Source organism: Comamonas odontotermitis (assembly GCF_040396735.1).
Classification (GTDB): domain Bacteria; phylum Pseudomonadota; class Gammaproteobacteria; order Burkholderiales; family Burkholderiaceae_C; genus Comamonas; species Comamonas odontotermitis_C.
In genome coordinates this window covers 1-113372 of the sequence record NZ_JBEBNZ010000014.1, presented here as the reverse complement: position 1 = coordinate 113372, position 113372 = coordinate 1, and the positions used below count along the sequence as shown (strand labels likewise).

The 113372-nt window shown below is 61.7% G+C and carries 111 protein-coding genes, 2 tRNA genes, 1 other RNA gene and 1 pseudogene (1 of these 115 running past the window's edge); 27 read left to right on the top strand and 88 right to left on the bottom strand.

The genetic code is table 11. The features are described from left to right. Positions 1-132: the 3' portion of a GtrA family protein gene (locus ACH2DG_RS13695; protein WP_395026774.1), read on the top strand. The gene continues 279 nt to the left of window position 1, outside the view; 132 of the gene's 411 nt are visible here — the last part of the coding sequence; its start codon lies beyond the left edge, outside the window; its stop codon occupies positions 130-132. Continuing rightward, complete coding sequence (locus ACH2DG_RS13690) at positions 129-944, top strand: ChbG/HpnK family deacetylase (RefSeq protein ID WP_395026772.1); 816 nt, start codon at positions 129-131, stop codon at positions 942-944. Before ACH2DG_RS13695 ends, ACH2DG_RS13690 begins: the two co-directional genes overlap by 4 nt. Before the next feature lie 173 nt (positions 945-1117). Here ACH2DG_RS13690 and ACH2DG_RS13685 read toward each other — a convergent pair whose 3' ends face one another. The 13 genes from ACH2DG_RS13685 to ACH2DG_RS13625 all read right to left on the bottom strand — a co-directional run bounded on the left by ACH2DG_RS13685 (position 1118) and on the right by ACH2DG_RS13625 (position 14857). After that, complete coding sequence (locus tag ACH2DG_RS13685; RefSeq protein ID WP_395026771.1) at positions 1118-1900, bottom strand: enoyl-CoA hydratase; 783 nt, start codon at positions 1898-1900, stop codon at positions 1118-1120. A gap of 90 nt (positions 1901-1990) precedes the next feature. Beyond that, positions 1991-2833 (bottom strand): acyl-CoA thioesterase, encoded by an 843-nt coding sequence (locus tag ACH2DG_RS13680; RefSeq protein WP_395026770.1) that lies wholly within the window; start codon positions 2831-2833, stop codon positions 1991-1993. Positions 2834-3029: 196 nt separating this feature from the next. After that, positions 3030-4226, bottom strand: a complete 1197-nt coding sequence (locus ACH2DG_RS13675; protein WP_395026768.1) for an acetyl-CoA C-acyltransferase — start codon at positions 4224-4226, stop codon at positions 3030-3032. A 41-nt stretch (positions 4227-4267) separates the two neighbouring features. Then, positions 4268-4342, bottom strand: a non-coding RNA gene (locus ACH2DG_RS13670) — sX9 sRNA. A 51-nt stretch (positions 4343-4393) separates the two neighbouring features. Next, positions 4394-6802 carry a 3-hydroxyacyl-CoA dehydrogenase/enoyl-CoA hydratase family protein gene (locus ACH2DG_RS13665; RefSeq protein ID WP_395026767.1) on the bottom strand — a complete coding sequence of 803 codons (2409 nt, stop codon included), beginning with the start codon at positions 6800-6802 and terminating at the stop codon, positions 4394-4396. Positions 6803-6870: 68 nt separating this feature from the next. Next, positions 6871-7320, bottom strand: a complete 450-nt coding sequence (locus ACH2DG_RS13660; protein WP_395026766.1) for a DUF2147 domain-containing protein — start codon at positions 7318-7320, stop codon at positions 6871-6873. A gap of 38 nt (positions 7321-7358) precedes the next feature. Next, positions 7359-9161, bottom strand: a complete 1803-nt coding sequence (locus ACH2DG_RS13655) for an acyl-CoA dehydrogenase C-terminal domain-containing protein (protein ID WP_395026764.1) — start codon at positions 9159-9161, stop codon at positions 7359-7361. 18 nt (positions 9162-9179) lie between these two features. Beyond that, positions 9180-9944, bottom strand: a complete 765-nt coding sequence (locus tag ACH2DG_RS13650; protein ID WP_395026763.1) for a TetR/AcrR family transcriptional regulator — start codon at positions 9942-9944, stop codon at positions 9180-9182. A gap of 225 nt (positions 9945-10169) precedes the next feature. After that, entirely contained in the window at positions 10170-10850 is a 681-nt protein-coding gene (slmA, locus tag ACH2DG_RS13645; protein WP_395026761.1) for a nucleoid occlusion factor SlmA, read from the bottom strand. A 201-nt stretch (positions 10851-11051) separates the two neighbouring features. Next, positions 11052-11945, bottom strand: a complete 894-nt coding sequence (gene argB / locus ACH2DG_RS13640; protein ID WP_224153029.1) for an acetylglutamate kinase — start codon at positions 11943-11945, stop codon at positions 11052-11054. 74 nt (positions 11946-12019) lie between these two features. Then, positions 12020-13120 (bottom strand): glycosyltransferase family 4 protein, encoded by a 1101-nt coding sequence (locus ACH2DG_RS13635; RefSeq protein ID WP_395026760.1) that lies wholly within the window; start codon positions 13118-13120, stop codon positions 12020-12022. Continuing rightward, positions 13117-13902: a glycosyltransferase gene (locus ACH2DG_RS13630; RefSeq protein ID WP_395026759.1), complete on the bottom strand. Its 786-nt coding sequence runs from the start codon at positions 13900-13902 to the stop codon at positions 13117-13119. The genes ACH2DG_RS13635 and ACH2DG_RS13630 overlap by 4 nt, the downstream gene beginning before the upstream one ends. A 49-nt stretch (positions 13903-13951) precedes the next feature. Then, positions 13952-14857, bottom strand: coding sequence for a glycosyltransferase family 2 protein (locus tag ACH2DG_RS13625; protein WP_395026757.1), 906 nt, complete (start codon positions 14855-14857; stop codon positions 13952-13954). Positions 14858-14935: 78 nt separating this feature from the next. Between ACH2DG_RS13625 and ACH2DG_RS13620 the strand changes: the two genes are divergently transcribed. Both ACH2DG_RS13620 and ACH2DG_RS13615 read left to right on the top strand, forming a co-directional pair. After that, complete coding sequence (locus ACH2DG_RS13620; RefSeq protein WP_395026756.1) at positions 14936-18646, top strand: methyltransferase domain-containing protein; 3711 nt, start codon at positions 14936-14938, stop codon at positions 18644-18646. 70 nt (positions 18647-18716) lie between these two features. After that, positions 18717-20744 carry a glycosyltransferase family 2 protein gene (locus ACH2DG_RS13615; protein WP_395026755.1) on the top strand — a complete coding sequence of 676 codons (2028 nt, stop codon included), beginning with the start codon at positions 18717-18719 and terminating at the stop codon, positions 20742-20744. Positions 20745-20811: 67 nt separating this feature from the next. Here ACH2DG_RS13615 and ACH2DG_RS13610 read toward each other — a convergent pair whose 3' ends face one another. The 23 genes from ACH2DG_RS13610 to ACH2DG_RS13500 form a co-directional block, all read right to left on the bottom strand. Then, positions 20812-21678, bottom strand: a complete 867-nt coding sequence (locus ACH2DG_RS13610) for an SAM-dependent methyltransferase (RefSeq protein ID WP_395026787.1) — start codon at positions 21676-21678, stop codon at positions 20812-20814. A 14-nt stretch (positions 21679-21692) separates the two neighbouring features. Then, entirely contained in the window at positions 21693-22589 is an 897-nt protein-coding gene (locus ACH2DG_RS13605) for a class I SAM-dependent methyltransferase (RefSeq protein WP_395026754.1), read from the bottom strand. A 66-nt stretch (positions 22590-22655) separates the two neighbouring features. After that, complete coding sequence (locus ACH2DG_RS13600; protein ID WP_395026752.1) at positions 22656-23984, bottom strand: ABC transporter ATP-binding protein; 1329 nt, start codon at positions 23982-23984, stop codon at positions 22656-22658. Beyond that, positions 23981-24781: an ABC transporter permease gene (locus ACH2DG_RS13595; protein WP_395026751.1), complete on the bottom strand. Its 801-nt coding sequence runs from the start codon at positions 24779-24781 to the stop codon at positions 23981-23983. Before ACH2DG_RS13595 ends, ACH2DG_RS13600 begins: the two co-directional genes overlap by 4 nt. 114 nt (positions 24782-24895) lie before the next feature. Continuing rightward, positions 24896-25798: a peptidylprolyl isomerase gene (locus ACH2DG_RS13590; protein ID WP_395026750.1), complete on the bottom strand. Its 903-nt coding sequence runs from the start codon at positions 25796-25798 to the stop codon at positions 24896-24898. Between the two features lie 175 nt (positions 25799-25973). Then, complete coding sequence (locus ACH2DG_RS13585; protein WP_395026749.1) at positions 25974-27491, bottom strand: cell surface protein; 1518 nt, start codon at positions 27489-27491, stop codon at positions 25974-25976. Between the two features lie 169 nt (positions 27492-27660). Further along, positions 27661-28095: a hypothetical protein gene (locus ACH2DG_RS13580; RefSeq protein ID WP_395026748.1), complete on the bottom strand. Its 435-nt coding sequence runs from the start codon at positions 28093-28095 to the stop codon at positions 27661-27663. 21 nt (positions 28096-28116) lie between these two features. Further along, positions 28117-30561, bottom strand: a complete 2445-nt coding sequence (gspD, locus tag ACH2DG_RS13575) for a type II secretion system secretin GspD (RefSeq protein WP_395026747.1) — start codon at positions 30559-30561, stop codon at positions 28117-28119. 55 nt (positions 30562-30616) lie between these two features. After that, positions 30617-31078 carry a hypothetical protein gene (locus ACH2DG_RS13570; protein WP_395026745.1) on the bottom strand — a complete coding sequence of 154 codons (462 nt, stop codon included), beginning with the start codon at positions 31076-31078 and terminating at the stop codon, positions 30617-30619. 170 nt (positions 31079-31248) lie between these two features. Next, positions 31249-31818 (bottom strand): type II secretion system protein GspM, encoded by a 570-nt coding sequence (gene gspM / locus ACH2DG_RS13565; RefSeq protein WP_395026743.1) that lies wholly within the window; start codon positions 31816-31818, stop codon positions 31249-31251. After that, on the bottom strand, positions 31815-33131 hold the full coding sequence (locus tag ACH2DG_RS13560; protein WP_395026742.1) for a PilN domain-containing protein: 1317 nt from the start codon (positions 33129-33131) through the stop codon (positions 31815-31817). Before ACH2DG_RS13560 ends, gspM begins: the two co-directional genes overlap by 4 nt. 18 nt (positions 33132-33149) lie before the next feature. Next, positions 33150-33971 (bottom strand): general secretion pathway protein GspK, encoded by an 822-nt coding sequence (locus tag ACH2DG_RS13555; RefSeq protein ID WP_395026740.1) that lies wholly within the window; start codon positions 33969-33971, stop codon positions 33150-33152. A 65-nt stretch (positions 33972-34036) separates the two neighbouring features. Then, entirely contained in the window at positions 34037-34765 is a 729-nt protein-coding gene (locus ACH2DG_RS13550; RefSeq protein ID WP_395026738.1) for a prepilin-type N-terminal cleavage/methylation domain-containing protein, read from the bottom strand. Beyond that, positions 34762-35196 carry a prepilin-type N-terminal cleavage/methylation domain-containing protein gene (locus ACH2DG_RS13545; protein WP_395026737.1) on the bottom strand — a complete coding sequence of 145 codons (435 nt, stop codon included), beginning with the start codon at positions 35194-35196 and terminating at the stop codon, positions 34762-34764. Before ACH2DG_RS13545 ends, ACH2DG_RS13550 begins: the two co-directional genes overlap by 4 nt. Positions 35197-35198: 2 nt before the next feature. After that, a complete protein-coding gene (locus tag ACH2DG_RS13540; RefSeq protein ID WP_395026736.1) occupies positions 35199-35699 on the bottom strand; it encodes a Tfp pilus assembly protein FimT/FimU in 501 nt (166 codons plus the stop codon). 26 nt (positions 35700-35725) lie between these two features. Then, positions 35726-36157 (bottom strand): type II secretion system major pseudopilin GspG, encoded by a 432-nt coding sequence (gspG, locus tag ACH2DG_RS13535; protein WP_184705608.1) that lies wholly within the window; start codon positions 36155-36157, stop codon positions 35726-35728. A gap of 29 nt (positions 36158-36186) precedes the next feature. Next, entirely contained in the window at positions 36187-37458 is a 1272-nt protein-coding gene (locus ACH2DG_RS13530) for a type II secretion system F family protein (RefSeq protein ID WP_395026735.1), read from the bottom strand. Then, positions 37451-39190 (bottom strand): type II secretion system ATPase GspE, encoded by a 1740-nt coding sequence (gene gspE, locus ACH2DG_RS13525; protein ID WP_395026734.1) that lies wholly within the window; start codon positions 39188-39190, stop codon positions 37451-37453. The genes ACH2DG_RS13530 and gspE overlap by 8 nt, the downstream gene beginning before the upstream one ends. Positions 39191-39300: 110 nt before the next feature. Beyond that, positions 39301-39849 carry a dTDP-4-dehydrorhamnose 3,5-epimerase gene (rfbC, locus tag ACH2DG_RS13520; RefSeq protein ID WP_395026733.1) on the bottom strand — a complete coding sequence of 183 codons (549 nt, stop codon included), beginning with the start codon at positions 39847-39849 and terminating at the stop codon, positions 39301-39303. Between the two features lie 7 nt (positions 39850-39856). Further along, positions 39857-40747 (bottom strand): glucose-1-phosphate thymidylyltransferase RfbA, encoded by an 891-nt coding sequence (rfbA, locus tag ACH2DG_RS13515; RefSeq protein ID WP_395026732.1) that lies wholly within the window; start codon positions 40745-40747, stop codon positions 39857-39859. Beyond that, positions 40748-41641 (bottom strand): dTDP-4-dehydrorhamnose reductase, encoded by an 894-nt coding sequence (rfbD, locus tag ACH2DG_RS13510; RefSeq protein ID WP_395026731.1) that lies wholly within the window; start codon positions 41639-41641, stop codon positions 40748-40750. Positions 41642-41728: 87 nt separating this feature from the next. Then, positions 41729-42784 carry a dTDP-glucose 4,6-dehydratase gene (gene rfbB, locus ACH2DG_RS13505; RefSeq protein WP_395026730.1) on the bottom strand — a complete coding sequence of 352 codons (1056 nt, stop codon included), beginning with the start codon at positions 42782-42784 and terminating at the stop codon, positions 41729-41731. Between the two features lie 193 nt (positions 42785-42977). Continuing rightward, entirely contained in the window at positions 42978-43751 is a 774-nt protein-coding gene (locus tag ACH2DG_RS13500; RefSeq protein WP_395026728.1) for a type III pantothenate kinase, read from the bottom strand. Between the two features lie 194 nt (positions 43752-43945). On the opposite strand from ACH2DG_RS13500, the gene lysM reads away from it, so the two are divergent. Then, positions 43946-44404 carry a peptidoglycan-binding protein LysM gene (gene lysM / locus ACH2DG_RS13495; protein WP_224153003.1) on the top strand — a complete coding sequence of 153 codons (459 nt, stop codon included), beginning with the start codon at positions 43946-43948 and terminating at the stop codon, positions 44402-44404. A gap of 67 nt (positions 44405-44471) precedes the next feature. On the opposite strand, the gene ACH2DG_RS13490 is transcribed toward lysM, so the two are convergent. The 6 genes from ACH2DG_RS13490 to ACH2DG_RS13465 form a co-directional block, all read right to left on the bottom strand. Next, the gene (locus ACH2DG_RS13490; RefSeq protein ID WP_395026726.1) at positions 44472-47321 is read right to left on the bottom strand and encodes a class I SAM-dependent methyltransferase; all 2850 of its coding nucleotides are present in this window, start codon (positions 47319-47321) and stop codon (positions 44472-44474) included. 5 nt (positions 47322-47326) lie between these two features. Then, positions 47327-48709 carry an ABC transporter ATP-binding protein gene (locus tag ACH2DG_RS13485; protein WP_395026725.1) on the bottom strand — a complete coding sequence of 461 codons (1383 nt, stop codon included), beginning with the start codon at positions 48707-48709 and terminating at the stop codon, positions 47327-47329. Next, positions 48699-49526 carry an ABC transporter permease gene (locus ACH2DG_RS13480; protein WP_395026724.1) on the bottom strand — a complete coding sequence of 276 codons (828 nt, stop codon included), beginning with the start codon at positions 49524-49526 and terminating at the stop codon, positions 48699-48701. Before ACH2DG_RS13480 ends, ACH2DG_RS13485 begins: the two co-directional genes overlap by 11 nt. Positions 49527-49641: 115 nt before the next feature. After that, entirely contained in the window at positions 49642-50073 is a 432-nt protein-coding gene (locus ACH2DG_RS13475) for a rhodanese-like domain-containing protein (protein ID WP_395026723.1), read from the bottom strand. Positions 50074-50245: 172 nt separating this feature from the next. Then, positions 50246-51298, bottom strand: a complete 1053-nt coding sequence (locus ACH2DG_RS13470; RefSeq protein WP_395026786.1) for a M48 family metallopeptidase — start codon at positions 51296-51298, stop codon at positions 50246-50248. Positions 51299-51547: 249 nt separating this feature from the next. Then, on the bottom strand, positions 51548-52366 hold the full coding sequence (locus tag ACH2DG_RS13465; protein ID WP_395026721.1) for a lysophospholipid acyltransferase family protein: 819 nt from the start codon (positions 52364-52366) through the stop codon (positions 51548-51550). A gap of 149 nt (positions 52367-52515) precedes the next feature. On the opposite strand from ACH2DG_RS13465, the gene ACH2DG_RS13460 reads away from it, so the two are divergent. Then, positions 52516-52770: a hypothetical protein gene (locus tag ACH2DG_RS13460; RefSeq protein ID WP_395026720.1), complete on the top strand. Its 255-nt coding sequence runs from the start codon at positions 52516-52518 to the stop codon at positions 52768-52770. 523 nt (positions 52771-53293) lie between these two features. Beyond that, a complete protein-coding gene (gene priA / locus ACH2DG_RS13455) occupies positions 53294-55459 on the top strand; it encodes a primosomal protein N' (RefSeq protein WP_395026719.1) in 2166 nt (721 codons plus the stop codon). 43 nt (positions 55460-55502) lie between these two features. Here priA and ACH2DG_RS13450 read toward each other — a convergent pair whose 3' ends face one another. The 5 genes from ACH2DG_RS13450 to ACH2DG_RS13430 form a co-directional block, all read right to left on the bottom strand. Then, on the bottom strand, positions 55503-56465 hold the full coding sequence (locus ACH2DG_RS13450) for an AEC family transporter (protein WP_395026718.1): 963 nt from the start codon (positions 56463-56465) through the stop codon (positions 55503-55505). Positions 56466-56702: 237 nt separating this feature from the next. Next, positions 56703-57062 (bottom strand): hypothetical protein, encoded by a 360-nt coding sequence (locus ACH2DG_RS13445; RefSeq protein ID WP_395026717.1) that lies wholly within the window; start codon positions 57060-57062, stop codon positions 56703-56705. 103 nt (positions 57063-57165) lie between these two features. Beyond that, positions 57166-57564: a roadblock/LC7 domain-containing protein gene (locus ACH2DG_RS13440; RefSeq protein WP_224152993.1), complete on the bottom strand. Its 399-nt coding sequence runs from the start codon at positions 57562-57564 to the stop codon at positions 57166-57168. Beyond that, entirely contained in the window at positions 57561-58133 is a 573-nt protein-coding gene (locus tag ACH2DG_RS13435; RefSeq protein WP_395026716.1) for an ATP/GTP-binding protein, read from the bottom strand. Before ACH2DG_RS13435 ends, ACH2DG_RS13440 begins: the two co-directional genes overlap by 4 nt. Next, positions 58130-58837: a hypothetical protein gene (locus ACH2DG_RS13430; RefSeq protein ID WP_395026715.1), complete on the bottom strand. Its 708-nt coding sequence runs from the start codon at positions 58835-58837 to the stop codon at positions 58130-58132. The genes ACH2DG_RS13435 and ACH2DG_RS13430 overlap by 4 nt, the downstream gene beginning before the upstream one ends. A 268-nt stretch (positions 58838-59105) precedes the next feature. Between ACH2DG_RS13430 and ACH2DG_RS13425 the strand changes: the two genes are divergently transcribed. The 3 genes from ACH2DG_RS13425 to ACH2DG_RS13415 all read left to right on the top strand — a co-directional run bounded on the left by ACH2DG_RS13425 (position 59106) and on the right by ACH2DG_RS13415 (position 62881). Continuing rightward, on the top strand, positions 59106-61187 hold the full coding sequence (locus tag ACH2DG_RS13425; protein ID WP_395026714.1) for an ATP-dependent helicase: 2082 nt from the start codon (positions 59106-59108) through the stop codon (positions 61185-61187). Positions 61188-61294: 107 nt separating this feature from the next. Then, positions 61295-61615 (top strand): hypothetical protein, encoded by a 321-nt coding sequence (locus tag ACH2DG_RS13420; RefSeq protein ID WP_395026713.1) that lies wholly within the window; start codon positions 61295-61297, stop codon positions 61613-61615. Positions 61616-61666: 51 nt separating this feature from the next. After that, positions 61667-62881 carry a phospholipase A gene (locus ACH2DG_RS13415; RefSeq protein WP_395026711.1) on the top strand — a complete coding sequence of 405 codons (1215 nt, stop codon included), beginning with the start codon at positions 61667-61669 and terminating at the stop codon, positions 62879-62881. A 9-nt stretch (positions 62882-62890) separates the two neighbouring features. Here the strand turns inward: ACH2DG_RS13415 and ACH2DG_RS13410 are convergent, their stop codons facing one another. The 13 genes from ACH2DG_RS13410 to ACH2DG_RS13350 form a co-directional block, all read right to left on the bottom strand. Then, positions 62891-63766, bottom strand: coding sequence for an alpha/beta hydrolase (locus tag ACH2DG_RS13410; RefSeq protein ID WP_395026710.1), 876 nt, complete (start codon positions 63764-63766; stop codon positions 62891-62893). Between the two features lie 13 nt (positions 63767-63779). After that, on the bottom strand, positions 63780-64178 hold the full coding sequence (locus ACH2DG_RS13405) for a RidA family protein (protein ID WP_395026708.1): 399 nt from the start codon (positions 64176-64178) through the stop codon (positions 63780-63782). A 25-nt stretch (positions 64179-64203) separates the two neighbouring features. Continuing rightward, positions 64204-64659, bottom strand: a complete 456-nt coding sequence (locus ACH2DG_RS13400) for an acyl-CoA thioesterase (protein WP_395026707.1) — start codon at positions 64657-64659, stop codon at positions 64204-64206. Between the two features lies 1 nt (position 64660). After that, positions 64661-65371 (bottom strand): ABC transporter ATP-binding protein, encoded by a 711-nt coding sequence (locus tag ACH2DG_RS13395; RefSeq protein ID WP_395026705.1) that lies wholly within the window; start codon positions 65369-65371, stop codon positions 64661-64663. Then, positions 65368-66141, bottom strand: a complete 774-nt coding sequence (locus ACH2DG_RS13390) for an ABC transporter ATP-binding protein (RefSeq protein WP_395026704.1) — start codon at positions 66139-66141, stop codon at positions 65368-65370. Before ACH2DG_RS13390 ends, ACH2DG_RS13395 begins: the two co-directional genes overlap by 4 nt. After that, positions 66138-67139 carry a branched-chain amino acid ABC transporter permease gene (locus ACH2DG_RS13385; RefSeq protein ID WP_395026702.1) on the bottom strand — a complete coding sequence of 334 codons (1002 nt, stop codon included), beginning with the start codon at positions 67137-67139 and terminating at the stop codon, positions 66138-66140. The genes ACH2DG_RS13390 and ACH2DG_RS13385 overlap by 4 nt, the downstream gene beginning before the upstream one ends. Then, entirely contained in the window at positions 67132-68052 is a 921-nt protein-coding gene (locus ACH2DG_RS13380) for a branched-chain amino acid ABC transporter permease (protein ID WP_395026700.1), read from the bottom strand. The genes ACH2DG_RS13385 and ACH2DG_RS13380 overlap by 8 nt, the downstream gene beginning before the upstream one ends. Before the next feature lie 107 nt (positions 68053-68159). Then, positions 68160-69347, bottom strand: coding sequence for an ABC transporter substrate-binding protein (locus tag ACH2DG_RS13375; protein ID WP_395026699.1), 1188 nt, complete (start codon positions 69345-69347; stop codon positions 68160-68162). A gap of 45 nt (positions 69348-69392) precedes the next feature. Then, entirely contained in the window at positions 69393-71012 is a 1620-nt protein-coding gene (locus tag ACH2DG_RS13370) for a benzoate-CoA ligase family protein (RefSeq protein ID WP_395026698.1), read from the bottom strand. A gap of 11 nt (positions 71013-71023) precedes the next feature. Beyond that, positions 71024-72190 carry an acyl-CoA dehydrogenase family protein gene (locus ACH2DG_RS13365; protein WP_395026697.1) on the bottom strand — a complete coding sequence of 389 codons (1167 nt, stop codon included), beginning with the start codon at positions 72188-72190 and terminating at the stop codon, positions 71024-71026. Position 72191: 1 nt separating this feature from the next. Continuing rightward, positions 72192-73046, bottom strand: a complete 855-nt coding sequence (locus ACH2DG_RS13360) for an enoyl-CoA hydratase family protein (RefSeq protein WP_395026696.1) — start codon at positions 73044-73046, stop codon at positions 72192-72194. Positions 73047-73058: 12 nt separating this feature from the next. Continuing rightward, complete coding sequence (locus tag ACH2DG_RS13355) at positions 73059-73829, bottom strand: SDR family NAD(P)-dependent oxidoreductase (protein ID WP_395026695.1); 771 nt, start codon at positions 73827-73829, stop codon at positions 73059-73061. Position 73830: 1 nt separating this feature from the next. After that, positions 73831-76185, bottom strand: a complete 2355-nt coding sequence (locus tag ACH2DG_RS13350) for a bifunctional salicylyl-CoA 5-hydroxylase/oxidoreductase (protein ID WP_395026694.1) — start codon at positions 76183-76185, stop codon at positions 73831-73833. Positions 76186-76300: 115 nt separating this feature from the next. Here ACH2DG_RS13350 and ACH2DG_RS13345 point away from each other — a divergent pair, with 115 nt between their 5' ends. The 10 genes from ACH2DG_RS13345 to ACH2DG_RS13300 all read left to right on the top strand — a co-directional run bounded on the left by ACH2DG_RS13345 (position 76301) and on the right by ACH2DG_RS13300 (position 86807). Then, positions 76301-76828: a MarR family winged helix-turn-helix transcriptional regulator gene (locus ACH2DG_RS13345; RefSeq protein ID WP_395026693.1), complete on the top strand. Its 528-nt coding sequence runs from the start codon at positions 76301-76303 to the stop codon at positions 76826-76828. A gap of 170 nt (positions 76829-76998) precedes the next feature. Further along, a complete protein-coding gene (gene ssuE / locus ACH2DG_RS13340) occupies positions 76999-77568 on the top strand; it encodes an NADPH-dependent FMN reductase (RefSeq protein WP_395026692.1) in 570 nt (189 codons plus the stop codon). Positions 77569-77819: 251 nt separating this feature from the next. Then, positions 77820-78833 (top strand): LLM class flavin-dependent oxidoreductase, encoded by a 1014-nt coding sequence (locus ACH2DG_RS13335; protein ID WP_395026690.1) that lies wholly within the window; start codon positions 77820-77822, stop codon positions 78831-78833. Positions 78834-78853: 20 nt separating this feature from the next. Further along, entirely contained in the window at positions 78854-80197 is a 1344-nt protein-coding gene (locus ACH2DG_RS13330; protein ID WP_395026689.1) for an LLM class flavin-dependent oxidoreductase, read from the top strand. Continuing rightward, positions 80197-81408 (top strand): M20 aminoacylase family protein, encoded by a 1212-nt coding sequence (locus ACH2DG_RS13325; protein WP_395026688.1) that lies wholly within the window; start codon positions 80197-80199, stop codon positions 81406-81408. The genes ACH2DG_RS13330 and ACH2DG_RS13325 overlap by 1 nt, the downstream gene beginning before the upstream one ends. Positions 81409-81422: 14 nt before the next feature. Next, positions 81423-81980, top strand: a complete 558-nt coding sequence (locus ACH2DG_RS13320) for a GNAT family N-acetyltransferase (protein WP_395026687.1) — start codon at positions 81423-81425, stop codon at positions 81978-81980. A 24-nt stretch (positions 81981-82004) separates the two neighbouring features. Further along, positions 82005-83816, top strand: a complete 1812-nt coding sequence (locus tag ACH2DG_RS13315; RefSeq protein ID WP_395026686.1) for an amino acid ABC transporter permease/ATP-binding protein — start codon at positions 82005-82007, stop codon at positions 83814-83816. Between the two features lie 44 nt (positions 83817-83860). Next, positions 83861-84787, top strand: a complete 927-nt coding sequence (locus ACH2DG_RS13310) for an ABC transporter substrate-binding protein (protein WP_395026685.1) — start codon at positions 83861-83863, stop codon at positions 84785-84787. Positions 84788-84801: 14 nt separating this feature from the next. Beyond that, complete coding sequence (locus tag ACH2DG_RS13305; RefSeq protein WP_395026684.1) at positions 84802-85734, top strand: ABC transporter substrate-binding protein; 933 nt, start codon at positions 84802-84804, stop codon at positions 85732-85734. Between the two features lie 35 nt (positions 85735-85769). Next, positions 85770-86807, top strand: coding sequence for an LLM class flavin-dependent oxidoreductase (locus ACH2DG_RS13300; protein ID WP_395026683.1), 1038 nt, complete (start codon positions 85770-85772; stop codon positions 86805-86807). A 26-nt stretch (positions 86808-86833) separates the two neighbouring features. On the opposite strand, the gene ACH2DG_RS13295 is transcribed toward ACH2DG_RS13300, so the two are convergent. Further along, positions 86834-87274 carry a universal stress protein gene (locus tag ACH2DG_RS13295; protein WP_395026682.1) on the bottom strand — a complete coding sequence of 147 codons (441 nt, stop codon included), beginning with the start codon at positions 87272-87274 and terminating at the stop codon, positions 86834-86836. A 126-nt stretch (positions 87275-87400) separates the two neighbouring features. Between ACH2DG_RS13295 and tgt the strand changes: the two genes are divergently transcribed. After that, a complete protein-coding gene (tgt, locus tag ACH2DG_RS13290; RefSeq protein ID WP_224152965.1) occupies positions 87401-88573 on the top strand; it encodes a tRNA guanosine(34) transglycosylase Tgt in 1173 nt (390 codons plus the stop codon). Positions 88574-89062: 489 nt separating this feature from the next. Continuing rightward, positions 89063-90448 (top strand): diguanylate cyclase, encoded by a 1386-nt coding sequence (locus ACH2DG_RS13285; RefSeq protein WP_395026680.1) that lies wholly within the window; start codon positions 89063-89065, stop codon positions 90446-90448. Positions 90449-90514: 66 nt separating this feature from the next. On the opposite strand, the gene ACH2DG_RS13280 is transcribed toward ACH2DG_RS13285, so the two are convergent. The 4 genes from ACH2DG_RS13280 to ACH2DG_RS13265 are packed head-to-tail and all read right to left on the bottom strand — an operon-like array spanning position 90515 to position 92518. After that, positions 90515-91300, bottom strand: a complete 786-nt coding sequence (locus ACH2DG_RS13280) for a DUF2145 domain-containing protein (RefSeq protein WP_395026679.1) — start codon at positions 91298-91300, stop codon at positions 90515-90517. Between the two features lie 21 nt (positions 91301-91321). Then, positions 91322-91798 carry a hypothetical protein gene (locus ACH2DG_RS13275; RefSeq protein ID WP_395026678.1) on the bottom strand — a complete coding sequence of 159 codons (477 nt, stop codon included), beginning with the start codon at positions 91796-91798 and terminating at the stop codon, positions 91322-91324. 38 nt (positions 91799-91836) lie between these two features. Next, positions 91837-92337 (bottom strand): YiaA/YiaB family inner membrane protein, encoded by a 501-nt coding sequence (locus ACH2DG_RS13270; RefSeq protein WP_395026676.1) that lies wholly within the window; start codon positions 92335-92337, stop codon positions 91837-91839. Positions 92338-92383: 46 nt separating this feature from the next. Then, positions 92384-92518 (bottom strand): hypothetical protein, encoded by a 135-nt coding sequence (locus tag ACH2DG_RS13265; RefSeq protein WP_395026789.1) that lies wholly within the window; start codon positions 92516-92518, stop codon positions 92384-92386. A 3-nt stretch (positions 92519-92521) separates the two neighbouring features. Here ACH2DG_RS13265 and mdeB point away from each other — a divergent pair, with 3 nt between their 5' ends. The 3 genes from mdeB (at position 92522) to ACH2DG_RS13250 (ending at position 97757) form a co-directional block, all read left to right on the top strand. Continuing rightward, positions 92522-95221, top strand: a complete 2700-nt coding sequence (gene mdeB / locus ACH2DG_RS13260) for an alpha-ketoglutarate dehydrogenase (RefSeq protein ID WP_395026784.1) — start codon at positions 92522-92524, stop codon at positions 95219-95221. 253 nt (positions 95222-95474) lie between these two features. Beyond that, positions 95475-96680, top strand: coding sequence for an ABC transporter substrate-binding protein (locus ACH2DG_RS13255; RefSeq protein WP_395026674.1), 1206 nt, complete (start codon positions 95475-95477; stop codon positions 96678-96680). A gap of 171 nt (positions 96681-96851) precedes the next feature. Continuing rightward, entirely contained in the window at positions 96852-97757 is a 906-nt protein-coding gene (locus ACH2DG_RS13250) for a dienelactone hydrolase family protein (RefSeq protein ID WP_395026673.1), read from the top strand. Positions 97758-97889: 132 nt separating this feature from the next. Here ACH2DG_RS13250 and ACH2DG_RS13245 read toward each other — a convergent pair whose 3' ends face one another. The 4 genes from ACH2DG_RS13245 to ACH2DG_RS13230 are packed head-to-tail and all read right to left on the bottom strand — an operon-like array spanning position 97890 to position 101282. Then, complete coding sequence (locus ACH2DG_RS13245) at positions 97890-98177, bottom strand: DUF333 domain-containing protein (RefSeq protein WP_395026671.1); 288 nt, start codon at positions 98175-98177, stop codon at positions 97890-97892. Positions 98178-98194: 17 nt separating this feature from the next. After that, complete coding sequence (locus ACH2DG_RS13240) at positions 98195-98431, bottom strand: hypothetical protein (RefSeq protein ID WP_395026669.1); 237 nt, start codon at positions 98429-98431, stop codon at positions 98195-98197. 20 nt (positions 98432-98451) lie between these two features. After that, entirely contained in the window at positions 98452-100383 is a 1932-nt protein-coding gene (locus ACH2DG_RS13235; RefSeq protein WP_395026782.1) for an MFS transporter, read from the bottom strand. Between the two features lie 29 nt (positions 100384-100412). Continuing rightward, the gene (locus ACH2DG_RS13230; protein WP_395026668.1) at positions 100413-101282 is read right to left on the bottom strand and encodes a hypothetical protein; all 870 of its coding nucleotides are present in this window, start codon (positions 101280-101282) and stop codon (positions 100413-100415) included. A 104-nt stretch (positions 101283-101386) separates the two neighbouring features. Here ACH2DG_RS13230 and ACH2DG_RS13225 point away from each other — a divergent pair, with 104 nt between their 5' ends. Then, the gene (locus ACH2DG_RS13225) at positions 101387-102139 is read left to right on the top strand and encodes a helix-turn-helix transcriptional regulator (protein WP_184705485.1); all 753 of its coding nucleotides are present in this window, start codon (positions 101387-101389) and stop codon (positions 102137-102139) included. Positions 102140-102238: 99 nt separating this feature from the next. Here ACH2DG_RS13225 and ACH2DG_RS13220 read toward each other — a convergent pair whose 3' ends face one another. Both ACH2DG_RS13220 and ACH2DG_RS13215 read right to left on the bottom strand, forming a co-directional pair. Next, complete coding sequence (locus ACH2DG_RS13220) at positions 102239-103531, bottom strand: FIST N-terminal domain-containing protein (protein WP_395026667.1); 1293 nt, start codon at positions 103529-103531, stop codon at positions 102239-102241. Between the two features lie 106 nt (positions 103532-103637). Then, positions 103638-104432 carry a PhaM family polyhydroxyalkanoate granule multifunctional regulatory protein gene (locus tag ACH2DG_RS13215; protein ID WP_395026666.1) on the bottom strand — a complete coding sequence of 265 codons (795 nt, stop codon included), beginning with the start codon at positions 104430-104432 and terminating at the stop codon, positions 103638-103640. A gap of 105 nt (positions 104433-104537) precedes the next feature. Between ACH2DG_RS13215 and ACH2DG_RS13210 the strand changes: the two genes are divergently transcribed. Beyond that, positions 104538-104951 carry a VOC family protein gene (locus tag ACH2DG_RS13210; RefSeq protein ID WP_395026664.1) on the top strand — a complete coding sequence of 138 codons (414 nt, stop codon included), beginning with the start codon at positions 104538-104540 and terminating at the stop codon, positions 104949-104951. 102 nt (positions 104952-105053) lie between these two features. On the opposite strand, the gene ACH2DG_RS13205 is transcribed toward ACH2DG_RS13210, so the two are convergent. The 17 genes and pseudogenes from ACH2DG_RS13205 to ACH2DG_RS13125 all read right to left on the bottom strand — a co-directional run. Beyond that, positions 105054-105130: transfer RNA gene (locus ACH2DG_RS13205), tRNA-Met, on the bottom strand. A 187-nt stretch (positions 105131-105317) separates the two neighbouring features. Further along, positions 105318-105394, bottom strand: a tRNA-Met gene (locus tag ACH2DG_RS13200). A 221-nt stretch (positions 105395-105615) separates the two neighbouring features. Next, entirely contained in the window at positions 105616-106002 is a 387-nt protein-coding gene (gene rplQ / locus ACH2DG_RS13195; RefSeq protein WP_224152952.1) for a 50S ribosomal protein L17, read from the bottom strand. Positions 106003-106107: 105 nt separating this feature from the next. Next, positions 106108-107103: a DNA-directed RNA polymerase subunit alpha gene (locus ACH2DG_RS13190; protein WP_224152950.1), complete on the bottom strand. Its 996-nt coding sequence runs from the start codon at positions 107101-107103 to the stop codon at positions 106108-106110. 119 nt (positions 107104-107222) lie between these two features. Next, a complete protein-coding gene (gene rpsD, locus ACH2DG_RS13185; protein ID WP_224152948.1) occupies positions 107223-107846 on the bottom strand; it encodes a 30S ribosomal protein S4 in 624 nt (207 codons plus the stop codon). 82 nt (positions 107847-107928) lie between these two features. Next, positions 107929-108333 (bottom strand): 30S ribosomal protein S11, encoded by a 405-nt coding sequence (gene rpsK, locus ACH2DG_RS13180; protein WP_054257670.1) that lies wholly within the window; start codon positions 108331-108333, stop codon positions 107929-107931. A gap of 17 nt (positions 108334-108350) precedes the next feature. Then, positions 108351-108716 (bottom strand): 30S ribosomal protein S13, encoded by a 366-nt coding sequence (gene rpsM / locus ACH2DG_RS13175; RefSeq protein ID WP_184705471.1) that lies wholly within the window; start codon positions 108714-108716, stop codon positions 108351-108353. Between the two features lie 21 nt (positions 108717-108737). Then, positions 108738-108851: a 50S ribosomal protein L36 gene (gene rpmJ / locus ACH2DG_RS13170; protein ID WP_003050535.1), complete on the bottom strand. Its 114-nt coding sequence runs from the start codon at positions 108849-108851 to the stop codon at positions 108738-108740. 93 nt (positions 108852-108944) lie between these two features. Continuing rightward, a complete protein-coding gene (gene secY, locus ACH2DG_RS13165) occupies positions 108945-110264 on the bottom strand; it encodes a preprotein translocase subunit SecY (RefSeq protein WP_184705469.1) in 1320 nt (439 codons plus the stop codon). A gap of 22 nt (positions 110265-110286) precedes the next feature. After that, complete coding sequence (rplO, locus tag ACH2DG_RS13160; protein ID WP_184705467.1) at positions 110287-110718, bottom strand: 50S ribosomal protein L15; 432 nt, start codon at positions 110716-110718, stop codon at positions 110287-110289. An 11-nt stretch (positions 110719-110729) separates the two neighbouring features. After that, positions 110730-110912, bottom strand: a complete 183-nt coding sequence (gene rpmD / locus ACH2DG_RS13155) for a 50S ribosomal protein L30 (protein ID WP_066475638.1) — start codon at positions 110910-110912, stop codon at positions 110730-110732. 14 nt (positions 110913-110926) lie between these two features. Further along, entirely contained in the window at positions 110927-111445 is a 519-nt protein-coding gene (gene rpsE / locus ACH2DG_RS13150; protein WP_224152946.1) for a 30S ribosomal protein S5, read from the bottom strand. A 15-nt stretch (positions 111446-111460) separates the two neighbouring features. After that, on the bottom strand, positions 111461-111826 hold the full coding sequence (gene rplR, locus ACH2DG_RS13145) for a 50S ribosomal protein L18 (RefSeq protein ID WP_184705463.1): 366 nt from the start codon (positions 111824-111826) through the stop codon (positions 111461-111463). A gap of 11 nt (positions 111827-111837) precedes the next feature. Further along, a complete protein-coding gene (rplF, locus tag ACH2DG_RS13140; RefSeq protein WP_224152945.1) occupies positions 111838-112371 on the bottom strand; it encodes a 50S ribosomal protein L6 in 534 nt (177 codons plus the stop codon). A gap of 28 nt (positions 112372-112399) precedes the next feature. Beyond that, a complete protein-coding gene (rpsH, locus tag ACH2DG_RS13135; RefSeq protein ID WP_224152943.1) occupies positions 112400-112795 on the bottom strand; it encodes a 30S ribosomal protein S8 in 396 nt (131 codons plus the stop codon). A gap of 18 nt (positions 112796-112813) precedes the next feature. Continuing rightward, a complete protein-coding gene (gene rpsN / locus ACH2DG_RS13130) occupies positions 112814-113119 on the bottom strand; it encodes a 30S ribosomal protein S14 (RefSeq protein ID WP_021028309.1) in 306 nt (101 codons plus the stop codon). An 8-nt stretch (positions 113120-113127) separates the two neighbouring features. Continuing rightward, positions 113128-113372: pseudogene (locus tag ACH2DG_RS13125) on the bottom strand (50S ribosomal protein L5); the annotation flags it as partial.

Here is a 113372-nt window from a genome sequence, read left to right as displayed (position 1 = left end):
GTGCTGTACTACATCGCCCTGCACCAGTGGCACCTGCACTACCTGTGGAGCCTGTTTGCCGTGCTGCTGATCGTGGCCGTCGTCACCTTTGTGGCCGCCAAGTTCTGGGCCTTTGCCAGGAGCGCCGCATGAGCCGCTCCATTGTGCTGTGCGCAGACGACTATGCGCTGCACCCCGCTGTCGATGCCGCCGTGCAGCAGCTGGCCGAGCAGGGCCGCCTGTCCGCCACCAGCTGCATGACCACTGCTCCGCGCTGGCGCGAAGCGGCGCGGGCCCTGCCCGCCCTGCGAGGCAGGCTGGACGTGGGGCTGCACTTCAACCTGACCGAAGGCCATGGCGTTCAGCCAGATGCCACTATCGGCAGCGTCATCGCCCAAGCCTACACCCACAGCCTGCCCGCAGCCCGCCTGCGCGATGCCTGGCGAGAGCAGCTCGATGCCTTTGAAGATGCGCTGGGCGTGCCGCCCGATTATGTCGATGGCCACCAGCATGTGCACCAGCTGCCAAGCGTACGTGCAGCCATGGTGGGTGAGCTGCAGCGCCGCTATGGCGCAGACGCCGGGCAACAGCTCTGGATTCGCTCCACGGCACCCGCAGGCCGCCTGCGCTGGCAGCCCAAGGCCGCGGTGATTGCGCTGCTGGGCGGCTACACGCTCACGCGCCAGCTGCATGCACGGCGCTGGCAGATGAACCGGGGCTTTGGCGGCGTCTATGGTTTTGATGCGCCCACGCCTGCCGCCTATGGCGCGCACATGGCGCGATGGCTGGCCGCCTGCAACGACGGCAGTCTGCTCATGTGCCACCCCGCCAACGCCCAGGTGGAGGGCGATGCCATCGGCGGGCAGCGGCCGGTGGAGTTTGCGTACCTGCAATCGGCGGCGTTTGCCGATGCGTTGGCAGCGCAGAACTGCAGCATCTGGCAGGCGAATCGCACGATTTCATAAAAAAATAGCTGCGGGTACCCTTTCATCAAGCACCAGCAGCTATCTTTTTATGAGTAATTTATCGCTTGCGCGGCATCATTACTCTCAGCATTTGCTGAAATCCGGCTTTCTTTTTTAGCGAAAGAGGCCGCCTGCACTACGTGCATTGGCACCGCTGCGCGGCGCCATGGCTTTCAGCATTTGCTGAAATCCGGCTTTCTTTTCTCGAGGAAAGCGCTCATTGCCTCTTTGGCTGCGGGCTGCTGCAGCAGATCGGCAAACAGCTTGCCTTCTTCGGCAATGCGTGCCTGCACCGCTGCCATCTGGCCGCTCTTGAGCAGTTTTTTGCTCGCCAGCAGCGAGCCCATGGGCTTGGCGGCCAGTTTGGCTGCCTGGGCCTGGGCGATGGTATTGCATTCGGTGGGGGGCACCACGCGGTTGACCAAGCCCACTTCCAGTGCCGCTTCGGCCATGAACGGATCGCCCAGCAACAAGGCCTCGCTGGCACGCTGGTGGCCCATCAGCTGGGGCAGCAGCAGGCTCGATGCGCCTTCGGGGCAGAAGCCCAGGTTCACGAATGGCAGCGAGAACATCGCGTTGTCGCCCGCGTAGACCAGATCGCAGTGCAGCAGCATGGTTGTCCCGATACCGACCGCCGGGCCGCAGACCGCCGCCACGATGGGTTTGGGGCAGGCGGCCAGTGCCTGCAGAAACTGAAAGGGCGGCGCGTTTTCGTCCGGCTTGGGACCGTTCAGAAAATCACCCAGGTCATTGCCTGCCGTAAATACCGTGGCATCGCCCTGGAACAGCACCACGCGCACGTCGCCGCTGGTGGCGGCCTGCTGCAGCACGCTGGCCATGGTCAGGTACATGGCGCCGGTGATGGAATTCTTCTTGGCGACGCGGTTGAAGGTGATGGTGCAGATGCCGTTTTCGGCCAGCACCAGGATGTCGTCGCAGGTGGATTGAATGCTCATGGGTTCTCTCTGTCCAACATGTGAGATGCAAACGCGCCGGGCGCTTGCCTCTGTTCGGGCGCCGATGCTAACCGATCCGGCGCCCTCCATTTACTCTTTGTAATAGACCAACTGGTGGCTCGTTGCGAGCAAGGTGCCGCCCGGCGCCCAGATCTGTGCCGTCTGGTCGAAAAAGCCGTCACGAAAGCCCTGGCCCTGCGCCTGCGCCAGCACCGGCTCGCTGCCGACCTGCCGCAATTCGTCTTCGCTGGCGTGGAAGTACACGCTGAATGTGACCGTACCAATCGGCACCCGCTTGGCGCGGCGCAGCCAGATGCGCGGAAAGAATACGTCGCACAGCGCAGTCAGCGCCTGCACGTCCAAGGGGCGCGGCGGCTCGTCGCTGACCCACATGCGGGTCAGGCTCGGACTGATCGCGCCGTCCCACTGCTCCGGGTAGCTGCCCAGGAGCGGGCGCACGTTGTAGCGCGAGAGCCATTCCACGCGAAAATCGGTGACGTAGCGCGCCACCTCGCCAGACGGCGGCACCTGCGGCATGGCGCATTCGTCGTCCGACCAGGTCTTGCGCGCCAGCGCCGTCATCGCGGTGGCGGTGGTGGTTGTGGACCAATGGCCTTCCGGGTCCTTTTCGCGCATGGTGATGATCCAGTGCTGCGTGGAGCGGTTGGTGCGCGCGGGAATGGCTTCGATCACCACCTCGCCCTCACCCACGGCCCCCGCAAAATTCACCGTAATCGCCACCAGCTCGCCCAGGCGATCCGGGTGCTGCAGCACCGCCTGCGCCATCTGCGCCGCGGTGATGCCGCCGTAGGGCCCGACCATGTTCCAGTAATCCTTGCTGGCGCGTGTGGCGAACTGGTTGGCGCCAGCAGGCTCCATTGCCATCGCCCGGTCAAAGGGATGGCCGCCTGCAGAAGTGAAAAGGTTGCTCATTGGGACAGTTTTCGCAAGAAAAGTGAAGAAAGGCTCCAGAGCCTTGCGCGCACCCATCGCGCGCTAGCTGCCTATTTATGGCAATTGGCAGTTGCATTTTCTGCCACTTTCAGCAACACCTGATTTGTACCACTCCCACCCCGCCAGGCGTGCCGTCTGCGGGACAGCACGCCTGCGCTGGAATCTGTCAGCGCACTTACACGCGTTCCAGAATGCCTGCAGCTCCCTGCCCCATGCCCACACACATGGTCACCATGCCGTACTTGAGCTTGTTGCGTTGCAGCGCATGCACCACCGTGGCCGCACGGATGGCGCCGGTCGCGCCCAGCGGGTGGCCCAGTGCAATCGCGCCGCCCATGGGGTTGACCTTGGCCGGGTCCATGCCCAGCTGCTCCATGACGGCGAGCGACTGCGCGGCAAAAGCCTCGTTCAGTTCGATCCAGTCCATGTCCTGCAGCGACAGCCCTGCATTGCGCAGCGCAACAGGAATCGCCTCGATCGGGCCGATGCCCATGATCTCGGGCGGCACGCCCTTGCTGGCGTAGCTGACAAAGCGCGCCAGCGGCGTGAGGTTGAAGCGCTTGAGAGCCGCCTCGCTCACCACCAGCAGCGCACCTGCGCCGTCGCTGGTCTGCGAGCTGTTGCCGGCGGTGACCGAGCCACGGGCCGCAAACACGGTGCGGAGCTTGGCCAGGCCTTCAATGGAGGTATCCGTGCGCGGCCCTTCGTCCAGGCTGACCGTGCGCGAACTGCTCACCGCTTCGCCCCTGGCAATGTCCACGCCCCGGTCGGTCACGGTGATCGGCGTGATTTCTGCCGTGAAGTCGCCCGCCTGCTGCGCAGCCAGCGCACGCTGGTGCGATTGCAGCGCAAACGCGTCCTGGGCATCGCGGCTCACCTTCCAGCGCTGCGCCACCTTCTCTGCCGTGAGGCCCATGCCGTAGGCAATGCCCACATCGCCTTCGCGCTCAAAGATCGAGGGAGACAGCGATGGCGAATTGCCCATCATGGGCACCATGCTCATGCTCTCGACACCGGCGGCGATCATCACATCGGCCTCGCCCACGCGGATGCGGTCTGCCGCCATCTGCAGCGCTGTGAGGCCCGATGCGCAGAAGCGGTTGACGGTAACGCCACCCACGCCTACCGGCAGGCCTGCCAGCACCGCGCTGATGCGGGCCACATTCAGCCCCTGCTGCGCCTCGGGGATGGCGCAGCCGCACACCACATCTTCGATGGCCTGCGGATCGAGCCCGGGCGCCTGCGCCAGCACGGCTTTCATCGTGGTGGCCAGCAGATCGTCGGGGCGCATGTTGCGCAGATAGCCTTTGTGCGACTTGCCAATCGGCGTGCGCGTGGCAGCAACAATGTAGGCGTCTTGTACTTGTTTCATATCGATCTCTCAATGATCCAAACAATGCTCTTTGGGTTCATGGCTGAGGAAGCGTAGCGAGCAGGACTCAGGCAAGGCGGACGGAGCACAGCCACCGGAACGCACTTGCTGTGCGTGAGGATGGCGAGCACCGTCCAACGCCGCATGAGGCCTGCGCAGTAGCTTCATCAGTTACGAACCGGTTTGCCGGTGCTCAGCATGCCCAGAATGCGCTCCTGGGTCTTTTCCTTCACGATCAGGTCGGTGAAGGCCTTGCGCTCCAGCGCCATCAGGTATTCCTCGTTGACCAGCGTGCCGGCGTCCACATCGCCGCCGCACACCACATCGGCCATGTGGCTGGCAATGAGCATGTCGTGTTCGGTGATGAAGCCGCCCTCGCGCATGTTGACCAGGGTGCTGCGCAGGGTCGCAGCACCGCTGCGGCCCGCTACCGGGAAAGGCTTGCGTTGCGGCGGGCGCCAGCCCGACTGCGCCATGGCCTTGGCCTGGGTGAGCGCCACAAACAGCAGCTCGTCACGGTGCGGCACGATCACATCGTCAGCCTGCAGGTAGCCCAGGGTCTGCGACTCCAGCGCGCTGGTGCCAACCGTGGCCTTGGCGGCGGCCGTAAAGCCGTTGGCCAGGAAGGGCAGCAGGTCGTTGCCGGTCGAATACTGGGCATGGCGCGCTGCCTGGTAGGCCACGTTGGTGAGGCCGCCAGCGCCGGGCACCAGGCCCACGCCCATTTCCACCAGACCGATGTAGCTTTCCATGTGCGCCACGCGGCGTGCGCAGTGCAGCAGCAGCTCGCAGCCGCCGCCCAGCGCCATGCCGTGCACGGCCCCTACCACCGGTATCTGCGCATAGCGCACGGCCAGGAAGAGCTGCTGCATCACCTGCTCGATCTGGTCGATGGCCATGGGGCCTTGCAGCGCAAAGGCGGGCATCATGGCCTGCAGATCGGCACCCACACTGAACGGTGCGTCGCCCGACCAGACGACCAGGGCGTCAAAGTCCTTCTCGGCAAGCGCCAGTGCAGCCTGCAGGTCTTCCATGACATCGGGGCTGATGGCGTGCATCTTGGTCTTGATGCTGAAGACCAGCACCTGGTCATCCAGCGTCCAGGTGCGCGAGGCCTTGCTCTCTGTCAAGGTTCGGCCTGCCGTGCGCCAATCCTGCGCGGCGTCGCCTGCCTCGCCCAGCACGCGCTCGGGGAACAACTGGCGCGCATACACCGGCAGATCGCGGCGTGGCACGAAGCGGTTTTCGGCAGCGCTCCACGATCCCTGGGGCGTGTGCACGCCGCCGGCATCGGCCACCGGGCCTTCAAACACCCATTGCGGCAGGGGCTCGGTGCTGAGCGCCTTGCCCGCATCAATGTCTTCCTGCACCATCTTGGCGACCTGCAGCCAGCCCGCTTCCTGCCACAGCTCGAACGGGCCCTGCTGCATGCCAAAGCCCCAGCGCATGGCCAGATCCACATCGCGTGCATTGTCTGCAATGTCCTTCAGGTGCACGGCGGCGTAGTGAAAGCTGTTGCGCAGAATGGCCCACAGGAACTGGCCCTGCGCGCCCTCGCTGCTCCGCAGCAGCTGCAGGCGCTCGCCCGCTGGCTTTTTCAGCATGCGGGCGTAGACGTCGTTGCACTTCTCGCCCGAAGGCACATAGGCCTGGTGCTCTGGATCGAAGCGCTCGATGCCCAGCTTGGTCTTGCGGTAAAAGCCTGCCTTGGTCTTTTGCCCCAGCGCGCCATCTGCTATCAATTTGGTAATGACGGCAGGGGTCGCGTAGCTGGCGTAGAACGAATCGGTCTGCGCGCTCAGTTGGGTTTGCATCGTGCCGATGACGTGGGCCAGCGTATCCAGGCCCACCACATCGGCGGTGCGGAAGGTGCCCGAGCTGGCACGGCCAAGCTTCTTGCCGGTCAGGTCGTCCACCACGTCATAGGTCAGGCCAAAGCGATCGGCCTCAGCAATGGTGGACAGCATGCCCGCCACCCCCACGCGGTTGGCCACAAAGTTGGGCGTGTCCTTGGCGCGGACCACGCCCTTGCCCAACTGGGTGGTGGCAAAGGTTTCCAGCTGATCGAGCACCTGCGGCTCGGTCGCCGCAGTGGGGATCAGTTCCACCAGTTGCATGTAGCGCGGCGGATTGAAGAAATGGATGCCGCAGAAGCGGTGGCGCAGTTGCTCGGGCAGGGCTTCCGACAGTGCCGTGATCGACAGGCCCGAGGTGTTGGATGCCAGGATTGCATGGGGTGCGACGAACGGCGCGATCTTGTGGTACAGGTCGCGCTTCCAGTCCATGCGCTCGGCAATCGCCTCGATCACCAGATCGCAGTCCTTGAGCAACTCCAGGTGCTCTTCGTAGTTGGCGGCCACTATGAGATCCGCTTCTGCCGATACGCCCAGCGGCGAAGGCTTGAGCTTTTTCAGATTGGCAATCGCCTTCTGGGCAATCGCACTCTTGGGGCCTTCCTTGGCGGGCAGATCGAACAGCACCACCGGCACGCGCACATTGACGAGGTGGGCCGCAATCTGCGCCCCCATCACCCCGGCGCCGAGCACCGCCACTTTCTTCACCACAAATCGGGACATGGTTACTCCACTTTTGATAGCTGCTAGTGCTTTCTCGTTAAGCGCTGGCAACTAGTTTCATTCAAAATCTATTCGACACGCGACCAGGTCTGCGTGCGGCCGAACGGGCCGATTGATCCGCGCACATCGAGCTTGCTGCCGTTGTCGGCAGGCGTGAGCTTCAGGCTGTAGGTGCTTCCGTTTTCCGGGTCAAGGATCCGGCCGTCTTCCCACACAGCCTTGCCTTCTGCCTTCTTGGCGCCGCGAATGATCTCCAGCCCCACCAGCGGCTGGCCCTTGCGGTCGTCAGTGCAGCGGTCGCAGACCGCCTTGGGGTCGGCGCCCTTGCGCAGCAGCTTTTCCACCTTGCCGCTGAGCACACCACCGCTGTCGCTGATGCGCACCTCGGATTTGGGCTCGCCGCTTTTCTCGTCGAAGGTGCGCCACAGGCCTACCGGCGACATTTCGGCAGCCAGCGCTGGCAGTGCTACTGTCAGGCCAGCAGCCAGCGCCAGCAGGGGTTTCAGCAAGGGTCGCATCGCAGTCTCCTTGGGATTGATCGGCAGGGACGAAGGCCTCAGGCCAGCGCCGCGTCGGTGTTCATCAAGAGCTTGCTGCCGGTGCGCATGGTGCGCACGCGCAGGCCCGCTTCGGGGAAGAGGCGCGCAAAGTAAAAGCGCGCCGTCTGCAGCTTGCCTTCGTAGAAGGTCTTGTCAGCCGCGTCGCCTTCTGCCAGTGCGCGCAGCGCCGTCTGTGCCATGCGCGCCCACCAGTAGCCCATCACCAGATGACCCATGACGCAGAGGTAGTCGACCGAGGCCGCGCCCACTTCGTCAGGGTTTTGCAGTGCCTTGAGGCCCAGCTCGGTGGTGATACCCGTCATCTGGCCGGCCAGTTGCGCCAGCGGATTGATGAAATCGGCCATGCGCTCGTTCACGCCTTCTTCTTCGACCAGGCCCTGCACCAGCTTGCCCAGCGCCTTGAGCGCCGCGCCCTGGTCGCCCAGCACCTTGCGGCCCAGCAGGTCGAGTGCCTGGATGCCGTTGGTGCCTTCGTAGATCATGTTGATGCGCGCATCGCGCACGAACTGCTCCATGCCAGTTTCGTGGATGTAGCCATGGCCGCCAAACACCTGCTGGCACTGCACGGTCACATCAAAGCCCTTGTCTGTCAGGAAGGCCTTGAGAATGGGCGTGAGCAGGGCCACCTGCGCAGCATTGGCCTTGCGCACGGCTTCGTCCGGGTGGTTCAGCTCTTCATCGACCAGGGCCGAGGTGGCCACCATCATGGCGCGACCGCCTTCGCTGTAGGCCTTGGCGGTCAGCAGCATGCGGCGCACATCGGGGTGCACGATGATCGGATCGGCGGGCAGGTCCTTGGCCTTGGTGCCCGAGAGGCTGCGCATCTGCACGCGATCCTTGGCATAGGCCAGCGCATTCTGGTAGGCCACGGTCATCAGGCCCAGCGACTGGTTGGCCACGCCCAGGCGGGCGGCGTTCATCATCACGAACATGGCTTGCAGGCCCTTGTTGGGCTGGCCCACCAGGGTGCCCAAGGCGCCATCGATGGCGATCTGCGCGGTGGCGTTGCCGTGGATGCCCATCTTGTGCTCCAGGCCGGAGCAGCTGATGGGGTTGCGGGCGCCGAGCGAGCCATCGGCGTTGACGAGGAACTTGGGCACCAGGAACAGGCTGATGCCCTTGCTGCCCTTGGGCGCATCGGGCAGGCGGGCCAGCACCAGGTGCACGATGTTGTCCGTCATGTCGTGCTCACCGGCGCTGATGAAGATCTTGTTGCCGGTGATCTTGTAGGTGCCGTCGGCCTGGGGCTCGGCCTTGGTGCGCAGCAGGCCCAGGTCGGTGCCGCAATGGGGTTCGGTCAGGCACATGGTACCGGTCCACTCGCCGCTGGTGAGCTTGGGCAGGTAGAGCTTTTTCTGCTCGTCCGAGCCATAGACATGCAGCGCCTCGTAGGCGCCGTGCGACAGGCCAGGGTACATGGCCCAGGCCTGGTTGGCGCTGTTGAGCATTTCGTACAGGCACTGGTTCAGCACAAAGGGCAGGCCCTGGCCGCCGTAGGCAGTGTCGCACGACAGGGCTGCCCAGCCGCCTTCCACATACTTGGCGTAGGCCTCCTTGAACCCCTTGGGCGTGGCCACGCTCGAATCCGCCGGGTTGCGGGTGCAACCTTCAACGTCGCCAGACAGGTTGAGCGGCTGTATGACTTCGGATGCGAACTTGCCAGCCTCTTCCAGAATGGCATCCATGGTGCCGGTGTCGACATCGGCATAGGCAGGCAGTTGGGCAAAGCGCGCGGGCAGACCCAGCACTTCTTGCATGAGGAACTGCATGTCGCGCAGCGGTGGGGTGTACTGAGGCATGGAATGTCCTTTGGGGTTTTACGAAATCAACGCAGATTCGGAAGCCGCCACGGCAGAGGGTGCGGGCGGTGCCGGAGGGATCGGAGAGGAAACAGATAGCAGGGGCGCCAGTGCGGCGTCGATCAGCGGCGCATCGCGCCCACTGTCCACCGCGTAACGATGGAGCACGCTACGCAATGCGCGCGTGGCATGCAGCAAGGCCTGCGGGCCATGCAGAAAACGGGTTTCGTAGTGCAGCGAGAGGATGATGCCGTGCAGCTCGAACAGCACCTGGTCAGGCTCGACCTCGGACTGCAACTGGCCCTCCTGCTGAGACTGGGCAATTGCGCGGCGCATGGCCTCCATCCATATGCTGACCGATTCGGCCAGTGCATCGCGCACATCGCCCGGGCGATCATCGAACTCCACTGCACCACTGATGTACAGGCTGCCATAGAGGCGGCTGGCTTCGCCCTGCTGGGCGGTGCTGCCCATCCAACCCGTCACCATGTGCAGCAGACGGGGCAGGCCGCGCGGCGCCGCCAGGGCGGGGCCGAAGATCTCGCGCTCGAACCGGGTGTGGTATTCACGCACGACCGAGCACTGCAGCTCTTCCAGTGAGCCAAAATGGGCAAAGACGCCCGATTTGCTCATGCCCATGGCCAGGGCCAACATGCCCAGCGACAGGCCATCAAGCCCTTCCTGTGCAGACAGCGCCAGCGCAGCATCCAGAATGGCTGCACGGGTTTGGGCACCTTTGGCCAGTTTCGTGGTTTCGTTGTTTTCAGTGGTGATTCTGGACATACATCAAAAATAGCACGGTCGTTCTATTTTTTGATTTTTGCACAATCCCTGTCCCTTGCCAATGCCTGTTTTGCAAAGCAAGGGTAAACCACAGGCCAGGCCCACAGACAAGGCTGCAGCGCACCAGTCCCACCACGCCAGAGATGCAATAAAAAAACTGCCAGCGCTTTTTCATTCAGCGCTGGCAGCTATGTTTTTTGGAGCAACCCGTTGAACGGGCCCGGGTCAATGAGCCATCAGTCCCAGGCAGGCATCGAGCTGTTCGGTGGGCAGCTTGCGGAAATCCGACCGCGCAAAGCGCTGCAGACGGCCGATCAGGAAAGACATATGGACGCTGGCGCGCACATTCGCATCCACGGTTGGCGTGGTCGAGCCATCAGCCCCCGGCACGGTACGCAGGCACTGGCGCAAGGTGGTTTCGATGCGCTCAAAAAACTGCTGCATGCGCTGCTGCAGGCGTGGGTGCTCGGATTGGAGGGCATCACCCATCATCACCCGCACCATGCCTGGGTTGCGCTCGCCGAACTGCAGCACCATGGCCACTACGCGCTGCGCCTGGGCTACGCCCTGCTCTACGGTTTTCGCCGGGTCGGGCACATCACGGCCTGTGATCTGCACCGCCAGGGTGAATACGGACTGCTCGATGAAATCGATCAACCCTTCGTACATCTGCGCCTTGCTGGCAAAGTGGCGATAGAGCGCCGCTTCGCTGATCGACATCTGCGCCGCCAGGGCCGCCGTGGTGATGCGGTCGGCGCCCGGCTGCTCCAGCATGGCAGCCAGGGTTTGCAGAATCTGGATCCGGCGCTCTCCGGGTTTTGGGCGTTTACGGGTAGGTACCGGCGCAGCGGCGTCTACCGGCGCATCAATGACGTCGGCGGCGAATGAAGATTCTTGATCGGACATGCGTTGTTTGAGGCGTGTGCCCGGCGTAGTCTCCCAACATCGCCAGGCTATTTTTCTAGGCAGCAATCATGCTTTTGTGCTCTCGGAGACTGATGTTTCAGCCTGTGGAGCCTGTAACATCTTACTGCAGAAAACCTGCAAAATCATGGCTCAAACCGGGCTTATCACTGGATGAACCCATGAATTACGCAATCAAATGTATCAATAACTACGAATCATAGTGCCATAGGCCGTGTCGGTCAGAATCTCCAGCAGCATGGCGTGGGGAACGCGACCGTCCACAATGTGTACGGCATTCACCCCGCTCTTGGCCGCGTCGATGGCGCCCGCCAGCTTGGGCAGCATGCCACCCGAAATCGTGCCATCGGTGATCAGATCGTCGATCTGGCGCGAGGTCAACTCGGTGAGCAACTGGCCCTGCTTGTCCAGCACCCCGGGAATGTTCGTCAGCAGCATCAGTTTTTCGGCCTGCAGCACGGTGGCGAGCTTGCTGGCCACCACATCGGCGTTGATGTTATAGCTTTCATTGCCTTCGCCAAAGCCGATGGGACTGACCACCGGAATGAAGGCATCATCCTGCAGCGCCTTGACCACACTCGGGTCGATCTGGAGGATATCACCGACCTGGCCCACATCGTGCTCGACCGATGGATCCTTGTTGTCCTTGAGCTTGAGTTTTTGCGCTCGGATCAGCCCTCCATCGCGCCCGGTCAGGCCCACCGCCTTGCCGCCTGCCTGGTTGATCAGGCCCACGATGTCCTGCTGCACCTCGCCAGCGAGCACCCATTCCACCACTTCCATGGTTTCGGCATCGGTCACGCGCATGCCTTGCACGAAGCGGCCTTCCTTGCCCAGGCGCTTCAAGGCGTTCTCGATCTGCGGACCGCCACCGTGCACCACCACCGGGTTGATGCCCACGAGCTTGAGCAGCACCACGTCTTCGGCAAAATCGGCCTGCAGCTCAGGGTCCGTCATGGCATTGCCGCCGTACTTGATGACCATGGTCTTGCCATGGAACTTGCGGATGTACGGCAGCGCCTGCGCCAGGATTTCTGCCTTGTCGCGTGGAGCAATGGAAAGAGGTTGGGTCGTCATGGATGCAGGCCTTTACAGCAGGACGGGAAGGTTCAAAACGCGCATTGTGCCCCAATCTGCGCCATGGCCGTCAATTAGCGAATCCAGCCCGGCAGCTTGAAGCGAACAATCACCAGGTACGCGGCCACATAAGAGACACAGAACAGCGCACAGAACGCGATCAGCACATAGGTGTTGCGCCAGAACAGCACGGCAGGCACCACCGTCAGCAAGGTGAATGCCCAGAGGTAGGGCGCGGTGCGATTGTTGCGGCGCAGCATCTGACGGGCGGCATTCTCGTCCAACACGCTGCGCACAATGCGGCGATAGATCAACTGGTGCAGGTGCAGGGCATCTGCCATGCCCGGGGAATCGCCCCGCGCCAGCTTGCGGTAGATGGAGAACATGGTCTCCCACACCGGATAGATCAGCAGCAGCATCGGAAACCAGGGCGAGACGATGGGGTGGCGCTGCACCAGGGTGATGCTGCAGAACGCGATCACGATGCCCCAGACATAGGCGCCGCCGTCGCCGGCGAACAACTGGCCCATGGGGTAGTTCCAGAACATGAAGCCCAGTGTGGCCGCCGCAGTGATCACCAGAATGGCGGCCAGTTCGCGGTCGCCCAGCTGCAGCGCCACATGGGTGAGCGCCGCACAGATGATGAGCGCCACCATGCCGGCCAGGCCGTTGTAGCCATCGATGATGTTGAATGCATGGGGCAGGCCCGCGATCGCCAGCACCGCCAGCGCCATGCCCAGCCAGGGGGCGGAGCTCAACAAGGCATCGAGCCAGCCCAGGCCCAGGCGCGGCACGGTCATTCCCAGCAGGTAGACGGCCAGCAAGCCGGTGGCCAGGGTCAGCACCAGACGGTAGCGCACCGTCATGCGCTGGGTCATGTCCTCAGCAATACCGCCCGCCACTGCGGGCAGCATTGCTATGAAAAAGTAGAGCACCCAGGTGTTCCACTGCAGCGCATTGCTGTAGTAGCCCCACCAGTTCTGCACACCTGCCACGCCCACCGTCAACACCATGCTGGCAAACATGGCCAGGCCGCCCAGACGGGGAATGTGGCCCATGTGAAAGCGCTGCGGCAGGTCTTTGCCATAGCGTCTGGCGTGCCCGCGCATGCGGCGCACGATGAAGCCCGCACCGATCAGCGCGAACAGAAAAGCCACCACTGCCAAGAGAATCATTGTTTCGTCATCGTGAGTGCCGCAGCCGGCAGGCGCCGCAACAAAGGGCGCGAACGCCAGAACACTGCCGAAGTCCATAACTGCAACAGGCTGCGAATATGCCACAAAGCATGGCGCATGCGCCGATGGCTGGCCCTCTGGCCTGCATGCTCCACCGTGGCTTCCGCGCGCGCCAGCGTAAAGCCGGCAAGGCGCAGGCGCAGGCAGAGGTCCACATCCTCGCAGTACATGAAGTACGCGGGGTTCAACCCGCCAATGCTCCGCCATGCCTCGGCAGGCAGCATCCACATGGCCCCGTTGACCCACTCCGCCCGTGTTTCCCGCCGGCGCACCGTGTAGCGCAGCAGCAGCGACCAGGGCGTGGGCACCTCGCGCTCGCTGTCCTGCACCGCGCCGGTTTCATCAAGCTGTGTGGGATAGGCCAGGCCGACGCCAGGGCGACGCGCTGCCTCGATGAGCGCCGCAAAAGGGTTGCCCCTGCGCAGCACCACATCCGGGTTGACGATGCAGACAAAGGGCTCGCTGGCATCTGCCAGGGCCGCATTGTGATTGGCCGAAAAGCCCAGGGGCGCAGGGTTGTGCCGAATCTCCAGCACAAAAGGCCAGCCGCCTTCGGGTGTCTGCAACGGTGGCTCCGGCTGGTTCAGCGTCAGCACGACGCGGCTCACGCCAGCGTCGCCCAGGCGGGCCAGATCTTCCAGCAGGCGCTGCACCATGTCCCGGTGCCCGTGGCTGACGACGGACAGGACAATGGCGGGGTACGGGTGTGGCGGAGGGAGCATGGCCTTCCATTATCCCCTGCCAACGCAGGGGCCACGGCCGTGACTGGCCTCAGTACAGGCGCAGCGCCAGCAGCACTCGCAAAATCAGGGTGTCCACGGCGCTCATGCGCCAATAGAAGCCCTGGATCGCCACGCGAAAGGCGGCCAGCCATCGCCTGCGCGATTGCAGCAGCATCTGCAATTGGGCACGCTGCCCGTCTTTCAGGCGCGCGCCGTGCGTGCGATCAAACTCCGCCAACTGGTCCAGCCAGCCCGGTCCGGCCTGGCGCAGGCGGCGCGCAAAGCGCTGCACGCGCGCCCACTGTCCCAGCAGGCCCTGCTGCTGCATTCCAATGGTATTGCGCCCGTGCTGACGGTAAAGAATATGGCTTTGCGTATCGAACACCACCGTGCCAAAGGCAGAAACGACGAGGTAGGCCCACCAGTCATGTGCCAGGCAATACCGGGGCAGCGACGAGAGCACCAACTGGCGTGCAGAGGCATTCAGTGCTACGGTGCAACCTGTGGCGATGTTCTGCACCAGGGCGTTGCCCCAGCCGATCTTGTCAGCCGGATAGTCTGGCGACGGGCCGATCGCCTCCAGCGCCATATCGGTGTACTGGGTGCGTGAGCAGTACAGCGCGGGGCCAGTCTGCGGCGCAAGCAAGGCCACGGCACTGGCGACCTTGCCCGGGAGCCAGACATCGTCCTGGTCGCAAAAGAAATAAAAATCGTAGCCATTGCCTGCAATTTGCAACAACTCATGAAAACTACCGACAAAACCAAGATTGGCACCCGCAGTCACATGGATGTTGGGGTGAGCCGCTGCATATCGGTGGACAATGGCAAGCGTCGCATCCGACGAGCCATCGTCGCGCACCCAGAGATCGCACGCCGCGTGGGTTTGCACCAGCAGCGAATCCAGTTGCGCTGACAGAAACTGCTCGCCATTGAATGTTGACAATAGAATTGCCACTCGATTTTTCTTGTCAGTCATTCATCCCTACCTGCCTGGCAGGCCTACTTCGGCAGAATTTCCAGCCATTTCCTATCCATGACCCGCGAACACCACGTCTACACACGCCACATCGATCCACAAGAGCGAACGTCGCTGTCTGTGCTGGCCGGCAAAATACGTCCGGGCTCACGGGTGCTCGATCTGGGCTGCGGCCCGGGTGTGCTGGGCCAGCACCTGCACCAGCGTCTGGGTTGCACCGTCGACGGCGTGACTTTCAGCGCAGAAGAGGCCGAACTGGCCAGGCCCCATTATCGCGATGTCGCTGTGGCGGATTTGGAACAAATCAATCTTGCAGAGGCTTTCCTGCTGCGCCAGTACGACTATATCGTCTGCGCGGACGTTCTGGAGCACCTGCGCCACCCCGAGCAGATTCTGGCCGATTGCCGTGCGTTGCTGGCAGAAGACGGCCAGATCCTGGTCTCGATCCCCAATGCCGGGTACTGCGGTCTGGTGATGGAGCTCATGCAGGGCGAGTTGCGCTACCGCGAGGAAGGGCTGCTGGATGCCACGCACCTGCGGTTTTTCACCCGCCAGTCGCTGCTGCGCCTGCTCAATGCCGAGCAATGGTGCGTGGAGTCGTTGGAGACCATCGACCGCCCACTCGATGAATCGGAGTTTGCACGCACCACCGCCGACAGCCTGCCACCGGCAGTCATGCAGTACCTGCTCTCGCAGCCCGATGCACTGGCCTACCAGTTTGTCGCCAGCGTACGCCCTGCAGGCGACCCCGCCGCCGTCCAGTCGCATGCACTGCTGGCCATTGGCAACCAGAACAACGCAGCGCAAGCGAGCTTTACCACCAACCTGTATTGGGCCGATACGGATGGCTACAGCGAAGACCGCAAGCTCATTCAAAAGGGCCATATCGGCAAGCTGCAGCAAACCATTCGCTTTACGCTGCCCCGGTACGACGCGCCCACGCCCACCCTGCGCTGGGACCCGGCAGACCGCCCGGGTTTTCTGCACATCCACGATATCCGCCTGTTCGACGCCAGCGCGGGCCTGCGCTGGCGTTGGCTTGGCGCTGGCGACCAGAGCCTCGCCCAGGCCCCGCACAGCGAAATCGTCTGGCAGCCCGCGCCAGCGAGCGCACCGGGCTCTGTCCTTGCCCTGTTGACTGGCGACGACCCCTACCTGCGCCTGCCGATCCCTGCCGATGTGCTGCACCAATGCCTGCAAACCGAAGGCGCTGTGCTGGAAGTGACGGTAGGCTGGCCCATGTCGGCCGACTACGCCGTGCTGGCAGACAGCGCGCAGCAGTTGGAAACCCGCCTGCGCCACGCCGATACGGAGGTGATCCGCGCCCAGCACGCCGAAGGCCGGGCGCATGAGCATATGCGCGAGCTGCAGGCCCATATCCAGGACCAGCGGCATAACCTGGAAGCGAGCATCGGGCAGCAGCAGGAACACATTCAGGCGCAGCAGACCCACATTGGCAACCTGCAGACGCACCTGAACAATATTGAAGGCTCCGAGGCCTATCGCATTGGCCAGAAGCTCGCCCGCGCCAAGGCAAGGCTGCGCGGCAGAACGCCCCCCCCGGCAGCCGTCGTGTCCATTCCTGCGGCAGCCGCTCCTGCTGTTCAGGCTGAGGAAGTGGTCGCTGGCGACGCAGTGCAAGCCAAGACTGAAGCCGAGACCAAGACAGTCATTGTGGCCGAACCCGTACCGGAATTGGCGCCTGAAGCCCTGCTGCCCGATGCCGCACGCCCTGTTGCGGCAGTGGCCAGCCAGCCAGCCAGCGCTGTGGACATCATCGTTCCCGTCTACCGGGGACTTGCGGACACCCAACGCTGCCTGCAATCGGTGCTGCAGGCAGCCACGCAAACCAATTGCCAGTTGATCGTCATCAACGACGCCAGCCCCGAACCCGCCTTGAGCGAGTGGCTGCGTGCGCTGGCGGCGCAGGACAGCCGCGTCACCCTGCTCGAAAACGACAGCAATCTCGGCTTCGTGGCCACTGTCAACCGCGGTATGGCGCTGCACCCCGACCATGACGTCGTGCTGCTCAACAGCGACACCGAGGTGTCCCATGAGTGGCTGGACCGCCTGCGTACCGCCGCCTACAGCCAGCCTGGCATTGGCAGCGTCACACCGTTATCCAACAACGCCACGATCTGCAGCTACCCCCGTTTCTGCGAGAAGAACGCCCTGCCTGCAGACGCCGACCTGGTGCGCCTCAACCACCTGAGCGCTGCAGCCAATGCAGGCCGCACCGTCGATATTCCGACCGGCGTGGGCTTTTGCATGTACATCCGGCGCGACTGTCTCACACAGACTGGTCTGTTCGATGTCGAGCACTTCGGCAAGGGCTACGGCGAAGAGAACGATTTCTGCATGCGCGCCCACCATCTGGGCTGGCGCCACCTGCTGGCGCTGGACACCTTCGTCCTGCACACCGGCGGAGTCAGCTTTGGCGACAGCAAGACGCCGCGCGAGCAGGCCGCTTACCAGATGCTGCTGCAGTTGCATCCCGAATACGACGCGCAGGTGCAGGCGCACCTCAAAGCCAACCCCGCCCAGGCTGCGCGCAATGCCATCGACAAGGCCCGCCTGCGCCAGCACCCGCTGCCCCGCATTCTGATGGTGCTGCACAACGCAGGCGGCGGCACCTTGCGCCATGTGCACGAACTGGCGCACAGCCTGCGCGAGCAGGCCGTCTCGCTGGCCTTGACGCCGCTCGAAGACAACTACATCCGCCTGCAGTGGCTGGATGCTGCCGAGGGCTATGACGAGGAGTTCCACTGGCCCACACGGTCGCAGGAAGTGGTGGCGCTGCTGCGCGAGCTGGGCGTGCGCCATGTCCACTTCCACCACTTGATGGGGCTCAACCTCGAAATCATGCGCCTGCCCGAGCTGCTGGGCGTGCGCTACGACTTCACCGCCCACGACTACTACGCCATCTGCCCGCAGATCAACCTGATGATGCCCACGCACAACGCACGCTATGCGGCGCTGGGCGTGGCGCAGTGCCCGCAATGCTCGGGCGAGCACCCCGCACCGACGGGCGAGTACATCGACGCCTGGCGCATGCGCCACCGCCTGTTCCTGAACCAGGCACGCTATGTTCTGGCGCCCACCCGCGACGCCGCAGAACGCATGCTGCAGTACTTTCCCGACGCGCCCGTGCGCTACGTCACCCACCACGACATTGCCGACCCGGCCACGCTCCCCGTGCCGCAGGGCAAGCCGCTGGCCGCACACAGCCATCTGCGCGTCTTCATCCTGGGCGGCGTCAGCCTCGCCAAGGGCGGCGATGTGATGGAAGCCGTGGCGCTGGCAGCCGCACGCGCAAACGCGCCGGTGGAGCTGCACCTGCTGGGCTACCCGCACCGCCGCATGCGCACGCAGCCGCAGGCAAGCCTCACCATCCACGGCCCCTATGACGATGCCGACCTGCCCGCGCTGCTGGCGCGCCTGCAGCCCGATGTGGTCTGGTTCCCCGCCCTCTGGCCCGAAACCTACAGCTACACCCTGAGCGCCTGCCTGCAGGCGGGCGTACCGGTGATCGCCCCCGACATTGGCGCCTTCCCCGAGCGCCTTGCCAACCGCCCCTGGACCTGGGTACAGCCCTGGAGCACCTCGGCCGACGAATGGCTGGCCCTGTTCCAGAGCATCCGCGAACGCCACTTCGTGCAAGGCACACCGCCCCTGCCCGCACCGGCCGCACCTGCCGAGCTCCTGGGCCCGCGCCTGCAGCCCTGGAGCTACCCGCACGATTACCTGACAGGTATTGCAGCCCCTTGATTTTCAATAAAATACGCCTCTGGTGCTGACCTATCAAGCGCCATTAGCTATAAAATAAAGAGCAATCATCTTGTCTTCTCCACTTTCCACCTTGCGCAGGCTGCCCCACAAGCTGCGCCAGCTTGGCCGCAGCCTGTACCTGCTGGCCGCCGATCCACGCCAGTTGGGCAGCAACGGCCGCAAGCTGTGGCGAGCCTGGCGCGCTGGCGGCACGCAGATGCTCAAGCACCAGTTGCTGTCGCTGGGCCACCCGGATGCGCCCACTATCCCCGTGGCACCGACCGACGCCTGGCAGGATTACCAGCAGCGCCTGAACGATGACGTGCTGCCCGTGCTGCGCGCCGAGGTTGCGGCCATGGCGCAACCCGTCACCATCTCCATCCTGGTGCCTACCTACAACACCGATCCTGCCATGCTGACTGCCATGGTGGAATCGGTACGCAGCCAGATCTACCCGCACTGGGAGCTGTGCATCGCCGATGACGCATCGCCCAAGCCGCATGTGCGCCAGATGCTGCAGGAGCTGGCCGCGCAGGAGTCGCGCATCAAGCTGCACCTGGGAGAGACCAACCGCGGCGTCTCGCACGCCACCAACCAGGCGCTGGCGCTGGCCAGCTCGCCATTCGTCGTGCTGCTCGACCATGACGACCTGCTCCAGCCCCAGGCCATCTACCGGGTGGCACAGTGCGTGCTGGCCGATGATCCGGACATGCTGTACTCGGACGAAGTACTGGTCAGCCCCGATGGCAGCCAGGTGTTGCAGTACTTTCACCGACCGGCCTTTTCGCCCGAGTACCTGCGCAGCCACCCCTATATCGTGCACATGGTGGGCTTTCGTACCGCCTTGCTGCGCCAGTTGGGCGGCTTTGACGAAGCCCTGACGATTTCGCAGGATTACGACCTGATCCTGCGCGTGAGCGAGGCCGCCAGCCGCATCGCCCACATCCCCGAGATCCTGTACCAGTGGCGCACCCACACCGGGTCTGCCGGGCATGAAAAGATGGCGCAGGTGATGGCCACCTCCACCGCCGTGCTGCAGCGCCACCTGGACCGCACCGGCCAGCAGGCTACCTCGGCTGCCGGCGTGTCGTTCAATTTCTTCGAGACCCGCCACCGGATTGCTGCAGACCAGCGCGTTGCCATCATCATCCCCACCAAGAATTACGGCCACCTCGTGCGCCAGTGCGTGGACAGCATCCGCGCCACAGTCCAGCAGGCGCAGTACGACCTGATCGTCATCGATCACGAGTCGACCGACGCGGCCAGCCTTGACTACTTTGCGCAGATCGCCCAGGACGGCACGGCCACAGTGCTGCGCTACAAAGGGTCGTTCAACTTCTCGGCGATCAACAACTGGGCGGTGCACCAGCTCACGCGCAGCTATACGCACTACCTGTTCTGCAACAACGACATCGAAGCCCTGCATGAAGGCTGGCTGGAGCAGATGCTGTCCCAGTGCCAGGACCCGAGCGTGGGCATGGTGGGCGCCCAGCTTCTCTACCCCGACCGCACCTCCATCCAGCACGCAGGCGTCTGCGTGGGCGCTTTCGGCATTGCCGAGCACTACGGCAAGTTCCTCAAGCTGCCGCCGGACCGCGTGGACATCGCCTTCATGGGCCGCCTGGTCTGCACGCACGAGGTCTCGGCGGTTACCGCAGCCTGCCTGCTGATGCGCAAGGAGGCCTTTGATGCCATCGACGGCTACGATGAAAAGCTGGCAGTGGGCTTTGGCGATGTGGACCTGTGCCTGCGCACCCTGCAGCTGGGCTGGCGCGTGCTCTACTGCCCGCAGGCCACGCTGATCCACCATGAATCCATCACCCGCGGCAAGGCCGAAGGCTACGACCCCCACCCTGAGGATTCGGCCTTGTTCGCCAGCCGCTGGCGCGATTTTCTCGATGCAGGCGACCCTTACCACCATCCCGCGTTCGAAGTGCGCCATACCTGCTGGCTGGTACGCACACCCATGCGCTGCGAGCCATCGATCAACCGTCGCCTCTTCAACCGCACCGGCCTGGGCCAGCGCATGCAGCATCTGGGCTACAGCTTGAGCGAATCAACATCCATCGCTGAAACGGCCGGAAAACCGTTGTCCTGAATAGGAATCGGCGCTTGATTCCCACGGAGTAAGCGCCGATAGCTATCAAAATCACTGAAAAACTGGCTCAAACGGGCCTTTGCAACAGCAGGAAGATTTCGTTGTTGGTCAGAATCTCGCGCGGGTAGTGCTGCAACAGCGCCTCCGGCACTGGTGCTGGTTCATAGTGGCGGCGCTCTTCACGCGCCACGCCAAAACCGGCATCCACCGCAATCGCCACCAGCTCATCGGCCGTCAGACGGTTGAGCTCCTGGTATTCCTTGAACACAAAGCGCTTGTAGCCCGCCGGGCCAAAATCGGCAAAGCCGAAGTCAACCTCGTCCGGGCTGAGTTCGCCGTCATAGGCTTCGATCACCTGCCACAGCGCCTCTTCATCGACCTGCAGGTGGTGCCAGGGGATTTCGTCATAGCGGCGCAGGTGCGAACCATAGGCCGAGTAAAACAGCGGCTCGATCTGCAGGAAGAAGTAGCCGCCGGGCTTGAGGCAGGCGCACAGATCCCTGAGGATAGGCAGCAGCTGGTCGCGCTGCACGTGCTCGAATGTGGACCAGCTCATGATGCCGTCGTACAGCGGCGCCTGCCCGACCAGCGGCGCGCCAGGCTCGATGGTCTGAAAGCTCAGGGCCCTGGGGATGGCTTGCATGCCCAGTTGCTCGTGCGCAATGCGCGGCAGCTTGGTGTATTCCTGCCTCACATCAATGCCATGGATGGTATCGGCGCCATGCCGAAGCACCAGCGCGAGATCGGTGATGCCGTCTCCACAGCCAAACTGCAGCAGCCGAGAGGTTTTCAGATCCAGCACGCCGCCCAGCCACTGCTGCACCACATCGGCCGCGTAGTGGAAGTGGGAGCGAAACCATTCATCGGTGATGAGGCCATCGTTGTAGGCGGGCAGGCCAAACCGCCGCTCGTGCAGCTGGGCCAGCCGGCGCATACGGCTTCCGCGGTTCATAGCGGTTTGCGCAGCACGTACACGTCCTGGTGGTTCCAGAACTGCACGGGTGCGAAGTATTCGAGCTTGTCGGCGCCCACAGTCTCTGCAATGCGGGCGCGCACAAAGGCCTCGGTCGTGAAGGCGGTGCCGTATTCGTTGGCATCGATCGCATGCGATTCGCTGGACGGTGCAAAGAAAAAGCCCTCGTCATCGAGGGGCACGCGGTCAAAATTGGCCGCCTTGATGCCGTGGGTGCTGAATACCAGCACGCCCCCGGGAGCGACGACCTCGTACAGGGCCTTCAGCCAGCGCGCCCAGGTGCTGCGGGGCAGATGGCTGAACAGCGAGAGGACGAACACCGTGTCGTAGCTGCGCGGGGCCGCCAGTTCTTCAGGAACGCTGGCAGACAGAAATCCTTGCACACCAAAGGTGCGGGTCGCAAACTCCACGGCGTCCGGCACCACATCAGATACCGTCACCTTGTCGGCTCCCAGCAGCTTGACCAGGTGGCGGGTAAAACGGCCGTGGCCGCTGGCAAACTCCAGAAAGTGCTGGCTTTGCACCAGGGGCTGGCCCACGCGCTCCATCACGGTCATCAGCTCGGCCAGAGTGCGCCAGCCGTCGGCAAAGTAATCGCGCAGCGGGTTGATGCTGCTTGGGTGCCCGGCAAAAAAACTGAAGATATCGTCCGAACCCGATATCGTGCAGTCGAGGCCCGTCATGTTGCGGAACGATCCGCTCAGGCCGTGCTGCTCGATCAGCGCATGCGCTGCAAGCATGGTGTCTTTTTCGGCCCGCGCGCTCAGCAGCAGAGGCGAAGCCGCTACGGGATCGCCAGCCGCCAGCAATTGCCGGGCTTGCTCCAGCAGGCGCTGCCCGGTGCTGGCTGGGGTGGATGTGGTGGTCGTCATATCTATGATTTTTATAGCATCAGGCGCATACTGGGTGGATGCCAGTGGCCATTCATATCTGAAGCATCAGCTCCATTGGTGCGGCAATCGTACCAGTCCGGGAAGCGGCTTGGGGTAGATGAAGCGAAACACCGTGTACTGGAACCATTGGTCATACACAGCGAGACCAGACCCGTCGAACAGGAACGCGCTCACCACATAGTCTCCACTGTGCAGCGGCAGATCGGGGAAGGTGAGGACCGATTGCCAGGTGCCATCAGGCTGCAGCACCGGCAGCGCGCCGTCTTCATGGGTGGCCAGGCAGGCAATGCCCACGCCCTTGTTCTGCTCGATCATGAACCCGATGTGTGGACACTCCGCCCCGTTGCCACGCGCACGAATGGTCACAACCAGGTCATTGCCCTGCAGCACCGGCGGTGCATCACCGCTCAGGTTGGCAATCTCGACGGACAGCAGGCAGGCATTGCCCGTCTCCTGCGCCTGAGGCGCATTGGGTCGCTGAACGACGTAAGGCTCTGCCTCTTTGATGGAGCCCTCCAGGACGCCCGCCTCTGGCAATTCGGCAGTCTGCTCCTTGGGTGGCAGGCCCAGGTCCGCAACGCCTGCTGGTGCATCGTCACCCCATTGCAGCCGGTCCTTTTCTTCCTTCAACTGGCGGGTACGCACATCGTAGGCAGCGAGCGCCGCCTCGGTCTCCCCGAACATCTGCACCTGGCCCTTTTCCAGCCACAGGGCGGCATCGCACAGATGGCGAATATGGTAGGGGCTGTGGGAGCAGAACAGGATCGTGCATCCCTTCTTGCGGAAGTCGAGAATCCGCTCAATGCACTTTTTCTGAAAGCTCTGGTCGCCCACGGCCAGCGCCTCGTCAACGATCAGCACATCGGGCTGCACGGCGGTCACCAGTGCGAACGCGAGGCGCACATTCATCCCGGAGGAATAGGTCTTCACCGGCCGGTCGATGGCATCGTGCAGCTCGGAGAAGGCGATGATCTCCGGCTCCAGTTGGCGCATCTCTTGCTGATTGATGCCAATCAGGCTACCGGCAAAATACAGGTTCTCGCGCCCGGTGAAATCGCCGTGGAACCCCGCACCCAGTTCCAGAATGGCGGTGATCCGCCCGGTGCGCTCAATGGAGCCGGTAGAAGGCTGCATCGTGCCGGCAAGCAGCTTCAGCAGCGAGCTCTTGCCTGCGCCGTTGTCACCAATCACACCAATGCACTGGCCACGCTGCAAGGTAAAGCTCACATCGCGCAAAGCCCAGTGGCTGCGATGGGTAGCCCTCCCCGTCAGCAATGCCTTCACCCGCTGGCGCGGCGAATCGTAGAGCTTGTATTCCTTGCCTAGGTTCTTGATCACCAACACAGGCTGGGCAGTTGTCTCTTTTGTTGTCATAGCCAATCCACCAACTGGTCCCGGCTTCTGCGCACCAGCACATTCACCACCACGGCAAGCAGCACGATCCATACCAGCCCGCCCAGCCATACAGGCCAATCCGGCCATTGTCCCTGCAACAGGATCGACTGGTACCCTTGCACATACGAAGCCATGGGATTGAGCCACAGCAGCCAGCGCCACTGCGCTGGGAACATGGAAACGGGAAACAGAATCGGCGTCAGGTAGATCCCCACCGACAGTGCAAAACCCACCACCTGCACGGTATCGCGCAAGGCGGCTGCGAAGATCGCCAGAGCATAGGCAAGCAGCACCGTCATCAGCAGTTGCATCGCCATCAGTGGCAACAAGGCCAACACGCCCCATTGCATATGGTGCAAAGGCGTGTAACACAGCGCTACCAGCAGCATCAACGGCCCGAAGATGATGGAGCTGGCAAGCACCGACCGCACAGGGAACAGAACGGGCGGCAGAGGATTCTTTTGCAGCATGGCGCCCGCCTCCAGAAGGCTCCCCATCCCGCGCGCAATGGCATCGCAAAAAGCCATCCAGGGCAAGGCACCCACAATCAGGAAGGTTCCCACCGCATGGGTTTTGGCGCCATCCCCCAAGCGCATGGAGAACACGATGTCAAAGACCAGGTAATAGGCCGCCACCGACAGCAGCGGCTGCAGATAGGGCCACAGAACGCCCAGAGCCGTCCCGGCATGGCGCGCCGCCACCTCGCGCCGCGTCATCACGCCAATCAGCTGGCGGCTGGCGAGCAGCTCACGAATATTCTGCAAAAGCGAATGCATATGGTTTCCAAGGCCCTCTCATGTGGCCCGAGCCGGTACATAAAAAAGGAGAAGGCCAAGCCCTCTCCTTCTCACTGGAATCAAGATCCGTACCGGCTCAGCAAAGAGCGCAGCTTACTTCTTATCGGCAAAACGGGCAGAAAATGCCTCCATGTTGGCCTTGTCCCAAGTTGCAGCCTTCAGCACCTTTGCCACCTCGGCCTGGCGCGCGGTCTGCAAGGACTGCTGCACATACTGCTTCTCCAGGTCCGGGCGTACTTCCTCAAAGGACATGGTACGAGCGGGCTTCTTCTCGAAGAGCTTGATGATGTGGTAGCCGAACTGGGTCTTGATGACCGGGCTCAATTGGTTGGGCTTGTCCAGCGCAAAGGCTGCAGTCTCGAATTCAGGCACCATTCTGCCATGTGAAACCATGCCCAGGTCCCCGCCCTTGACGGCGCTGGAAGCATCGGAGGAATTGTCTTTGGCCAGTTGCGCAAAATCTGCGCCCGCCTGCGCCTCCGCCAACAACTTTTCGGCCTTGGCCTTGGCTGCGGCGTCGTCATCGTCCTTGCTCATCACCAGAATGTGTGCAATATGCACCTGCTCCGGAGCCTTGAAAGTTTCCTTCTTGGCCGCGTAGGCAGCTTTCGCCTGCGCTTCGGCCAGCTTGGTATCGGGCTTGTGCTCGGCATTGAACTTTTGCAGATAGGCATCCGACAGCACCTTGTCGATCGCAATCTTGATTGCTGCTGCGATTTCCGGCTGGTCTGCCAGGCCACTGGATCGAGCGGTTTCCGCAATCGCTCTGCGCACATATAGCGCCTCTACCATTTGCGCTACGCTTTCCGGCTTTGCCAAAAAGCTGCTTCGCATCTCTTCGGGCATGCGCTTGGCATCGTTGAGCACATCGCTTTCATACACCGCAGTGGATGGCCCTTGCAACAATACGGCGTTGCTGCTGCCCTGGGCAACAGCCACAACACTCATGCCTCCCAATGCCACAACCATACCTACCGACTTCAACCAATTACGCATGAGCCTTGTCCTTCTGCCAAAACTGCAAGGATAGCAAAAAAGTGGCAACCGCCATGGCATTACCCTCAATGCGGCTGGAAACAAAGAGAAAACAAAAAAGGGCGGAGATTTCTCTCCGCCCTTTGGCTAGTTTCCTAAGCACTTACCAAACAGGTCTTACGACCTGCGGGGCAAATTACTTAGAGAAACGGTGAGGCCAGGTGATACCGTAGGTACCGCTGAAGCCGTTAGCAGCGCCACCGCTGTTCATCAGCTTGATGAACGAGGAGCCAACCACTGGGTAGGAAGCCGAACCGTAGTTCACCTTGCCCCAGCCGTTGTCGTATGCCACGGTCGCGGTTTGACGAGCAACCGAAGCGCCCAGAACGGAGGTACCTGCATCCTTGAATGCCAGCACGTTCACTTCGCCGCACAGACGAATCTTCTTGGCGGTGCCAGGAGAGATCACAGCACCGTCGGTCTTCGACAGTTCTTCACGGTCGTAGAAGGTGTTGCTTGCGGTGTCCACGCAGATGTTGCCATCAGCGTCAACAGTGGTAGGACCTGCTGCAAAGAAAGGCTTGCCGGTAGCTGGGTTCAGCACGTCAGGGTTGAACACCATGTAGGCATTTGCCTTGGCATCAGCAGCGTAGTTTGCACCAACGCTGTAGCGACGCAGAGGCATGGACAGCACCCAGTCAGTCTTCGCATCGATCAGGGGATCGTTTGCGAACTGGTTGGACACGCCATTGTTTGCCACAGCAGCGGTCAGGCTCGAAGCTTGGCTAGCAGGAGCGCCAACGTTGCTGGTCAGGTAAGGCGTCGACAGGTCAGGCAGGTCGTAGTTAGCGATCTGGATCAGCTTGGACTGCGCGACACCAGCCTTGTCCTTAGCCGTCGAAATGAACAGCGGGTCAGCGGTGTAGGCGTCAGTGTTGCCAACGGTTGGCGAATGGTTGTCCTGAGGGAAGGCAACGAAGTTACCACGTGCGTTAGCACCGGCAGCGTCCACAGCCTTGATGGCGGTAGCAGCACCCGAGAACGTGGTGGTTTGGTTCACGTTCAGGATGTACCAGTCACCAGTCAGACCGCCGGTAGGCGTTTCGTAGCCCAGAGCATCAGCCAGAGCTGGGGTTTCTGGGTTGATGGACAGGGTGTCGGCCAGAACAGCTTCGTCGCACTTAGGAGCGCCGGAGCTGTGCTTGATCGTGGTGAACAGCTTCGAACCAGGCTTCACGTCAGCCATGTTCAGGATTTCAACGTAACCTTCCTTGGTGTTGTTGACGCGCTTTTCAGCAGACCAGTTGTCAGACAGACGGTCTTGAACGAAGCTGGTCTTTGCCTTGCGGATATCTGGGTACGTGCAGCTGTTGTCGGCGGTCATGAAGTACGAACCGTTGGCATCAGCTTGAACGGAACCGGTCCACACGTCGTATGGCGACAGGAACACGGTAAAGTCCAAGATATCGTCAGAGTTAGCAGCGCCGCGGAAGCGAACCTTCACAGCCTTGCCGTTCTGCGTGTCGGTGTTCACCACGTGAATCACAGACATGTTGTTGTTTTGCGTGGTGAAGTAAGGCACCACCAAAATGTGACCTGCACCGCCATCGTTTTGCTCGAACGCGGTTGCCGTAGCAGCGGTCAAAGCGTTGGCAGAGCCAGCAAAGCCGCCAATCATGGCAGCAATGCTCAGGGCCAGAACATTTTTCTTCATAAACACACTCCAGTTAAAAAAAGTTAGTCAGCGCAACTACCACGATTGTTTACGCTAAGAAATAATAGCATAGCGCTCCGACCAGATGCAAAGCAAGTTCGCTGTTTTTTGGGGATGGCTGTAGACTAATTACAACAATCCTAAACCAACTTGCCATGCAGAGCCTGTCTCAAGGCTCAAGGTACAGCTTCCACTGACCGTCTTCGAGCAACCAAGTTTGCTTCGAATACATATCAATGGTACCGATCTTTTTGCCAGGCAGCGGTGGATTGACCTTTAAATTGATACCGACGTCGCATTTTTGCGCATCGCATTCCACCTTTTGCACTTCTGCACCGACCGCAAAAGTAGCCATGTGGCCGCGCTTGAACTTGTCCTCGTCTACGGCCTGCCTGAAAGCATCATTGGCAAACCCATACGCCGCAGAAGCATCGCCCTTCAGACGCGCGTCCCAGTAGGCCTGTGCGCGTTTGGTGACGATTTGCTCCGGGGTGCCGGAATCCATGGTGGCGCAGGCAGTCAGCGACAATGCGGCCATGATCATGGCGCCAGAGCGCACCACGCCTTTTTGGGAAATCCAAGTCTTCATTACAATTTCTTTCATAAAATGAATTAGCTGATTGATTTACTGAGTCACCAGCGGCTGAACCGTGGAAGCTGGGCGCCGGGGCTCCGCCTTTTTGAGGCTACCGAGCAAATCATCATCATTCAAGCCGCGCAGGCGATCACGCAGTTCTTCGCTCACTTCCCGCACGTCCACATCCGTACGCACTACACGAGGCGTCATGACCAGCAATAGTTCCGTGCGGGCCGTGCTCTTTTTGGTACTGCTGAATGCCTTTCCAATGATTGGAATGTCCTTGAGCAGTGGAACGCCGCTGTCGGAATCTTCCGCTCGGTCCTTGATGAGTCCACCCATCACGATTGACTCGCCGGATCGCACGGCCAGCTTGCTCGTGAGTTGCCGGTTCGAGAACTTGGTTTGGCTGGAGGCTGCATCAATACCTGCACTATCGATGACGGACTGATCAATCTGCAAGCTGACCATATTGCCGGAGTTGACGGAAGGCGTGACATTCAGAATCACGCCGGTGTCCTTCAGTTGGTAATTTTGCGCGATGTAATTGTTGCCGGTGTTGTTGATGTAATCCGTAGTTCTCACCGGGATCTGCTCGCCAACGGAAATAGTGGCAGGATGGTTATCCATCACCATCACCGACGGGCTCGATAGCATCTTGACCTGCCCCTGCCCCGCAACGGCGCTCAGGCGAGCAGCAATATTAGAGCCATTGAAGATAGAGTAGGTGAAGGTAGGCGCAGCGGTGCTCCCCAAAGCGCCACTATTGGCGCCCGCATTGGGGTCAGCCAATCCGCCAAAGTTGCCAATGCCAGTGTAGTCGCGTGATGAGCCCCCCAGATGGCGGTTCTTGAACAGCCATTCCACACCATATTGCAAGTTGTCATTCAAGGTGACTTCGATGATGCTCGCCTCGATCAACACCTGGATAGGAGCCACGTCAAGCCGCTTGAGCGAGGCCTCGATCTTGCGGTACTGAGAGCCCGTGCTCCAGACCAGAATGGTGTTGTTGAATTCGTCAGCCACCACGCGGATATCGCCGATTGCGGTGGCTGTGATGGTGGGGGCATTCGCCTGCTGCTGGGTGTTCTGGTTCAGGCCGAACCGATTGCCGCTGTTGAACCCCAGGCCAGAAGAAGTGCCCAGATTGTTGAAAGATCCGGGCGTGCGGTTCACGCTATTGTTCAATCCAGGGGCAACACCAGAGGTCATGTTGCCCGCTGCGCCTGGCTGCTGCCCACCAAAGATGCCATTCAGCACCTGCGCCAGGTACTTTGCATTGCCGTTTTGAACACGGTAGACGTACAACTCTGGCTCGCTGCCGCCGTAACCGGGAACATCCAGACGGCGAATCCACTTTTCCGCCTCATCCAGATAGGCCGCACGCGGCGTGATGACCATGAGCGCATTCAATCGCGGAATCGGCAGGACGCGCAGCGCTCCATACAGTGGATTGGACTCACCCAAAGAGGACAGCAATGCCGCAGCAGCAGCGGCATTGCCGCTCAGTTGCGTATTGTTTGCCCCGGCTGCACCAGTTGGAGACGCAGCCTGGCCAGGGCGCCGGCCCGCAATCACGCTGGCTGAATTCCCCGCAGCGCCGCCGCTGACGTTGATCGATTGCTGGCCAGCCCCAGCTGCCTGCCCACCGCTGTTGACCATTTGCAAGGCCGCAGAAACCTCTTCTATGGATGCATGCTTGAGCGGATAGATGCCGACCGACATCCCCTTGAGCAGGTCGACATCGAATGTCTTCACCATCTCCATCCAGCCTTCGGATTGGGTACGGTTCCCTTGCATGATGATGACGTTGCGAACGGCGTCCACCTTGACCACCGCTTCAGGTGGCGCGATCGGCTTCAGGATGTTGGCCATTTCGTTGGCGCCAATGTACTGGAGAGGAATCACGATCACGCCATAGCCTGGGGCCATCGAGCCAGGAGCGCCTGCCACCCGCACCGCCCCCACCAGGCTGCGCAGCACCTCTGGCTTGCCCACCTGGTATACACCGCGCGCATCACGCACCATGGCCAGCCCATTGGCCTGCAATGCCGACTCCAGCAGAAACACTGCGGTATCCGGATCAATGGCATTGCGGGTTGTCAGCGTGACCGTTCCCTGCAGAGGCGGATGCATGACGAAGTCCAGCTTCAGCATGTCGCCCAGGATGGTTCGCACCACCTCCGCCACAGGGGCTTCTTCAAAGCGGAACGTCACCGGCGCCCCCTTGGGAATGGGCTCCGATTTGTCTATGTTGAGCACCTTGTCGGTGCCGCGCATGATGCGGGGCTCGGTGGATTGCTCTTCATCGCCTCCCGAAGCCTGCTTTCCGTTGATCAGGATGCCTGGTGCCTGCAGCACTGGTACCTGTCCTGCCTGGGCGGGTGTAGCGGCCGCCCCGGCTGCAGGAGTCTGCGCATACGCTGATTGCAATATGAGCGCCTGCCCAAGTGCCAGGAAGAGTGCGGTGCGGCGCAAAGTGGAAGTCGTCATAGTTTTAAACCCAAAAATCGATCAATACGTCGGTGCCGGCCTGTCTGGGCCTGCGTCAAGGTCTGGCTGGAGAGCGAGACCCCCCTAGGGTTGGACCTCTGCGTTGTGGCCTCGCCTCCTGCCCGTCACTGCCAGGTACCGGTGGAGCGCTTCTCGGCATCTCGGGCGTCTCGGCTGACGGTCCATATCCGGTCTGCAGCTTGGCCTTTTGCAAGGTGATTTCCTTGGTGACGCCATTCCGTGTGAAATACACCCGGTTCTCCGCCACCGAGTTCAGAGTCCATCCGTCCAGCACCCCGCGCAATGGCAAGGATTTGTCTTTGCCCTGGAAGCGAATGATGATTCCGCCTGATTTGCCCTGTTCGCTGATGTACACACCAGTCAGGACGGCATCTGCCAGATAGTCGGGCGGCGGAGGCGGTGCCTCGACCGGAGGAGGTGGCGGCGGTGGTGGGGGCCGCCGCGTGGACGAGAAGAGCGGACGGTCCAGCATGGCCAGAAACTGGCTTTGGTCCATGGGTTGAGGCTTGCCGAGGCGGGGAACCACATCGTCAAAATTTGATTTCTGTGCCCGTGGCGCCTCCCAATGGACATTTCGCAATTCCCCATTGGGCTTGAACCATAACCAAGCCAACACAAGTGCCAACACAATGTTGAGGGCTGCCAGCGCCCAGCCTAAATAGCGCTTCATGTACGCTCCCGCAGCACGCTCAGATTCAGTTGCAGTGTCAACCGTGGCGCTATTTTTTCATTCATGATCTGCAGGTTCCCCTGGTTGCGGACCTCCACATCGCCAAGCAGCATCACTGGGAACTGTTCGACCAATACCGCCAGGGCACTGTCCACTGCCAGCAACTCGCCTTCCGCACGCACGGTGAGCGGAATGCGATCAAATCCCTTTTCTTCCTTGGCCTGCAACACCTGGCTGCTGACCACCGTCAAGCCCGCCTGCGTCAGCAAGTCCCTCAGCTTCTGCTGCACGGCATTCCCCGTCTGGGCCACATCCTGGGAGGATGGATAAACATACTCTGCGCGGATACGCAGTGCACGCTCCAGAGCCTGGTCAATTTCCTCACGCTGCATATCCAGACCTTTGAGGCGCGCATAGCGCGGCTCCAGCTCTGCGAGCTTGGATTGGGCCCAGTGGTGCTTGTTGGCGATGTATCCGCCAAGAACCACCAACGGTGTGAGTGCCAACACCACGGTACCCAGCAATATCAGCCATTCCTTGCGATTGGGTTTGATGTGATTCGTCATTTGCGCTCCTCCTGCGACTGTGCCGGCTTGGAGCCTCCAAGGCTGGGCCCGGATTTTGATCCGCCAAGGGTCGGTCCCTTGCGTTGGTTTGCATTGGCAGGTGGTGGCGACTGGACTGGAGGGGTCTGCGCGGGTACAGGAGCCGCACTCGGCACCACTGGCGTAGCATTTGCCTCCTGGCTCGGTGCTGCCGGCTGTGCAGCGGCTTCGCTCGTCTGGGCCGGAGTGGCTGCCGGTGGAGGCTCCTCCGCCTTGAGTGAAGGACCAAACACCTTGTTGTCCAGTGTCAACTCAATCGTGAACGACTCCCGGTTGGCACCTGCCAGGCGGGTTGCTGCGCTTGGCGCGCGAACATCCTTGACGCCTTCCTCGTTGCTGAGCTTTTGCATGAGTGTCGAGGAGTTTTCCGTCAGACCCACCAGCGTGACCTTGTTGCCCTGAACACGCGCCGATTGCAGCGCCGTGTCGTCCGGAAGCACCTTGGTCAGCATGCTCAGCACCTTGACGCTATCCACGCGCTCGGAAAGCAGCTCCGAGAGCCCCGCCACCTTGTCGGCGCTCTGCATCAATTGTTCACGCTTGCCCACCACGTCCGTCGTCTTGGCCGCCATGCCTTCATAGGCGTGAACCGCCTCGATCGCACGCAGCCGCAACTGCGCCGTCGGCGTGATGGCAATGGCAGCACACAAGAGGCCCGCGACACCAACGCCCGCTGCGTTGAGCATCAATTTCTTGCGGCCTGCAATGGCACGGGCGCCTTCGCCAAACCCCTGGATCACGATCGGCTGGCGCTGCGGAGCAAAAACCCAGACCTCCGGCTGCGACAGTGGAGCAGCGTTTTCAGCCAACGTCAGTTGGCGCTCCGCGATCTTGCTCTGTATATAAGGCTCCACCTGGGTTCGGGATGCCAGTACCAGTTGCAAACGCACCGCCTGGCTGCTTCGCGAGAGCTCCGCATATCCCCAGAGTACATCTGCTGCCGGGAAAGGGCTGATGGCCTGCACTTCCAACTGTGCCGCGCTGGCACAATCCTGCGGATCCAGTGCAGGCAATTGCAAGGTTTTGCGCAACACCATGCCTTCGGGGATTTCGACAGCCCAGAACTCAGGGCTGCGTTTGCCGACGGGCGCTGGTGCGCCGCTTTCCCAAACAACGGATGGGTCGCCTTGCGTTGGCACCAGCGTCAGCGCCTGCTCTGGACGCAGCCAGCTCAATGGCGGCCATTGCGGAGCCTTTTGCCAAGTTTTGAATACATCGGCTTTCAACTGGTTCAAATCCAGTCCGAAAAAGCGCGAGTCTGTGGAAAGTGCCATACCGTTTCTTTGTTTGAATCAGGACGCGGGCTGCAACATCTGACGTGCTTCGAACGTGTACCAAGGCAACCCGTCACGGGTACGGGAGCCAAAATACACGCTGCGATCCACGAGAAAAAATCGACCGTCGGCCATGGGAACCTTGGCCGTCACGCGGTAGCGGCGTTGAGCGCTTCCCGCGCGGGACAGATTGCCGTCGAGGCCAGAGGTGTCCACTCCGGCCGTATCGCCGGAGGCGCGGGCGGAGGTAATCTGGTTGACGATGCCCTCGTTGCCGTTTGCCAGAATGCGCAGCACTTCAGGCGGCGCCGCCAATGGATTGACGCCCGATCCACCCGTACCGGCATTGGAGGCTGTGATCAGGGGCGCGAGTCTAGCATAGAGGTCATAATCGATCCCAGGGATCTGCATGAGGTCCTCAATCGCTTCAAAACGCTCCGGCCGACGTCCTTCCAGCGAGGAGCGCTCGCGCCGATCCAGAATGCCGATGGCAATCTCCTGAGCGGCTCCATCAGGGACTCCGCCACCAATGGTCAACAATGCGGTCAACAGTGGCAGCGATGCACCATTGATATTAATCAAGCCATTCAAGGGCATCACGCTCACCGCAATTTCAGCCCCCTGGTAGGTCACCGAGGTATCGGTCCATTGCCGGATTGGATTGCGCTCTGCCGCGAGTTGCTGCAACACCAGCATGACCGCAGCATCGCCCATGGCGTGCGCCGAGACGCGATCCTTGGCAACACCCACCATTCGCGTCTCTTGTCGCACGACGCCGCTGACCCCCGTCACCATCAGGCTCAGGGCGGCAACCAGCCACAACACCGCAATCAGCGCCATGCCGGCTTGCGCACCAGGCCTGCGTGCAGCGATGCGCCATTGAAAAGCGTGTTTGCTTGTGTAACTCATGACGCACTGCCCCCCAACGAGGCGCCGCCGCCGCCGCCGCGCGGATCTCCTGCGGGCATCACTCTCATCTGCACCACCAGCGGAGGCAATACCGCTTGCTCCGAGGCCATCAATATCTGCACGGCCTGCGGGAGCTGATCCAGACTGCTCCAGTCGCTACCCCACTGCGGAGGGTCGATGGCCGCATTGAGGTACTGAAAGGAAACCCCCGTCGCATGTGGCAACACCGGATAGCTTTCAGCAGCCCCCCAGTTGGGCTGGGTCTGCTGATCGATCCATGGGGTATAGCTCAGAACCACAGCGGGAGCACCCAGGTAATCACCCATGGCCAGTCGGAAATGATAGCGTCCGCCCACACCATAACGTGCGGGCATGACACCCACCCAGGTCATGGCCTGCCCGGCACCGGAGAAAAAGAACTGTGGCTTGGTCCCCTCCCCCATGCGCTGCTCTTGCAGACCTTGTACCTTTTTTGCAGAAATGCGCGAAAGCACCGAACGCAGGAAATCCGTACTCGAGCGCGCCTCGTCCATGCGGTCGAGCCGGTTGTCGATACTCGTTTCCGTTCGCCCCATCGTACCCATGGCACCAGCAAGCCCCAGCATGATGAGCGATAGCAGCGACAATGCCACCAGCATTTCCACCAGGGTAAATCCAGCTGACGCGCGGCGCCTGCTGCAGCAGGAGATTCCGCCAGAACCAAGGAAATTTTGCTTTTTTGTCATGACGCCCCACCGCTTTCAGCTGGATCCGGCGGGCGACGCTGGGCACGCAGGGTGCTCAACTCAAAACTCTTGGGCTTGTCGCCGTCGCTCCAGCTGACGACAATGCGCACCTCGTGCAATGGGGGAATATTGGGAGCCTCGCCCACATCGGTCTTGAAAGGAGCGCTTTGGATGCTCCATTGAAAACCGTTGCTTTCCCCGGACTCGTTCCAGCCACTTTCGTACACCGAATCCCGGGAGTCCATCAGTGATTCGGCCAGCTGTATCGCGTACTGGTAGTGCCCCAGGTCACCAACGCTACGCGCGTTGCTGCCGGTTGCACGATAGATCATGCCCAGGGATATGGCCATGATGGCCAGGGCCACAAGCAATTCGAGCAAAGTCATCCCTCGCTGCCGCTGGCGATGGGATGGCTTGGACAAAGCACGCATCATCATTGCAGGAGCGGCTCCTGGGTGACGCGCCCCGACAACCAGTCGACACGCAGCCGCGTGCCCGCCCCCGTCTTGCGCACGATCTCCACACTTCCACCGGTCGATCCGCCGGAAGCCAGGAACACGATGGAAGCAGAACCATCTGGAACAAACTCCCGATCGGCGACGATGGTGCGCAGATCGACGCTTTCCGGGATTTCCTTGACAGAGCCGGGTACACCGTACTCGCGGGTTTTCAGATCCACCGTGAATCGCACCGGCACACCTTCCGAGACGGCTGCATATCTGGCCGAGCGCAGCTGCGTGATCAGGCTGCGCACCGTATCACGGTATTGCACGCCTTCCTTGAGCCTGTCATAGGCGACCGGCGCCATGGCCACCACCAAAGCCATGATGGCGAACACCACCATCAGCTCGATCAGGGTGAATCCCCGATGTGCCGATGTTCTGCGTACCGAAGCACGCACAGGATGTTGCAACCATGGCGAAAGAATGGGCACGGAGGTGTCCGGTCAGGCGCTAATGCTTACTGCGCGTTGCGAATGTCAGCGGCCTCGCCTTCGCCGCCGGGCTGGCCATCCGAGCCCAGGGACAGCAATTCCACCTTGCCGTTCGCATAGCCATAGCGGTACGGATTGCCCCATGGATCGGAAGGCACGCCGCCCGTCAGATAAGGGCCATTCCAGCCGCGGACATTGCCAGGCTGCTTGGCCAGGGCTTCCAGGCCCTCTTCCGTAGTGGGATAGCGGCCCACGTCCAGTTTGTAGATATCGAGCGCCTTTTGCAGGTCGGCAATCTGGACACCCGCAGTCTTGGACTTGGCGCCGCCCAACTGGCTCAGAACCTTGGGACCGACCAGGCCTGCCAGCAAGGTCAGGATCGCCAGCACCACCAGCAGTTCAATCAGCGTAAAGCCGCGGCTTTTGCGTTGCAGTTTTTGGGTAAATAAAGCCTTCATGGCAGGCACTCCTTGTTGAATCAAAAATATTAGACAGCCAGATCATTGACGGACAGAATGCCCATCAGGATCGACACAATGATCGAGGCAATCAGGATACCCAGCACCAGAATCAGAATCGGCTCGATCATGGTCAGAGCGCGTTTGATTCCGATTTCCACCTCGCGGTTCAAGATATTCGACAGCTCCAGCATCATCTGGCCAAGCCGCCCCGTTTCCTCGCCAACCCGCACCAGATTGACGGCCAGAGGCTCGAACACGGTGGTCGTGTTCATGGCCTGTACCATCTTTCCACCCTCCTTGACGATGGGCGGAATCTTGGCCAGCTCGGTCTGGATGATGCGGTTGCTGACCGTGTCGGTCGCAATGTGCAGCGCCGTCAGCAGGGGCACGCCATTCCCCAGCAGGGTACCGAGCGAGCGGGAATACAGGGTAAGCTGATACTTGAGCGCCAGGCGGCCCAGCACCGGCATGCGCAGCAAAACACCTTGCCACCACATGCGCCCCTTGGGCGACTGGAACCAGCGGCGCAGCACATACACTCCCAGCGCCACCACGATCAGAATCACCCAGCCGTTCTTGCGGAATGCCTGACCGATCGTCATTACGATCTTGGTCGGCGTAGGCAGCGCATCGCCCATGTCGGTGAACAGTTTTTCGAACTGCGGCACGACAAAGCCCAGCATGGCAACCAGTGACAGAATGGCCACCGCGACCAGAATCATCGGATAGATGGTGGCGGAGATGACGCTTTCCTTCAAGGCGCGCTGGCGCTCCAGATGCTCCACCAGCCGGGCCAGCACCGCCGACATCTGGCCGCTGGCCTCGCCCGAGCGCACCATATTGATGTAGAAATCGCCAAACAACTCCTGGTGCTGCATCAGTGCCTTGGACAGCGGAACACCGCCCTTGACGGCTTCCAGCACCCCCGTCAGCAATTCGCGCATGCTGTCCTTGTAGGCCATGTCGATCAGCACACGCAACGCATTGTCGAGTGCGAGACCCGCTTTGAGCATGATGGACAGCTCGGAGGTCATCGCCAGCACATCCGCCGCCTTGGCAGGACCTTTCTGCGACTTGGTGGCCTTGGCCTTGACGATCGCGTTGCTGGCGTCGGCCTTCTTGTCGGCCTTGCCGCCTGCAGGGATCAAGGCTGACGCATCGGCGGCATCGACAATGCGCACCGGCGTGAGCTTTTGCGCGCGCAAATGCTTTTGCACTGCCGCCACGCTGGAGGCCTGGAATGTGCCGCGGACCTGCTCACCGCTGGCGCTGATGGCGTGCCAGGCAAAATCAGCCATCGATTTGGTCCTGGGTAACGCGGGCAATTTCGTCCAGCGTGGTCATGCCAGCAGCCACTTTGCGCAGGCCGTCCTCATTCAAGCTGAGCATGCCGGCCTTGGAGGCCAGCGCAAACAGCTCGTTCGAATCCTTGCCCGCATTGATGGCGTTGCGCATCGGCTCATCCAGCACAAACAGTTCGTGAATGCCCGTGCGCCCCTTGTAGCCCGTGTGGCGGCAGACATTGCAGCCTACAGCGCGATAGATGGGCTGGCCTGCCTGGCTGAAACGTGCCAGTCCGGATCGCTGGCGTACCTCTTGGCCGGGCTCGTATTCTTCCTTGCAGTTGCTGCACAGGGTACGCACCAGGCGCTGCGCCAGCACACCGTTGACGGAAGAGGTGATCAGGTAGCTCTCCACCCCCATGTCCTGCATACGGGTGATGGCACCCGCCGCCGTATTGGTGTGCAGGGTGGACAGCACCAAGTGACCGGTCAGTGCGGACTGCACGGCAATCTGCGCGGTTTCGCCGTCACGCATTTCACCGATCATGATGATGTCCGGATCCTGGCGAAGAATGGAGCGCAGTGCGTTGGCAAAGGTCAGGTTGATCTGCGAATGCACCTGGATCTGGTTGATGCCTTCGAGCTGGTATTCCACCGGGTCTTCCACGGTAATGATCTTGTTGGCTTCGGCATCGATTTTGGACAAGGCGGCATACAAGGTGGTGGTCTTGCCCGAGCCCGTGGGCCCCGTGACCAGCAAGATGCCATGCGGGCGTGCCAGCAGATCGTTGAACTTGGCCAAGGTGTCCTTGGCAAAACCCATGGTTTCGAGTTGCAGGCGCACGCTGGCGCGGTCGAGCACACGCATCACGATGCTTTCGCCATGCACGGTGGGTACGGTCGAGACACGCAAGTCCAACTCGCGCCCCTTGACGCGGGTCTTGATGCGGCCGTCCTGCGGCAGGCGGCGCTCGGCAATGTCCAGATGCGCCATCAGCTTGACGCGTGACCCCACGGCAGCCGACAGGCGCGGCGGCACCAGCTCGCCCGGATGGATCACGCCGTCCACGCGGTAACGCACATGCAGACCGTCATCAAAGGGCTCCAGGTGAATGTCGGAAGCCCGCAGGTCCGTCACCTTGCCGATGATGCTGTTGACCAGGCGAATCACCGGCGCCTCACTCGCCAGATCCTTCAGGTGCTCGACAAAATCCCCGACATCCGCACCGTCGCCGAACAGGCCGTCATCGTCCTCCTCGGCCACTTCGGGCTCTGGCTCCTGCAATGCCTTTTCAATATCGGCTTCCAGCGCCAGATGGGGCTGGATCACCAACCCCGTCGACATCTGCAACGCCTTGAGGACAAACGGATCCTGCGGCGCCGTCATGGCTACATCCAGTACGCCGTTTTCCAGCTTCAGTGGAAACACATGCTGGGCATGCTGAAACTCCGGCAGCAGGCCCGGTACCTCGATGGATTCAGGCGGAAAGTCCGTGCCGAGCGTGAAGGGAATCTGCAACTGGCGCGCCAGCGTCTGCATCAGATCCATTTCGGAGACCAGGCCCAGCTGTACCAGCACCTGGCCGATGAGGCTGCCCATCTCCTGCTGCGCCTGCAAGGCCCGCTCCAGATCACGCGGAGAGAGCTTGCCAGCCTGCACCAGCATTTCGCCCAGCAGGGGTCGCACCGCATCAGCCTGGCCGGCGGCAGTTGCAAAAGTGGGCTCGTGAAGAGTGCTGGTCGTCATGCTTATCGTTGTTCAGGGCCTGTCACAGGCGAATGGTCCGCCCCTCCATGCCATAGACGCTCTAGTGTAGGAGGCAGGCATGGGAGACATTTGGGAGGAACTGCAAAGAATCAGACAAAAACCTCAGCCTGGGCAAAGGCCACGCCCTGCTGATCCTTGGCAGACAGCTGCGGCGCGATATCACCCAGATTCCAGTCAATGGCCAGATCGGGATCATTCCATGCAATGCAGCGCTCGTGCGCAGGGGCGTAATAATCCGTTGTTTTATAGAGAAATTCTGCCGTTTCACTGTATACAACAAAACCATGCGCCAGCCCCGGCGGCACCCACATCTGGCGCTTGTTGTCCCCCGACAGCTCTACCGACACCCATTGGCCAAAGGTTGGCGAGCTTTTGCGGATATCCACCACCACATCCAGAACGGAGCCTTGCGTCACCCGCACCAGCTTGCCCTGCGCCTGCTGCAACTGGTAGTGCAGGCCGCGCAACACGCCACGGCTGCTCTTGCTGTGGTTGTCCTGCACAAAATTGTAGTGCCCCCCCACCGCCGCATCAAAGGCCTGCTGGTTGAAGCTCTCATAGAAGAAGCCGCGCGTATCTCCGAAAACCTTGGGCTCGATGATCTTGACGTCGGCAATCCTGGTATCAATCACTTGCATGGCGCACTCACTCTCCCGCCTCTTGCAGCAGGCGCTGCAAGTACTGGCCGTAGCCGTTCTTGGCCAATGGCTTGGCAAGCGCCGCGAGTTGATCGCCATTGATGTAGCCGCTGCGCCAGGCGATCTCTTCCGGGCAGGCGATCTTCAGGCCCTGGCGGCTTTCCAGGGTGGCGATGAACTGGCCCGCCTCCAGCAGGCTGTCGTGCGTGCCGGTATCCAGCCAGGCATAACCCCGGCCCATGATCTCGACGCTGAGCTGGCCCTTTTCCAGGTACAGACGGTTCAGATCGGTGATTTCCAGCTCGCCGCGCGGCGATGGTTTGAGGCTTTTCGCCAGCTCCACCACCTGGCTGTCATAGAAATACAGGCCGGTGACCGCGTAATTGCTCTTGGGCTTGGCCGGTTTTTCTTCCAGCGACAGTACCTTGCCCGCCTGGTCGAACTCGGCCACGCCATAGCGTTCCGGGTCAGTCACGTGGTAGGCAAACACGCTCGCGCCATCGCCGCGCTGCATGGCACTGCCCAGCAGCTTGTAGAAATCATGGCCGTAGAAGATGTTGTCACCCAGCACCAGCGCACTGGGCGCACCGTTGAGGAACGACTCACCAATCAGGAAGGCCTGCGCCAGGCCATCGGGACTGGGCTGCACCGCGTATTGCAGGTGGATGCCCCACTGGCTGCCGTCGCCCAGCAATTGCTCGAAGCGCGGCGTATCCTGCGGCGTGCTGATGATCAGGACTTCCTTGATCCCGGCCAACATCAAGGTGGTGAGCGGGTAATAGATCATCGGCTTGTCATATACCGGCAGCAATTGCTTGCTGACAGCCAGAGTTGCCGGGTGCAGGCGGGTGCCCGAGCCGCCCGCGAGGATGATGCCTTTGCGTTGTTGGATTGTCATTTACAAAATTTCCTGCAGCATGCGCTGTACGCCGACCTGCCAGTCAGGCAGCGCCAAGCCAAAGCTTTGCTGTAATTTCTGGGTATTCAAGCGAGAATTGTTGGGACGCCTGGCGGGCGTCGGGAAAGCTGATGTCGCCACCGCCTGCACCTCACGCGCGGTGATGCCAAGCGCCGGATTGATCTGCCGGGCCTGTGCCAGCACAAACTGGGCGTAGCGGTTCCAGGTGGTTTCGCCGCCTGCCACCAGGTGGTAGATGCCACTCAGATCCTGCCCCGCCGCCATGGCCGTGCGCAGCGCATGGGCCGTTACATCGGCAATCAGCTCAGCACCGGTAGGCGCGCCCCATTGGTCGTCGATCACCGCCAGTTGGTCTCGCTCCTGCGCAAGGCGCAGCATGGTTTTGGCAAAGTTGCCGCCGCGCGCCGCGTAGACCCAGCTGGTACGAAAGACAAGGTGTTTGGCACCGCTCCTGGCAATCGCCTGCTCGCCTTCCAGCTTGGTCTGGCCATAGACCGAAAGCGGGCTGGTGGCATCGCTCTCCTGCCAAGGCCCGGTGCCGCTGCCGTCAAAGACATAGTCGGTGCTGTAGTGCACCAGCCAGGCGCCCAGGGCCTTGGCCTCGCGCGCCAGCACGCCCACCGCTTCGGCATTGATGGTACGGGCGGCGTCCACGTCGTTCTCCGCCTTGTCGACGGCGGTATAGGCCGCAGCATTCACGATGGCGTCGGGCTTGACCACCCGCACGGCTTCGGCCAGCGCATCCGGCTGCAGCAGATCGCCGCACAGCGGGCTGCTGTTGCGATCCAGTGCGATCAGCTCGCCCAGGGGCTGCAGGCTGCGCTGCAGCTCCCAGCCGACCTGGCCGTTCTTGCCGAGCAACAAAATCTTCATTCCACTACCTTTCGCTGTCGATCAATACAAAAACGACCGCTGGCACAACTCTGTCAAGCGCCAGCAGTCCTGTTTTTATAGCAAATCTCAAGCGTACTGTTTGTTGACCCAATCCTTATATGCGCCCGATTGCACCTGCTGCACCCACGCTTGGTTGTCCAGGTACCACTGCACGGTTTTCTGGATGCCGCTGTCAAAGGTTTCGGCCGGCTTCCAGCCCAGCTCCTTTTCCAGCTTGCGCGCGTCGATGGCATAGCGGCGGTCGTGGCCCGGGCGGTCCTTGACGTAGGTGATCTGCTCGGCATAGCGCTTGCCATCACTGCGAGGGCGCAGCTGGTCGAGCAGGCTGCACACGCGCTGGACAATTTCGATGTTGGGCATTTCGTTCCAGCCACCGACGTTGTAGGTCTCACCCAGCTGGCCACCCTGCAGGACGCGACGGATCGCGCTGCAATGGTCCTTCACGTAGAGCCAGTCGCGGATCTGCATGCCGTCGCCATACACGGGCAGGTTCTTCCCGGCCAGCGCATTCACAATCATTAACGGAATTAGTTTTTCCGGAAAATGATACGGACCATAGTTATTTGAGCAGTTGGTGGTGAGCACTGGCAGGCCATAGGTGTGGTACCAGGCACGCACCAGGTGGTCGCTGGCGGCCTTGCTTGCGCTGTAAGGGCTGTTGGGCTCGAAGTTGTGGGTCTCGGTAAAGGCCGGGTCGGTCTTTTCCAGGCTGCCATAGACTTCGTCGGTCGAGACATGCAGAAAGCGGAAACCACTCCTGGCCTCGCCCTCCAGGCCATTCCAGTAGGCACGGGTGGCTTCCAGCAGGCGCAGGGTTCCCACCACATTGGTCTGGATGAAATCCTCAGGCCCGTGAATCGAGCGGTCCACATGGCTTTCGGCTGCGAAGTGCACAATGGCGCGTGGCTTGTGCTCAGCCAGCAATTTGTCCAGCAGCGCGCGATCGCCAATATCGCCTTGTACGAAGATATGGCGGTCATCACCCTGCAAACCATGCAGATTGTGCAGATTGCCTGCGTAAGTCAGCTTGTCGAGATTGACCACGGGCTCCTCGGAGCCTGCCAGCCAGTCCAACACAAAATTCGAGCCGATAAAGCCGGCGCCTCCGGTGACGAGAATCATGGGCAATATGGGTAGTGAACAACAACCGCCCATTATCGCACTGCCCTCCATGGACTGGCTGCCAGCGCCCGCAAAGCCGCGCCCGTGTTGTAACCAGGCTTACAAATAGGCGAACCGCTACTATTGTTGCAGCAACCAGCGCTTGCTATAGATGGTTTTTGGCCGCAGAAGCCTTGATTCAGCGGCTCTACGCTCAGGCGGCGGCGCCGAAGCGGCTCTGCGCAATATGCAGCAACCCATCAAAAATCAGGTTTTCCACCAGCTCAAACGGGCGCGTCATGCTGGGCATCATCTTCCAACCCGCACCGCCGGTCATGACACACGCCGGCTCTTCGCCGCAGTGCGCAATCACGTGCTGCACCATGCGTTCCACGGCACCCGCAATGGCATAAGTGCCGCCACTGGTGAGTGCATCGCTGGTATTGGTGGGAAAGGTGCAGACATTGCCCGTGGGCACGTGCAGACCGGCAGTACCCGCTTCCAGCGCGCGCAGCATGATGCCGTGGCCGGGCAGAATCAGGCCACCCAGGAACCTGCCGCTCGCATCGATCGCCTCCACCGTGACGGCCGTGCCCACCATGACCACGACCACTGGCCGCTGCCGCCCTTGCGCCAGTACATGGTGCCAGGCGCCGATCATGGCAATCCAGCGGTCCGTCCCCAGCCGGGACGGGTGGTCATAGCCATTGGTCAGGCCCGCCTCCTGCGTGGTGGACACCACCCAATGGGGCGAGACATCCCAGATTTCCATCTGCTCCTGCACGCGGCGGCGCACCACATCGCCCGCCACGACGCAGCCCAGCATGTACCGGGGCTCGGACAGCTCTGCCCAGCTGCCTTCGGCCAGGCGCTCGATGTTGTCCAAAAACTCCACGCCATGGGCGAGCACGGCCGCACCCGGGCTCGGCTCGTCATACATTGCCCACTTGAGGCGCGTGTTCCCTACGTCAATGGCCAGAAAATGCATGGGCGGCATTATCAGCCTTTTTGTATTCATCCTTTGTTGCACTTGCAACATCTACGGTAAATACCTAGCTGCAAGCGGTAGTGAGCACTGCGGGTACTGTGAATTTTCTTCAAGCGCCCTTGGCTGACATTGCCTTGCCGCCAAAGCCGTTTATATTGGGCAGTTCCTGCAATCAACCTTCAAGGAGTCAACCAATGGGACTGTTCAGCTTTATCAAGGAAGCCGGTGAAAAACTGTTTGGAGGCAAGGACGCCGCTGCCGCCCCTCAGGACCTGAACGCCACAGCAGGCGCAGCCATCGAAAAATACATCGGCACCCAGAATCTGGGCGTGACCGACGTGAAAGTCGCCTTTGACGCAGGCAAGGTGACCGTGACGGGCACTGCCCCCACCCAGGCCGCCAAGGAAAAGGTGACCCTGTGCTGCGGCAACGTCTCGAGCGTGAGCGATGTGGACAACCAGATGACCGTCACCAACCCCGAACCCGAAGCCAAGTACTACGACGTGGTCTCCGGCGACACCCTCTCGGGCATCTCCAAGAAGATGTATGGCGACGCCAACAAGTACATGGTGATCTTCGAAGCCAACAAGCCGATGTTGAGCGACCCCAACAAGATCTACCCAGGCCAGAAGCTGCGCATTCCTGCAGTGTAAAGCCGGTAGGCCCATCAAAAAACCCGCGCAGGGCTTCCTCTGCGCGGGTTTTTTATTGGAGTGGATGTTACGCAGCTCGAGGCTGCAGGAACCGGTCCACCAACTGGCGCAGGTCCTGTTCGGCCTTGTAGATGACCGCCAGATACTCCTGGTTGTTGATGCCCCAGAGCGACGAATCCATTTCGGTCGTGTGCGCCACCAGGAATGGCAGGGTCGTCACCACACGCATCTGCGCCTTGGTCTGCAGATAGGTATCAATGGTGTTGGTGTGCGGATCGCGGATATTGGCATCCCATTGGGCCAATGCCTCCAGCGCCGGTTGGGTGTAGATGTTGTGCACCATGCTGGTCATACGGTCCAGCACCACAAAGGTTTCGCCGTCGCGCTGCTGAACGTCCAGCACCTGGGTGTCAGGGTGGATCTTGGCAATCAGTCCCGCAAAAATGTCCCACTCGCCAGCGTGCTGCTGCAGCCAGGCATCGACCTTGCCGCGACGCAGCGCGTAATCCGGCGGCATCTCCACGTCGTCTTCCATCACTTCGATTTGTGACACGCCAGCCTGCAGCGCCTTGCGTGCAAGGTAGTGGTAGCTCATGGCACAGCCCAGCCAGCCAGGGCTGTGCCGCACACCATCAAACACCGCGACATTGCGTGCGAGGCCGGGCAAGGTCTCGTGCATGAAATGTGCGCGGCGGCGGTGGGTTTCGGGCATGCTCAGCACCATGCAGTCACCCGGCAGCGGCTGGGCCTGCGTCAGGCCATCCCACATGGCGGTATCGATCCGGCCCAGCGCGTACAGGGCGCGGCAGACCATGAACTCGAACTGCTGCGCGCTGCGCTGCACCTCCTGCTCAACGGCCCGGCGCACCTCGGCCGGTGCAATCGTGATTTGCTGCAGCAGTTGCTCCACCGCCTTCACCATCGCCTGCGCATCGCCGACCGGCGCCACACGCACCGCGCCGCTGTCCACCAGTTCCTGATAGACGTCAATGTCGGCGCTGCTTTCCGTCACAACCGGGGTGCCCAGGCTCAGGCATTCGTAAATGCGCGTGGTCTCCAGCAATGCGCCTTCGTAGTAATGGATGTTGACCACCACGCGCGCTTGGCGAACAGCCTGGCGCAAAGCGTCACCAAATAGATTGCCTTCGATGCGGACCGTGAAATGGCGCTGCAGCTCCTGCAGCATTTCCTGGCGACGCGGCGCATTGACATCACCGTAGAACAGCACATCGCACACTGGCTCGGCGGACTGCAGCGCAGGCTCGCCACTGGCCTGCAACGCCAGTGAATAATCGGCCACACCGCCAATGGGCACCAGGAAGGTGTGCGGGTAGCGCACGCCCTTGCCTTCCAGGAAAGCCAGATTGGCCGGCGCATAGTCCCAGGCCGACAGAGAGTTCTCCAGGATCGACAGGTATTCTGGCGTGAACCAGCGCGGACTGACGCTCTGCTCCATCTGGAACACGATGCGCTTTTCACCCGGAGGCAACTGCCTGAACATCTGCGGGCACACCACGATGTACATGTCCAGCACATAGCCCTCGGGGGGAACCTCCTGCAGAACGGTCACCTCGAACCCTGCCTTGCGCAGCACCTGCGCGAGGCCATGCGCAACAAACTGCGTATGGGCGGTAGCCAGCACGCCGTACCTGCGGTTGCGACCGGGCAGCAGCGGCACCGTTTGTGGCACAACCCCTTGTGAGCGCTGAATGCGCCGGCGCAATGCGTGCCGCGCCTTGCGCACCAGGGCCGGCTCGTACGGCGCGAGCTTCTGCTTCAGGCGGAAAAGCGCGCTTTTCAACGAGCGCAACGCATCCTTGACCCGCCACAGCGGTGTCAGCTGGCGCGCCATGGCCTGCATCTGCTGGCTTTGCTGCTCGATCTGCCACTGCTTCTGGGCGCCCTCCAGTTCCAGGGCCCGCATCCGTGCGGTCTGCTGCTCGATGCGCTGCTGCTTGCGTGCGGCGTCCTGCTCCAGGGCCTGCACCTGCTGCCGCATGTGGCGGCCAGCCTCGTCCAGCGTCGCCTGCACCTGCTCGGCACGGCTTTGCCATTGCTGGCGTGCCAACTCCAGTGCGCGGATCTCGCCATCCTGCTTTTCAATCCAGGCGTGGCGCTGCTGGCCTGCGGTCTCCAACTGTTGCGCCTGCTGCTCGGCACCGGCCAGTTGGTGCTTCAGCGCCTGCATCTCGGCCCGGCATTCAAACCTTGCACCAAGGGCAGCAAACACCGCCTGCACCTGGCTTTGGAGATCCGCGTGAGCCGGGTTGCAGAGTGACCGCAGCAGCGCGGGTTGCTCGGGCCCCACCAGCAGCACGCCCAGGCCGTTGCTGTGCGGAAAGTGCAGGCTGGGGTAGCGGTTCTTCAGTTCTGCCCACAATTGGTGTACGCCAAAGTCATCCCGGTAGACATTGCTGTCGTGGAAAAGCACAACCCCGCGCTTGCTGAGCTTGGGCAACCAGCTCTCGAAATCATGGCGAACGGCTTCATAGGTGTGCAGGCCGTCGATGTGCAGCAGATCCACGCTGCCATCGGCAAAGCTGCGGAGGGCCTCATCAAAGCGCATGCGCATCAGCGTGGAAAACCGCAGGTAATGCGGGTCGTGGTGCTGCCGCAAGCTGGTGTAGATGTGCTCGCCATAGGCGCCCGCATGGGCGTCGCCCTCCCAGGTATCCACCGCATAGGCACGGGTCGGCAGTTGCTGCGCCGCAATGGCTTGGCAAAAGGCCAGGTACGAGATGCCGGAGTACGCGCCCAGCTCCACCAGCACATCCGGCCGGGCCACCGCCATGAGCCAGGCCGCAAATGGAATATGGCCCGCCCACGGTGCGGGGTGGGTCAGGTGATGGGGCTCCATCATGGCTGCGGGCAGCAGCCATTCGTAATCCACAGAGTCCTTGCGCAGGACATCGGTCATTGGTTTCATGTCGAAGAAGTCTTTTCGTTGTCGCTGCCTGCACGCAGCGCGATGCTCCGCATCGGAATCCCCAAAAGGCCCGTGGCCACGTTGGTGGATTCGGATTTGAAGTGCACCGCATCCTGGATCCAGTGGTGCTGCACGTGGTCGTGCTGCGAGCCATCTGCCAGCGCAATATCGATGGCGTAGTGGCCCACCGGCATGCGCGGCATGTCAAAGCTGAATTCCGCCAGCAGTTGCTGGCCTGCGCCGCAGGCCACGGGCTGGCCCAGATAGGTAAGGTAGCTGTTGTCGCCAAATACAGCCTGGCCGGTCCGGTCCTTCACGACAAAACCGACGATCGGAGATTGCAACGCCTGCAGGCACTGCGCCTGCACCCGCAAGATCACAGGCTCGCCCCCCACCACCCAGTGCAGGGGACGGCGCTGCGCATCCATCAGCCAGACATCGGTGATGCGGGCGCCCCCCAACCCGAAAGACATGGCTTCGGGATTGAAGCGGAACACTTCGATATCGTTGCGCAGAGGCTCGCTGCGGAAAAAATCTTGACGTTGGTCATGAAAGCTCAGCTGCACCGCCTCGGCCTGCGTCACAGCCACGCCTGCGGCGGCACTCTCGCCCTGCTCTGCCTCATAGCAGGCCTGCATGTACCGGTCGCAGACCTCCTTGGTCGGACCCACCTGCATCACGCGCCCCTTGTCAATCCAGACCGCGCGGTCGCACAGGCTCTTGATCGCAGCGGTGTCGTGGCTCACGAACAGCAAGGTGCCACGCTGCATGAAATTGCGCAGAAAACGCATGCATTTCTGGGTGAACACGGCATCGCCCACCGCCAGCGCCTCGTCCACCACCAGGATATCAGCATCCACATGGGCGATCACGGCAAAGGCGAGGCGCACATACATGCCGCTGGAATAGGTCTTGACCGGCTGCTCCATGAAGTCACCGATATCGGCAAACGCCGCAATCGAGTCGAAGCGCTCAGTGATCTGCGCATCCGACAGCCCCAGCAGCGCTGCGTTCATGTAGACATTGTCGCGGCCCGAAAACTCGGGGTTGAAGCCAGCCCCCAACTCCAGCAGCGCCGCGATGCGCCCGTGCGTGCGCACCTCGCCCCGGGTTGGCTCCAGCGTGCCGCACACCATCTGCAGCAAGGTGGACTTGCCGGAACCATTGCGGCCAATGATGCCGACCGTCTCGCCCTTGCACACACGCAGGTCCAGGTGGTGCAGCGCCCAGAATTCGCGGTAGTAGTCCTTTGCCGGACGCCCCACCATGCGCGCCAGGCGTGGCAGCACAAACTGCCGCAGCCGGTCACCCGGCCTGTCGTAGACGTGGAAACACTTGCCCAGGCCGTCGATCTCGAGCGCCATCGTTTCAGAGGACATCGGCAAATCCTTTGCGCGTCTTCTGGAACCAGGCAAAACCCAACCAGGCCACGATGGCACAGACCACTACGCTAACTGCCCAGGCCGCCCAATCCGGCGCACGCCCCCAGATCAGCACCTCGCGCGACTGCTCGATGAAAAAGGTCAGCGGATTGAGCCACATCACGGTCTGGAACTCTGGCGGCAGTGCCTTGACGGGGAAAAAGATGGGAGAAATGAACATCAGCATCGTCGTCAGCACACCGGTGATCTGCTTGAGATCGCGTGCAAAAACGCCCAGCGATGCGAAAAACCAGCCCACGCCCAGAGTCAGCAGTACCAGAGGCAGCCAGATCAGCGGCAGCAACAAGGCCGTGGGCGGCACGCTGCCATTGAGCACCAGCAAGGCCAGCAGCAGCACCACCAGGCTGGCCAGCGACTGGATCAGCGCCGAGCACACCGCCACGATCACCAGAATCTCGAGCGGGAACACCACGCGCTTGACGTAGTTGACATTGCCCAGAATCAACTGCGGGGCGCGGTTGAACACATCGGAGAAAAAACCATACACGATGAGGCCTGAAAACAGCACCATCGCAAACTGCGTCTTGGATTCGTTCAGGTCACCCCAGCGCGCTTTGAACACCACGGAGAACACAAAGGTGTAGATCACCAGCATGCACAGCGGGATGATGAGCGACCACAGCCACCCCACGACCGAGCCCGTATAGCGCTCGCTCACATCGCGACGCGTCATCTTCTTGATCAAGGGCCAATGCGTGCGAACGCTGGCAACCATGGCTGCAGCAGACGCTGCGCTGCCAGCACGAGCTGTCAATGTAAAACTCCGTTAAATGGTGAGGGGCCAAGTTTACTGGCGAGACAAGCACGGCACGCCCTTTATCGGTGCTGCGGTTACACCTCGCCACGCTTGAGAATCCAAGCTATTGATTTTATTGAAACCAAGGCAGGCCATGCTGGCGCCAGCCACCCAGCCCGCCCCGTTGGCCCTGGCTGTTTGCGTCGCCCTCGAAGCCTTCAAGAATGTTATATGCGGCTAACCCAAGCTCGGTAGCGCGCTTGGCAGCCGCTACGGAGCGCACGCCGCTGCGGCACAGTAACAGGATTTTCTTACCCGATTCTTGCTCGGCCACTTCCTGCAGGCGGGCGTCAAAATCAGGGTTCATCGCCATGCTTGGCCACTGCTTCCAGGCGAGGGGCACGGCGCCAGGCACCTGCCCTACCCATGCACGCTCGGCATCGGTACGGACATCCACCAGCACGGCTTCGCCGCTTTGCACCCAGTGCCATGCCAGCTCTGGTGCAATGTCGCCAGCGTAGCCAGTGGCGGGATGGATCTTTTGCTGCTCTGTGGTCAGTGTCATTGCGGTACGGTCTCCATGCGGTTCAGGCAAACCAAGTCTCAACAAGGTGCTTGCCAATGAGAATACACCGCCTGCATTCTTCACCGTGGTTTGCACAAAATATTTTCAAATTTGATAGCTATCTGCGCTTTCCTGCTGCGCGCCATCGCGATTTCCCATCCAATCCCTCGGCTCATGCGGCCAGATCCCAGGGCGGCGCAGGAATCGACTTGAGCTGCTCGCGCAGCGCACGGTGATCGGGCACCACCTCGGCCACAGTGTCCCAAAAGCGTGGGCTGTGGTCCATCACGCGCAAATGGGCCAATTCATGCGCGACCACATAGTCGATGACGGCGGGCGTGTAGTGCATCAGCCGCCAGTTGAGCCGGATGGAGCCATCGGATTTGGCACTGCCCCAGCGGGTTTCGGCACTCGACAGCCGCAGGCTCGTGTAATGCACACGCAGAAGCGGCGCAAAGTGGGCGAGCCGCGAGAGAAAATGCTGGCGCGCGCTTTTCATGAACCAGGCCTGCACCAGATCCCGGATCTGCTCCCGCCCGGCTGCACGCGGAAGGGCCAGGTACAGCCTCGAGGGGCTGCCGGGTAGCTCGCTCTCCACTCGCCAGACCACTCCTGCACGTGCCACGCGCTGCTCGCTGTCGATCACCAGTTGCAGCGGCTGCCCTAGAAAGGGCAGGGTTGCGCCATCTTCCCAGCGGATGGTGGCGTTCAGGCTATGGGCGCGGCGGCGCTGCATTTCGCCCAGTTTGCGTACAATCCAGGCCGCCTTCTCCTGCAGAGCTTCGTCAATGCCGTTTTGCGTGACCCAGCGCGGTGCACGCACCACTAGGCCGTCTTCCCCCACCAGAAAGCCAATGCTGCGCCGCTTGGCGCGCTGGAGCAGGTAGGCGATATGGGTGTCGCCCAACAAGACAGCGCGGTTGGCACCCGGATGCTCGAATGCCTGTGGCAGCAAGGTGTGCGACAAGGATTCGGGCCCAGTCTCGGGCGGCATGGTTTTCGTAGACACCGCAGATGGCGGCTCTGCGCTCACAACAGGTGCTGACTGCGCACCTGGAAACACTCCTTCAGGCGCTTTTTGCCGTACTGGCACCACAGGCCTGTCGACCGGCGGCGCCACAGGCACGGACGGGCGTGCACCGCCCTGCCCGGTCGCAGCTTCGGCAGGCGTCCTGGGCTCACTGCGGTCCCATAGGTCCAGCGCCAGTTGCACCAGTCGGCGCACATCCGCAATCATGCCCACCTCCGCTGCACGGCTGTCCTGGCTCGCTTCGGAGGGAAATACCCCTCTCCGCCATCGGAAGTGCCGGGCCGCAGGTCTTGGCCTGTCATGCTTTTCATTCCGATGCAATCTCGCGATGAAAAATAGCCACCAGCGCCTGAAGTAAAAGCGCCAGCAGCTATTGTTTTTATAGTTCTTGGTGGCGAGACTGAAGTATCGCAGGCAGGCAAGTGGTCTTTCTCCGGTAAAAAATCAATCGGCAGAGGCATCGGCAGCGGACGCAGCCGGGGCCCGTTCCGCGCGCGCGGGCAACGGCGGCTTGCCCACATAGGCGTCCGGGTCCAGGCGGCGCATTTCTGACTCGATCCAGAATTCCACCTCGGCCATCAACTCGTCATGCTTGCGACCCTTGCTGTCGATGGGTTTGCCCACCGACACATCCACGGTGCCCGGCTTCTTCACGAATGCCTTGCGCGGCCAGCACTTGGCAGAGGTCACGGCAATCGGCACCACCTGCGCACCCGTCATGATGGCCAGGCGGGTGGCGCCGGTCTTGTAGTCGCCAGTCTCGCCGCGTGGAATGCGGGTCCCTTCCGGAAACATGATCACCCAGATACCCTGTCCCAGCAGACGCTTGCCCTGTTCCACCACCTTGTGGAAGGCGCGGCTGCCGTCCTTGCGGTCAATGTGGATCATGTCCAGGCTGCCGATCGACCAACCGAAGAACGGAATCTTCAGCAACTCTTTCTTGAACACGTAGGCAAGCGGCACCGGCATGATGGCCGGCATCAGAAAAGTCTCGAAGGTGGACTGGTGCTTGCATAGCAGCACCACGCCTTTTTCACTGCCGGGCTGGCCCTGCACCGGCAGATTCTCCATTCCCTGCATGCGCACCTTGATACCGCAAAACCAGCCTGCGCTATCGGCCGACAGCTTGAGCCAACGCCGAGCCACTGTATAACGAGCCATGCTGCTGGCACCGCATACGCGCAGCAACAGAATGGTCAGGGTGAAGGGAATCACCGTCAGGCTCATGAAGAGCGTATGCAAGATCGATCGAATCAGGGACATGGGTCAAGTGGCAAAGCAGCACACAGCAGTTGCCATGTGCGGGCGCTAAATCTATCCAGGTGCACGGGTCGGCAGCCAACCGCCAATGAACGGATGTGGCCCGGGCAACGCGGTCATCAGCGCATGATCATATCGGAAGCGAACCCGCATTGACCGGGGATAACGCAGAGGCCACGAAGCACCCCACCACACCCCAAAGGACGACCGCTGCTGCCTGCGGCAGCGCAGCAGCCAGGCGTGTACACGTTTCGGCCACCGACATAACCAAAGAGAAATCAAAAGAGTTCTTTGATTTTTATAGAGATAAATTCAACCATCCACAAGAAAAAGGCATGTATCCACAAGCTTGCGCACAGCTTGATCAAAACGATAAAAATCTCAATAAATTATTTACACATCAATGATTTATGGTGGATAAATCAGCTACTTCTAGAATAATTGTGGATAAATGACAGCTGGAAGCGGCACCGCGCTGCATGCCCCCCATGCAGTGAGCGAGCACTTATGCACACAATGTGGAAAGCAGACCCGCTAGCACAAAACAAAGCGCACGAATTTGAAAATGCCTAGAGTGCGTATATAACTTATTGAAAAATAGAAATAAAAAATTTTGTCAACCAAGCAGGAGCCAAGGGCGACAATCTGTGCTAACGGCTCGACCGCCTGACGGCGACTTGCATGTCAACAAAGTTATCCACAAATACATCGGCCATTGTTGATTTACCTTGAGATTTGTCTTGTGGGTAAGTTGTCCTACAATTTTTTCGAGGCCTTCTTCGGGTTGCACAACTGGTAAAAATACCTAGGCTGGCACATCGGACTTGGCGCTTTGTTGAAATCACAAGCCCTGAGATCGTAAACACGTTCTAAGCCATACACTCGGTACCTCGGTCCGCTCCACCTACGCATCTCCTGTCCCTGCATTCCGTGCCCTTGCTTCTTGTCGCCGTCCATACGCCTGCCCATAGCGCCATCAGCGCTGCCAGCGAACTGCTGAGCTATCACAGCGAACAGTTGCTGCCACGCGGCAGTCTGGTGCGTGTGCCCCTGGGCAAACGGGAAGTCCTGGGTGTTGTCTGGGGTGAGGATGACTGCTATGCGGGCGAGGCCAGTGCACTCAAACCCATCGCTGCCGTGCTCGAAGGCGTTGCCCCCATGCCGGAAAACTGGCTGCGCCTGGTGCAGTTTGCCGCACGCTACTACCAGCGCAGTCTGGGTGAGATGGCCATCACCGCCTTGCCGCCTGCCTTGCGTGATTTGACGGCAGAGCAGCTGACCCGGCGGCTCAAGCGCAAAAGCCAAGCCGCGCCGACGAGTACCGCCACCGACACCGCCTTGGCCTTGAGCCCTGAGCAAGCTGCTGTTTGCGCGCAGATCGATGCCAATGCAGGGCCATTCCTGCTATTTGGCAGCACTGGGAGCGGCAAGACCGAGGTCTACCTGCACCAGGCCGCGCAGTTGCTGCAGCGCGATCCTGCTGCCCAGGTGCTGGTGATGGTGCCCGAGATCAACCTGACCCCGCAGTTGGAAGCCCGCTTTCAGGCTCGCTTCACGGCCCAATTGGGCGAAAGCGCCGTTGTCAGTATGCACAGCGGCATGACGCCGCCGCAGCGCCTGAAAAGCTGGCTGGCTGCGCATACAGGCCAGGCCCGCATCGTGCTAGGCACGCGCATGGCGGTATTTGCGTCGATGCCACAGCTCCAGCTCATCATCGTCGATGAGGAACACGACCCCAGCTACAAACAGCAGGAGGGAGCGCGGTACTCGGCCCGCGATCTGGCCATCTGGCGCGGCCATGATCTGAATGCCAAGGTCATACTGGGATCCGCCACGCCTTCGCTGGAGAGCTGGTGGGCCAGCCGCCCTGCGGGAACCGCAGGACCGCAGGATGCCGGCGGCCGCTACCTGCGGCTGGCCATGCCCAGCCGTATCGGTGCGGCCGGCGTAGGTGCATCCAGCCCAGGTGCCTCCGAATCCGGCGCAGGCGCCATGCCACGCCTGCGCATGGTCGATATGCGGCAGCAACCGCGCCGCGCGGTGTTCTCCGATGCGCTTTTGCAGGCCATTACAGAACGTGTGGAGCGCGGCGAGCAGGCCTTGGTCTTGCTGAACCGGCGCGGTTTCGCGCCAGTGCTCTTCTGCGGCGATTGCGGCTGGAAAAGCGATTGCCCGCACTGCAGCGCGCACCAGGTCTTCCACAAGAATGACCGCACGCTGCGCTGCCACCACTGCGGATACACCCAGCGCGTGCCGCACGCCTGCCCCAGCTGTGGCAACCCCGACATCCTGCCACTGGGCAAGGGAACCGAACAGCTCGAAGAAGAGCTGGAACGCCTGCTGCGCAACGTGCAGCGCCCCGATGGCGACCCAGCCCGCATCGCACGCATCGATGCGGACACCACCAAAGCCAAGGGCGCACTGGAAGAAAAGCTGGCCCACATGCACGCAGGCGATGTCGACGTGCTGGTTGGCACGCAAATGGTGGCCAAGGGGCATGATTTCCGGCGCGTCACCCTGGTTGCGGCCGTGCAGCCCGATGGCGCCCTGATGTCCAGCGACTTTCGCGCGCCTGAACGCCTTTTCTCATTGCTGCTGCAGGCGGCGGGCCGCGCCGGGCGCGACGCTGCCTACGTGGCAGCGCAAGGCAGCAAGGTGGAAATGTGGCTGCAGACCCTGCAGCCCGACCATGCCATCTACCAGGCGCTGCGCCGTTGGGACTACGCAGGCTTTGCGGCCCAGCAACTGGCGGAGCGGCGCGACGCAGCCATGCCGCCATTTGCCCACCAGGCCATCATCCGCGCCGATGCCCGAACGCAGGAGGTGGCGCAGGGCTTTTTGCGCGCCGCTGCGGCTGCCGCAACCAACCAGCCCATGCCCGGAGCGGACGACGTATTCGTCTACCCTCCCATTCCGCTGGCCGTGCAGCGCGTGGCCAATGTGGAGCGGGCGCAGATGCTGATCGAGAGTCCATCGCGCAAGGCCTTGCAGCAATTCCTGCGCGCCTGGCAGCCCACGCTGCACTGGCTGCGCAGCCATCCCGAGCACAAAACCTTGGTGCGCTGGCTCGTGGATGTAGACCCACAAGCTATCTAATCAATAGCAATCAGCGCTTGAAATGCAAGCGCTACAGCCACTTTTATTGAAAAAATTCTGCAAACCCACTGACCGCCAGCGTAAAGCTGACAAAGGCGAGCGCCGTGCTCACGAGAATGATGTGCGCAATGCGGCCGTTGTGCGCGCCATAGCGTTCGGCCAGCAAGGTGACATTGCTGGCACTGGGCAGGGCAGCCACCAGCGCCAGCACCATGACCGCAAAGGGCGGCAGAGGCAGGCCCAGCGCAATGGCAGCATGGCCCAGCGCCAGCACCAGCAGCGGATGCACGAACAATTTGACCAGTGCCAGCGGCACATAGCTGCGTGGGGCCGCGTACTCGGCCTGTACCATCTTGGAGCGCGCAAGCACCGCGCCCACGGCAAATAACGCGACCGGCGTTGCCGCGCTCGCCAGCAGCCCGACCGTCTTGTCGATGGCCACAGGCAGTTGCCACTGCAGGTAGGATGCGAGCGCGCCCAGCAGTATCGACCAGGGCATGGGGTTGGAGAGCACACCCTTGAGTGCCTTGCCCAGCGCCGGGCGGATATTGCCTGCAGCGCCATCCATGCGAGACAAGGCCAGGCCCAGGGAGGTTGTCATCACCATGTCCACCAGCATCGACAGGATGGCTGGCCCGGCAGCGGCCTCGCCCAACAACGCCACCAGAAGCGGCAGCCCCATGAACCCGGTATTGGGGAAAGCCGTGACCAGTGCGCCAAAGGCGCTGTTGTTCCAGTCCAGCCCGCCTCTGCGCGAGAACCAGACGCAGCCACCCACCATCAAGAGCTGCACCAGCATGTACAGCAGCAGCGTGGGAATATTCATCAACTGTGCAAACGGCAGCGACGAGCCCGCCTTGTACAGCATGCACGGCAGTGCGAAGAACAGCACGAAGGCATTCACCCCTGCGATGGCAGGCAGCGGAAATATGCCGCGGCGCGTGGCCAGGTAGCCGCACAGTACCAGCGCAAAGAATGGAAAGGTGACAAGAAAGACGGACAGCACCTGCGTATTGTGCCGACGCCTCTGCGCTGCGGCTGTAGCGCGAGGGACCGGCGTAGGCTTTCAGGCACCATGGACATCCCAAAAGCGCCCAGCCCCCGCTCACACTGCGCCTCTACCAGCGCAAACAGGGCATTCGTCCATTTATAGCCCGTACAAATAGAAAAACCTGCCAGCGATGCGGCAGGTTCTGGGTATCGGTTATTGGCGAAGCGAGCGCCAGGCGCTCGCTACCAGGGATCAGATCGACACGAGCTTTTCCACATCTGCGCATTTACGGCGGGCCAGCGCCAGATTGCTGCGCTGCTTGTCAAGCACCAGATACAGGAAGAGGCCTTCCTTTTGCGCCATGGGGCGAATGATGTGGTATTGCGTGCCCAGGGTGATCAGAATGTCGTCAATCGAGTCGTTGAGGCCGAGCGACTTCATCGTCTTGAGCTTGGCGCGCACCACCTCGGTATTGCCAGCCGCAGCCAGTTCGAGGTCCAGACCGGAGCCCGCGCTGCCCAGCAGCATGCCGCTGGCGCTGTCCACCAGTGCAGCGCACATGGCGCCATCAACGGTGAGCAGTTGTGTCAAAGCTTCTTGTACCGATGCCATTCATCTCCCCTTCACGCACTGGCTGATTGTCGTCGCTGGCCCATTCGGCCAATGCAACGCATGGGCCAGCTTTCCCCCTGCCGGCGCCATGCAGGCGGCGCCATCAGGGTTTGTTCATTTCCGCACCGACTTCCGCAGCCGCCCAGAGCACACGGCCCAGGATGGCATTGGTATCGAGCACCATGCACAAAATGCACGGAAACTCAGATGATACCGATTGAAACACAACCACGCCACTGTCGGTTTCAAACGTGAGGCGTTTGCAGCCCGCGTGGTTGATTTCCCGGCCCACGGCACGTGCCATGGCCATCAACGAGCCGGCCATGGCCGACAGGCGGTTAAGCTGCAACTCGCTGTTCGTGCGCAGCGATGCGATTTCGAAACCATCGGGAGTGCTGAGCAGAGCAACGCGAACGCCATCGACGGGCCCGATCAATTTATCCAGCGCCTGTTGGCCCGCTGTGACAACCTGGGCAGGGATCATGGGTTGTGATGCGGTCATGGATTCTCGCTTTGCAAAGACAGCATGGAAACTAGCACACTCATTACTTCGAGCATCTGGGCGCGATCCCGGGGATCGGCTTGCAATACAGGAATCACGCCATAGCCGGCAGAATACACACCTTGTGCGAATGTTTCAATTTGTGTAGCGCCCGCGTCACGCGCGCTCAGAATCAAGGTGACAGGCGCCGTCTCCAGCTTGCTGATCTCGCCGAGAATATGGGTGGTTTCCGCTAGGCTGGCAGCGGCATTCACGTCGGCCATGATGAAAACACCCATGGACACCGACAGCACCCATTGGCGCACGAAGCTGAAACGCTCCTGCCCCGGGCAGCCGCAGATCTGGACGCGTTCGCCATCGCCCAGGTCGATTTCACCGAATTCGGTACCGACCGTGGTGAAGTCCTTGGTGTGGGCAGCAAGATCGAGATTGCGCACATCCGAATGGGACATCAGCTCGCCGCACAAGGTGCGTACGGCTGTTGTCTTGCCTATGCCCATCGGCCCACACAGCGCAATGCGGGGCAGCGCCAGCTTTTGCCGCGTGCCCCAGTCCAGCTCCTGAATCATGCCGCTTTTCCTCCTCCGCGGATCCATCGGCTCAAACGGCCGAGTAATCCACCGGAGTGTACCGGCTCACGGCTTCCCGCAGAAGCAATTGCGCGTTGAGGCGACATGGCGACACCACGCAGCACACCACGTTGGCCCAGCTCCACCAACATGTGGCGGGCGGTGGCGGAATCCAGTCCGCTATGGGTGCAGAGTTGGGCGAGCGAAATAGGTTCGCGCGACAGCAGGGCCAGTGCCCGGATGCAGGCGCCGGTGTTGAAGGGCGCGCCCATCGACACCCAGGATTTGAGCTGGTAGAGGTATTCCTGCTTGGCCGCAGGCACAGCGTCAGCCACCTGAGCCTGCGCACGCGCACTCCTGGCAATCACTTTCTGGCGCGCTTCCCAGTCCAGCAGAAAGACGGCCGCACGGTCCAGCGTATCGATCAGGTCGCTGAGCGTGTAGTTCACCTCCAGGCGCCCAGCCCAGGAGGCATTGCCCGTGAGATTGCCCCCTACATTGCCGACGGTCACCACGCACGGGCTGTTGCCCAGCGAAGACACGACATCGGCCATGCCCTGGTCCACGAGAACCAATTGGGCACGGTCTCGAGGCACCTCCTTCCAGGGGAGCACCGACTTGCGTGCAGCCACCCCGAACAGTTGCACGAAACGGTGCCTGACATTGGGGGTGAGCAAATCTGCGGAAATACCGGCGGTCTGCATGGATGTGACTCGTAACTTATTGTCTAAATTTATTAATACTTTCGTTGAACAACAACGATGCTATCGCACATTCTAAAAGCTTGTAAGTTAGGCGCAAGCCTTTCGTCAAGGTGGAAAGCATCTACCTACATTGATTGACATTCAACTTGGCGAAACGTGTGCTTTTTGTAACAAAAAAATATACAAAGTCCCGTGTCTGCAGTCAGCGGGGCTTGCCGCTATTCTTCTGCACCTTCTCCATCTTTTATCCGCAAGGTTTCATCGCTCCATGGCAGCAGGCCTCAATCTCGCCCAATTGCAAGCAGTGCACTACACGCAAGGCCCTTGCCTGGTGCTCGCAGGTGCGGGCTCCGGCAAGACGCGCGTCATCACGCACAAGATTGCCCGGCTGATTGAGACAGGCCTTGCGCCGCGCAAGATTGCCGCCATTACCTTCACGAACAAGGCCGCAGCCGAAATGCGCGAGCGTGCCAAGGGACTGATCGGTCGTGCGGCCAATGACGTGCTGATATGTACCTTCCATGCCCTGGGCGTGAAAATGGTGCGCGAAGACGGCCATGTGCTGGGCCTGAAGCCCCAGTTCAGCATCCTCGACAGCGACGATGTCGTCGGCATCCTGAAAGATGCGGCCGGAGGCACCGCAGATGCGGCCACCGCACGCCAGTGGCAGTGGACGATCAGCAAATGGAAAAACATGGGGCTGGACTACAAGGCCGCCCTTGCACAGGCCGCAGATGACAACGAGCGCGCCATTGCGGTCATCATGCAGCGCTATGAAGAGCGCCTGACTGCCTACCAGAGCGTGGATTTCGACGACCTGATCGGCATGCCGCTGCGCCTGCTGCGCGACCACCCCACCGTGCGTGCCAAATGGCAAGCCCACCTCGGACATGTGCTGGTGGACGAGTACCAGGACACGAACGCAACCCAGTACGACCTGTTGAAACTGCTGGTGGGCGAGCGGGCCCATTTCACCGCCGTGGGCGACGACGACCAGAGCATCTACGGCTGGCGCGGCGCCACGCTGGACAACCTCAAGAAGCTGCCGGTGGAGTTTCCGCAGCTCAAGGTCATCAAGCTGGAGCAGAACTACCGCTCCACCAGCGCCATCCTGCGCGCGGCCAACAATGTGATCCAGCCCAACCCCAAGCTGTTTCCCAAGACGCTGTTCTCGGAACTGGGCGAAGGCGAACCGGTGCGCATCGTTGACTGCGACACCGAGGAGCACGAGGCCGAGCGCGTCGTGGCGCGCATCATGAGCCTGCGCGCAGGCGCCAACCCACCGCCGGACTGGAAGAACTTTGCCATCCTGTACCGCGCCAACCACCAGGCCAAGCCGTTTGAAAAGGCCTTGCGCCGCGCCAACGTGCCCTACAAGGTCTCGGGCGGCACCAGCTTTTTCGACCGCGCCGAAATTCGCGATCTGTGTGCCTGGTTCCGGTTGTGGATCAACAACGATGATGACCCGGCATTCCTGCGCGCCATCACCAACCCCAAGCGCGGCATCGGCCACACCACCCTGGGCCGGCTGGGCGAATTCTCGAAAGCACACCACTGCAGCATGTTCGGCGCGCTCTTCAACAGCATGCTCGAAGACGCCATGGCCGCCAAGGGCCGCGAAAGCCTGCTGGAGTTCGGCCGCTACATCAACGACCTGGAATACCGGGCACGCCAGACGCGTGGAGCCGAGGAATCACTCGCCTTCCTGATGGAGTGGCTCAAGGACATCGGCTACGAACAGCACCTGTACGACGCCGAAGACAGCGAAAAGCTCGCCGCCGCGCGCTGGACCAATGTGCTCGAATTCTGTGAGTGGATGGCCCAGCGTGCGGGTGGCCAGACCTCGACGACCGCCGACGTCACCACCACCAGCGAGGCCAAGAGTCTTCTGGAAGTCTCGCAGACCATTGCCCTGCTCTCGACCATCAGCGAGCGTGAAAAGGAACAGGACATGGTGGTGCTGTCTACCCTGCACGCCAGCAAAGGGTTGGAATGGCCCCATGTCATGTTGATCGGCGTCAATGAAGGGCTGCTTCCCTTCAAGTTGGACGACGACGATGGCCGCCAGCAAAAGGTGACCGAAGACGTCGCCCTGCGGCTGCAGGAAGAGCGCCGCCTGATGTATGTCGGCATCACCCGCGCGCAACGCTCGCTGGCCGTGAGCTGGACCAAGCGCCGCAAGAAGGGACGCGAGCTGGTCTCCGCCCTGCCCAGCCGCTTTATTGAAGAAATGGGACTGGACCAAAGCACCGCCCGCGAAGACCCCCGCGAGAAGCTGCGCAAGCTGCGTGAGGAATTTGCCAAGAAGGCGCAAAACGCCAGCAACAATGCCAGTCCCGGCACCGTTTGATCTGCATGAAAAAAACTATACTTTTAATAGCTACAAGCGCTTTACTGGTATGCGCATGCGCTACCAATCAGCAAAAACCACGTCCCACCTGCCCCACGGCAGCCCAAATGGACCAGCCGGAACTGCTGGGCCGCTGGACGGCCACCATGGATGGCCAGCCCGGCCCCATCCAGCTGCAGCTCGCACCGCATCCGGAGTGGAACGGCACGGTCAAGGGCAGCATCGCGCGCCCTGCAGGCCGATCTGTCGTTGTGGGCGACGTCAACCAGGGCAAGCTGACGATGGAAGAATCAGCGGACGGCAAAAAAGTGAGCGGTACCTGGCTCGGTGATGTGGTGGAAGGCAGCTGCGCACGCGAGATCCGTGGCGACTGGCTGGATGATAAAGACAACAGCATCCCTTTCGTCATGCGCAAACAGCCGCAATAATGTGCGACCGCGCAGCCCACTCGCGTCTGCGCGCACCCTGCCCCAACACCCATGAACACCACTTTCTTTGCGCGTACCCCGCTGGCGCTGGCCTGCTCTGCCCTGGGCGCCTGCCTGGGCCTGCCCGCTGCCTGGGCGCAAAACGCCTCAGCCATCGCAAGCAATACCACGGACACCGCCTGGCGCCAGTGCACCCTGCAGCAGGACGGCAACGCACGCCTGGCCTGTTTCGACCAGTGGGCACAGCAGCAAAGCAAGCAAGTGGCGGTAGAGCCGACACCGGCTCCTGTATCCGCTGCAGCAACGGCCCCATCGGCCGCCGAGGCAACCCCGGCCAGCACAGGGCTGCGCGCGCCCGCCACTGTGCTGGCGGCTGCCGAAGAGATTGCGCCTCCCATTGGTGGTTGCCGTAACGATGCCTACACCGAGATGTCACGCTTCTGGGAACTGGAAGCTGGCACCGATTGCGGCAAATTCAGCTTCCGTGGCTACCGCCCGCTTTCCGTGTCGATTGCGGCAGGTGACCATGTCAACCAGCAGCCGACCTCGGGCAACCCCGGCAACTCGGCCCCCACCGCCGAGCCTTACCAGAAGCAGGAAATGCGCATACAGTTGTCGGTGCGAACCAAGCTCGCGCAGAATCTGCTGACCGACCCCAATGGCAAGCTGCGCGATTCGCTGTGGATCGGCTACACCGGTCTGTCGTACTGGCAGGTGTTCAACTCGGACATGTCGCGGCCCTTCCGCACCACCGACCATGAGCCCGAGATCTTCTACGTCTACCCCACTACGGCACAGTTGCCGTTTGGCTGGCGCTGGCGCTACAGCGGGGTGGGCCTCGTGCACCAGTCCAATGGCCAGAGCGATCCACTCTCGCGCAGCTGGAACCGCACCTACCTGATGACCGGCTTCGAGCTGGACAACCGACTGCAATTGCAGGCCAAGGTCTGGCACCGCATCAAGGAAAGCGCCGAGGACGACAACAACCCCGGCATCCAGAACTACATCGGTCGCGGCGAGTTGAAGCTGGGCTGGAACGTGAACCAGCGCAACTGGATGGGCCTCACCGCTCGCGGCTCGCTCAACGGCCACGGCAAGGGCTCGGGACGTCTGGAGTGGATGCACACGCTGGGCGAGGGCTGGATGGGCGGCAAGAGCAATCTGCGCCTGCACGCCCAGCTGTTTCACGGCTATGGTGACAGCCTGATCGACTACAACTACAAGCGTACGGTGTTCTCGCTGGGCTTCAGCCTGCTGGACTTCTAAAAGTCTTTTTTAGGCTGACAACCGCACCAGCCGCTGGCATAGAACCGATTGCGGATCCTCCAGCCGGTGCAGCACCGAAAAATGGTCGCAGCCAGGCAGTGCTGCGTGCTCCGACACATTGCCCGCAGCCTGCCAGGCGGCATGCATCAGCAAGGACTGGCGCTCGAACTCGCTTTGTTCGCGCCCACCCCACACCAGGTGCATGGGCGTGGCGCAGCTGCGGCCGCCAAACGCGGGGGAATTGCGGGAAATCACGCCCTCATCGAGCTGAATCAGAGGCTGCAGATAGCTGTAGCGCAACGGGGCAATGTCGTAGATACCGCTGATCAAGAGCGCGCCGCGCAGCGGGTCATCGGGCAGGCCATAGTCTCTGGCCCAGGGCGTTTGCAGGCACATGGCGCCCAACTGTCCGCCCGCAGAGTGTCCGCCCACCACCACCCGGCCCGGATCGCCGCCGTAGGCTTCGATATGGCGGAAAACCCATGCCAGGCTGGCGCGGCACTGGCGCACGATTTCATCAAGACTGACCTGTGGGCACAAGGCATAGTTCACCACCACCGTGCAAAAGCCCAGGGCCTGCGGCCCCCATGCGAGACAACTGAATTCCTTGGAGGTATTGGCCCGCCAGTAACCGCCATGGAAGAAGACGAACACCGGCGCCGCCGCGCCGCCGGGCGCGTGGAAGATGTCCAGCGTCTCGGCCAGGGTTGCACCAAACGCAACATCCAGCTCACAGCGCAGTTGCGCCCGGGCAAGGGCGCTGCGCTGCACAAAATGCTGGCGCGCCGCTGCCGGGTCTGCAACCGGCCGCAGCGGATCGTAGGCTGCGTCAATCTGTGCCTGCGATTCAAAATCGCGGTAGAGCTTGAAAGGCGAAGGAGCCACGGCGACCGCCCGCTCAGTTGGCATCCGGCACCACAGCCGTCACCTCGATCTCGACCTTGGCGCGGTCTTCGATCAAGGCCGCCACCTGCACCGCCGTCATGGCGGCGTTGAAGCTGCCGATCAGTTCGCGGTAGGCCTTGCCGATCTCGGCCTGCTGGGCCAGGTATTCCTTCTTGTCGGTGATGTACCAGGTCATGCGCACGATGTGTTCGGGCCGGGCGCCGCCCTCTTCAAGCACGGCCACAATGTTCTGCAGGGCCTGGCGCACCTGACCCGCCAGATCATCGGTGTGGAACACGCCTTGCGCATCCCAGCCGATCATGCCCGCCACGAACAGCTGACGCCCCGTGACCGTCACGCCATTGGCATAGCCCTTGGGACGGGGCCACCCCTGGGGAAGTAGTACTTGCATAGCGATTCCTTTCCAGATCAAAAAACTATTGCGCGCCGTCGCCCGCCATCCAGCGCTCGATGGCTGCACGTATGTGGCCGGGCACGGCCACGGCTGCGTGGGTGTCCAGGTTGGTAAAGACCAGCACCTTGCGGGCCATCGCGCGCAGCACACCATCCGTACCTGCGCAACGCAGCACCAGCTCCAGCGAGCGGCTGCCCAGCTTCTGTACAGCCAGATCCAGATGCACGGCATCGCCCATGCGGGCGATGGCGCGAAAATCGCACTCCAGATGCACGATGGGCAGGCCTGTTCGCTCAGGCCCCAACATCTGCGCGTAGGGGTGCTCCAGCGTCAGGTTGAACCAGTCTTCCACCAATCCGTTGAACAGCACCAGGTACTGCGGGAAGAAAATGATGCCCGCCGGGTCGCAGTGCGCAAAGCGAATGCTGATGTTGCTGCGGAAAAACGCCCCGTGCTCGGGCCAGGTCAAGGCTGCCATCTCAGATTCCGATATAGCGCTGCCAGACCTCGGGCTGGCATTGCAGCTGCGCCGAAGAGCCCTGCCACACCACCTGGCCGCGCTCGATGATCGTGTGGCGATCAGCCAGCCCCATCAGGCGCTTGACGTACTTGTCGATCACCAGAATGGTCTGCCCCTGCGCACGCAAGGCAGCAAGACAGCTCCAGATTTCTTCGCGGATCAGTGGCGCCAGGCCTTCGGTGGCTTCGTCCAGAATCAACAGGTGCGGGTTTGTCATCAACGCCCGCCCGATCGCCAGCATCTGCTGCTCGCCGCCCGACAGCCGGTTGCCCAGATTGCCCGAGCGCTCCGCCAGACGCGGAAACAGCGTGTACACCCGCTCCAGCGACCAGGGGTTTTCCGAGGCGTTGCGGTTGGCAGCAAAGGCCAGCAGGTTCTCCTGCACAGTCAGATTCGCAAAGATCTGCCGCCCTTCAGGCACCACCGCCATGCCCATGCGTGCAATGCGATCAGCCGCCAGCCGCTCGATGCGCTCGCCACGAAAACGGATGCTGCCGCTGCTCGCCGGGGTGATGCCCAGCAGGCTGCGCACCGTCGTGGTCTTGCCCATACCGTTGCGCCCCAGCAAGGTGGCCACTTCGCCCATTCCAATCTGCATGTGTATGCCAAACAGCACCTGGCTGCTGCCGTAGCTGGTCTGCAGTTGTTCGACTTCCAGCAGGGCCGTCATGGCGCTACCTCCTCTGCCTCATCGCCCAGGTAGGCACGCTTGACCTCGGCATGGTTGCGGATCTCTTCGGGCGTACCGCTGGCGATCACCTTGCCAAACACCAAGGTCGATATGCGGTCGGCCAGGCGGAACACGGCGTCCATGTCATGCTCGACCAGCAGGATCGTGGTATCCCGTCGCAATTCCTGCAACAGGGTCACCATGCTTTCGGATTCTTCGGGCCCCATGCCCGCCATGGGCTCGTCAAGCAGCAGCATGCGCGGCCGCGTCGCAAGGGCCAGTCCCACTTCCAGTTGGCGCTGCTCGCCATGCGCAAGCAGGCCGGCCGGCCGCTGCAACTGCGCCGCAAGCCCTACGCGCGCCGCCACTTCGGCAGCCTGCGCATAGCGCGCGCTTTCATGGCGCGCAGGGGGCCAGAAGCGCCAGCTCGAACCATCGCGCGCCTGCACGGCCAGTGCAATGTTCTCCAGCACCGACAGGCGCTTGAAAATGCTGGTGATCTGGTAGGAGCGCACCAGTCCGCGCTGCACCCGCGCCGGCATCGCCATGGCGTGGATCGCATCGCCCGCAAAAAGTATCCGCCCCTCATCGGAAGCGAGGGCCCCCGACAGCTGGTGGATCAAGGTGGTCTTGCCCGCGCCATTGGGGCCGATCAGCGCATGGATTTCGCCAGCATGCACATCGAAGCTGGCATGGTCAGTGGCCGTGAGCCCGCCAAAGCGCTTGACCAGGCCCTGCACCTGCAACAAAGGTGTCGCCACTGTGTTCATGGCTTTCTCCACATGCCGCGCCGCAGGCTCAGCAATCCATTGGGTGCCACCAGCACCACGATCAGCAGCACCGCGCCCAGGCCCAATTGCCAATGCATGGTGTAGGCGGCCAGCACCTCTTCCAGCAGCAAAAACACCGCAGCCCCCAACAGGCCGCCATACAGATGCCCCACTCCGCCCAGAATGACCATGATCAGCAGAATGCCCGACTGCGTCCACTGCAACATGCCCGGGCCCACAAAGCTGCTCTGGTTGGCCAGCATGGCGCCCGCCAGTCCAGCAAAGGCGCCGGCAATCGTGAAAGCCGCCAGCTTGTAGCGATAGACAGGAAAGCCGATCGCAGACATGCGGGTCTCGTTCTCCTTGATCGCCTGCAGCACATGGCCAAACCGCGCATTGAGCATGCGGGCCATCAGCAGCACACAGAGGGTCACCAGCAACAGCACCACGTAGTAGAAAGTCGTGTCGTCGCCCAAATCCAATCCAAAGCCAATCTGAGAACGGGCGGGCAGCGACAGGCCATCGTCTCCGCCCAGGGCCTTGAACGACATGATCAGGTAGTACAGCATCTGCGCAAATGCCAGCGTGATCATGATGAAGTACACCCCTTGCGTGCGCAGGCTGATCGCACCCACCACCAGCGCAAAGCCAGCCCCCAGCACCATCGCCAGCGGCCAGGCCAGCCAGGCGGACGCCACGCCTTGCTGCATCAGCACGCCGACCGTGTAGGCACCCAGGCCCATGAAGGCCGCGTGGCCGAAGCTGACCATGCCTCCGAAGCCGAGGATGAAGTTGAGGCTTGCCGCTGCCAGGGCGAACACCAGCACGCGGCTGGCCACGCCAATGTAGAAATCCTCATTCATCGCGTGGGCGATTACGGGCAGTGCCACGAGCAGCAGCAGCACTGGCAGCATCACCCGCCAGTGGAGGCGATGATCCAGGATGCTGTGCCGCGCGGGGCCGCTGGCAGCCGAATAAGGAGCGGAGGTGTCAGTCATGGGCGGGAAACAGGCCTTGGGGTTTGTAGAACAGCACAGCTGCCATCAGCACATAGATCAGGATCGAGGCGACAGCCGGGCCCGCGTTGGCCGCAACATCCGGCCCCATGGTTTTTTCGAACAGCAGCGGCACCAGGGTTCGGCCCGCCGTATCGACCACACCCACCAGCAAGGCACCCAGCAGTGCACCCCGTATCGAGCCAATGCCACCAATCACGATCACCACGAAGGCCAGGATCAGAATGCTCTCGCCCATGCCCACCTGCACCGCCAGCAGCGGCCCGAGCATGCCGCCCGCCACGGCGCACAGGGCGGCCCCAAGCGCAAACACCAGGGTGAACAGGCGGCGCACGTTGGCCCCCATGGCGGTCGCCATTTCGCGGTTGGCAGCACCGGCGCGTACCTGCATGCCAAAGCGGGTCCGCGTGACCAGCAGCCACAGCAGCAAGGCCACAAGCAGGCCCACACCGATGATCAGCAGGCGGTATGCGGGGTAGGAGAAGCCGCTCATCAACTCAACAGGCCCGGCCAGGGCCGCAGGCGGGTTCAGCATCAAAGGCTGTGCCCCCCAGATGATGCGCACGATTTCGTTGCTCATCAGCAAGATGGCGAAGGTGCCCATCACCTGCGACAGATGGTCGCGGTGGTAGAGCCTACGCAAAATGGTGCATTCCAGCAGCACGCCCACCACCACCGTGGCGAGCACACCCAAGCCCAGGCCCAGCCAGAACGAGCCCGAGGCCTGGCTGAAGGTGGCCACCAGATAGGCCCCAATCATGTAGAGCGAACCATGGGCCAGGTTGATCATGTCCATGATGCCGAAGACGAGCGTCAGCCCCGCTGCCAGCAGGAAAAGCATCAGACCGAACTGCAGTCCGTTGAGCGATTGCTCCAAAATCAAGATGGCGTTCATCGAAGTCGGCTATTCATGAAGACATGGCCCAGGTAACATGCAACTGGCGTGGCCCGCACGCGGGCACCGGCACCGGGCAAGGGCCGCACAGCGGTCCATGAGCTTGCTCACAGGTTCTGCATCTTGCAGTCCTTGACGTAGGCATCCTGGTGGTTCTTGAACACCGTGCCCACCGTGCGGTTGGTCAGCTTGCCCTGGGCATCCTTGGTCACTACACGCAGGTAGTAATCCTGCACCGGGAAGTGGTTGGTGTTGAACTTGAATGCACCACGCACCGATTCGAATTTGGCCGCCTCCAGCGCCTTGCGCAGTGCGGCCTTGTCGTCGAGCTTGCCTTTGACATCGCGCACGGCGGCGTCCATCAGCTTAGCGGCGTCGTAGCCGTGCGATGCATACAGGGACGGCATGCGGCCAAACTCCTTCTGAAAATCCGCCACAAACTTCTTGTTTGCCGCGTTGTCCAGGTCATGCGCCCATTGTGAGGTGTTGAAGGTGCCCAGCATCGACTCACCCACCGCGCGGATCACGTCTTCATCCGCCGAGAAACCCGGTGCATACAGGGTCATATCCTTGGACAAGCCTGCCCCGACGAACTGTTTGATGAAGTTCACACCTAGACCGCCAGGCAGAAAGATATACACGCCGTCGACATTGGCCGCGCGCATTTTGGAAAGTTCCGCGCCGTAGTCGAGCTGGTTGAGCGCGGTATAGGTCTCCATGCCGATCTCGCCCTTGTAGAAGCGCTTGAAGCCGGCGATCGAATCCTTGCCTGCCGGGTAGTTGGGCGCAATCAGCGCCACGCGCTTGAAGCCCTTGTCCTGCATGGTCTTGCCAGCTGCTTCGTGCAGTGCGTCGTTTTGCTGCGACACATTGAAGAAGTAGGGGTTGCACTGCGCACCAGCGTACTGCGATGGACCTGCATTGGGGCTGATGAAGAAAGTCTTGTTCTGAAAGGCAGGTTGCCCGACGGCCAGCATCACGTTCGAGAACACCGTACCCGTCATGAAGTCCACCTTGTCGCGCTTGAGCAGACGCTCTGCCGTCTGCTTGGCCACTTCGGGGTTCTGCTGGTCGTCAACCACCACCACCTCGGCTGGCAGATTGCCGATCTTGCCGTTCATGTGCTTGATGGCCAGGTTGAACCCATCGCGGATATCGACACCCAGCCCCGCGCCCGGGCCGGAGAGCGTGCTGAGCAGGCCGACTTTCACCTGGTCGGCTGCTTGGGCACCGCCGACCATCAGGGCACCGATGGACAGTGCCACCAGACTGTGTTGCAAGGAATGGCGCTTCATGGTTTTCTCCTCGTTGCTGTTCGTGAAAATTTCACCGAGCCGATACTATGCCGGGCTGTGCAGCCGAAACCGTTGTAGTTTTCCCGTAGCCGTGCGCGGCAGTTGCTCCACAAAGGCCACCGCACGCGGGTATTTGTAGGGGGCGACAGTGCGCTTGACGAAGTCCTGCAGCTCCTTGGCCATGGCTTCGTCCCCCACGTGCCCGGAACGCAACACGACAAAGGCCTTGACGATCTGGCCACGCTCGCTGTCGGGCACGCCAATCACCGCGCATTCGGCAACGGCCGCGTGGGCCATGAGGGCGTCCTCCACCTCAGGGGCTGCGATGTTGTAGCCCGCAGAGATGATCATGTCATCAGTGCGCGCCTGGTAGACGAAGTAGCCGTCGGCATCCATCAGATACGCATCACCCGTGAGATTCCAGCCCTGCTGCACATATTGGGTTTGGCGGCTGTCGGCCAGGTAGCGGCACCCTGTCGGGCCCAGCACGGCCAGCCGGCCCACGGTGCCGGGCGGCACTTCGTTGCCCTGCTCGTCCACCACCTTGGCATGGTAGCCGGGCACGGCCTTGCCTGTGGCACCGGGCCGTGCGTCTTCCTCCCGGTGCGAGATGAAGATATGCAGCATCTCGGTGGAACCAATGCCATCGATGATCTCGATGCCGGTGGTCTCCTTCCACAATGCGCGCGTGGAGACGGTCAGTGCTTCGCCCGCCGACACACATTTGCGCAGCCGGGTATTGCGGATGCGCTCGCCCTGCTGGGCCATGACGCGGTAGGACGTAGGCGCCGTGAACACCACCGTGGCACCAAAGCGCTCTATGCCGTCCGCCAGCTGGGCCGGTCCCGCCTTCTCCAGCAGCACCATCGATGCACCGATGGACATCGGAAACAGCACCTGTCCACCCAAACCAAATGTGAAGGCAATCGGCGGACTGCCAACAAACACATCGTCCGCATGGGCGCGCAATATGCTCTTCGGCCAGCAGGCACAGATGGCCATCACATCGCGGTGGAAATGCATGGTTGCCTTGGGCACACCCGTGGTGCCCGAGGTGAAGCCCAGCAGGCAGGTATCGGTGGCCGCCGTATCCACGGCATCGTAATGCGGCGCGGCCTGCTCCATGAGCGCTTCGAGCGAATCTGCATCCTGAGCCTGTGCATTGAAAAAGCAGATCGATTGCAGAGCCGGGCTCTTTTGCTGCGCCCCCAGCACCTCGGCGCGCTGGGCGTCGTCGCACAGCGCATGGCTGATCTTGGCAATATCCACGATGGTGGACAGCTCCTTGGCACGCAGCAGGGGCATGGCTGCCACCGCAATGCCACCGGCCTTGACCACACCGAACCAGCAGGCCACCAGCATGGGGTTGTTGGGGCCGCACAGCAGCACACGGTTGCCAGGCACCAGGCCCATCTCGCCGCTCAGCACATGGGCGATTCGGTTGGCCCTGTCCTGCAAATCGGCATAGCTCCAGCGCAAGCCTTCGGCCTGTATGCACAGCCGGTCGCCGCGCCCCTCTTTCACATGGCGGTCCAGCAGTTCGGCGGCACAGTTCAGCCGTTCAGGAAACTGCAACTCCGGCAGCTCGAAAACATAGTCGGGCTGCAACTCGGCAGGCGGCAGGTTGTCGGCAGCAAAAGTATCGATATGGGCGGTGTGGGACATGGCTTGGTCTCCTAGGCCTGTACGCTCTTGAGCAGCTCACGTGCAATGATGAGCTGCTGCACCTCGGTCGCGCCTTCGTAGATGCGCAGCGCGCGAATCTCGCGGTACAGCCGCTCCACCGGCTGATCGCTGACCACGCCCAGCCCGCCCCAGAGCTGCACCGCCGCATCGATCACCTGTTGCGCGTTCTCAGTGGCTGTCATCTTGGCCATTGCAGCTTCGCGCGTCACGTTCTCGCCCTGGTCGCGCTGCCAGGCCGCGCGGTAGGTGAGCAGGGCCGCGCTGTCGATCTGCGTGGCCATCTGCGCGAGCTTGGCCTGGGTGAGCTGAAAATCGGCCAGCACGCCGCTAAACATCTTGCGCGTGGTGGCGCGCTGCAGTGCCTCATCCAACGCGCGGCGCGCAAAGCCCAGCGCGGCTGCGGCCACCGAGGTACGGAATACATCCAGTGTGCGCATGGCTACCTTGAAGCCTTCGCCGCCCGCGCCCACGCGCTGGGCCACAGGTACCCGGCAATCGGTGAACTTCAGCCGCGCCAGCGGGTGCGGTGCGATCACGTCGATGCGCTCGGCGATCTCGAAACCCGGCGTACCCGCATCGACGATCAGCGCCGAGATACCGCGCGAGCCAAGCGCCTCGCCCGTGCGCACAAAAGCCACGTAGAAGTCGGCGATGCCGCCGTTGGATATCCAGGTTTTCTCGCCGTTGATCACATAGTGGTCGCCATCGAGCTGCGCCTCGCAGGCCATGGCTGCCACATCCGATCCAGCCTCGGGCTCGGACAGTGCAAAGGCCGCAATCGCCTCGCCCGCCGCCACTTTGCCCAGGTAGCGCTGCTTCTGGTCTGACGTGCCAGCCAGGCTGATGGCGCCGGAGCCCAGTCCCTGCATGGCAAAAGCAAAGTCGGCCAGCCCATTGTGGCGCGCCAGTGTTTCGCGGATCAGGCAGATGGCGCGCGTGTCGATCTGCGGGCACGCGCCGCCATGCTCTGCCCCTGCCACCGCATGGCGCAGCCAGCCGCCAACTCCCAGGGCCTTGACCAACTGGCGGCAATCACCGTCGGTGTCGCTGCTGTGCACATGCGCCGCATGCCGGGCCGCCCAGGCATCCAGCCCCTGCGCCAGTTGAGCGTGGCGGGCCTCAAAGAAAGGCCACTTCAGATAGCTGCTGTCTGCCATGTCAGTTTCCTTGGAATTGCGGCTTTTGCTTGGCGACGAACGCATGGTAGGCGCGCGAGAAATCTTCGGTCAGCATGCAAAGAGCCTGCGCCTGGGCTTCGGCCTCGATGGCCTGCTCCACCGTCATCGCCCATTCCTGGTGCAGCATGGTCTTGGTGATACCGTTGGCAAAGGTGGGACCGGCAGCCAGGTCGCTGGCCAGCTTGTGCGCCTGCTCCAGCAAGGCATCGGGTTCGCACAGGCGGTTGAAGAAACCCCAGCGCTCCCCTTCTTCGCCGCCCAGGCTGCGGCCCGTATAGAGCAGCTCGCTCGCCCGGCCCTGGCCGATGAGGCGCGGCAAGATGGCGCAGGCGCCCATGTCGCAGCCCGCCAGACCCACGCGGTTGAAGAGAAAGGCCGTCTTGCTGCGCGCCGTACCCAGCCGTATGTCAGAAGCCATCGCCATGATGGCGCCCGCACCGGCGCAGACACCGTCCACGGCAGCGATGATGGGCTGCGGGCAGGCGCGCATGGTCTTGACCAGCTCGCCCGTCATGCGGGTGAACATCAAAAGCTCAGGCGCCTTGAGCTGCACCAGCGGGCCGATGATCTCATGTACATCACCGCCCGAGCAGAAATTGCCGCCTGCCCCCACCAGCACCACCGCCTTGACATCCTGCGCCCATTTGAGGTTGTGGAACAGATCGCGCAGCTCGGCGTAGGACTCGAAAGTCAACGGGTTCTTGCGCTCGGCCCGGTTGAGCGTGATCGTGGCGACGCCGCCTTCCACCTGCCACAGAAAGTGCTGCGCCTGGTAGCCCGCCAGCTGCTGGTGATTGCCCGCCACCAGGGCAGGATCGATTGTGTATTCACTCATCTTGGTCTCCATTCACATCACTTCGCCGCCCGCCACTGCAATGGCCTGGCCGGTGACCGCGCCAGCACCCCGGCCACACAGCCACAGCACGGCGTCGGCCACTTCCTGCGGCTGCACCAGCCGGCCCTGGGGGTTGCTTTTGACGAATTCAGCCATTGCCTGCTCGGGCGAGCGGCCGGTCTTTTCCACCACGCGCGCAATGCTCTCGCGGACGATCTCGGTTTCGGTATAGCCGGGGCAGACTGCGTTGACGGTGATGCCCTTGGTGGCGAACTCCAGCGCCAGCGCGCGGGTCAATCCCACCACGCCGTGCTTGGCTGCACAGTACGCGGCTACATAGGCGTAGCCCGCCAGCCCTGCCGTGCTCGCCACATTGATGATGCGCCCATAACCCGCGACCGCCATTGCAGGCAACACTTGCTGCATGCACAGCATGGTTCCCGTCAGGTTGACGGCCAGCATGCGCTGCCACAGCGCAGCATCCATCTTCATGAACGGAGCGCTCTGCGCCTGACCCGCATTGTTGACGAGGATATTGACAGCCCCCTGCGCATGCACTGCCTGCGCGAAAGCTGTCTCTACCTCAGATTCCTGCGCGACATCGGCCAGCTCCATGCGGCATTGCCCGGGGAATTCATCCACAAGCCTGCGCAGCGGCTCGGCCCTGCGCCCCAGCACCGTGACCCTGGCCCCGCGCGCCAGCAATTGCCGCGCAATCGCCTCGCCAATGCCCTGGCCAGCGCCGGTCACCAGAGCGTGTTGATCGTTCAGATCGCCCGTCATCTCAGTGCCCCCCGGCCGAAGCCATCGCAGTAGCTTGCTGCGCCTTCTCGCGCTCGAACAGGGTTTCCATCTGGCGTTTGCCCTGAAAGTACGGCTTGGGCCAGGCAATGGCGGTGTAGCCGATCTTTGCCGCCTCGGTCAGCGTCCAGGCCGGGTTGGCCAGGTGCGGGCGGGCCACGGCGCACAGATCAGCGCGGCCCGCCGCGATGATGGAGTTGGCATGGTCTGCCTCGCTGATCGCTCCTACGGCCATGGTGGCAATGCCTGCCTCCTGGCGAATGCGGTCGGCAAATGGCGTCTGGAACATGCGGCCATACACCAGCTTTTCCTGCTTGCTCACCTGGCCCGATGAGCAGTCGATCAGATCTGCACCTGCGGCCTTGAAGGCCTTGGCAATGTCCACCGCGTCTTCGGGCGTGATGCCACCCGGCACCCAATCGTGGGCCGAGATGCGCACGGACATGGGCCGGTCCTCGGGCCAGACGGCGCGCACTGCGCGGAAAACCTCGAGCGGATAGCGCAGCCGGTTTTCCAGACTGCCGCCATATTCGTCGTCGCGGTGATTGGTCAGTGGCGAGATGAAGCTGGAAAGCAGGTAGCCGTGGGCGCAGTGCAGCTCCAGCCAGTCGGCACCGATATCAGCCGCCATCTGCGCGCCATGCACAAACTGGGCCTTGACCTCCTCCATGTCCGCGCGCGTCATCTGCCGAGATATCTGGCTCACACCTTCCAGGTATTGCTGCGGCGAGGCAGAAATGATGGGCCAGTTGCCCTCCGGCAGCGGCAGATCAGTGCCATCCCAGGCCAGGCGCGTCGATGCCTTGGCGCCCGCGTGGCCGATCTGCATGGCGAACCTGGCATCGGTATGGACATGAATCCAGTCGGCAATGCGCTTCCACGCTGCCTTCTGCGCTTCGCTATACGTACCGGGGCAGCCGGGGGTGATGCGACCCTCGGGGCTCACGCAGGCCATCTCGGCAAACACCAGCCCTGCGCCGCCCATGGCACGCGCCCCCAGGTGCACCAGGTGGTAATCGCCGGGCACGCCATCCACGGCCGAGTACTGCGCCATGGGGGACACCACGATACGGTTCTTGAGGGTGAGGCCGCGCAGCGTATAAGGCAGAAACATCGGCGGTGGCGCCTTGCCCCCCTTGCCATCATCGATGTGCACACCGTTCCTCTCGGCCAGCCACCGTTCATAGCCACCCAGCCACGCCGCATCGCGCAAGCGCAGGTTCTCGTGGCTGATGCGTTGGCTGCGCGTGAGCATGGAATACATGAACTGCTCGGGCTCCAACTGGTCGCAGTAGCGCTGACCACAGGCCTCGAACCACTCCATCGCATTCCAGGCTGCGTTCTGGATGCGCAGTGTCTCCACCCGGCGCGCCTCCTGGTAGGCTGCAAGCACTTCAGGGATATGCACTGGCGCAGCGCCCAGGGTCTTGAACTGGCGCGCCAGCTCGATCGCGTCTTCAATCGCCAGCTTGGTGCCCGAGCCAATGGCAAAGTGCGCCGTGTGCACGGCATCGCCCATCAGCACCACATGGCTGCCCTTGGCATTCTGGAGCCACCACTGGTCGCACACCACGCGCTGAAAGTTGATCCACGCCGAGCCACGCAGATGGCGCGCATTGGTCATCAGCTTCTCACCCTGCAGGTTGTCCGCAAAGAGCTTTTTACAGAAGTCTATGGACTGCTGCTGGTCAGCCGTATCGAGACCACTGGCCTTCCAGGTGTCTTCGGTGGTTTCGACGATGAAGGTCGAAGTGTTGTCGTCGAACTTGTAGATGTGCGCCTGGAACCAGCCATGCTTCGTACGCACGAAATCGAAGGTAAAGGCCTCGTAGACCTTGTTCGTGCCCAGCCAGATGAAACGGTTGGGACGCGTGACGATATCAGGCCTGAAGGTGTCGGCATATCGGGCGCGGATGCGCGAGTTCACGCCGTCACTGGCAATGATGAGGTCCGCATCGGGATAGTCTTCATCGGACTGCACATCGGTCTCGAACACCAGCTTCACACCCAGTTGCTCACAACGCGCCTGCAGGATGTTGAGCAGGTGCTTGCGGCCAATACCCACAAAGCCGTGGCCGCCGGAGCGAATCCTGCGGCCCTTGAACAGCAGCTCGATGTCGTCCCAGTGGTTGAAGGCCTCCTCGATCTGTGCCGCTGTCACCGGGTCCCATTCGCGCATGTTGTCCATGGTCGCATCGGAGAACACCACGCCCCAGCCAAAGGTGTCGTAGGGCTTGTTCCGCTCCACGACGGTCACATCGTGGGAAGCGTCCATCTGCTTCATCAGCAGCGCAAAGTACAAACCTGCGGGACCGCCGCCGATGCAGACAATTTTCATCGCAACCGAGCTCCTTCAAATTGCTTTATGTCTAAATTATTTATGAATGAATATTTGAATAGAATACGAAGTAACCCTGAGTCCCCCCGAGCCCGCGTTGAGGCACGATATCCCTATGGCCGCCATTCCAGATATGCATTCGATTGCCGCTACCGATGCGCCCGGGCGCGAAGCCGGTTTGTCACACGACGATCACCAGGCCATACGCCTGTGGCTGCGCCTGCTCACCTGCAGCACCCAGATAGAGCAAGTGATCCGCAGCAACCTGCGCACGCAGTTCGGCACCACCTTGCCGCGCTTCGATTACCTGGCGCAGCTCAGCCGCTTTCCCAAGGGCCTGCGCATGAGCACCTTGTCGGAGTACCTGATGGTGACCGGCGGCAACATCACGGGCCTGACCGATCAGCTCGTGGCCGAAGGCTGGGTGGAAAGAGTGGCGGACGGCGACGACCGGCGCGCCATGATCGTGCGCATGACGCGCAATGGCAAAAAGCACTTCAGCACCATGGCGCAAGCCCATGAGCAGTGGCTCGATCAGTTGCTGGCTCCGCTGGGCACACAAGCGGCGCGCGATCTGTATGACCAGCTCGGCAAACTGCGCCAAACCCTGGCACAGACAGATGGTCTCGCCTCATCCAATTGAGGGCCCCCTGCCAATCGCCCATTTTCAAGATATTTTCCGGCATACACATTTTTCGCCATTAGATATGCAATAAGCTTCGTTGCCTTTGCCTGGCAGACCTCTCAAAATATTTCATATTGATTTTCAAAATGGGCATCCGCCATCCAATGGGTGCCCATGACAATATCAGCATGAATATTCTCCTGATCAGCGGCAGCCCGACACTCCCTTCTCGCTCTGCCGCATTGCTGGCAAGCTTTGGTGAAAAGCTCAAAAGCATTGCAGGCATCCACACCTCGTCACTGTCCATTCGCGACCTGCCTCCGCAAAGCCTGCTGCACGCCGACTGGAACAATGCCATCCTGGCCCAGGCCATTTCGGCGGTAGATGCAGCCGATGCCCTGGTCATTGCCACGCCCATCTACAAAGCGGCCTACAGCGGCCTGCTCAAGGCATTTCTCGATCTGCTGCCGCAATACGGGCTGCGAGACAAAGCCGTTCTACCGCTGGCAACGGGCGGCAGCCCCCACCACATGCTCGCACTCGACTATGCGCTGCGCCCGGTTCTGCAGTCCATGGGCCCGCGGCTGGTGCTGCCCAGCGTGTATGCCACCGATGCCCAGATCACCGCCCAGACCTTGGGCGGCTACCAGATTGGCCACGACATCCATGCCCGCCTTGATGAGTCTCTTGCCCTGCTGACCCAGGCACGGCCTTACATCTACAGCGCAGCCAGAGACCAGACACCCGCAGCGGCATAAAGCCCCACCAGAGTCTTCCCGAAAAGCCTTGAGCAACCCCTGCTCAAGGCTTTTTCCCGTGAAATGACCATTATCGAAAGTCAACCCAGACACAAATAGATTCCTGTCAAATAATCAAATATCCAAAAATAATAAAATCAAAGATAAATCGATTTACGCATGACCATCTGCGAATAAGTAGCATCAGCAATGAATATTGAAAGATATTATTTCTGACATATTCACCGCTGCCAGCCTCGCGCTACTTTTTCATGACCTACCGCCTCTCGCTGCTCGACAAAAGTCCGATCCCACCGGGCGCCTCCGCTGTCTTGGCGCTTCGCTCCACCCTGGCCATGGCACAGCGCGCCGAAGCGCTGGGCTACCACCGGTTCTGGGTGGCAGAGCACCATGGCAACCCACAGGTGGCGGGCTCCGCCCCCGAAATCCTGGTGGCCTGGCTGCTGGCGCATACCAGGCGCATCCGCATCGGCTCAGGTGGCGTCATGCTGCAGCACTACAGCCCCTACAAAGTGGCCGAGGTGTTCAAGCTGTTATCGGCGCTGGCGCCGGGCCGGGTGGACCTGGGTATTGGCAAGGCGCCCGGCGGTCTGCCGCAGTCCACACGCGCATTGCAAGCGCGCCACGACCGGTCGCAGCCATTCAATTTCGACAGCCTGCTCAGTGATCTGGACGGCTTTCTTCGTGACGATTTGCCCGTCGCGCACCCGTTGGCCGCCTCGCGCGCGCTGCCAGCGCCTGGCATCTTGCCCCAATGTGTGCTGCTCGGGGCCTCCCCCGACAGCGCACACCTCGCATCGCGCCTGGGCTGGGGCTTTTCCTATGCAGGGCACTTCAACGATGACCCTGCCTTGCTCGCCGGCACCACGACCGCCTACCGCACGAGCAGCGGCCACGCCCCATCGATGGCCGTCTATGCCTTTGCCGCCGATGACCGCGCCAAGGCCGAAGAGCTGGTTGCGAACGTGCGCATCTTCAAGCTGCATTTGCCCACCGGCCAGAGCTTCAACCTGCAAAGCCGCGAGGCTGCCGCAGAGTTTGCGCAGCAAGCCGGAATCAGCGACTACCGCCTGGAAGAAACACGCCCCCACGTCATTGCGGGCACCGCTGCTGACGTGCACGAAGCGCTGACTGCCCTGCACCAGCAACACGGTATCGATGAATTCGTCATCGACACACCGGTTCCATTTTTTGAAGAGCGCCTGGCATCGATAGAGCTGATTGCCAAGGCGCAACCCGCCGTGGCCGAACTGGCGGCCGCCTGAACCTTGACCGAAAGCCCACCATGAGCAAATCCCCCATCCGTTTTGGCCTGATGCTGCACGGCGCAGGTGCCCACATGAATGCCTGGCGCCACCCCAGCGTACCGGCGGACGCCAGCGTCAACCTGCAGCACTACATCCGCATCACCCAGAAGGCCGAGGCCCATGGCATCGCCTTTGCCTTTGTGGCCGATGGCCTTTACATCAACGAAAAATCCATTCCGCACTTCCTCAACCGGTTCGAGCCCATTTCCATCCTCTCGGCGCTGGCCACAGTCACCAGCAAGATCGGGCTCGCAGGCACGGTATCCACCTCTTACAGCGACCCCTTCACCATCGCACGGCAGTTCGCCTCGCTTGATCTGATCAGCGGCGGCCGCGCAGGCTGGAATGTGGTCACCACACCGCTCGAAGGCTCGGCGCTGAACTACAGCCGCAAGCACCCCGAGCACGCATTGCGCTACCAGATCGCCGACGAGTACCTGCAAGTCACCCAGGGCCTGTGGGACAGCTGGGAAGATGCTGCCTTTGTCCGCAACCGCGACAGCGGCCAGTTCTTTGACCGCAGCAAACTGCACACGCTCGATCACGAAGGCCGCTTCTTCCAGGTGGCCGGGCCCCTCAATATCCAGCGTTCGCCCCAGGGCCAACCCGTGATCTTCCAGGCCGGCTCTTCGGATGCCGGCATTGATCTCGCCGGCAAATACGCAGACGCTGTCTTCACGCATTCGCCATCGCTGGAAGAGACCCGTGAGTTCTCGCGCAAGGTCAAAGCCAGTGCCATCAGCCACGGCCGATTGGCCAGCGATGTCAAGATATTCCCTGGCATCAACGTGGTGACCGGCGCCACCGATGAAGAAGCCAACGCCAAATACGAACGTGTGCGCAACCTGCTGGGCATTGACGAGGCGCTGGCCTACCTGGGCCGCTACTTCGACCACCACGATTTCACCCAATACCCGCTGGATGCACCTTTCCCCGAGCTGGGCGACATTGGCCGCAACAGCTTCCGCTCTACCACCGACCGCATCAAGGCCGATGCCAAGGCGCAAGGGCTGACCCTGCGCCAGGTGGCCTTGCAGGCGGCCACGCCCAAATCCAACTTCGTGGGTTCAGGCAAGAAAATTGCCGAGCAGATCATCCATTGGGTGGATGCAGGCGCCGCAGACGGCTTCATCCTGCAGTTCCCCGTCAGCACCGAAGGCCTGGATGACTTCGTCACTCACGTGCTGCCCGAGCTCGAAGCCAGCGGCCGCTATGAGCGCACGCTGACAGGCCAGACCTTGCGCGACCATCTCGGCCTGCCGCGCAAGGCCAGCCGGTACGAAGCGGTGGAAGACACGCTTGAATCCCGACGGGTCACCTGATGAACAGCGCCGCCATCACCGAACCCGCCGTCCAGATTCGCAGCACAGACCGCCTGCGGGTGGAGAACGGCATCGCCCGCCATGCACAGAGCTTCATTGCCCTGCGCCGCGATATTCACCAGCACCCCGAGCTATCGTTTCAGGAGCATCGAACCTCTGCCCTCGTGGCCAAGGTTCTGGCCGAATGGGGCTACGAGGTGTTCACCGGCATCGCTGGGACGGGGGTCGTTGGCCGTCTGAAAAAAGGCCAGGGCAACAAAACCTTGGGCCTGCGCGCCGACATGGATGCGCTGCCGATCCAGGAGGCCACTGGCCTGCCCTATGCCAGCCAGAACGCAGGCGTGATGCATGCCTGCGGCCACGACGGCCACACCGCCATTCTGCTGGCGGCGGCCCGCTTTCTGGCCGAGCAAGGTGCGTTCGATGGCACGCTGCACCTGATTTTTCAGCCTGCGGAAGAGCTAGGCGCGGGCGCCAAAAAGATGATCAGCGAAGGCTTGTTCGAACGCTTTCCCTGCGACGCCATCTATGGCCTGCACAACTGGCCTGGCGTTCGCGCCGGGCACTTGGGCTGCGTGGATGGCCCGGCGATGGCCTCCATCGACTACGCCAAGGTCACCATCACCGGCCAGGGCGGCCACGGTGCCGAGCCGCACCAGGCCGTCGATCCGGTGCTGGCAAGCGCACATGTGATCACCGCCTTGCAAAGCGTGGTCTCCCGCAACGTCGATCCGCTGGAGATGGGCGTGGTCACGGTGGGCTCCATCCACGGCGGCCATGCGGCCAATGTCATCCCCGATCAGGTGGAGCTGCAGCTCACGGCGCGCTCGTTCAAGCCCGAGGTGCGTAGCACGCTGAAAAACCGCCTGCGGGCATTGGCGCAAGCCCAGGCGGAAAGCCTGGGGGCGCAAGCCCATGTGGATTTCAAGAATGGTTTTCCGCCTGTCATCAACCACCCGCAGGAGACGCAGTTTGCGCGCGATGTAGCCGTGGATGCGCTGGGTGAGGATTTTGTGGATTCGCACTTTCGCCCACGCACGGCCAGCGAGGACTTTGCCTACCTGCTGCAGGCGCGCCCCGGCAGCTTTCTGTTTCTGGGCAATGGCGATAGCGCCTCACTGCACAACCCGCGGTATGACTTCAACGACGCCATTCTGGCACCGGCCGCTGCCTACTGGGTGCACCTGGTAGAGCGCTTTCTCGCCCCATGATTCGAGGAGTTTTCATGCGCTCTGACATCTTTGTCTACACCAGCCTGCAAGACCCGCGCGCCCTGCCTTTGATCGAAGAGCTGGGCCGTGAGTATGAAAGCCGCTATGGCGATTTCTATCTCCAGGAATCTGGCGTTCCGGAAATCCAGCGCTACCCGGCCGAGGTGTTCACACCGGCCCAGGGCGGCAATTTTCTGCTGCTGCTGCGTAACGGGCGCGCGGTCGCAGGCGGTGCGTTCAAGCGATTGGATGCGGGTACCGCAGAGTTCAAGCGCATCTGGACGGACAGCCGCCTGCGCCGCCAGGGATTGGCGAGTTCGGTCCTGGCCGAGTTGGAAGCGCAGGCCCTGCGCCAGGGCTACCAACGGGTCTTTCTCACCACTGGCTTTCGCCAGCCCGAAGCCGTGGGACTGTACCTCGGCCATGGCTACCAGCGTCTGTTCGACCCCGGCGCAGATCTGCAGGCGTTGCGAAAACTGCCTTTTGAGAAGCACCTGTCTTCCGCGCTCCACAACCATCCGCACCTGCATTCCACAACCGCACTACAAGCGCCGCTGCCCGCCGGAGCCTGAGCCCCACTAGAAACGACCTGCACCATGAACACCACCACCCTGGCACCACCCAACGTCACCATCGAGCAAGCGCCCACAGCACCAACACCGGCGCCTGCTTCACGCCGCCGCGACTATGCATCGCTGCGCATTGTTCCGGCGCGCTACCCTGCACGCACCATCGGCACCATCATTTCGCTGATTCTGATTGGCGCCGTCCTGAACTCTGTACTCGGCAACCCCCGCTGGGGCTGGCCGGTCTTTGCAGAGTGGTTCTTTGCCGAACCCGTGCTGGTGGGGTTGGGCCGCACACTCCTCCTGACAGCGCTGGGAGCGGCGCTGGGCTTCACACTGGGCACCGGCCTGGCACTGGCCCGCGTCTCGCGTTCGCCCCTGCTGCGCGCGCTGGCCTGGACGTTTGTGTGGATCTTCCGCTCCATCCCGCTCATCGTGCTGCTGCTCATTCTGAACAACCTGGGCTACCTCTACGAGACCGTATGGGTGGGTGTGCCTTTCACCAATATCACCTGGGCCGAGTGGAGCACCACGCAATTGGTCACCCCGTTTCTGGCCGCGGTGATCGGGCTGACGCTGAACCAGGCAGCTTACTCCTCCGAGATCATCCGTGGCGGCATTCTGTCGGTGGACCAGGGCCAGCATGAGGCCGCCGCCGCACTGGGCCTGCCGCGCCGCCGCCAGGCCTTCCGCATCGTGCTGCCTCAGGCCATGCGCTCCATCCTGCCTTCTGCGTTCAACGACATCATCGGTCTGGCCAAGGGTACATCCAACGCCTACATCCTGGCCCTGCCCGAGCTGTTCTACACGATCCAGATCATCTACCGCCGCAACCTGGAAGTGATTCCGCTGCTGATGGTGGCGACCGTCTGGTATCTGATCATTCTCTCGGTGCTCTCCGTCATTCAGGCGCAAGTGGAGCGCCACTATGCGCGCGGCGCGCTGCGCCAGCTGCCGCCCACCCTGCTGGGGCGCGCCTGGGCCTGGTTGCGCCCTGCGGCGGTGCCCTCCGCAAATGCAGCCCCGGCAACTACCGACGAGCCCCCTGCGCGCGCCGCTGCATGGACCCACTCCAACACCCGTGGCGGGAATGTCGAGGTGCAGGCCGTCTCCAAAAGCTACAACGGCGTTCGCGTGCTCAACAATGTGTCGCTGCACGTTCCTTCGGGCAGCGTGACGGTCATCCTGGGCCAGTCGGGCTCGGGCAAGTCCACGCTGCTGCGCTCCATCAACCACCTGGAGCGCGTGGACAGCGGGTTCATCGCCATTGACGGTGATCTGGTGGGCTACCGCCAGGATGGTGACACCTTGTATGAACTGAAGGAAAAGGACATCCTCGCCCGTCGCGCCGATGTGGGCATGGTGTTCCAGAACTTCAACCTCTTCCCGCACCTGAGCGTGCTGGACAACGTGGCGGAAGCACCTGTCTCGGTGCGTGGCCTGCCCCGTTCCGAAGCCGAAGCACTGGCCCGGGAGCTGCTGGCCCGTGTCGGCCTTGCGCACAAGGCAGACGCCTTCCCCCGCCAGCTGTCCGGTGGCCAACAGCAGCGCGTGGCCATTGCCCGGGCACTGGCGCTCAAACCCAAGGTGCTGTTGTTTGACGAGCCCACCTCGGCCCTCGATCCCGAACTGGTCAACGAGGTGCTCGATGTGATCAAGGAACTGGCCCGCACCGGCACCACCTTGCTCATCGTCACCCATGAAATCGGCTTTGCCCGTGAGGTGGCAGACACCGTGGTCTTCATGGACCAGGGCCGCATCATCGAAAGCGGCTCTCCCCACAAAGTGCTGCAGCACCCCGACCATCCGCGCCTGCGCGAGTTCCTCGCCAAGGTGCTGTAGATCGCACAACCACCCCTTTCCACTCACACCAAAGAATCGAGAACATGCAACGTCGTCATCTGATCCACACCACAATCGCTGCGCTGTCCCTGCTTGCGCTGCCTGCCTGGGCGCAACCCGCCGCTCCTGATCTGAGCCCCGAGCAGGCAGGCCGCCCACGGTCTGGCAAGGTGGAAGAAGCCATCCGCCAGCTCAACCCGCAGTTCAAGTTTGCCAAGGAAGGTGCTCTGGTGGTGGGCACCACCACGGGCCGCCTGCCGTTCGGCGCATACGCCACCGACAACAAAACCCCGGTGGGCAACGCCCCCGACATCGCCCAACTGGTGGCCGACAGCCTGGGCCGCAGGCTGGAACTGGTATCGGTGGCCTGGGCCGACTGGCCGCTGGGTCTGCAATCGGGCAAGTTCGATGTGGTGATCTCCAACGTCACGGTAACCGAGGAACGCAAGGAGAAATTCGATTTCTCGACTTACCGCAACGACACCCTGGGCTTTTATGTCGCCAGGAACAGCAAGGTGCAGGCCATCAAGGAGCCCAAGGACGTTGCCGGCCTCAAGGTGATCGTCGGCGCCAGCACCAACCAGGAGCAGGTTCTGCTGCGCTGGAATGAGCAGAACATCAAGGCGGGCCTCAAACCGGTGGAAGTCCAGTACTACGACGATGACGTAGTGCTGTATCTGGCCCTGGCTTCGGGACGCGCAGATACGTATTTCGCGCCCAATGGCATTGCGGCCTACAACGCCCGCGATGGAAAGACACGCCTCGTCGGCCTGTTCTCGGGAGGCTGGCCGCAATCCGCCGAAATCGCAGTCACTTCGCGCAAAGGCTCGGGCATCGCCGATGCCATCACCACCGCGCTCAACGCGCAGATCGGCAACGGCAACTACGCCAAGGCGCTGGAACGCTGGAGCCTGCAGTCCGAGGCCATCACAGCATCCCGTACCAACCCGCCCGGCCTGCCTCGGAAATGAAGCCCGCACACACCATGCCCACCCTCAAGAATCTCCACCGCCGCCTGGCCCTGTTCGCCGTTCTGTCCATCTGCAGTGCCGTGCATGCCCAGACCGTGATCGACCTGAGCCCCGAACAAAAGGGGCGCCTGCGCGCGCCCAAGGACGAGACCGCAATTGCCGCTCTCTCCAAGGACTTCAAATTCGTGAAACCCGGCGTGCTGACCGTGGCCATTCATCCTGCCGCGCCGCCTACCGGTACCTATGCCACCGATGCCAAGACCATCGTGGGCTTTGATCCGGACTTCATCCTGCTCATCGCCGATGCGCTGGGGCTGAAGCTCGATCTGCAGCCGATTGCCTGGGCAGACTGGCCGCTGGGGTTGACTTCAGGCAAATACGATGCGGTGATCTCCAACGTCGGCGTCACCGAGCAACGCAAGGAGAAGTTCGATTTTTCGACCTACCGGCTGGGCCTGCACGGTTTCTATGTCAAGGCCGGCAGCAAGATCACCTCGATCAAGGAACCCAAGGATATTGCAGGCCTTCGCGTGATATCGGCATCGGGCACCAACCAGGAACGCATCGCGCTGGAATGGAACCGCCTGAACATTGCAGCAGGCCTGAAACCGGCCGAGCTGCAGTATTACGACGACGAAACCGCACGCACGCTTGCCCTCGTGTCCGGCCGGGCGGATGTGAACTTCAACCCCAACGCACCGCAGGCCTACCAGGCGGCCAGGGATGGGCAGATACGCCTCGTGGGCACCGTCAACGCAGGCTGGCCCAACAAGTCGGACGTCGCCATCACCACCCGCAAAGGCAGTGGCCTGGCAGCCGCTTTGACCCAGGCTGCCAACGGCTTGATCAAGAGCGGCCAGTACGCCCAGGTGCTGGATCGCTGGAAACTCGCCGAAGAAGCCCTACCCCGCTCGGAGACCAATCCGCCGGGATTGCCCAAGTTCTGATCCATGCCTTCAACCTTCTTTATGCAGGCCTCTCCATGAGCATTCATATCTCCCGCATCGCATTCCTCACGCCGGGCAACTATGCGGAGAACGCGCCCTGGTCGGGGCTCGAGCATACGCTGCAATTGTTCGAATACGGTGAACAGCTGGGCTTTGACGGAGGCTGGGTGCGCCAGCGCCATCTGGAGCCCGCTGTCTCGTCTGCCTCCACCTTGCTGGCCGCAGCAACCCAGCGCACAGAACGTATGGAGCTGGGTTGCGCCGTCATTCAGCTGGGGTATGAAAACCCTTTCCGCCTGGCCGAAGACCTCTCCACCGTCGATGTGCTCTCGCAAGGCAGGCTCCAGGTCGGGGTGAGCGCCGGGGCGCCCAACCACGGCGATCTGCTGGGCGCGCACCTGTATGACGGTAATCCCGCGTGCATCGACTTCTCGCACGAGCGCGTCGCGCGCCTGCGCAGCAACCTTCAGGGGCAGCCTCTGGGGCCCGAAGGTGCCGTGGTGCAATCGCCAGCCGGCCAGCACATCCCGCGCATCTATCCACACGCAGCGGGCCTGGCCCACCGGCTGTGGTATGGCGGCGGCTCCCTGCACTCGGCCGAATGGGCCGGTCGCAACGGCTTGCATCTGCTGATCGGCAATCTGAACCGGGGCGAGCACAGCGACCATTTCTTTGAGACGCAGCTCGCCCAGTTGCAGCGCTTTCGCAACCACTGGACGGCGCCACACGCCCCACGGGTGGCCCTGGGCCGGGTGATCGTGCCCACCGACAGCGCCGATGCTGCCAGCCGCAAGCGCTACCAGGCCTTTGCCGACAGCCGCCATGCGCGCACGCTGGCACCGCAGGGCGAACGCCGGGTGCTGTTTGCACGCGATCTGGTGGGAAGCAGCGCGCAGATTCTGGAGTCGCTCCTGGTCGACCCGGTGCTGCCGCTCGTGAACGAATTGCGGCTGGAGCTCCCCTATAACCTGCCCCATGAGGACTACCTGCAGATCCTGAGTGATTTCACCGAGCGCATTGCGCCAGCCCTGGGCTGGCAGCACGCCCACGCACAGCAGACCGTGGGTGGCTGAACGCATCAACATACATGCCGATGGCCTCAATCGTCCGTGTACGGCACTTTCACAATGGTGACCGGCACCTGGCTGTGGCGAACGAGGTCACTGCCCACCGAGCCCAGAAAGATGCGCGACAGCGCGCCTTCGCCGGTAGAGCCGATCAGGATCATGGCAGATTCGTGCTCTTCAGCGATCTCCAGCAGCGTCGGGTAGACATCGCCGATACGCACGTCCACCTCGTGATCGACACCGGCGGCGCGCAAAAGCGCGACGGCTGGTGCCAGCAAATCCATGCCCGCATCCACGCTGGCATCCGCAGCGGCTGCGGGCCCGACGGTGGCCAGCTCCGTCAGGGTGGCGCTTTCCTGCACATGGCCCAGCACCACCTGGGCGCGCAGGCCCTGGCCGATCAGATGCAGCCCGTGGCGCACGGCTTCAAGCGAATGCTCGGATCCGTCTACCGCAATCATCATGGTCAACATGGCTCGCTCCTTTTTTTGATGGCAATGGGCCCAGTGTAGACGCCTCAGGCACAAAGCCTGAGACATGGGCACGGCAAAATCTGCCGCGCTGCAAGGCTCCTGGCACATCTGCGAAAATACGCGGTTATGCTGCAATTCGACCTGCTCAAGACCGACCCGACCAGCCACGCGCGACGTGGCACGCTCACGCTCAACCATGGCGTGGTGCAGACCCCCATCTTCATGCCCGTGGGCACCTATGGCACCGTCAAGGGCGTCATGCCACGCAGTCTGCATGAAATGGGCGCGCAGATCATCCTGGGCAACACCTTCCACCTGTGGATGCGTCCGGGCCTGGACATCATGAAAAGCTTTGGAGGCCTGCACGGCTTCGAGCAATGGGACAAGCCCATCCTCACCGACTCGGGCGGCTTTCAGGTCTGGAGCCTGGGCGCCATGCGCAAGATCACCGAGGAAGGCGTGCATTTCGCCAGCCCGGTCAACGGAGACAAGCTGTTCATGTCGCCCGAAGTCAGCATGCAGATCCAGACGATCCTGAACTCGGACATCGTCATGCAGCTTGACGAATGCACGCCCTACGAGACCAACGGCAAGAAGACCACCGAGGCCGAGGCGCGCAAGAGCATGGAGATGAGCCGCCGCTGGGCCAAGCGCTCCAAGGACGAATTCGAGCGCCTGGGCAACCCCAATGCGCTCTTTGGCATTGTGCAGGGCGGCATGTTCAAGAACCTGCGCGAGGAATCGCTGCAGGCCCTGGTCGAGATGGATTTCCCGGGCTACGCCGTGGGCGGCGTCTCGGTGGGCGAGCCCAAGGACGAGATGCTGGACATCATGCAGCACACCCCGCACCTGCTGCCGGCCCACAAGCCCCGCTACCTGATGGGCGTGGGCACGCCGGAGGATCTGGTGCAAGGCGTGGCCGACGGCGTGGACATGTTCGATTGCGTGATGCCCACCCGCAATGCGCGCAACGGTACCATCTTCACGCGCTACGGCGATCTCAAGATCCGCAACGCGCGCCACAAAAGCGACCACCAGCCCATTGACACCACCTGCACCTGCCACGCCTGCGCTGGCACCGCAGGCGTGAGCTGGGACGATGGCGGCCGGGGCGGTTTCAGCCGTGCCTACCTGCACCACCTGGACCGCTGCGGCGAGATGCTCGGCCCCATGCTCACCACGATCCACAACCTGCACTACTACCTGAACCTGATGCAGGAAATCCGCAACGCGCTCGATACCGGCACCTTTGCCGAATTCCGCGCCCGCTTCAAGGCCGACCGCGCCCGCGGGGTGTAACCGCCCCTGAGCCCGCCGCCTGCAGACCATCCGGCGGCTGGCGCGCCTTGACGCCCCTCCCGTGCCATGCACGATACAGGTTTGACAAGGATTGACATTCGTCATTGAAGAGCCGGTCCATGCCTGGGTGCTGCACCCCAGGCTCCACAACCAGCGCATTTGACGAGAGCGGGCACGAGCCTTCTGCCCGGTTGCTGTGCTCCCTGCTCCAATGTGCTGCACGCCCCAGATGCCTCCGGCGCAATACCAGCGGTCGCAAGCAGCTATCCTTTTTATGGGGGCACTGCAAGCAGAGGCCCGATCGCGCCGAAGCAGGGGGGAAAGGCGAGCGCCCACTACCGGAATTTGACAGCTCGATCTGGATGCGCCGTGAGTACAGCTTCGGGCGCATTCCGACCCCAAGAATGATGTGCGTCAAAATGTTCACAAGCAGGTATATTCCAAACACCTGCTTACACGACCATGTTGCTTGCCACACCCGCCACCTCCATGAGCACGCCCCATAGTGGCCGCTTGCTGGCCTATGCCTGCGCCGCCATATTTGCCGCGTGCCTGCTGGGGATTGTGCTGCGGCCCATCGGTTTTCTCTCCGTTTTCTGGCCAGCCAATCAGCTGCTGCTGGTACTGTTTTTGCGCTACCCACGTGTGCTGCTGCAACCCCTGGGCATGGCAGCCATCTTCGTCAGCTATGTGGCGGCGGATGTGCTCACCGGCAGCAATCTGTGGGTGTCCATGGGGTTTTCGGTCGCCAACATGGTAGGAGCCGCTTGTGCCTGGTGGGTCATGCACAGGCACTCCGAGCGCGATCTGCAGATGGAAGGCCAGTTCTCCGCGCTCCTGGTGTTCTATGGCAGTGGCGTCGCCACCACGGTATCGGCCGCCATCGGCGGGCCCATCAGCGCCTATGCCTTCAGCGTTCCGCTGCTGCAGGGAACCTTGATGTGGTGGACCGGCGAGTGGATGAACGCGATGATCCTGCTGCCTTTCCTGCTGGCGCTGCCCACGGCACGCAAAGCCACCCTGGCGCAGGAGGCTCTGCCGATCGCCGCACGTGTGCTGCCGGTGGCGGCCGTCGTCGTTCTGGAAGCAGCCAGCTACACGGTCGTCGGCAAGGTCGGGGCCCTGGCCTTTTCGCTGCCCGCGCTTCTGTGGTGTGCCCTGAGTTACCGCATCCTGCCCACCACGATCATCACCATGCTGGTGTTTGCCACGAAGATCATCGTGGCCTCCAGAATCGATTTCACGCCAGCGCAGTTTGTGGACGTCGCTACCTTCCGTCTGGGGGTCACCATGCTGATCCTGGGCCCGCTGTCGGTGGCCGGAGCGCACGCTGCGCGCACCGAATTGCTCAACCGCATGCGCTACCAGGCGCACCATGACAGCCTGACCGGCGTGCTCAGTCGCAACGGTTTCGTGCAGGCAAGCGAGCTGCTGCTCCAGCGGCTGATGCACGAGCGCGGATCCGTCGCGGTGCTGATGCTTGACCTGGATCATTTCAAGCGCGTGAACGACGGCCACGGCCATGCCACCGGAGATCACCTGCTGTGCGAGTTCTCCCGCACCGTGGTCCATACCTTGCGCCCGCAGGATGTGCTGGGACGCATCGGTGGCGAAGAGTTCGCCGTGGTGTTGCCGCACATCAGTGCCCAGGATGCTGCCACGATTGCCGAACGCCTGTGCCACGCCGTGCGCTCTGAACCATTCCAGACCCTGCGCAATGAACCGCTCCAGGCCTCGGTCAGTATCGGCGTCGCCCATGTGGCGCAGCTGTCGGAGTACGACTCCATCGAAAACCTGCTGCGCGATGCCGATGTGGCGCTCTACCAGGCCAAGAGCCGTGGCCGCGACTGCGTGATGCTGGGTGCGGCTCGATAGAAAAATAATAGCTGCCAGCGCACGCCAATCGCGCGCTGGCAGCCTATCCAGTCATGGCTTGAACCGCTATTGCACCAGCTGCGGGGCCGCGGCCAGTTGCCTTCGCTGCAGAAACTGCAGGACCGAATCCACCGTCGTGGTCTCGATATGGCCCGAAAAGCGCTTCTCGGGCGGATGGTCGTCAAAGGCAATATTGGCACGCGTCATACGGCCACCCAGCCGCGTCATGGCACCAATGCGCAAGTCGCTGGGCTGGTAGCCTTGCAGCTGTAGCCATGCCTGTGCCTGACCACGGTTGCGAACGGCAGGCTCCATGGCCTGCGCCAGCGCTTCCAGCGCCCACTGGTTGCTTTGCTGGTAGCGCTGGCTCCATGGATAGGCCACCATGCTGTAGTGCGGCTCATGCAGCTGCAGCGGCTGCTCATTGCCAGAGAGCGCCAGCAGCAGTTTCTGCTGGACGGCAGGCGCAGGCACCATCAGCACTGCCTGGTAGCGCCACAGGTCGTCCAGAAAGAACTCGCCCAGGCCCTGGCGGTACACGTGCGACGCGGCAGTACCGCAGTCATTGAGCTTGTGCACCACGCGCCAGGCACCTGTGGCCGACTTGTAGGCCCAGCCCATGTGCGAGTACTGCAGCTGGTACTTGCTCAGATCCTGCCCTTGGCGGCCCAGCAGCACAACCTGCGCGCCGCTGGCATCCAGCGCCTGCGCCACATGTTGCGCCAAGTCCAGGCTCTTGCGCACACTTTCCACCGTCGGCTTCTGCGCCTCGCAGCTGCGCCCGGCCTGGGCGCCCGCTGCAACAGCCAACAGTGCTGCTGCCATGAGGGTCACGCGGAATGGCTTCATCATCGCAATCTCCTTGGGGTATGCTTACAGGCGCTCGTTGTAGAGCAACGCCTTGCCGATTTCGTTCGGGATGAAGGCGATCACTTCGCCCGCTGCCGACAGCAGCACCCCTGTGCCAATCACGCTCACGAAGATGGCCGTGCCCACGCTGGCGGCACTGGCGCCCAATGCGCCTGCCGACAGCTCAATGCTGGCGGCTGCACCGTCCGATGCGCTCTCCAGCAGCAACACCGTGCCCGTGGCCGATACCTTGACGCCCTTGACGACGAGCTTGGCGCCTTCGACCGACAAGGCCACCGGCAGCGCCACGACGGCGGTGGATGCGCCCACCGACACCGCAGTCCCCACAACGACCGAGGCAATGGGCAGGGCCGACACCATCAGCGATGCATCGCTTTGCGCATGGGCGGCGGGCGCCGTGGCCAGCCCCAGCACCAGGGCGGCGCCCGCAATGGCGGCGGTGGCAGTACGGTGCAATCCGGCAAGGACTGGGCTCTTCATGCTGTGCTCCCGTGTTGACTGCTGTGTGCGGCCCGCGTTCACACGCGCTCCTGGCTGCTGCTCACTTCCGGGTTGCGTTGCTCGCTGCGCATGGCGCGGGCACTGTACAGCGCGGCCGCCAGATCCGATTCATGCTTGTCGCGCAGCATCTTGGCCAGGGTGAAGGCCGTGGTGATCATGTACAGCCAGCTCACACCCAGGAACGCCTTGTAGGTGGGGTTGATGTCCATGCCCAGCAGGCCCCAGCCCGTCAGGCCCATGGCGATGGCAAAGCCACCCCAGACCACAAAGCGCCACATCGGGGTGTCACCGGCGGATTTGCCGCTGTCCGATTGCTTGTCCCGCACAAACTTGGCCAGCACGAAGGCCGCCGAGAGACAGAACATATAGCCCATCACCATGAACGCCTGCTCCAGGTGTTGCCCTGGCAGCCAGGCCAGGCCGATCGCGCACATCGAGATCGCAATACCGAACGAAATCCATACCTGGTATTGCCATGCACGGGTGTCACGTTGAACAGGGTTGAATGAGTGAGACATGTGTGATCGGAGCATCCGGGCCCCGCGTTGGTTGAACACGGCGCCATCATGCAATCCAGCAGCCCTGCCAGCATCCTTCTTTAATGCCGGTAGCAGCTTTCAATAAAAATGGTATTGAAAAATGATACTTTTCGACACCACCCGCCTGTCGCCAGGTCATCGGGCAGAGAAAGCCATCCATGGCATGATCGGGCCCATTGCATCCCCGCATTCCCGCGCCAGACAGGAGACCGCCGTGCGCCAGCCCCCTACCCATTTGCCTGCCGCCCCGCAAGCCGACCCCGCCGAACTGGCCGAATGGTGTGATGCCTTCGATGGACTGCTTGCCGCCAATGGCGCAGCACAGGGCAAGGAGCAGGCGGCCGCACTGCTGGATGCGCTGCTCGCCCATGCCCGCAAGCGCCATGTGGCGTGGAAGCCTTCCGGCAACACGCCGTATGTCAACACCATCACCGTGGACGAGCAACCGCCCTACCCGGGCGACGTGGACCTGGAAAAAAGACTCTCGGCCATCCTGCGCTGGAATGCACTGGCCATGGTGGTGCGCGCCAATGCCGCGCACGGCGAGCTGGGCGGCCATATCGCCAGCTACGCATCGGCGGCCGATCTGTTCGAGACTGGCTTCAACCACTTCTTCCGCGCCGATGACGGCCACCAGGCCGCCGACCTGGTGTTCTTTCAGCCGCATTCGTCGCCCGGCGTATATGCCCGCGCCTTTCTCGAAGGGCGGCTGGGAGAAGACAACCTGAGCCACTACCGCCAGGAACTGGTGGCCGCCAGCCAGGGCATTCAGGGCCTGTGCTCCTACCCGCACCCCTATCTGATGCCGGAGTTCTGGCAGTTTCCCACCGGCTCGATGGGCATCGGCCCCATCAACGCCATCTACCAGGCGCGTTTCATGCGCTACCTGGCGCACCGGGGCCTGGCCGACACTGCTGGCCGCAAGGTCTGGGGATTTTTTGGCGACGGCGAAATGGACGAGCCCGAATCCATCGCGGCACTCACCCTCGCTGCCCGCGAAGGGCTGGACAACTGCATCTTCGTCATCAACTGCAACCTGCAGCGGCTCGACGGCCCGGTGCGCGGCAACGGTCGCATCGTCGATGAACTGGAATCGCTCTTCAGCGGCGCGGGCTGGAACGTCGTCAAATGCCTGTGGGGCTCGGAATGGGATGCGCTTCTCGCACGCGACCACAGCCATGTGCTGGCGCGCACCTTTGCGCACACGGTCGATGGCGAGTTCCAGACCCTGTCGGCCAACGATGGCGCCTTCAACCGCGAGCATTTCTTCAACCAGAGCCCCGAGCTCGCCGCCCTCGTCGCCCACCTCTCCGACAGCGACATCGACCGCCTGCGCCGGGGCGGGCACGATCCGGTGAAGATCCATGCCGCCTTTGCCAGCGCCGCCGCGCACAGTGGCCAGCCCACCGTGGTGCTGGCCAAGACGATGAAGGGTTACGGCATGGGCAGCATTGGCCAGGGCCGCATGACTTCGCACCAGCAAAAGAAACTGGGCGCCGAAGACCTGCTCGCCTTCCGCGACCGCTTCGGCCTGCCGCTGACCGATGAACAGGCAACCTCCGCCGCTTTCCTCAAACCCGCCGACGGCAGCGCCGAGATGCGCTACCTGCATGCGCGCCGCCAGGCCCTGGGCGGTTTTCTGCCCGCACGCAAGACCCAGGCCCCGCAGGTGGCGGTGCCCAGCCTGCAGGCCACCGCACAGTTTGCGCTGGAGGCTGATGGCAAGCCCATGAGCACCACCATGGCCTTTGTGCGCCAGCTTGGCAACCTGCTCAAGGACAAGGAGCTGGGCCCGCGCATCGTTCCCATCGTGGCCGATGAAGCGCGGACCTTCGGCATGGCGGGGCTGTTTCGCCAGGTTGGCATCTATGCGCCGTTCGGTCAGCTCTACCAGCCGGAAGACAACGCATCGATGCTGCTGTACCGCGAAGAGACCACGGGCCAGATCCTGGAAGAAGGCATCAGCGAGGCCGGCGCCATCTCCTCGTGGACGGCTGCGGCCACCAGCTACAGCACGCACGGCACCGCCATGCTGCCGTTTTTCATCTTCTACAGCATGTTCGGCTTCCAGCGCGTGGGAGATCTGATCTGGGCCGCTGCCGACCAGCGGGCACGCGGCTTTCTGGTCGGCGCCACCAGCGGCCGCACCACACTGGGCGGCGAAGGCCTGCAGCACCAGGACGGCAGCAGCCTGCTGACGGCCTCGACCGTGCCCAACTGCAAAAGCTACGATCCGGCCTTTGCCGGAGAGCTGGCCGTCATCATCGACCACGGAATGCACCGCATGCTGCAGGAGCAGTGCGACGAGTTCTACTACATCACCGTCACCAACGAAAACGTGGCCAACCCCAGCCTGCCGCCCGAGGCGCACGAAGGCGTGGTGCGCGGCATGTACCTGCTGCAAGCTGGCAAGAAGGAGAGCACGCAGCGCGTGCAGCTCCTGGGCAGCGGCGCCATCATGGGAGAAGTGCTGAAGGCCGCCCAGATACTGGAGAGCGAGCATGGCGTGGCAGCAGATGTCTGGAGCGTGACCAGCTACGCCGAGCTGGCACGCGACGGCGAGGCACAGCTCGAAGCCTGGCGCAACGCCTCGGATGGCCAGCCGCTGCAGCCCGGCTGGTTTGCCCGGCAGCTGCAAGACCGGCAAGGCCCCATCATCGCCGCCTGCGACTATGTGCGCGCCCTGCCCGAGCTGGTGCGAGCCTATCTGCCCACCGATGTGCAGGGCCTGCCGCGCCAGCGCTACTACACACTTGGCACCGATGGTTTCGGCCGCAGCGATTCGCGCGCAGCCCTGCGTCGCCACTTTGCGGTGGATGCGGCCGCCATCGTGCAGACCTATGTGCGCAGCCAGCAACAGTAAAGCTTGATCTGGGCAAAAAAGCCAAGCCATTGTGCGCAGCCGCCCAGGCCTGTGCACCACGCCTGATAACTCCTGAATTGATAGCTATTGGCGCTTACCAGTTAAGCACCAATGGCTATTTTCATGCGAATTCTGCCGCCGCCTGTCTGGCGTGCGGCGCAGTAATTGCCCCAATACCGCCCGTCGCTGTGCGTGCCAGTATCGGGCCATGCGGCTGCCGCATTGGAACAACATCACAACATCAGGAGCAACTATGCAACGCACACGCCTGGCGCAGGCCTTGGCTACCTTGGGATTGCTGGGTTTGACCGCCGCCATGGGTACGGCCCACGCGCAGGACAAGGTCAAGATCGGCTATATCTCCGACATGTCCAGCCTGTACGCTGACCTTGAAGGCAAGGGCGGCGCCACCGCCATCCAGATGGCCATCGACGATTTTGGCGGCAAGGTGCTGGGCAAGCCCATCGAACTGCTTACCGTCGACCACCAGAACAAGGCCGACATTGCCGCCAGCAAGGCGCGCGAGTGGATCGACACGCAGAACCTGACCATGATCTTCAGCGGCACCAACTCCGGCACCGCCCTGGCGCTGGCCAAGGTGGCCGACGAAAAAAAGCGCGTGATGATCAACAACGGCGCTGGCTCCTCCGCCCTGACGAATGAGGCCTGCACCCCTTACTCGGTGCACTATGCCTATGACACCGTGGCCCTCTCCAAGGGCGCGGCAGGCGCCATTGTCGACAACGGCGGCAAGAACTGGTTCTTTCTGACCGCCGACTATGCCTTCGGCCACGCGATGGAGGCCGATGCCTCCAAGGTCGTCAAGGCCAAGGGCGGCGCCGTTGCAAGTGCCGTGCGCCATCCGCTCAATGCCTCGGATTTCTCGTCCTTCCTGCTGCAGGCACAGAACTCCAAGGCGCAGGTGCTGGCGCTGGCCAATGCGGGCGGCGACACCATCAACGCCATCAAGGCCGCCAAGGAATTCGGCATCGACAAATCGATGAAGATCGCACCGCTGCTCGTCTTCTACAGCGACATCCACAGCCTGGGGCTGAAGAACACGGCGGGCATGCAGTTCGTCACCAGCTGGTACTGGGACATGAATGATGCATCGCGCAAGTTCGCCGATGCCTACATGAAGAAAACCCAGCGCCGCCCCACCGAAATCCAGGCCGCCGACTATTCGGCCACCATGAACTACCTCAAGGCCGTGCAGGCTGCCGGCACCACCGATGCCGACAAGGTGATGGAGACCTGGCGCGGCATGAAGATGGACGACTTCTTTGGCTCGGGCACCCTGCGCGCCGACGGCAGCTACATCCACGACATGTACCTGGTCCAGGTCAAGACGCCGCAGGAATCCAAGGGCACCTGGGATTACTACAAGATCGTCAAGAAGCTGCCCGGCGACGAGGTATTCACCACCAAGGAAGAAACCAAGTGCGCGCTGTGGAAGTGATCTGACACGGCTCCTGACTCCCACCATGCCTGGCGCCTGCCAGGCATTTTTCTTGCCAAACGGCCCTTGGCGCCCCGCAAGGCAGCGAAAGTGCAGGCCTGCGAGGCAGGTGACAGTCCATTTTTCATCGTCCCTCATAATGGGACTGCAATCCGCAGAAAAGGAATTCCCATGCCCCATTCTCCCAATGCCGATTTCGACTCCCTTCTGCCCGGTCGCGCGACTGCGGCAGGCAGCACACGCCGCAGCGCGCTCCAGATGGCACTGGGCGTGGGTTACGCCGCAGCCGCTGCGCCTGTCATGGCACAGACGGCCATCAAGACATCCGATGCGGGCCTGACGGCAGGCACCATCCAGTACACCGTCGATGGCTTCCAGGTCAGCGCCTACCGCGCGGCGCCCGAGGGCAAAGCCAATCTGCCGGTGATCCTGGTGATCCAGGAAATCTTTGGCGTGCATGATTACATTGCCGACACCTGCAGGCGCCTGGCCAAGCTGGGGTATCTGGCCATTGCCCCCGAACTGTTTGCCCGGCAGGGCGACCCGCGCAAGTACACCGAAATCAGCCAGTTACAGGCCGAACTGGTCAGCAAGGTGCCCGACGCGCAGGTGATGAAAGACCTGGATGGCGCGCTGGAATGGGCCGCTGCCAATGGCGGTGACGTGAGCCGCGCGGGGATCACCGGCTTTTGCTGGGGCGGCCGTATCACCTGGCTGTATGCGGCCACCGGCAAGGTGAAAGCCGGTGTGGCCTGGTATGGCCGCCTGGAAGGCACCGCAGGCAGCCTGCAGCCCAAGCACCCGACCGCTATTGCGGCAGACCTGAAGGCACCCGTGCTCGGCCTGTACGGCGGCAAGGACCAGGGCATTCCGCTCGATTCCGTCGATGTGATGAAGCAGGACCTGCAAAAAGCCGCCAGCGCGGGCAACGCTGCGGCTGGAGCCTCCAGCTTCCACATCTACCCCGACGCTGGCCACGCCTTCCACGCCGACTACCGCCCCAGCTACCGCAAGGACGCTGCAGAAGACGGCTGGAAGCGTATGCAGGACTGGTTCAAGGCCAAGGGCGTTGCATAAATTCGGGCAAGCCCTGCTCAAACAAAAATAGCTGTCAGCGCTTTACCATTCAGCGCTGGCAGCTATTATTTTTATACCATTGAATACCCCAATCCCAGGCTCGCTGCAGCGAGCCTGGGATTGGCAGCAAGCTCAGTTCAGCGGGTTGTCGCGCCAGAACAGATCCCACGGATCCATTTCCTTGCCATCTGGCCAGCGGCACAAGGTGTTCTTGCCCCTGGGGGTGTCGACCAGGGAGCCGCCCATCTGTACGCAGTAGGCCGAAGCCGGGCTGCGCGGGCCCTTGTATGTGGTGGCGTACGACTCCTGCTTTTTCTCGTCGGGGTCTTCCAGCGGCTTGAGGCCGGAGGTGCTGGTACAGGCTGCCAGCGCGGCAAGCGCCAGCAGCGCAGCAGTGCCTTTTGCAAAGCGAGCGATCAAAATCTTCTCCATTCCTTCTAGCAGCGGGCAGGCATGGAAATGCCCAGGCGGGCTGCGTTGCAGATGAAGCCATTATCCCAAAGCGGCACCGTCCAAGGACAATGCCGCGCAGCCTCAGGCGATGAGAAGGTGTTTACGATCTCAACATGCGGATGCCTGGCAGAAAACAGGCCGGGTAGAAGCTCCTCGCGTACCTCCCATCCGATCTGCCGCAGAAACTGCAGGATGCGCTCGGTGGTCTGCGCATCGGTCAAGGCGGTCGCGCCCCGGCGGCTCATTGGTCCAGCAGGCTTCGCACGCGTTCCTGCAGACGCGCTGGCTGGCACTGCTCGGGAGGCAAGGGCTCGCCGACACGCAGCGTCACCCGGTTGAACAGGCCACGGCGGAAAGGCCGGGTCATGGCGCCCTTCGGCTCCACCCGGCTGAAGTACGAACCCCACAGATTCGACAGCGCCATCGGCACCACCGGAACCTGCAGGCCATCGGCCTTCGCCTGCTCCAGAATCTTCATCATGCCGCCCTTGAACTCCTGCAACTGGCCGTCACGGGTGATCGCCCCTTCGGGGAAGATAGCCAACAGGTCGCCTTCACGCAGCACCTGGGCGGCGCGGGCAAAGGCTGCTTCGTACACGGCGGGGTCCTCCTTTTGCGGCGCGATCGGAATGGCCTTGCACAGGCGGAACAACCAGCCCAGCAGCGGAGTGCGGAAGATGCGGTAATCCATTACAAAGTGGATGGGGCGCGGGCTGGCCGCCATCAGCAGGATCGGGTCCACAAAGCTCACATGGTTGCAGGTGAGCAGCGCGGGGCCGTCCGTGGGAATGTGGTGCGCACCTGCCACCCTGAACCGGTAGACCAGGTGTGTTGCCACCCAGGCCACGCAGCGCAGCAGGTACTCCGGCACCAGGAAGAAGATGTAGCCTGCAACGATGGCATTGGCAATGCCGGTCATCAAAAATATCTGCGGCACGCTGAAACCCGCACCCAGCAATGCGCCCGCGCTGACGGAGCTGGCAATCATGAACAGCGCATTGAGAATATTGTTGGCCGCGATGATGCGGGCACGGTGCGTGGGCTGGCTGCGCATCTGGATGAGCGCGTACATGGGCACACTGTAGAGACCCGCAAACAGCGACAGCAGCAGCAGATCGGCCATCACCCGCCAATGGGCCGATTGCGACACGAAGGCCCCCACATCCATCAGCGGCGCCGCGGGCAGGCTGCGCGAAGCAAAGTAGAGGTCGATCGCAAATACGCTCATGCCGATGGCCCCCATGGGCACGAGGCCGATTTCCACCTGGCGACGCGACATCACCTCACACAGCAGGGAACCGATGCCGATGCCGATGGAAAACACCACCAGCAGCAGCGATGCCACGTGCTCGTTGCCGTGCAGCACTTCCTTGGCAAAGCTGGGAAACTGGCTCAGAAACACGGCGCCAAAGAACCACATCCAGCTGATGCCCAGCAGCGAACGGAACACCACGACATTGCTCTTGGCCAGTTTGAGATTGCGCCAGGTCTCGGTCAGCGGGTTCCAGTTGATCTGCAGGCCCGGATCGGTGGCGGCCGCCACCGGCACGCCCTGGGCCATCAGACGGCCCACCAGCGCCAAGGCGATGCATGCAACAGCGACCGATGCATGCCCGATCTGCGGCAGCGCCACCAGCAGGCCGCCCACGACATTGCCCAGCAAAATGGCGACAAAGGTGCCCATCTCGACCATGCCATTGCCGCCCGTCAACTCGTCATCGCGCAGCACCTGGGGCAGGTAGGCGTATTTGACCGGGCCGAACAAGGTGGAATGCACGCCCATCAGGAACACGCAGGCCAGCAGAATCACCGGGCTCTCGATCCAGAAGCCGATACCGGCAATCAGCATGATGCCGATTTCCAGATCCTTCACAAAGCGGATCATGCGGTGCTTGGGAAACTTGTCGGTGAGCTGCCCCGAGGTGGCCGACAGCAGCAGAAACGGCAGAATGAACAGTGCCCCGATCACCAGGCCCGCCATGGAGGGCGGCATCCACGCCACCTGCAACTGGTAGGTGACCATCACCGTGAAGGCGAACTTGAACAGGTTGTCGTTGGCCGCGCCGGCAAACTGGGTCCAGAAAAATGGCGCAAAGCGGCGTTGGCCCAGCAAGGCAAACTGATTGGGGTGGGCGGGCGCATCCGCAGCGGCGCTTGTTTCCTGGTGGCTCATTTCTGGGGTCTCCTGGCTGGTGGTTTTGATCATGGCTGAGGCCCTTGCACCAGCGTGGGCCTGATTGTGCCTGCGGCAGCCGCAGGCAGGCGTTCTGCGTTGCGCACACGCCGCACCATTATCAAAAGCGGCACCAGTGCCAGCGCCGCCGCCACATGCTTCAACGCATGGCCAGCCACCCAATGGTGGCTGATGCTCCAGACAAAGGAATCGCCCAATTCCAGCACCTTGGCCAAGGCATACCAGGCCACCACGGCCCCCCATGGCCACACCAATTGCCCTGTAGCGGCCCGCGCATTGACGGTAGAGAATCGTTGCCACAGCGCCACCGCCAGCAGCAGCACCATGCCTGCTCCCTGCAGCACCGCCCAGGGCAGCAACTGGCCGGTTTGCAGCCATATCCACAGCGACAGCGACCCAAGCGCCAACACCAGCACGGCCGTCACTACGGCCGCACGCCGTGAAAGCACCGACTGCAGCGCCAAAGCCAACACACCGGTGAATATAGGCACCATGCCCATTCGATCCCAGAACACGCGCCAGTCATCGGGCATCAGGTGGTAATAACTGGAGCCAGCCGCAGTGAGCAGCAGGCCTCCAAACACCAGGGCCAGCCAGGGACGCGCGCTGCTGGCACGCACAGCAGCCGGTGCCTGCCATACGCCGTGCCACAGCCCCAGGGCACCAATGAGCGCAAACGGCAAATTGCTGAGCACGTCCAGCGCGTTGCGCAGGCCCCATAGCGCGCGCTGGTCTGCAAAATCATGGTAGTGCGCAGCTTGTGGCACAGAGGGGCCCAGGCAGGCCAAGGCCAGCAAAGCGGCGTAGCTCGCATACAACAGCCATTCGGCAGGTGTTACGCGGTACGAAAGGGATGAGGGCATAGATGTATCGGTCATGGCCGCCACTGTGGCGAGGTGCCATCACGGCGTCTCGAATTCATGCAGTGATCGCCTATGATGGCGCCCAGAGTAGCAATTTTCGATACTATTTCGCAAGATCCATGAGCACCACTGCTGATCTGGTCACCGCCCTCAAGAAAGAACTCAAAGCCGCACAGATGACCTACGCCGACCTGGCCGATGCGCTGGGCATGGCCGAGTCCAGCGTCAAACGCATGCTGGCCAAAGGTGATATGCCGCTGTCGCGCATCGATGCCATCTGCCATGTGCTGCGGCTGGACTTTGCCGACCTTGCGCGCCGGGTGGCCGACAACCAGCCGCTGATCAAGGAGCTGACACAGCAGCAGGAGCAGGCGGTGATTGCCGACAAGAAGCTGCTGCTGATGGCCATCTGCGTGCTCAGCCAGTGGACGCTGGAGCAGGTGCTGGCCACCTACCGCCTGACCGAGGCCGAGGGCATCAAGTACCTGGCACAGCTGGACCGCATCGGCATCATCGAGCTGCGGCCGATGAACCGCTACCGCCTCAAGCTGGCCAAGACCTTCCGCTGGCGCCCGCATGGCCCGGTGATGGAGTACTTCCGCGAGAACGCGCTGCACGACTACTACTCTGGCACCTTCGACAAGGCGGGTGAAGGCCTGATGCTGGTGCACGGCTCGATCAGCCGCACCCTGGCCCCTGCCTTTCTGGAGCGGCTGCAACGGGTGGCGCAGGACTTTGCCCAGCAGCATTTAACCGACCAGCGCCTGTCCGAAAAGGAGCGTGAGGGCTATACCCTGCTGCTGGCGATGCGTGGGTGGGAACTGTCGGTGTTCACCGCCATGCGCCGCACCGGAACCGGAGGCGAACGGTGAGCCTGGCGCTGTCGCCTGCCCCGTCCCGCCTCTGCAAGTCCTATCTTCAAAAGCGATAGCTGCTTGTGCTTGTCTTTCAAGCGCTAGCAGGCATTTTTACTAAACTTCTTGCGTGAACACCAGCAACGCACCACTGTAGCGATGCAGTTGCTGGCCCGCGATTTCGCCCTGGCTGAAAAAGCCGATCAGGGGAATATCGCCCAGCACATGGTGCAGCAGCTCCAATTCGCCGTTCTCCGCGCCAAAATAGCCACCACCGCGGCCCGTGCAGCTGATATAGATGGCGCCGGCAATGGCGCGTTCCTGTGCCGCCTCCGGCACGCCTTCCGCTTCCGCAGAAAGCGGTGAGCCGCCCGCCAGCAGCGGCTGGCCATTGGCTGGCGCCAGCGACTCACGCAATTCGGCACACATGCGCAACAGGTCGGCGCGGGCGGCGGTCCAATTGCGCTGGCAAAAGCGCAGATACTTCTGCTCCAGCGCCGATTCGGGCAGCACGATCCCACCCCGGCGAGTATCCACGCCCAGCAGTGAGCACACGCGCGCCTGCGGAGGCAGTTGTCCTTCGTACACGCTTTGGGGGCGGTCAATATTCTCCAGTGCCACCTGCATGTTGCGCATCTTGCGCGTCGCCAGCTCCGGATGGGTGTCCATGCGCACCAGCATGATCTCCTCCAGCACCTCCAGCGCCGGGCGGCCATCCAGCGACAGCAGCACATTGTCCTGCAAGGCGGTGATGCGCATCCGCCCGCCGATTGGCTGGCAGCCCTGGGTCACGGACTGCAGGGCCGCTGCATCTGCACCGAAGGCAAGGCCCGATATACCGCCATGCAACACGCCGCTGTGCCGGGGCTCCAGGGCCTTGCTCCACGCAAGTTGCAAGGGAGGCGCCGAGCCGGAGCACAATCCGCCCAGCAATTGGCCAGCGCCGGTGCGGGCCGCCAGCTCCTGCAGCAGATCTGGCAAATCGGGCAGATTGGCATCCGCATGCACCAAGGCCTGTTGCCAGGTACTGGAAAGAGCGGCAGAAGCGCCGTGAGGAGCGTCCCCTTCCGAGCGCAAGGGTGCGATGCCGGAAAACACCCGATACGCGTGGTGTGGTAGATCCAGCAGCATCACGGCTAGGGCAGGCTCGGTCAGGTATTCCGCACGCGTCGCCATGACGCCAGCCCCCACCGCACCCGACCAGTCGCTCACTTCGGGGAATTCATCCTGCAAGGCTTCGAGCAACGCCACGGCATGGCCAGCAAAGGCATCGCTGAAATATGCTACCCCCAGGCTGGGATTGCGGGCATAGCCGCTTTGCGCCATGCGACCGCGTATCTGGGCCACCACCAGCGAGACGGCCATGCGCCAATCGGGGTGGGTAGCGTGACCATAGGGAAACCGTTTCATGCGGAACATTCTACGGTCCGGCCGCCCCCGTGGCGATGTCAGCCATGACCGCTTCGGGGTCGCCGCAAACCGGAACTGCGGCCGCGGCCTGCCCGCAGACCGGTGCTTATTTTCGGCCTGACGCCGGTTTCCTGGCCGCAGCGCGCCTGGCGGGAGCCGGCGGCGCCGCAACCTTGCCTGCTGGCGCCTTCGCTGCCGGCTTCCTGGCAACGGGCTCCTTGGCCTTCGCCTTGGTTGCGCCACCTGTTGCACCCATCGCCTCCATCGCCGTGGCCGCCGCTTCCTGCGTGGTTGCTGCATGCTGCATGGCGTGCTGGGTCACATCCTGCACGGCCTGCTGCGCGATGTGCTGAAACTGCTGAGTCAGAGCGCTCCACCACTGCAAGGGATCTGCACCAGTACCGCCAGAAGCATTGGCAGTAGGGCCCGGACCATCCTTTTTGGTGGATGCATCGGAAGGTGCGCTTGCAGCCGCAGATGGTTTTGCAGCGGGTGGCGGAGCCTCCTGTGCGGCAGAAGCCTTTGGTGCGGCGCCCTTCTGCCCGGCCGCCGCAGCCTCCGCGCCCGAGCCGTTGGCAAACTGCTGCCAATTCTGCACCACCGAGGTAGCCCAGTTCTCGACCGGAACGTTCATCGTCTGGAGGGCAGAAAGCGTCATCTTCTGCACTTCCATCGCCTGGATGGTGGCCGCCAGGGCGCGCTGGTTCTGCTCCAGCCAGAACAGCACGGTTTTGAGCTCGCCAATGCGCTTTTCCAGGTCGTCCACGCTCATGGTAGGGGCAACCCAGTCGCTCCATTGGGGAAATGCCGAGGCGCTGCTTGCCACCCCGCCCTGGGCCAGTTTCTGCAAAAAATCAAAGCCGGGTGCAAAAGGATTGAATGAATCGCTGCTCGTCGCCATGAAAATAGCCTCCTGTTGTTGCCGCTGTTTCCGCCCAAGGCGTTGTGGCAGCTTATCCGATCGGCCGACCGCTGGCTATCCGCTTCTCCATCCAGGTTTCCCTCTATGCAAAGCCTCTTTCATCTTGCCTTCCACGTCCACGATCTGAATGCAGCGCGACAGTTCTACGGCGCCACTCTCGGCTGCACCGAGGGCCGCAGTACCGATACATGGGTGGATTTCGATTTTTTCGGCCACCAGATCTCATGCCACCTCGGCAAGCCATTTGAGACCACCAACACCGGCCACGTGGGCGACCACCTGGTGCCCATGCCGCATTTTGGTCTGGTGCTGGAATTGCAGGATTGGCAGCAATTGGCGCAGCGCCTGCGTGATGCGCATACCCGATTCGTGCTGGAGCCCCAGGTACGTTTCGAAGGACAGCCGGGCGAGCAGTGGACGATGTTCTTCTACGACCCTTCAGGCAACCCGATTGAGGTCAAGGGCTTCCGGTCCCTGAAGCAGCTGTATGCCAGTTGAAGAAGGCATGACGTTGGCAGCGGCTCAGCCTGCCAATGTGCCCAGCGCTCTGCGGAATGGCGGGCACAAAAAAGCCAGCTGAAAAGCTGGCTTTTGATGTTCTGGTTGCGCGAGAAGGATTTGAACCTCCGACCTTTGGGTTATGAGCCCAACGAGCTACCAGACTGCTCCATCGCGCACCGCAATTATAGCGCGATATGGGGTGGCATTTTTGGAGTCTTGCGCTTTTCCTGATTATTTTCGCAGCTGCAACTTTGATAGCGCATCCACGACAAGCCCGGATGGAATGACGAGCCGCCTGCAGAGAGGGCGGACTGTTTGCAGCAACAACAAAAAAGCCAGCTGAAAAGCTGGCTTTTGGTGTTCTGGTTGCGCGAGAAGGATTTGAACCTCCGACCTTTGGGTTATGAGCCCAACGAGCTACCAGACTGCTCCATCGCGCACCGCAATTATAACCCAGGGATTTCCTTGATATGAAGTCCATTGCCATATTTCGGAAATATTTTGCACCGCAGCATGCAAAACCTCGGTGCAAGCGGGTCCAAGCAGGAAACCATCGTCCTGCAGGTCACGAAAGCCGCAGCACCACCCACATATAGGCAGTCAAAAAGAAAAAGCCCACCGAAGTGGGCTCTCTCATCAGCTTTGCAAAAATTGCGAAAGCTTATTCAGCAGCGGCTTCACCGGCTTCTTCAGCACGATCCACCAGTTCGACAAACGCCATAGGAGCGTTGTCGCCCACACGGTAGCCCATCTTCAGGATACGGGTGTAACCGCCAGGACGGTTGGCCGAGCGAGGACCCAGCACGTTGAACAGCTTGGTGACGCTGTCGCGGTCGCGCAGACGGTCGAATGCCAGGCGGCGGTTAGCAACGGTGTCCACCTTGGCCAGGGTGATCATGGGCTCGATCACCTTGCGCAGTTCCTTGGCCTTGGGCACAGTGGTCTTGATGGCTTCGTGCTCGATGAGCGAATTCATCATGTTTTGCAGCATCGCCTTACGGTGAGACGAGGTGCGGTTCAGTTTACGGAGGCCGTGTCCGTGACGCATGGTGCTTTTCCTTTTAAATCATTGATTCAATCAAACAGCCGTATCAGGTACTGTCTGACGCACTACAAATGGGCTTTCCCGAAACGGGAAGCCCGCCATTATAACTTAACGCTTTTCCAGACCGGCAGGTGGCCAGTTTTCAAGCTTCATGCCCAGCGTCAGACCACGGGAAGCCAGGACTTCCTTGATCTCGTTGAGCGACTTACGACCCAGGTTAGGCGTCTTGAGCAACTCGTTCTCGGTGCGCTGGATCAGATCACCGATGTAGTAGATGTTCTCAGCCTTCAGGCAGTTGGCAGAACGCACGGTCAGTTCCAGCTCGTCCACAGGGCGCAGCAGGATCGGATCGAACGTGGCGTTGTTGCGTGCCTGGCCACCAGGTTGGTCGAACACGTCGAGCGCGCCACCTTCCAGTTGGGCAAACACAGCCAGCTGCTCCACCAGGATCTTGGCCGACGAGCGCACTGCATCTTCTGCAGCAATGGCGCCGTTGGTTTCGATCTCGAGAACCAGCTTGTCCAGATCGGTACGCTGTTCCACACGAGCGGATTCCACCGTGTAGCTCACGCGCTTGATGGGCGAGAACGATGCGTCCAGCACGATGCGGCCAATCGACTTGGTCGACTCGTCACCGTAACGGCGGACGTTGCCGGGCACATAGCCACGGCCCTTTTCCACCTTGATCTGCATGTCCAGCTTGCCGCCTTGCGACAGGTTGGCAATGATGTGATCAGGGTTGATGATTTCAACGTCGTGCGGCGTCTGGATATCAGCGGCCGTCACCACACCTTCGCCATCCTTGCGCAGGCTCAGGGTGACTTCATCACGGTTGTGCAGCTTGAAGACCACGCCCTTGAGGTTCAGCAAGATGTTGACCACATCTTCCTGGACGCCATCGATGGACGAGTATTCGTGCAGCACGCCTGCAATGGTTACTTCCGTCGCTGCATAACCCACCATGGACGACAACAGAACACGGCGCAGGGCATTGCCCAGAGTGTGGCCATAACCACGCTCGAACGGCTCCAGCTCCACCTCGGCACGATTGTGGCCCAGCTGTTCTACGTTGATTGTCTTGGGTTTCAGCAAATTGGTTTGCATGCAAACTTCCTCTCAATACCCCCGGCTCGTTACACCGGTAAGGCTGGTGAAGCACCAGAACCGCGATGCCTCGCGGTTCTGGGACGGATACTTCTGCAGTCGAAAACCGACCGTCGAAATTAACGGGAATACAGTTCGACGATCAGCGATTCGTTGATGTCAGCGCCGAATTCGTCGCGGTCAGGAGCCTTCTTGAAGACGCCTTCAGCCTTGTCTGCCGACACTTCCACCCAAGCAGGGAAACCCACTTGGCCAGCCAGTTGCAGAGCTTCCACGATGCGGGCTTGCTTCTTGGACTTTTCGCGCACGGCAACCACATCGCCTTCCTTGACCAGGTAGGAAGAGATGTTGACGGATTGGCCGTTCACGGTGATGGCCTTGTGCGACACCAGTTGACGCGCTTCAGCACGGGTCGAACCGAAGCCCATGCGGTACACCACGTTGTCCAGACGGCTTTCCAGCAGGCTCAGCAGATTGGCGCCAGTGTTGCCACGGCGACGATCAGCTTCAGCGAAGTAGCGGCGGAATTGCTTTTCCAGCACGCCGTACATGCGCTTGACCTTCTGCTTTTCGCGCAGTTGCAGACCGTAGTCGGAAGTGCGGGCACCCGAAGTGCGGCCATGTTGACCTGGCTTGGTGTCCAGCTTGACTTTGTCCGCAATCGAGCGACGTGCGCTCTTGAGGAACAGGTCTACGCCTTCGCGGCGGGAAAGTTTGCCCTTAGGGCCAATAAAACGTGCCACTTGAATATCCTTTTTTCAGCTACCGCATAAATGCGGGAGCCGCCAGAGCACCATGCACTGGCGGCGGTGGGCTTATGGTGAATTAGATACGACGACGCTTTTGAGGGCGGCAGCCGTTGTGAGGCACTGGCGTCACATCGGAGATCGACGTGATGCGAATGCCCAACGCACCCAAGGCGCGAACCGAGGATTCACGACCTGGGCCTGGGCCCTTGATCTCGACATCCAGGTTCTTGATACCTTGTTCCATGGCAGCACGGCCGGCCACTTCGGAAGCAACCTGGGCAGCAAAAGGCGTCGACTTGCGCGAACCCTTGAAACCCTGGCCACCCGACGAAGCCCAAGACAGAGCATTGCCTTGGCGGTCGGTGATCGTGATGATGGTGTTGTTGAACGAAGCGTGAACGTGTGCAATACCGTCAGAAATGTTCTTGCGAACCTTCTTACGTACACGAGCAGCTGCGTTGTTTGCAGGAGACTTAGCCATTGTGTACCTTCAATCTCTTATTTCTTCAAAGCCGCTGCGCCCTTGCGCGGACCCTTGCGGGTACGGGCATTGGTGCGGGTACGTTGACCACGCATGGGCAGACCACGACGATGACGGAAACCGCGGTAGCAGCCGATGTCCATCAAACGCTTGATGTTCATCGTGGTTTCACGACGCAGGTCACCTTCCAGGGTCAGGTGAGCAATCGCGTCACGGATCTTTTCCAGATCAGCGTCCGTGAAATCCTTGACCTTCTTGGCGTAGTCGATACCCGTGGTTTCGCAGATCTTGCGAGCCGTGGTACGACCGATGCCATAGATAGCGGTCAGGCCGATCTCCGCATGTTGGTGCGGAGGAATGTTAATACCAGCAATACGTGCCATTTGCGTCCTCTAGTCTTTCAATCAACCTTGGCGCTGCTTGTGGCGCTGGTCGGTGCAGATCACGCGTACGACACCCTTGCGACGGATGATCTTGCAGTTACGGCAAATCTTCTTTACCGAAGCTGAAACTCTCATTTCATTCTCCTAAAACTTCCATCCGCTCCAGTCTGTGACGGCATTTCAAATTTTTAGCCCGAACAGACTGGAGGGCACACTTTCCTGTCGATCTCAGTTTTTGGCTGAGGCCTTGAAGTTCGCCTTCTTCAGAAGCGACTCATACTGCTGAGACATCATGTAGTTTTGTACCTGGGCCATAAAGTCCATGGTCACCACCACGATGATCAACAAGGAAGTGCCACCGAAATAGAACGGAACGTTGTACTTCAGGATCAAGAACTCTGGCAGCAGACACACAAAGGTGATGTAGATCGCCCCTGCAAGTGTCAAACGCACCAAAATCTTATCAATATAGCGTGCTGTCTGATCCCCTGGTCGAATACCGGGAATAAAGGCACCACTCTTCTTCAGGTTATCGGCCGTTTCGCGGCTGTTGAAAACCAGGGCCGTATAGAAGAAGCAGAAAAAGATGATCGCTGCGGCGTAGAGCATCACATAGATAGGTTGACCAGGAGTCAACGTACCAGCAATGTCCTTGAGCCAACGCATCGATTCGCCAGCGCTGAACCAGTTCACAACCGTAGCAGGCAGCAAGATGATCGACGAAGCGAAGATGGGAGGAATCACACCTGCCATGTTCAGCTTCAGCGGCAAGTGCGAAGACTGGCCACCATACACCTTGTTTCCAACCTGACGGCGCGCGTAGTTCACCAGGATCTTGCGTTGACCGCGCTCGACAAACACGACGAAATACGTCACGGCTGCCACCACGAGGACAATGAAGATCGCGGCAATGATGCTCATCGCACCAGTGCGCACCAATTCGAGCAAACCGCCGATGGAGCTGGGGAGACCCGCAGCAATACCAGCGAAGATCAGGATCGAGATCCCGTTGCCCAAACCACGTTCTGTGATCTGCTCACCCAACCACATCAGGAACATCGTACCGGCGGTCAGGCTGACCACAGCAGTAAGACGGAACCCGAATCCAGGGCTGAGAACCAAACCAGCAGTGCCTTCCAGTGCAACGGCAATGCCGAGCGACTGGAACAATGCAAGGGCCAGTGCACCGTAACGGGTGTACTGGGTGATCTTGCGACGGCCGGCTTCGCCCTCTTTCTTCATCTGCTCGAATGTCGGGACGACGTAAGTCATCAATTGCATGATGATCGATGCCGAGATGTACGGCATGATCCCCAGTGCAAACACGGTGAAGCGCGAGAGCGCTCCGCCCGAGAACATGTTGAACAGATTGAGAATGCCACCCTGTTGGCTATTGAACAGCTGCTGCAACTGGTTTGGATCGATACCGGGCACCGGGATATGAGCCCCGATGCGGTAGACGATCAGCGCCAGCAACAGAAAAACCAAACGACGACGCAAATCGCCGTACTTACCGGTCTTTGCAATGGTTGCGGTGTTCGTAGCCACTGATGATTTCTTTCAGAAAAGGTTAGGCGATGCTGCCGCCAGCGGCTTCGATCGCAGCCTTGGCACCAGCGGTGGCACCGATGCCATTGAGCTTCACGGCCTTGGTGAGTTCACCAGCCTTGATCACCTTCACGACCTTGGCCAACTGACCAACCAGGCCAGCCTGCTTCAGCACTGCCAGATCCACTTCTGCGGCGCCCAGGCGCTCCAGAGCAGCCAGCGACACTTCGGCGTTGAACTTCAGCGTGGTCGACTTGAAGCCGCGCTTTGGCAAACGACGCTGCAGAGGCATCTGACCGCCTTCGAAGCCTACCTTGTGGTAGCCACCCGAACGCGACTTCTGACCCTTGTGACCGCGACCGGCGGTCTTACCCAGACCAGAACCGATACCGCGACCCACGCGACGCTTGGCGTGCTTGGCACCTGCTGCAGGCTTGATGCTATTGAGTTCCATCATCAATCCTTTCAGAGAACCTTCACCAAGTAGGCGATCTTGTTAATCATGCCGCGCACTTCGGGGGTGTCCTTCAGTTCGCTGATGCTGTTCAGCTTGCGCAGACCCAGACCACGCACGGTGGCGCGGTGGTCTTGCTTGGTACCAATCGGGCTACGCACCAGTTGGACCTTCACAGTTTGTTGCGTTGTCATAGTGACGACTCCGATCAGGCGAACAGGTCTTCAACCGACTTGCCACGCTTTGCTGCCACTTCCGAAGGGGTCGTGGAATTGTTCAAAGCGTCGAAAGTGGCGCGAACCATGTTGTAGGGATTCGACGAACCATGGCTCTTGGCCACGATGTCGGTGATGCCCAGGACTTCGAAAACGGCGCGCATTGGGCCGCCGGCAATGATACCGGTACCCTTGGGAGCAGGAGCCAACATCACGTTGGCAGCGCCATGGTGACCCATCACGGTGTGATGCAGGGTGCCGTTCTTGAGCGACACCTTGATCATGTTGCGACGGGCTTCTTCCATAGCCTTCTGCACGGCAGCAGGCACTTCCTTGGACTTGCCCTTGCCCATGCCAACGCGGCCGTCACCGTCGCCAACCACGGTCAGTGCAGCGAAGCCGAGAATACGACCACCCTTCACAACCTTGGTGACGCGGTTGACCGCGATCATTTTTTCGCGCAAACCGTCGTCACGACCTTCGTCTTGCACTTTGGGGGAAAATTTAGCCATTTCTATCCACTCCGCTTAGAACTGCAGGCCGGCTTCGCGGGCTGCATCAGCCAGAGCCTTCACGCGGCCGTGGTATGCAAAACCTGCACGGTCGAAAGCAACCTTTTCAACGCCAGCTGCCTTCGCCTTTTCAGCGATACGCTTGCCGATGAGAGTCGCTGCTGCGGTGTTGCCACCCTTGCCGGAAGCGCCCAGGTTGCTGCGCACTTCGGCTTCGGCCGTCGATGCAGTAGCGATTACCTTGGTGCCGTCGCCGGAAATGATCGTGGCATAGATATGGAGGTTCGTACGGTTCACCGTCAAACGCGCAACGCCTTGGTTGGCAATGCGGATGCGGGTCTGCAGGGAACGACGAAGACGCTGCTCTTTCTTGTTGAACATCATGCAGCTCCTTATTTCTTCTTAGTCTCTTTGATCGTGACCTTCTCATCCGAATAACGGATGCCCTTGCCCTTGTAAGGCTCGGGAGGACGAACGGCACGAATCTCGGCTGCCAGCTGACCAACACGTTGGCGGTCAGCACCCTTGATCACCACTTCCGTAGGGGTAGGGGTGGCAACGGTGATGCCAGCAGGCATTTCAAAGTTGACTGGGTGAGAGAAACCAACGCTCAGGTTCAGCTTGCTGCCAGAGGCTGCAGCCTTGTAACCCACGCCGACGAGAGACAGCTTCTTTTCGAAGCCCTTGCTCACACCAACCACCATGTTGTTCACCAGCTGACGCATGGTGCCGCTCATGGCGTTGGCTTCGCGGGAGTCGTTCACTGGCTCGAAAGCCAGCTTACCTTCGTTATTGGTCACCTTGACCAGGGCGTTAGGGGCCAGAGCCAGCGTACCGCCGGCGCCCTTCACGCTGATTTGGTCTTCCTTGATGGAGACATCCACACCTTGGGGGATGCTCACAGGCATTTTTGCTACGCGGGACATTTCAGTATTTCTCCTTCAATGCCACGGGTTAAGCCACATAGCAAAGCACTTCGCCGCCGACACCGGTAGCGCGCGCCTTGCGATCCGTCATCACGCCCTTGGGGGTGGTAACGATAGCAACGCCCAAGCCGTTTTGGACTTGAGGAATTGCATTGCGGCCCTTGTACACGCGCAGGCCAGGACGGCTCACGCGCTCGATACGCTCGATCACTGGACGACCGGCGTAGTACTTCAAGGTAATTGCGAGTTCAGACTTGCCATCTTCGGTCTTCACTTCGAAGCCGTCGATGTAACCCTCTTCCTTCAGCACCTGGGCGATGGCAACCTTCACTTTGGAAGATGGCACCGACACGGTGGCCTTGGACACCATTTGGGCGTTGCGGATACGGGTCAGCAAGTCAGCGATTGGATCACTCATGCTCATGTTTAATCTCCTGACTGCTTACCAGCTGGCCTTGGTCACGCCGGGGATGGCGCCGACAAATGCCAGTTCACGAATCTTGGCGCGGCCCAGACCGAATTGACGGAAGGTGCCACGGGGACGACCCGTGATTTCGCAACGTGCACGTTGACGAGTGGGGTTTGCATTGCGAGGCAGCTTTTGCAGGCCCAGACGGGCTGCATCACGCTCTTCGTCGGAACGCTTTGCGTCGCCGGCGATGGCCTTCAGTTCTGCATACTTGGCTGCGTACTTGGCAGCCAGCTTTTCACGCTTCAGTTCGCGTTGGATCAGTGCTTGTTTAGCCATGCATCACCTCAGTTCTTGAACGGGAAGCGGAAAGCCTGCAACAAAGCCTTGGCTTCGTCGTCATTCTTCGCAGTCGTCGTAATGCTGATGTTGAGACCACGCAGTGCGTCGACTTTGTCGTACTCAATTTCAGGGAAGATGATTTGTTCTTTGACGCCGATGTTGTAGTTGCCACGGCCATCAAAGGCGCGGCCAGAAATACCACGGAAGTCACGCACGCGGGGCAGAGCCACGGTGACGAAACGGTCCAGGA

Bases quoted from the DNA above. Each gene is read 5' to 3' on its own strand.
- ACH2DG_RS13690 (WP_395026772.1), top strand. From the start codon at position 129: ATGAGCCGCTCCATTGTGCTGTGCGCAGACGACTATGCGCTGCACCCC.
- ACH2DG_RS13685 (WP_395026771.1), bottom strand. From the start codon at position 1,900: ATGAGCATTCAATCCACCTGCGACGACATCCTGGTGCTGGCCGAAAAC.
- ACH2DG_RS13680 (WP_395026770.1), bottom strand. From the start codon at position 2,833: ATGAGCAACCTTTTCACTTCTGCAGGCGGCCATCCCTTTGACCGGGCG.
- ACH2DG_RS13675 (WP_395026768.1), bottom strand. From the start codon at position 4,226: ATGAAACAAGTACAAGACGCCTACATTGTTGCTGCCACGCGCACGCCG.
- ACH2DG_RS13665 (WP_395026767.1), bottom strand. From the start codon at position 6,802: ATGTCCCGATTTGTGGTGAAGAAAGTGGCGGTGCTCGGCGCCGGGGTG.
- ACH2DG_RS13660 (WP_395026766.1), bottom strand. From the start codon at position 7,320: ATGCGACCCTTGCTGAAACCCCTGCTGGCGCTGGCTGCTGGCCTGACA.
- ACH2DG_RS13655 (WP_395026764.1), bottom strand. From the start codon at position 9,161: ATGCCTCAGTACACCCCACCGCTGCGCGACATGCAGTTCCTCATGCAA.
- ACH2DG_RS13650 (WP_395026763.1), bottom strand. From the start codon at position 9,944: ATGTCCAGAATCACCACTGAAAACAACGAAACCACGAAACTGGCCAAA.
- slmA (WP_395026761.1), bottom strand. From the start codon at position 10,850: ATGTCCGATCAAGAATCTTCATTCGCCGCCGACGTCATTGATGCGCCG.
- argB (WP_224153029.1), bottom strand. From the start codon at position 11,945: ATGACGACCCAACCTCTTTCCATTGCTCCACGCGACAAGGCAGAAATC.
- ACH2DG_RS13635 (WP_395026760.1), bottom strand. From the start codon at position 13,120: ATGATTCTCTTGGCAGTGGTGGCTTTTCTGTTCGCGCTGATCGGTGCG.
- ACH2DG_RS13630 (WP_395026759.1), bottom strand. From the start codon at position 13,902: ATGCTCCCTCCGCCACACCCGTACCCCGCCATTGTCCTGTCCGTCGTC.
- ACH2DG_RS13620 (WP_395026756.1), top strand. From the start codon at position 14,936: ATGACCCGCGAACACCACGTCTACACACGCCACATCGATCCACAAGAG.
- ACH2DG_RS13610 (WP_395026787.1), bottom strand. From the start codon at position 21,678: ATGCGCCGGCTGGCCCAGCTGCACGAGCGGCGGTTTGGCCTGCCCGCC.
- ACH2DG_RS13605 (WP_395026754.1), bottom strand. From the start codon at position 22,589: ATGACGACCACCACATCCACCCCAGCCAGCACCGGGCAGCGCCTGCTG.
- ACH2DG_RS13600 (WP_395026752.1), bottom strand. From the start codon at position 23,984: ATGACAACAAAAGAGACAACTGCCCAGCCTGTGTTGGTGATCAAGAAC.
- ACH2DG_RS13595 (WP_395026751.1), bottom strand. From the start codon at position 24,781: ATGCATTCGCTTTTGCAGAATATTCGTGAGCTGCTCGCCAGCCGCCAG.
- ACH2DG_RS13590 (WP_395026750.1), bottom strand. From the start codon at position 25,798: ATGCGTAATTGGTTGAAGTCGGTAGGTATGGTTGTGGCATTGGGAGGC.
- ACH2DG_RS13585 (WP_395026749.1), bottom strand. From the start codon at position 27,491: ATGAAGAAAAATGTTCTGGCCCTGAGCATTGCTGCCATGATTGGCGGC.
- ACH2DG_RS13580 (WP_395026748.1), bottom strand. From the start codon at position 28,095: ATGAAAGAAATTGTAATGAAGACTTGGATTTCCCAAAAAGGCGTGGTG.
- gspD (WP_395026747.1), bottom strand. From the start codon at position 30,561: ATGACGACTTCCACTTTGCGCCGCACCGCACTCTTCCTGGCACTTGGG.
- ACH2DG_RS13570 (WP_395026745.1), bottom strand. From the start codon at position 31,078: ATGGACCAAAGCCAGTTTCTGGCCATGCTGGACCGTCCGCTCTTCTCG.
- gspM (WP_395026743.1), bottom strand. From the start codon at position 31,818: ATGACGAATCACATCAAACCCAATCGCAAGGAATGGCTGATATTGCTG.
- ACH2DG_RS13560 (WP_395026742.1), bottom strand. From the start codon at position 33,131: ATGGCACTTTCCACAGACTCGCGCTTTTTCGGACTGGATTTGAACCAG.
- ACH2DG_RS13555 (WP_395026740.1), bottom strand. From the start codon at position 33,971: ATGGCGCTGATTGCGGTGTTGTGGCTGGTTGCCGCCCTGAGCCTGATG.
- ACH2DG_RS13550 (WP_395026738.1), bottom strand. From the start codon at position 34,765: ATGACAAAAAAGCAAAATTTCCTTGGTTCTGGCGGAATCTCCTGCTGC.
- ACH2DG_RS13545 (WP_395026737.1), bottom strand. From the start codon at position 35,196: ATGCGTGCTTTGTCCAAGCCATCCCATCGCCAGCGGCAGCGAGGGATG.
- gspG (WP_184705608.1), bottom strand. From the start codon at position 36,157: ATGAAGGCTTTATTTACCCAAAAACTGCAACGCAAAAGCCGCGGCTTT.
- ACH2DG_RS13530 (WP_395026735.1), bottom strand. From the start codon at position 37,458: ATGGCTGATTTTGCCTGGCACGCCATCAGCGCCAGCGGTGAGCAGGTC.
- gspE (WP_395026734.1), bottom strand. From the start codon at position 39,190: ATGACGACCAGCACTCTTCACGAGCCCACTTTTGCAACTGCCGCCGGC.
- rfbC (WP_395026733.1), bottom strand. From the start codon at position 39,849: ATGCAAGTGATTGATACCAGGATTGCCGACGTCAAGATCATCGAGCCC.
- rfbA (WP_395026732.1), bottom strand. From the start codon at position 40,747: ATGACAATCCAACAACGCAAAGGCATCATCCTCGCGGGCGGCTCGGGC.
- rfbD (WP_395026731.1), bottom strand. From the start codon at position 41,641: ATGAAGATTTTGTTGCTCGGCAAGAACGGCCAGGTCGGCTGGGAGCTG.
- rfbB (WP_395026730.1), bottom strand. From the start codon at position 42,784: ATGATTCTCGTCACCGGAGGCGCCGGCTTTATCGGCTCGAATTTTGTG.
- ACH2DG_RS13500 (WP_395026728.1), bottom strand. From the start codon at position 43,751: ATGCATTTTCTGGCCATTGACGTAGGGAACACGCGCCTCAAGTGGGCA.
- lysM (WP_224153003.1), top strand. From the start codon at position 43,946: ATGGGACTGTTCAGCTTTATCAAGGAAGCCGGTGAAAAACTGTTTGGA.
- ACH2DG_RS13490 (WP_395026726.1), bottom strand. From the start codon at position 47,321: ATGACCGATGTCCTGCGCAAGGACTCTGTGGATTACGAATGGCTGCTG.
- ACH2DG_RS13485 (WP_395026725.1), bottom strand. From the start codon at position 48,709: ATGTCCTCTGAAACGATGGCGCTCGAGATCGACGGCCTGGGCAAGTGT.
- ACH2DG_RS13475 (WP_395026723.1), bottom strand. From the start codon at position 50,073: ATGACACTGACCACAGAGCAGCAAAAGATCCATCCCGCCACTGGCTAC.
- ACH2DG_RS13465 (WP_395026721.1), bottom strand. From the start codon at position 52,366: ATGTCCCTGATTCGATCGATCTTGCATACGCTCTTCATGAGCCTGACG.
- ACH2DG_RS13445 (WP_395026717.1), bottom strand. From the start codon at position 57,062: ATGGCATCGGTACAAGAAGCTTTGACACAACTGCTCACCGTTGATGGC.
- ACH2DG_RS13440 (WP_224152993.1), bottom strand. From the start codon at position 57,564: ATGACCGCATCACAACCCATGATCCCTGCCCAGGTTGTCACAGCGGGC.
- ACH2DG_RS13435 (WP_395026716.1), bottom strand. From the start codon at position 58,133: ATGATTCAGGAGCTGGACTGGGGCACGCGGCAAAAGCTGGCGCTGCCC.
- ACH2DG_RS13430 (WP_395026715.1), bottom strand. From the start codon at position 58,837: ATGCAGACCGCCGGTATTTCCGCAGATTTGCTCACCCCCAATGTCAGG.
- ACH2DG_RS13425 (WP_395026714.1), top strand. From the start codon at position 59,106: ATGGCAGCAGGCCTCAATCTCGCCCAATTGCAAGCAGTGCACTACACG.
- ACH2DG_RS13420 (WP_395026713.1), top strand. From the start codon at position 61,295: ATGGACCAGCCGGAACTGCTGGGCCGCTGGACGGCCACCATGGATGGC.
- ACH2DG_RS13415 (WP_395026711.1), top strand. From the start codon at position 61,667: ATGAACACCACTTTCTTTGCGCGTACCCCGCTGGCGCTGGCCTGCTCT.
- ACH2DG_RS13405 (WP_395026708.1), bottom strand. From the start codon at position 64,178: ATGCAAGTACTACTTCCCCAGGGGTGGCCCCGTCCCAAGGGCTATGCC.
- ACH2DG_RS13400 (WP_395026707.1), bottom strand. From the start codon at position 64,659: ATGGCAGCCTTGACCTGGCCCGAGCACGGGGCGTTTTTCCGCAGCAAC.
- ACH2DG_RS13395 (WP_395026705.1), bottom strand. From the start codon at position 65,371: ATGACGGCCCTGCTGGAAGTCGAACAACTGCAGACCAGCTACGGCAGC.
- ACH2DG_RS13390 (WP_395026704.1), bottom strand. From the start codon at position 66,141: ATGAACACAGTGGCGACACCTTTGTTGCAGGTGCAGGGCCTGGTCAAG.
- ACH2DG_RS13385 (WP_395026702.1), bottom strand. From the start codon at position 67,139: ATGACTGACACCTCCGCTCCTTATTCGGCTGCCAGCGGCCCCGCGCGG.
- ACH2DG_RS13380 (WP_395026700.1), bottom strand. From the start codon at position 68,052: ATGAACGCCATCTTGATTTTGGAGCAATCGCTCAACGGACTGCAGTTC.
- ACH2DG_RS13375 (WP_395026699.1), bottom strand. From the start codon at position 69,347: ATGAAGCGCCATTCCTTGCAACACAGTCTGGTGGCACTGTCCATCGGT.
- ACH2DG_RS13370 (WP_395026698.1), bottom strand. From the start codon at position 71,012: ATGTCCCACACCGCCCATATCGATACTTTTGCTGCCGACAACCTGCCG.
- ACH2DG_RS13365 (WP_395026697.1), bottom strand. From the start codon at position 72,190: ATGGCAGACAGCAGCTATCTGAAGTGGCCTTTCTTTGAGGCCCGCCAC.
- ACH2DG_RS13360 (WP_395026696.1), bottom strand. From the start codon at position 73,046: ATGAGTGAATACACAATCGATCCTGCCCTGGTGGCGGGCAATCACCAG.
- ACH2DG_RS13355 (WP_395026695.1), bottom strand. From the start codon at position 73,829: ATGACGGGCGATCTGAACGATCAACACGCTCTGGTGACCGGCGCTGGC.
- ACH2DG_RS13350 (WP_395026694.1), bottom strand. From the start codon at position 76,185: ATGAAAATTGTCTGCATCGGCGGCGGTCCCGCAGGTTTGTACTTTGCG.
- ACH2DG_RS13345 (WP_395026693.1), top strand. From the start codon at position 76,301: ATGGCCGCCATTCCAGATATGCATTCGATTGCCGCTACCGATGCGCCC.
- ssuE (WP_395026692.1), top strand. From the start codon at position 76,999: ATGAATATTCTCCTGATCAGCGGCAGCCCGACACTCCCTTCTCGCTCT.
- ACH2DG_RS13335 (WP_395026690.1), top strand. From the start codon at position 77,820: ATGACCTACCGCCTCTCGCTGCTCGACAAAAGTCCGATCCCACCGGGC.
- ACH2DG_RS13330 (WP_395026689.1), top strand. From the start codon at position 78,854: ATGAGCAAATCCCCCATCCGTTTTGGCCTGATGCTGCACGGCGCAGGT.
- ACH2DG_RS13325 (WP_395026688.1), top strand. From the start codon at position 80,197: ATGAACAGCGCCGCCATCACCGAACCCGCCGTCCAGATTCGCAGCACA.
- ACH2DG_RS13320 (WP_395026687.1), top strand. From the start codon at position 81,423: ATGCGCTCTGACATCTTTGTCTACACCAGCCTGCAAGACCCGCGCGCC.
- ACH2DG_RS13315 (WP_395026686.1), top strand. From the start codon at position 82,005: ATGAACACCACCACCCTGGCACCACCCAACGTCACCATCGAGCAAGCG.
- ACH2DG_RS13310 (WP_395026685.1), top strand. From the start codon at position 83,861: ATGCAACGTCGTCATCTGATCCACACCACAATCGCTGCGCTGTCCCTG.
- ACH2DG_RS13305 (WP_395026684.1), top strand. From the start codon at position 84,802: ATGCCCACCCTCAAGAATCTCCACCGCCGCCTGGCCCTGTTCGCCGTT.
- ACH2DG_RS13300 (WP_395026683.1), top strand. From the start codon at position 85,770: ATGAGCATTCATATCTCCCGCATCGCATTCCTCACGCCGGGCAACTAT.
- ACH2DG_RS13295 (WP_395026682.1), bottom strand. From the start codon at position 87,274: ATGTTGACCATGATGATTGCGGTAGACGGATCCGAGCATTCGCTTGAA.
- tgt (WP_224152965.1), top strand. From the start codon at position 87,401: ATGCTGCAATTCGACCTGCTCAAGACCGACCCGACCAGCCACGCGCGA.
- ACH2DG_RS13285 (WP_395026680.1), top strand. From the start codon at position 89,063: ATGAGCACGCCCCATAGTGGCCGCTTGCTGGCCTATGCCTGCGCCGCC.
- ACH2DG_RS13280 (WP_395026679.1), bottom strand. From the start codon at position 91,300: ATGATGAAGCCATTCCGCGTGACCCTCATGGCAGCAGCACTGTTGGCT.
- ACH2DG_RS13275 (WP_395026678.1), bottom strand. From the start codon at position 91,798: ATGAAGAGCCCAGTCCTTGCCGGATTGCACCGTACTGCCACCGCCGCC.
- ACH2DG_RS13270 (WP_395026676.1), bottom strand. From the start codon at position 92,337: ATGTCTCACTCATTCAACCCTGTTCAACGTGACACCCGTGCATGGCAA.
- ACH2DG_RS13265 (WP_395026789.1), bottom strand. From the start codon at position 92,518: ATGGATGGCTTTCTCTGCCCGATGACCTGGCGACAGGCGGGTGGTGTC.
- mdeB (WP_395026784.1), top strand. From the start codon at position 92,522: ATGATCGGGCCCATTGCATCCCCGCATTCCCGCGCCAGACAGGAGACC.
- ACH2DG_RS13255 (WP_395026674.1), top strand. From the start codon at position 95,475: ATGCAACGCACACGCCTGGCGCAGGCCTTGGCTACCTTGGGATTGCTG.
- ACH2DG_RS13250 (WP_395026673.1), top strand. From the start codon at position 96,852: ATGCCCCATTCTCCCAATGCCGATTTCGACTCCCTTCTGCCCGGTCGC.
- ACH2DG_RS13235 (WP_395026782.1), bottom strand. From the start codon at position 100,383: ATGAGCCACCAGGAAACAAGCGCCGCTGCGGATGCGCCCGCCCACCCC.
- ACH2DG_RS13230 (WP_395026668.1), bottom strand. From the start codon at position 101,282: ATGACCGATACATCTATGCCCTCATCCCTTTCGTACCGCGTAACACCT.
- ACH2DG_RS13225 (WP_184705485.1), top strand. From the start codon at position 101,387: ATGAGCACCACTGCTGATCTGGTCACCGCCCTCAAGAAAGAACTCAAA.
- ACH2DG_RS13220 (WP_395026667.1), bottom strand. From the start codon at position 103,531: ATGAAACGGTTTCCCTATGGTCACGCTACCCACCCCGATTGGCGCATG.
- ACH2DG_RS13215 (WP_395026666.1), bottom strand. From the start codon at position 104,432: ATGGCGACGAGCAGCGATTCATTCAATCCTTTTGCACCCGGCTTTGAT.
- ACH2DG_RS13210 (WP_395026664.1), top strand. From the start codon at position 104,538: ATGCAAAGCCTCTTTCATCTTGCCTTCCACGTCCACGATCTGAATGCA.
- rplQ (WP_224152952.1), bottom strand. From the start codon at position 106,002: ATGCGTCACGGACACGGCCTCCGTAAACTGAACCGCACCTCGTCTCAC.
- ACH2DG_RS13190 (WP_224152950.1), bottom strand. From the start codon at position 107,103: ATGCAAACCAATTTGCTGAAACCCAAGACAATCAACGTAGAACAGCTG.
- rpsK (WP_054257670.1), bottom strand. From the start codon at position 108,333: ATGGCTAAGTCTCCTGCAAACAACGCAGCTGCTCGTGTACGTAAGAAG.
- rpsM (WP_184705471.1), bottom strand. From the start codon at position 108,716: ATGGCACGTATTGCTGGTATTAACATTCCTCCGCACCAACATGCGGAG.
- rpmJ (WP_003050535.1), bottom strand. From the start codon at position 108,851: ATGAGAGTTTCAGCTTCGGTAAAGAAGATTTGCCGTAACTGCAAGATC.
- rplO (WP_184705467.1), bottom strand. From the start codon at position 110,718: ATGGAACTCAATAGCATCAAGCCTGCAGCAGGTGCCAAGCACGCCAAG.
- rpmD (WP_066475638.1), bottom strand. From the start codon at position 110,912: ATGACAACGCAACAAACTGTGAAGGTCCAACTGGTGCGTAGCCCGATT.
- rpsE (WP_224152946.1), bottom strand. From the start codon at position 111,445: ATGGCTAAATTTTCCCCCAAAGTGCAAGACGAAGGTCGTGACGACGGT.
- rplR (WP_184705463.1), bottom strand. From the start codon at position 111,826: ATGTTCAACAAGAAAGAGCAGCGTCTTCGTCGTTCCCTGCAGACCCGC.
- rplF (WP_224152945.1), bottom strand. From the start codon at position 112,371: ATGTCCCGCGTAGCAAAAATGCCTGTGAGCATCCCCCAAGGTGTGGAT.
- rpsH (WP_224152943.1), bottom strand. From the start codon at position 112,795: ATGAGCATGAGTGATCCAATCGCTGACTTGCTGACCCGTATCCGCAAC.
- rpsN (WP_021028309.1), bottom strand. From the start codon at position 113,119: ATGGCTAAACAAGCACTGATCCAACGCGAACTGAAGCGTGAAAAGCTG.